General features: G+C 70.5%; 82 protein-coding genes and 4 pseudogenes. 46 read left to right on the top strand and 40 right to left on the bottom strand.

The window, feature by feature from the left end; translation table 11 throughout:
* On the top strand, window positions 1-355 hold a 355-nt coding region (locus ICC28_RS33070), incomplete at its 5' end, for a restriction endonuclease (protein WP_188292484.1).
* Window positions 356-686: 331 nt separating this feature from the next.
* On the opposite strand, the gene ICC28_RS33075 is transcribed toward ICC28_RS33070, so the two are convergent.
* From ICC28_RS33075 to ICC28_RS41180, 8 genes and pseudogenes are all read right to left on the bottom strand, one after another.
* Window positions 687-1,475, bottom strand: coding sequence for a TRADD-N-associated membrane domain-containing protein (locus ICC28_RS33075; RefSeq protein ID WP_188292560.1), 789 nt, complete (start codon window positions 1,473-1,475; stop codon window positions 687-689).
* Between the two features lie 265 nt (window positions 1,476-1,740).
* A complete protein-coding gene (locus ICC28_RS33080; protein WP_223190189.1) occupies window positions 1,741-3,165 on the bottom strand; it encodes a tyrosine-type recombinase/integrase in 1,425 nt (474 codons plus the stop codon).
* On the bottom strand, window positions 3,162-3,353 hold the full coding sequence (locus ICC28_RS33085; protein ID WP_223190201.1) for a helix-turn-helix transcriptional regulator: 192 nt from the start codon (window positions 3,351-3,353) through the stop codon (window positions 3,162-3,164). Before ICC28_RS33085 ends, ICC28_RS33080 begins: the two co-directional genes overlap by 4 nt.
* On the bottom strand, window positions 3,350-3,604 hold the full coding sequence (locus ICC28_RS40865; protein WP_223190191.1) for a hypothetical protein: 255 nt from the start codon (window positions 3,602-3,604) through the stop codon (window positions 3,350-3,352). The genes ICC28_RS33085 and ICC28_RS40865 overlap by 4 nt, the downstream gene beginning before the upstream one ends.
* A gap of 328 nt (window positions 3,605-3,932) precedes the next feature.
* On the bottom strand, window positions 3,933-4,262 hold the full coding sequence (locus ICC28_RS40870) for a hypothetical protein (protein ID WP_223190218.1): 330 nt from the start codon (window positions 4,260-4,262) through the stop codon (window positions 3,933-3,935).
* Window positions 4,263-4,525: 263 nt separating this feature from the next.
* Window positions 4,526-5,287 carry a DISARM system phospholipase D-like protein DrmC gene (gene drmC / locus ICC28_RS33095; protein WP_188292485.1) on the bottom strand — a complete coding sequence of 254 codons (762 nt, stop codon included), beginning with the start codon at window positions 5,285-5,287 and terminating at the stop codon, window positions 4,526-4,528.
* Window positions 5,284-6,216, bottom strand: a pseudogene (gene drmB, locus ICC28_RS33100) (DrmB family protein); the annotation flags it as partial. The gene drmC (ICC28_RS33095) and the pseudogene drmB (ICC28_RS33100), both read right to left, overlap by 4 nt.
* A gap of 16 nt (window positions 6,217-6,232) precedes the next feature.
* Window positions 6,233-6,361 carry a hypothetical protein gene (locus tag ICC28_RS41180; RefSeq protein ID WP_262928517.1) on the bottom strand — a complete coding sequence of 43 codons (129 nt, stop codon included), beginning with the start codon at window positions 6,359-6,361 and terminating at the stop codon, window positions 6,233-6,235.
* Between the two features lie 54 nt (window positions 6,362-6,415).
* Here ICC28_RS41180 and ICC28_RS33105 point away from each other — a divergent pair, with 54 nt between their 5' ends.
* The 7 genes from ICC28_RS33105 to ICC28_RS33135 all read left to right on the top strand — a co-directional run bounded on the left by ICC28_RS33105 (window position 6,416) and on the right by ICC28_RS33135 (window position 20,919).
* Window positions 6,416-6,766 (top strand): type II toxin-antitoxin system Phd/YefM family antitoxin, encoded by a 351-nt coding sequence (locus ICC28_RS33105; RefSeq protein WP_188292487.1) that lies wholly within the window; start codon window positions 6,416-6,418, stop codon window positions 6,764-6,766.
* 14 nt (window positions 6,767-6,780) lie between these two features.
* Complete coding sequence (locus ICC28_RS33110; RefSeq protein WP_223190193.1) at window positions 6,781-6,963, top strand: hypothetical protein; 183 nt, start codon at window positions 6,781-6,783, stop codon at window positions 6,961-6,963.
* 615 nt (window positions 6,964-7,578) lie between these two features.
* Window positions 7,579-8,553 (top strand): serine/threonine-protein kinase, encoded by a 975-nt coding sequence (locus tag ICC28_RS33115; RefSeq protein ID WP_188292489.1) that lies wholly within the window; start codon window positions 7,579-7,581, stop codon window positions 8,551-8,553.
* Between the two features lie 11 nt (window positions 8,554-8,564).
* Complete coding sequence (locus ICC28_RS33120; protein ID WP_188292490.1) at window positions 8,565-10,208, top strand: serine/threonine-protein kinase; 1,644 nt, start codon at window positions 8,565-8,567, stop codon at window positions 10,206-10,208.
* 123 nt (window positions 10,209-10,331) lie between these two features.
* Window positions 10,332-13,580, top strand: coding sequence for a DISARM system SNF2-like helicase DrmD (gene drmD / locus ICC28_RS33125; protein WP_188292491.1), 3,249 nt, complete (start codon window positions 10,332-10,334; stop codon window positions 13,578-13,580).
* A complete protein-coding gene (locus tag ICC28_RS33130; RefSeq protein ID WP_188292492.1) occupies window positions 13,580-18,004 on the top strand; it encodes an Eco57I restriction-modification methylase domain-containing protein in 4,425 nt (1,474 codons plus the stop codon). Before drmD ends, ICC28_RS33130 begins: the two co-directional genes overlap by 1 nt.
* Window positions 18,005-18,114: 110 nt before the next feature.
* On the top strand, window positions 18,115-20,919 hold the full coding sequence (locus tag ICC28_RS33135) for a competence protein CoiA family protein (protein ID WP_188292493.1): 2,805 nt from the start codon (window positions 18,115-18,117) through the stop codon (window positions 20,917-20,919).
* A 15-nt stretch (window positions 20,920-20,934) separates the two neighbouring features.
* Here the strand turns inward: ICC28_RS33135 and ICC28_RS33140 are convergent, their stop codons facing one another.
* On the bottom strand, window positions 20,935-21,141 hold the full coding sequence (locus tag ICC28_RS33140) for a DUF397 domain-containing protein (protein WP_188292494.1): 207 nt from the start codon (window positions 21,139-21,141) through the stop codon (window positions 20,935-20,937).
* Entirely contained in the window at window positions 21,138-21,992 is an 855-nt protein-coding gene (locus ICC28_RS33145) for a helix-turn-helix domain-containing protein (RefSeq protein WP_188292495.1), read from the bottom strand. The genes ICC28_RS33140 and ICC28_RS33145 overlap by 4 nt, the downstream gene beginning before the upstream one ends.
* A gap of 159 nt (window positions 21,993-22,151) precedes the next feature.
* Here ICC28_RS33145 and ICC28_RS33150 point away from each other — a divergent pair, with 159 nt between their 5' ends.
* The gene (locus ICC28_RS33150) at window positions 22,152-22,712 is read left to right on the top strand and encodes an ATP-binding protein (RefSeq protein ID WP_188292496.1); all 561 of its coding nucleotides are present in this window, start codon (window positions 22,152-22,154) and stop codon (window positions 22,710-22,712) included.
* Between the two features lie 21 nt (window positions 22,713-22,733).
* Here ICC28_RS33150 and ICC28_RS33155 read toward each other — a convergent pair whose 3' ends face one another.
* A complete protein-coding gene (locus ICC28_RS33155; RefSeq protein ID WP_188292497.1) occupies window positions 22,734-24,308 on the bottom strand; it encodes a hypothetical protein in 1,575 nt (524 codons plus the stop codon).
* Between the two features lie 221 nt (window positions 24,309-24,529).
* Between ICC28_RS33155 and drmA the strand changes: the two genes are divergently transcribed.
* From drmA to ICC28_RS33180, 5 genes are all read left to right on the top strand, one after another.
* Window positions 24,530-28,366, top strand: a complete 3,837-nt coding sequence (drmA, locus tag ICC28_RS33160; RefSeq protein ID WP_188292498.1) for a DISARM system helicase DrmA — start codon at window positions 24,530-24,532, stop codon at window positions 28,364-28,366.
* Window positions 28,363-30,297 (top strand): DUF1998 domain-containing protein, encoded by a 1,935-nt coding sequence (gene drmB, locus ICC28_RS33165; RefSeq protein ID WP_188292499.1) that lies wholly within the window; start codon window positions 28,363-28,365, stop codon window positions 30,295-30,297. The genes drmA and drmB (ICC28_RS33165) overlap by 4 nt, the downstream gene beginning before the upstream one ends.
* A gap of 13 nt (window positions 30,298-30,310) precedes the next feature.
* Complete coding sequence (drmC, locus tag ICC28_RS33170; RefSeq protein WP_188292500.1) at window positions 30,311-31,081, top strand: DISARM system phospholipase D-like protein DrmC; 771 nt, start codon at window positions 30,311-30,313, stop codon at window positions 31,079-31,081.
* A gap of 119 nt (window positions 31,082-31,200) precedes the next feature.
* Entirely contained in the window at window positions 31,201-32,550 is a 1,350-nt protein-coding gene (locus ICC28_RS33175) for a hypothetical protein (RefSeq protein WP_188292501.1), read from the top strand.
* A gap of 113 nt (window positions 32,551-32,663) precedes the next feature.
* Window positions 32,664-34,814, top strand: coding sequence for a UvrD-helicase domain-containing protein (locus tag ICC28_RS33180; RefSeq protein ID WP_188292502.1), 2,151 nt, complete (start codon window positions 32,664-32,666; stop codon window positions 34,812-34,814).
* Window positions 34,815-34,927: 113 nt separating this feature from the next.
* Here the strand turns inward: ICC28_RS33180 and ICC28_RS33185 are convergent, their stop codons facing one another.
* Window positions 34,928-37,510, bottom strand: a complete 2,583-nt coding sequence (locus ICC28_RS33185; RefSeq protein ID WP_188292503.1) for a DUF262 domain-containing protein — start codon at window positions 37,508-37,510, stop codon at window positions 34,928-34,930.
* 349 nt (window positions 37,511-37,859) lie between these two features.
* Between ICC28_RS33185 and ICC28_RS33190 the strand changes: the two genes are divergently transcribed.
* Window positions 37,860-39,929, top strand: coding sequence for an N-6 DNA methylase (locus ICC28_RS33190; RefSeq protein WP_188292504.1), 2,070 nt, complete (start codon window positions 37,860-37,862; stop codon window positions 39,927-39,929).
* Between the two features lie 99 nt (window positions 39,930-40,028).
* Here the strand turns inward: ICC28_RS33190 and ICC28_RS33195 are convergent, their stop codons facing one another.
* Window positions 40,029-41,561, bottom strand: a complete 1,533-nt coding sequence (locus tag ICC28_RS33195) for a serine/threonine-protein kinase (RefSeq protein ID WP_223190195.1) — start codon at window positions 41,559-41,561, stop codon at window positions 40,029-40,031.
* A 146-nt stretch (window positions 41,562-41,707) separates the two neighbouring features.
* Here ICC28_RS33195 and ICC28_RS33200 point away from each other — a divergent pair, with 146 nt between their 5' ends.
* From ICC28_RS33200 to ICC28_RS33215, 4 genes and pseudogenes are all read left to right on the top strand, one after another.
* Window positions 41,708-43,336, top strand: coding sequence for a PD-(D/E)XK nuclease family protein (locus ICC28_RS33200; protein ID WP_188292506.1), 1,629 nt, complete (start codon window positions 41,708-41,710; stop codon window positions 43,334-43,336).
* Between the two features lie 77 nt (window positions 43,337-43,413).
* On the top strand, window positions 43,414-44,514 hold the full coding sequence (locus ICC28_RS33205) for a hypothetical protein (RefSeq protein ID WP_188292507.1): 1,101 nt from the start codon (window positions 43,414-43,416) through the stop codon (window positions 44,512-44,514).
* Window positions 44,507-48,118, top strand: a complete 3,612-nt coding sequence (locus tag ICC28_RS33210; RefSeq protein ID WP_188292508.1) for a hypothetical protein — start codon at window positions 44,507-44,509, stop codon at window positions 48,116-48,118. The genes ICC28_RS33205 and ICC28_RS33210 overlap by 8 nt, the downstream gene beginning before the upstream one ends.
* A gap of 80 nt (window positions 48,119-48,198) precedes the next feature.
* Window positions 48,199-51,034, top strand: a pseudogene (locus ICC28_RS33215) (pPIWI_RE module domain-containing protein).
* 339 nt (window positions 51,035-51,373) lie between these two features.
* Here ICC28_RS33215 and ICC28_RS33225 read toward each other — a convergent pair.
* The gene (locus ICC28_RS33225; protein ID WP_282702497.1) at window positions 51,374-52,390 is read right to left on the bottom strand and encodes a Ku protein; all 1,017 of its coding nucleotides are present in this window, start codon (window positions 52,388-52,390) and stop codon (window positions 51,374-51,376) included.
* A gap of 44 nt (window positions 52,391-52,434) precedes the next feature.
* Here ICC28_RS33225 and ligD point away from each other — a divergent pair, with 44 nt between their 5' ends.
* Window positions 52,435-53,316 carry a non-homologous end-joining DNA ligase gene (ligD, locus tag ICC28_RS33230; RefSeq protein WP_188292511.1) on the top strand — a complete coding sequence of 294 codons (882 nt, stop codon included), beginning with the start codon at window positions 52,435-52,437 and terminating at the stop codon, window positions 53,314-53,316.
* Window positions 53,317-53,679: 363 nt separating this feature from the next.
* Here the strand turns inward: ligD and ICC28_RS33235 are convergent, their stop codons facing one another.
* On the bottom strand, window positions 53,680-54,483 hold the full coding sequence (locus ICC28_RS33235; RefSeq protein ID WP_188292512.1) for a nuclease-related domain-containing protein: 804 nt from the start codon (window positions 54,481-54,483) through the stop codon (window positions 53,680-53,682).
* Window positions 54,484-54,585: 102 nt separating this feature from the next.
* Between ICC28_RS33235 and ICC28_RS33240 the strand changes: the two genes are divergently transcribed.
* From ICC28_RS33240 to ICC28_RS33265, 6 genes are all read left to right on the top strand, one after another.
* Entirely contained in the window at window positions 54,586-55,092 is a 507-nt protein-coding gene (locus ICC28_RS33240) for a dual specificity protein phosphatase family protein (protein ID WP_188292513.1), read from the top strand.
* Window positions 55,093-55,180: 88 nt separating this feature from the next.
* Window positions 55,181-55,960 (top strand): hypothetical protein, encoded by a 780-nt coding sequence (locus ICC28_RS33245; RefSeq protein WP_188292514.1) that lies wholly within the window; start codon window positions 55,181-55,183, stop codon window positions 55,958-55,960.
* Window positions 55,957-57,228, top strand: coding sequence for a sensor histidine kinase (locus tag ICC28_RS33250; RefSeq protein WP_188292515.1), 1,272 nt, complete (start codon window positions 55,957-55,959; stop codon window positions 57,226-57,228). The genes ICC28_RS33245 and ICC28_RS33250 overlap by 4 nt, the downstream gene beginning before the upstream one ends.
* A 99-nt stretch (window positions 57,229-57,327) precedes the next feature.
* Window positions 57,328-57,702: an SH3 domain-containing protein gene (locus ICC28_RS33255; RefSeq protein ID WP_188292516.1), complete on the top strand. Its 375-nt coding sequence runs from the start codon at window positions 57,328-57,330 to the stop codon at window positions 57,700-57,702.
* 43 nt (window positions 57,703-57,745) lie between these two features.
* Window positions 57,746-59,104 (top strand): FtsW/RodA/SpoVE family cell cycle protein, encoded by a 1,359-nt coding sequence (locus tag ICC28_RS33260; RefSeq protein ID WP_188292517.1) that lies wholly within the window; start codon window positions 57,746-57,748, stop codon window positions 59,102-59,104.
* A complete protein-coding gene (locus tag ICC28_RS33265) occupies window positions 59,101-60,570 on the top strand; it encodes a penicillin-binding transpeptidase domain-containing protein (protein ID WP_188292518.1) in 1,470 nt (489 codons plus the stop codon). Before ICC28_RS33260 ends, ICC28_RS33265 begins: the two co-directional genes overlap by 4 nt.
* 14 nt (window positions 60,571-60,584) lie before the next feature.
* Here the strand turns inward: ICC28_RS33265 and ICC28_RS33270 are convergent, their stop codons facing one another.
* On the bottom strand, window positions 60,585-62,540 hold the full coding sequence (locus tag ICC28_RS33270) for an ATP-binding protein (RefSeq protein ID WP_188292519.1): 1,956 nt from the start codon (window positions 62,538-62,540) through the stop codon (window positions 60,585-60,587).
* Between the two features lie 167 nt (window positions 62,541-62,707).
* Between ICC28_RS33270 and ICC28_RS33275 the strand changes: the two genes are divergently transcribed.
* Window positions 62,708-63,217, top strand: coding sequence for a DUF3291 domain-containing protein (locus ICC28_RS33275; RefSeq protein WP_188292520.1), 510 nt, complete (start codon window positions 62,708-62,710; stop codon window positions 63,215-63,217).
* Here ICC28_RS33275 and ICC28_RS33280 read toward each other — a convergent pair.
* Window positions 63,214-64,101 (bottom strand): ADP-ribosylglycohydrolase family protein, encoded by an 888-nt coding sequence (locus ICC28_RS33280; protein WP_188292521.1) that lies wholly within the window; start codon window positions 64,099-64,101, stop codon window positions 63,214-63,216. The genes ICC28_RS33275 and ICC28_RS33280 overlap by 4 nt on opposite strands.
* A 206-nt stretch (window positions 64,102-64,307) precedes the next feature.
* Between ICC28_RS33280 and ICC28_RS33285 the strand changes: the two genes are divergently transcribed.
* From ICC28_RS33285 to ICC28_RS33305, 5 genes are all read left to right on the top strand, one after another.
* A complete protein-coding gene (locus tag ICC28_RS33285; protein WP_188292522.1) occupies window positions 64,308-65,246 on the top strand; it encodes an AurF N-oxygenase family protein in 939 nt (312 codons plus the stop codon).
* A 222-nt stretch (window positions 65,247-65,468) separates the two neighbouring features.
* Window positions 65,469-66,122 (top strand): TetR/AcrR family transcriptional regulator, encoded by a 654-nt coding sequence (locus ICC28_RS33290; protein WP_188292523.1) that lies wholly within the window; start codon window positions 65,469-65,471, stop codon window positions 66,120-66,122.
* A 10-nt stretch (window positions 66,123-66,132) separates the two neighbouring features.
* Entirely contained in the window at window positions 66,133-66,483 is a 351-nt protein-coding gene (locus ICC28_RS33295; protein WP_188292524.1) for a hypothetical protein, read from the top strand.
* 103 nt (window positions 66,484-66,586) lie between these two features.
* The gene (locus tag ICC28_RS33300; RefSeq protein ID WP_188292525.1) at window positions 66,587-67,630 is read left to right on the top strand and encodes a C40 family peptidase; all 1,044 of its coding nucleotides are present in this window, start codon (window positions 66,587-66,589) and stop codon (window positions 67,628-67,630) included.
* Between the two features lie 43 nt (window positions 67,631-67,673).
* Window positions 67,674-68,156 (top strand): META domain-containing protein, encoded by a 483-nt coding sequence (locus ICC28_RS33305; protein ID WP_188292526.1) that lies wholly within the window; start codon window positions 67,674-67,676, stop codon window positions 68,154-68,156.
* On the opposite strand, the gene ICC28_RS33310 is transcribed toward ICC28_RS33305, so the two are convergent.
* From ICC28_RS33310 to ICC28_RS33330, 5 genes are read right to left on the bottom strand one after another with little or no spacing between them, the layout of a single operon-like run.
* A complete protein-coding gene (locus ICC28_RS33310; RefSeq protein WP_188292527.1) occupies window positions 68,111-69,382 on the bottom strand; it encodes a styrene monooxygenase/indole monooxygenase family protein in 1,272 nt (423 codons plus the stop codon). The two genes, ICC28_RS33305 and ICC28_RS33310, sit on opposite strands and share 46 nt — an antisense overlap.
* Before the next feature lie 36 nt (window positions 69,383-69,418).
* Window positions 69,419-70,057 (bottom strand): GTP-binding protein, encoded by a 639-nt coding sequence (locus tag ICC28_RS33315; RefSeq protein WP_188292528.1) that lies wholly within the window; start codon window positions 70,055-70,057, stop codon window positions 69,419-69,421.
* Complete coding sequence (locus ICC28_RS33320; RefSeq protein ID WP_188292529.1) at window positions 70,038-70,448, bottom strand: DUF742 domain-containing protein; 411 nt, start codon at window positions 70,446-70,448, stop codon at window positions 70,038-70,040. Before ICC28_RS33320 ends, ICC28_RS33315 begins: the two co-directional genes overlap by 20 nt.
* On the bottom strand, window positions 70,445-70,948 hold the full coding sequence (locus ICC28_RS33325) for a roadblock/LC7 domain-containing protein (protein ID WP_188292530.1): 504 nt from the start codon (window positions 70,946-70,948) through the stop codon (window positions 70,445-70,447). The genes ICC28_RS33320 and ICC28_RS33325 overlap by 4 nt, the downstream gene beginning before the upstream one ends.
* Window positions 70,945-73,722 (bottom strand): nitrate- and nitrite sensing domain-containing protein, encoded by a 2,778-nt coding sequence (locus ICC28_RS33330; protein ID WP_317454146.1) that lies wholly within the window; start codon window positions 73,720-73,722, stop codon window positions 70,945-70,947. The genes ICC28_RS33325 and ICC28_RS33330 overlap by 4 nt, the downstream gene beginning before the upstream one ends.
* Window positions 73,723-74,091: 369 nt before the next feature.
* Between ICC28_RS33330 and ICC28_RS33335 the strand changes: the two genes are divergently transcribed.
* Window positions 74,092-74,877 (top strand): protein phosphatase 2C domain-containing protein, encoded by a 786-nt coding sequence (locus tag ICC28_RS33335; RefSeq protein ID WP_188292532.1) that lies wholly within the window; start codon window positions 74,092-74,094, stop codon window positions 74,875-74,877.
* Between the two features lie 30 nt (window positions 74,878-74,907).
* Here the strand turns inward: ICC28_RS33335 and ICC28_RS33340 are convergent, their stop codons facing one another.
* Together ICC28_RS33340 and lon are read right to left on the bottom strand one after the other, a co-directional pair.
* The gene (locus tag ICC28_RS33340; protein WP_188292533.1) at window positions 74,908-75,414 is read right to left on the bottom strand and encodes a MarR family winged helix-turn-helix transcriptional regulator; all 507 of its coding nucleotides are present in this window, start codon (window positions 75,412-75,414) and stop codon (window positions 74,908-74,910) included.
* A gap of 262 nt (window positions 75,415-75,676) precedes the next feature.
* Window positions 75,677-78,091: an endopeptidase La gene (lon, locus tag ICC28_RS33345; RefSeq protein WP_188292534.1), complete on the bottom strand. Its 2,415-nt coding sequence runs from the start codon at window positions 78,089-78,091 to the stop codon at window positions 75,677-75,679.
* Window positions 78,092-78,285: 194 nt separating this feature from the next.
* On the opposite strand from lon, the gene ICC28_RS33350 reads away from it, so the two are divergent.
* From ICC28_RS33350 to ICC28_RS33375, 6 genes are all read left to right on the top strand, one after another.
* A complete protein-coding gene (locus tag ICC28_RS33350; protein ID WP_188292557.1) occupies window positions 78,286-78,963 on the top strand; it encodes a GNAT family N-acetyltransferase in 678 nt (225 codons plus the stop codon).
* Window positions 78,964-79,460: 497 nt separating this feature from the next.
* A complete protein-coding gene (locus ICC28_RS33355; protein WP_188292535.1) occupies window positions 79,461-80,990 on the top strand; it encodes a sulfatase in 1,530 nt (509 codons plus the stop codon).
* 63 nt (window positions 80,991-81,053) lie between these two features.
* On the top strand, window positions 81,054-81,731 hold the full coding sequence (locus ICC28_RS33360) for a spermidine synthase (protein ID WP_188292536.1): 678 nt from the start codon (window positions 81,054-81,056) through the stop codon (window positions 81,729-81,731).
* A 134-nt stretch (window positions 81,732-81,865) separates the two neighbouring features.
* On the top strand, window positions 81,866-82,603 hold the full coding sequence (locus ICC28_RS33365; RefSeq protein WP_188292537.1) for a response regulator transcription factor: 738 nt from the start codon (window positions 81,866-81,868) through the stop codon (window positions 82,601-82,603).
* A complete protein-coding gene (locus ICC28_RS33370; RefSeq protein ID WP_188292538.1) occupies window positions 82,600-83,706 on the top strand; it encodes an ATP-binding protein in 1,107 nt (368 codons plus the stop codon). The genes ICC28_RS33365 and ICC28_RS33370 overlap by 4 nt, the downstream gene beginning before the upstream one ends.
* A gap of 281 nt (window positions 83,707-83,987) precedes the next feature.
* Window positions 83,988-87,767, top strand: a complete 3,780-nt coding sequence (locus ICC28_RS33375; RefSeq protein WP_188292539.1) for a multifunctional oxoglutarate decarboxylase/oxoglutarate dehydrogenase thiamine pyrophosphate-binding subunit/dihydrolipoyllysine-residue succinyltransferase subunit — start codon at window positions 83,988-83,990, stop codon at window positions 87,765-87,767.
* A 61-nt stretch (window positions 87,768-87,828) separates the two neighbouring features.
* Here the strand turns inward: ICC28_RS33375 and fxsT are convergent, their stop codons facing one another.
* The 9 genes and pseudogenes from fxsT to ICC28_RS33420 form a co-directional block, all read right to left on the bottom strand.
* Entirely contained in the window at window positions 87,829-90,789 is a 2,961-nt protein-coding gene (gene fxsT / locus ICC28_RS33380; RefSeq protein ID WP_188292540.1) for an FxSxx-COOH system tetratricopeptide repeat protein, read from the bottom strand.
* A 60-nt stretch (window positions 90,790-90,849) separates the two neighbouring features.
* A pseudogene (locus ICC28_RS33385) lies at window positions 90,850-92,066 on the bottom strand (FxsB family cyclophane-forming radical SAM/SPASM peptide maturase).
* Window positions 92,063-92,215, bottom strand: coding sequence for a hypothetical protein (locus ICC28_RS33390; RefSeq protein ID WP_188292541.1), 153 nt, complete (start codon window positions 92,213-92,215; stop codon window positions 92,063-92,065). Before ICC28_RS33390 ends, ICC28_RS33385 begins: the two are co-directional and overlap by 4 nt.
* Window positions 92,212-95,445, bottom strand: a complete 3,234-nt coding sequence (locus ICC28_RS33395) for an SAV_2336 N-terminal domain-related protein (protein ID WP_188292542.1) — start codon at window positions 95,443-95,445, stop codon at window positions 92,212-92,214. Before ICC28_RS33395 ends, ICC28_RS33390 begins: the two co-directional genes overlap by 4 nt.
* Before the next feature lie 3 nt (window positions 95,446-95,448).
* On the bottom strand, window positions 95,449-96,447 hold the full coding sequence (locus ICC28_RS33400; protein ID WP_188292543.1) for an AAA family ATPase: 999 nt from the start codon (window positions 96,445-96,447) through the stop codon (window positions 95,449-95,451).
* Between the two features lie 136 nt (window positions 96,448-96,583).
* The gene (locus ICC28_RS33405) at window positions 96,584-98,542 is read right to left on the bottom strand and encodes a trypsin-like peptidase domain-containing protein (RefSeq protein WP_188292544.1); all 1,959 of its coding nucleotides are present in this window, start codon (window positions 98,540-98,542) and stop codon (window positions 96,584-96,586) included.
* Window positions 98,535-98,897: a CU044_2847 family protein gene (locus tag ICC28_RS33410; protein WP_188292545.1), complete on the bottom strand. Its 363-nt coding sequence runs from the start codon at window positions 98,895-98,897 to the stop codon at window positions 98,535-98,537. Before ICC28_RS33410 ends, ICC28_RS33405 begins: the two co-directional genes overlap by 8 nt.
* 363 nt (window positions 98,898-99,260) lie before the next feature.
* Complete coding sequence (locus ICC28_RS33415; RefSeq protein WP_030049542.1) at window positions 99,261-99,440, bottom strand: DUF6104 family protein; 180 nt, start codon at window positions 99,438-99,440, stop codon at window positions 99,261-99,263.
* Window positions 99,441-99,491: 51 nt separating this feature from the next.
* Window positions 99,492-100,325, bottom strand: coding sequence for a hypothetical protein (locus tag ICC28_RS33420; RefSeq protein ID WP_188292546.1), 834 nt, complete (start codon window positions 100,323-100,325; stop codon window positions 99,492-99,494).
* A 146-nt stretch (window positions 100,326-100,471) separates the two neighbouring features.
* Between ICC28_RS33420 and ICC28_RS33425 the strand changes: the two genes are divergently transcribed.
* A complete protein-coding gene (locus tag ICC28_RS33425; RefSeq protein ID WP_188292547.1) occupies window positions 100,472-101,416 on the top strand; it encodes a DUF4097 family beta strand repeat-containing protein in 945 nt (314 codons plus the stop codon).
* Window position 101,417: 1 nt separating this feature from the next.
* On the top strand, window positions 101,418-102,509 hold the full coding sequence (locus ICC28_RS33430) for a PadR family transcriptional regulator (RefSeq protein ID WP_188292548.1): 1,092 nt from the start codon (window positions 101,418-101,420) through the stop codon (window positions 102,507-102,509).
* Between the two features lie 94 nt (window positions 102,510-102,603).
* Here ICC28_RS33430 and ICC28_RS33435 read toward each other — a convergent pair whose 3' ends face one another.
* The 4 genes from ICC28_RS33435 to ICC28_RS33450 form a co-directional block, all read right to left on the bottom strand.
* Entirely contained in the window at window positions 102,604-103,170 is a 567-nt protein-coding gene (locus ICC28_RS33435; RefSeq protein WP_188292549.1) for a Clp protease N-terminal domain-containing protein, read from the bottom strand.
* A complete protein-coding gene (locus ICC28_RS33440) occupies window positions 103,170-103,379 on the bottom strand; it encodes a helix-turn-helix domain-containing protein (protein ID WP_014674937.1) in 210 nt (69 codons plus the stop codon). The genes ICC28_RS33435 and ICC28_RS33440 overlap by 1 nt, the downstream gene beginning before the upstream one ends.
* A 109-nt stretch (window positions 103,380-103,488) precedes the next feature.
* Complete coding sequence (locus tag ICC28_RS33445) at window positions 103,489-104,451, bottom strand: zinc-binding dehydrogenase (protein WP_188292550.1); 963 nt, start codon at window positions 104,449-104,451, stop codon at window positions 103,489-103,491.
* A 440-nt stretch (window positions 104,452-104,891) separates the two neighbouring features.
* Complete coding sequence (locus ICC28_RS33450) at window positions 104,892-106,115, bottom strand: NADP-dependent malic enzyme (protein WP_188292551.1); 1,224 nt, start codon at window positions 106,113-106,115, stop codon at window positions 104,892-104,894.
* Between the two features lie 596 nt (window positions 106,116-106,711).
* Between ICC28_RS33450 and ICC28_RS33455 the strand changes: the two genes are divergently transcribed.
* From ICC28_RS33455 to ICC28_RS33465, 3 genes are read left to right on the top strand one after another with little or no spacing between them, the layout of a single operon-like run.
* The gene (locus tag ICC28_RS33455; RefSeq protein ID WP_188292552.1) at window positions 106,712-107,671 is read left to right on the top strand and encodes an ABC transporter substrate-binding protein; all 960 of its coding nucleotides are present in this window, start codon (window positions 106,712-106,714) and stop codon (window positions 107,669-107,671) included.
* A 31-nt stretch (window positions 107,672-107,702) separates the two neighbouring features.
* Window positions 107,703-108,668, top strand: a complete 966-nt coding sequence (locus tag ICC28_RS33460) for an amino acid ABC transporter permease (RefSeq protein ID WP_188292553.1) — start codon at window positions 107,703-107,705, stop codon at window positions 108,666-108,668.
* Window positions 108,665-109,426: an amino acid ABC transporter ATP-binding protein gene (locus ICC28_RS33465; RefSeq protein ID WP_317454147.1), complete on the top strand. Its 762-nt coding sequence runs from the start codon at window positions 108,665-108,667 to the stop codon at window positions 109,424-109,426. The genes ICC28_RS33460 and ICC28_RS33465 overlap by 4 nt, the downstream gene beginning before the upstream one ends.
* A 69-nt stretch (window positions 109,427-109,495) precedes the next feature.
* On the opposite strand, the gene ICC28_RS33470 is transcribed toward ICC28_RS33465, so the two are convergent.
* Window positions 109,496-110,254, bottom strand: coding sequence for a class I SAM-dependent methyltransferase (locus ICC28_RS33470; protein WP_188292554.1), 759 nt, complete (start codon window positions 110,252-110,254; stop codon window positions 109,496-109,498).
* Between the two features lie 100 nt (window positions 110,255-110,354).
* Here ICC28_RS33470 and ICC28_RS33475 point away from each other — a divergent pair, with 100 nt between their 5' ends.
* The gene (locus ICC28_RS33475; protein WP_188292555.1) at window positions 110,355-110,984 is read left to right on the top strand and encodes a CGNR zinc finger domain-containing protein; all 630 of its coding nucleotides are present in this window, start codon (window positions 110,355-110,357) and stop codon (window positions 110,982-110,984) included.
* Here ICC28_RS33475 and sodX read toward each other — a convergent pair.
* The gene (sodX, locus tag ICC28_RS33480) at window positions 110,888-111,322 is read right to left on the bottom strand and encodes a nickel-type superoxide dismutase maturation protease (protein ID WP_188292559.1); all 435 of its coding nucleotides are present in this window, start codon (window positions 111,320-111,322) and stop codon (window positions 110,888-110,890) included. The genes ICC28_RS33475 and sodX overlap by 97 nt on opposite strands.
* Before the next feature lie 145 nt (window positions 111,323-111,467).
* Here sodX and sodN point away from each other — a divergent pair, with 145 nt between their 5' ends.
* Entirely contained in the window at window positions 111,468-111,863 is a 396-nt protein-coding gene (gene sodN, locus ICC28_RS33485; protein WP_007491258.1) for a superoxide dismutase, Ni, read from the top strand.
* A 7-nt stretch (window positions 111,864-111,870) separates the two neighbouring features.
* Here sodN and ICC28_RS33490 read toward each other — a convergent pair.
* Window positions 111,871-112,356 (bottom strand): annotated as a pseudogene (locus ICC28_RS33490) (tyrosine-type recombinase/integrase); the annotation flags it as partial.
* Window positions 112,357-112,470: the final 114 nt, after the last annotated feature.

The following is a 112,470-nucleotide window of genomic DNA, read 5'->3' on the forward strand; positions in this document are numbered from 1 at the left end:
CGACCTCGGAACAGGGCTCGCGGGCACCAGCCTGGTCGTCCTGGGCCAGGCTAAATGCATACTCCCGGATAGCCTCGTATCTGCTGAACAAATCGCAAGAGTCGTCGCGCGCCTGCGCCGCGGTTGGATCGGCATATACGTCACGACCGGAGCCTTCTCAGAGCCAGCTCAGCTTGAGATGGTGGAAGACCAGTACCCCATCGTCCTCGTCAACGGGATGGACCTCGCTCGCGAGTTGCGCAGCATGGCCCGAGATGATCACGGCAACGACCTTGCGGCCTGTCTGAACCACCTCCTCTACGACCAACGCGTACCGATCACCAGCCGCCGTCCCGAAGAGATCCTCCTCGAGTAAAGCGTGCCGACGCGCTCGCGAGCAGAGATCGCTATTCGCCGACAGCGTCAGGATCCGTGGACCATTCGTGGACAGGTCGCCTGCAACCAGCAGCCTGTGGGCAGGTGGCCAGGCAAAAGGGGGCAAGGCGAAGCGCCCTCCGGAGCCGTGTGCGCAGGTTCGAATCCTGCCGGGGGCACTCGCCGGTCAGCAACCCAGAACAACGGTCTGACCAGGGCGGATGCCGAACGAAAAGGGCGGGAGTCGGTCTCACTGGCTCCCGCCCTTTCTCGCTGTCTCTCACGGTTTGCGCGTGAGGGGCGTGTGGGCCCGCCGGCCGGGTTAGCCCGTGCTACGACTCAGCTTGCCGCTGCCCATTCATGCCGTCCGCTGCCTGCGCTTCAGGATGGGCGACCATCGCCTGAACCAGGACGGTCAGCACCTCTGCCCGCTGCTCCGGCTTAAGGTCGGCATCTGCGATCAGCCGCTCCGCGGCAAGGTAGCGAGAGAACTCCAGGGGCTGATCGAAATAGGCGCGCAAATGCGCAGCAGCCGCCTCTTGCGACTTCACAAACGTACGGCTGACGAATCCGGACAATGCCGCAGAGACAGCCCCCAACCCGCCCGCCACGATACTTCCCGCTGTGGTACTCGCATTCAACGCAACTCCGACAAAAACGACTAGCAGAACGAACCCAGCAATCATCGCAATCTGCGCATTACCGAAGGATCTGCGAGCCTGTCCGGTAGCGATGTCGTGGTAAAGGTCTAGCCGGGTATGCGTCACAGTCCACAGCTCTGGGAGTGCCAAGTGAGGCGACGTTAGCCGCAATCCTTCTTGAGCGATTGAGGCGCCATCCCCGGGGGCGGACGCTGCACCCTCGGGTGTCACGTAGACATTTAGGTCACCACTGATCGCTACACTGCGGTCTTCCGAACGCGCGGTGCGGAGCGCAGCTTCCAAGTCTCGCTCGGCCGCGCGAACTCGCTCGCGGCCTTCTGAAATGTCTCGCTCTTCAGTTCCGCTTGGCATGTATGCAAAGGCCATGCCGAGCGCCACCAGGACGACCCCAAAGACGCCAATGATCGCCATCTTTAGGGGGGACTGCTCGCTCAACGGGAAGAAGGACGGGGCGTTCATTCCCACGAGGGCCAAAAGGAGACTAGCGACTATCAGGAGGCGGCGCCGCAAGCGCCTCGCATCCTGAGCTGACCTGGAAGAACCGTTGTCCGACACGATGGTCAGCTTGACTGAGCCTCGTCCGCCTTGCCACCGTTTCGCTTCAACTTGGCTGTGCCGTCGCGTCTGGTGGGTGCGCGCCCCAGTCGCCCAGGTCACGCACCCACCCTTCAGACCATGACTAGCCCCACCCATCGTCTTTTCGATCCTCTTGTTGTCCTCCACCTCACTGTTGTCGAGACAGCCTGCGCAATGGCGGTCGATGACCTCCGGCGACGTGCTGGCACGTCGGGCCACCTCGGCTACGGGGAGGCCTGAGCGGAGCCAGTCCGTGATGCACGTCGCCCGGCCGTCGTACGGCTTCCCAGCGAGCGGTGAGGCCACCTTGTGGGGCGGGAATGCCAGGGTGCGAGCTTCCACCCCACACACGCCAGTAGCTGGACGTGCCCACCAGACCGCCCCGCTCGTTCTGGAACACCCGACCGTCCGCCGCTGTCCCGAACTCCTTCACGTGCGCCCGGAGCATCGCCACCAGGATGGGCGGGATCGGCACCGGCCGGTGCGCCTCGGGGTCCCGCATCTTCAGCCCCCGCTTGTCGTGCCGCTGGCCGGAGTCGGTCCACTTCTTGCCCGATACCGGACGTGTTTCCCGCAGGGTGAGCACGCCCCACCCCTTCTCCGGCAGGTGACAATCGTCCAGCCGCAATGCCACGACTTCCGCCGGGCGCATCGCCGCGTAGAGAATGCACGCGAAGAACGCGACCAGGCGTCTCCCCCGGTTTCGGTGGACCGATCCCACGTACGAGACCGCCGTCAGGAACTCGCGCCCCTGTACGGCATTCATGAGGATTCGCGGGTCGATTGGGCCGCTAGCGGCAGTGGCAGGACGCTCCAATCCGGCGAGCGGGCTTTCGTCCAGATATCGCTTCTGGATGGCGTATGCCATGGCCGCGTTGAAGCAACGACGGCGACGCTTGTACGTGTCCTTGGCTGCCAACTTGCCATCAAGCTTGTAGGCGAGCCGGTAATGGACGTCCTCTGCAATGCCAGACCGCTTCAGTGAGGACAGGGGGAGGGAGTTCTCCGCAAGCCATGAGCAGACCTTCTCAAGGTCCGGCGGGGGCTCCTGGTCTGCGTGAGCCGGAACGACAACCCATCGCACGGCCCGCCGGACCGCCCGAAGTTCCGGCGCATCGGGCCTGTCCCCGAGCATCCCCAAAGCTGCCGCGGCAAGGCTGTCTGCAAACCCTTCCCGCGTCTTTGCTGCCGCAGTGCGCCAACGTCGCTTCATGAATTCGCGCGCGAACTCCCACCATGCGGGATCGGACTTTGCCTCAGCCTTTTCCGCTTCGGCCGCTTTCGCTTGCCGTATCTCCGACTCGGGGAGACCCGACTTCACGTCGAAAGCCTCACCCTTGCGCATCGCTTTCCAGAGGTCCGACCGACGGCTTTCAGCTAGCGCTGTTGTGGCGAAGGTGGAATGGCAGACCTTCCCTGCGACCACCCAACGCAGTTGATAGGGAGCCGATTTGCTGGAAATCTTGCTGATCTTCCAGATACGGATGTCGGTGGAAAGAGTGAGCTCTTCAATTTCGGCAGGGCGCTCGCTAGTGCGAGCGCCCTGCGGTGCGCTGGTCTTGCGGTGGGTCACGCGGCTTCCTCCAGAGCTGCAATCCAGCGCTCCAATTCCGAACGACGAATCCGCACGACGCCGTTCGGGAGCTTGATTGCTTTCGGCCCTTTCCTCTGCTGTCGCCAGCGGTAGAAGGTCGACAGTGGTACGCCGATTTCCTCGATGACCTGGGAAATCGTGAGCATCTCGTCACGCACCACGGTCAGCCTCCGATTTCGCCAGCGGAGTCGGACAGCTGGGACAGTCCCGATCCGGGCTGTCCCAACTGTTCGTGCAGGTCAGTGGCGGTATTGGGACAGTCGGACAGCTGGGCCACCCCCGGCGTGCCCAGCGTCCGGGTCTCCGTGTCCGGGTAGTACCGGCCGCCGGGGTCCTTGGTGAGCTGTCTGGCGTCGGCCATGCGGTTGCAGGTGCGGCGGATCGTGTCGAGGTCGACGTTCGGCAGTTCGCTCGCCATGTCCTTGGGCTTGGCACCGGCGTGGGCGCAGACGTAGCGCGCGGGTGTCGCTAACGGTGCGATCGGTGACCGGTCCGTCCAACAGGTGCCAGGCTCCGGAGGCGGGTTGGAAGCTCAGTGCGTACTCGGCTTCGTCCACGTCGCGGCCGGTGACGTGCAGGATGCCGTCCGCCTGGCCGCGGGCACGCTTCAGTACGAGCGTGGCGTCAGCGGCTCCGGCGATTCCGTTGGTGCCGGAGACCTCGGTGAGGAAGTCCTCGGAGGCTGCCTTGCGCACGTGGTGCACGAGGACAACGGCAACGCCGTAGTGGTCGGCGAGCCGCTTGGCCTAGCCGACGGCGACATGGTCCGCGTCGTATGCCGACACTCCTTGCGGTGCGTTCCCGCGCATCCTGGCGAACACGTCGATGACGACCATGCGCGCGTCGGGGTTACGCTCCAACCACTGGGCGATGGCTTCCATGCCGCCCTGAGGGAAGGGCGGGCATTCGGTGACCAGGGTGAGGCCGGCGGGGGCCAGCTGTCCGCCGTGGACGCTCGCAGTGACCCAGCCGTCACCGACCTCGACCCCGGACACCGCGTCGAGATAGCCGCGCCCGCGGTCGAAGGAACGAGAGCCGGCCAGCTTCTTGAGGTTCGCCTCGGTGAGGCCGCGCATGATTCTCTTCCGCCCTGCTGTGGCTGTGCACTTGATGCGTCGCCAGCCTAGGGGCTGCTAGGGGAACGGGCTCACGACTTCGGAGGGTTTGACCTCCAGTATGTGGAATGCCAGGGCTGGTCGGCCGGCCACGAGCCACATTCAGACGCGTGGTGGGCCGGGCCGGGCTTGGCTGCGCAACAGTGGTTGCGGAGTCCCACTGGTCGGCGCCGGACCGGGCCCTTTCGGTCGAAACAGCCACGGCGCAGTGGCGAGTGGCTGCCTCAAGGCAACGGCATCAGAATTCCCCGGCGCTGCAGTTCCCGGATGTGTTCGGCGGCTCTCTGCGGAGCGGTGCCACCGGTGACGAGCACCCCGGCCTCCAGGTTCCTGCGTACTCCGGACTCGGTGAGGTTCGCGCTGCCCACCAGCAGGACGCGGCGGTCGGCGACAGCCAGTTTGGCGTGCTGACGGGCACGCTCGTGCTCGCGTGCCTCGGGAGCCCAGTGCCACAGTCGCAGACCGGGCACCGCGGTGAAGGCGGCAGCCGGTTCGGGCCCGTCGAGCAGTCCGGCCGCGCCTTCCCGGGTTTCGACGACGACATGGACGTCCACGCCTCGATCGACGGCTTCACGCAGGGCCGATATGAGCGGTGGGTGGCGGCGAGCCGCGTAAGTCATGGCCAAGAGTTCGGAGCGTGCCCGGCTGACGACCTCGGTGAGGACGCGTGCGGTCGCGCGGACCGGCACGCCCGGCGTGGCCGGGACGCTCCACACCGTACGCACCTCCGCCTCGTCCCTGCGCCGGGACCATCCCGCCACGAACCCGCGCAGGTAGGCGGCCGCCTCGACCGACGGGACGTGATTGCTCTGAGCTGCCTCGTACAGTGCGCGGATCGCGGCATCGGCGGCCGGGGCCTGGACCAGGAGCAGCGCGTGCTCCAGTCCCCGGCCGCAGGCGAAGACCCCGGCCAGGTCCTTGGCGCGGGACGGCCCGAGCAGTACGACGCCCCGCTCAGCCGCCGCCTCGAAGTCCCGTCGGCTCATGGCCGCAGGTTCACCGGGGTGAGGACCTGGTCGGTGTCGTCGCCGAGCGGAACGAGGAAGCGGCGGTCGAGGAAGCGGTTGCCGCGTTCGCATGTCGTCTCGGAGACGAACAGGCAGACGTGACAGGCCGCACCGTGCAGGTAGTCCGCGGGATCCTTCGGCAGCCGTTCGGCGCACAGCGGGTCGGAGGAGCAGCGGGTCGCGTCCTCCAGGGCCCTGCGCACGATCCGTTCGAAGTGCGTGTCCTCGGTGAGCGACACGAGACCGCCCAGGGTGCCCTCGGAGTCGGGGACGGCGGTGTAGATGAGAATGCCGGTGCGGGTCTTCTCCTCGTCTCCGGCGTAGATGCGTTCTCCGAGGCTTGCCGAGCTGTAGCCGCATTCCAGGGCGATGGTGCGGATCAACAGGTGGGAGAAGGTGTGCAGGGCTATGTAGCGTTCGCCGGGCCAGCCTCGCATGGGGTCGAAGGGGCCGGTGATGCGGTCCGACTTCCGGTTGCTGCGGAACCGGCCGAAGGCCTCCCGGTGCGCCGCCATCTGCGGCGACTTCTGCATCCGGTCCTCCCATTCGGCCATCAGGTCCTCGCGCACCCGCAGGAAGATTCCCTCGCCGCGGACCTCGCTGGCCGGCACCCAGTTCTGCGAGGTGCGGGAGAGGCGGACGAGTGTGGCGATCTCGTCCGCCTCGGGGTCGGGGGCGTCAAGCCGGGTGAAGCCGACCAGCGCACGGGCCTCCCGCAGCCGCTGCACCTGGCGGACGTCCGCGAAGAGTTCACCGAGTGCCGCGGGGACAGCAACGCTCTCCATCGCGAAGTCGTCGGTGGGGTCGGGTAGGTGTGGTGCGGCGAGGACGTCCCATTCAGGGCTGAGCAGGTCGGCCGCCACCGCCGCCGCAGGCTGGTTCTGCTGTTCGGTGTTGCCCTGTTTACGGGCCTCGACGGCGGCATCAGCGGCGAATGTACGTCACCAGCCCGTCGCGTACGTCGTACGAGTCCCCGGGGCGGAAGGTCTGCGGCACCTCGTTCAGCGGATGCGGCACGCCGGGGGCGGCGGCCGGTACGAGGGCACCGCACATAGAATACGTACCAGAATCTGTACAGAATCAACTCTATATGGGTACGGTGACAGCATGGAAATCCCCGAGGTCGTGACCGTCAGCGACGCGCGCGCGAGACTGTCGCGGATCCTGGCCGACCTGTCGGAGTCCGGTGCGGATGCCGACCCCGTCCTGATCGGCGCCCACCGCAAGCCCCAGGCTGTCCTCCTGTCCGTCGAGGCATTCGAGGCACTGAGCGGCCGAGCCGCACGGCGTGCGGCCGTCGCCTCGGCCGTCGGCTCCATCGAGGCCGAAGGGCTCCACGCCTCGGAGGCATCCGACCGCGACACCGAGGCGTACGTAAAGGGTGCCCTCGACGCGGACACCCTTGTCGCCCGCGCGATCGCCCGTCACCGACAGACTTCGGAGCAGCGGGCAGGGTGAACGATCCGTACGCCATGCCCAACGGCGTACTACGCAACAAGCTCGGCCTCACCGACCATCAACTGCTCGCGGCAGCGGAGGCGGACATCACCCGGGCGCGTCTCGTCATGCTCGCCGAACGCCCGCTGCCCGGTGCCTACGACCTCGGTCATCTTGAGGCGTTCCATGCCGCGATCTTCGGCGACATCTATCCGTGAGCAGGCGAGTTGCGCACTGTGAACATCGCCAAGCGCACACCGTTCTGCCCGGCGAGAAACCTGGTGCCCTACGCTGGAGAGGCCTTCGGCCGTCTCGCCTCCCCCGGCAAGAATTCGTCATCCAACTCACCGCGCTGTACGGGAACATGAACGTCCTCCAAGTCCCGCGAGGGCAACGGCCGTGCCCAACGGGCGTTCCTGGCCCAGCTAAGCGCCGACGCGGGATACGACCTGAACTGGTCGGGCCTGACCCCAAGCGCAACGAGGACGCCTCGATGAAGAACTCTCGGCGACAACACCCTGTTGGAGCAGGTTCTCGACGAGCTCACCACCAGGGGGTGACGCCTCCGTCTCACGACCGGCAGGCACGGCGCCTGACGCGAGTCAGGCCGAAATGAAGTGCGCCGGGTCCTTGCCCACGCGGACGCGCCAAGCCGAGCAGCCCCCATCCTGGTCAAGGGCGATCACCATGCCATACGCGGCCCACCCACGTGACCTGACCACAGAGCCCTCGCCGGCTTCGCGGCAGACAGCTCGTTCAACTGTCCTAGGATCGTCAGCAACCGCTTACGCGCTGTCATGTCACGTGGACGTACGAGCTTGGGGAGGCCCCGGATGTCTCGGGGAGAGCGCATCGCCGATCGCTACGAGTTGTGCACGCCGATCGGCCACGGCGCGATGGGCGAGGTATGGGAGTGCACCGACCTGCGCCTGAAACGGAAGGTCGCCGTCAAGTTCATCCGTCCGGAACTCCTCGGCTCGGGCGACGAACGGCAGCGCGTCATTCGGCGCTTCCGGCGTGAGGCCGCCGCTCTCGCCGGGGTCGACCATCCCCACGTCGCGACCGTGCACGACGCAGGTGAGTGGAAGGCGATGCAGTATCTCGTCATGCAACTCGTGCCGGGCGTGGCGACTGTGGCGGATCTCGTGGCGGAGCATGGTCCGCTTACTGTGAAGGCAACCGCCGCAGCGGGCGCGCAGATCGCAGCCGGGCTGTCCGCCGTACATGCGGCAGGTCTCGTACACAGAGACCTCAAGCCGGAGAACATCATGGTTGCACCGGACGGCATCATGAAGATCATCGACTTCGGTCTGGTGGCCGTACCCGGCGCCACTCCCGCACGGTTGACCGCTGTCGGAGAGGACATCGGCACACCGGACTATCGGGCCCCGGAGCAGGAAGGCGGCCCCTCTTCCCACGTCGACCACCGGGCCGATCTCTACTCGCTGGGCTGCGTACTGCACTTCATGCTGACCGAGAAGCCCCCCTTCACCGCCCCGACACCAGCGCTTGTCATGCTGGCGCACCGCAACAATGAGCCCCCAACCTTCACGTCACTCCGCCCCGACGTCCCACCGGAGCTGGAAGATCTGGTCGTCCAGCTCCTCGCGAAGCACCCTGACGAGCGGCCCGCTGACGCCGCCTCGGTGTACGCCCTCCTGGCAGGCCATGTCCCTTCGTCCGCACCTGACGCTTCGTGGGATTCGGGTTCGGAGGCGGGTATGGACGTCACGCGGCCGTTCCGGTTCCCGTCCTCTCCGCGACCGCCGGCAGCACGGAACGACGACGGAGTGAGGGAGAGGCGGTGAGGGACCGGCACATGGCGAGAGGCGAGCTGATCGACGGCCGCTACGAGCTGGCGGAGCTGCTCGGCAGAGGCGGCATGGGCGAAGTATGGGCGGCGTACGACCAGCGGCTGGACCGGTCCGTGGCGGTAAAGCTGCTGACGCCGCAGACGACTGTCTCCGGGATCCCGCGCCACCTCGATCCGCAGGACCCCGCCGTCATCCGCTTCACCCGGGAAGCCCGGCTGATGGCCAAGTTGGAGCATCCCTACGTACCCGTCATCCATGATGCGGGCACCCATCGAGCAAGTCGGCTCTATCTGGTGATGCAGCGCGTGTACGGGCACACGCTGGACCGCCTGGTGGCCCGGCGCGGGCCCTTTCCCGTCGAGTGGGCCGCTGCAGTGGGCGCCCAGGTGTGCTCCGTACTGATCCAGGCCCACGGACGCGGGTTCGTCCACCGGGACCTGACACCCCGGAACGTGATGCTCATCCCGGACGGCACGGTACGCGTCCTCGACTTCGGGATCGCCACCGCACTGCAGCCGCCGGACGGGCCACCGTTGACGGGCGCCGGCATGGTGGCCGGAACTCCGGGCTTCATCTCGCCCGAGCAGGGCAAGGGACAGGCAGCGACTCCCCTCAGTGATCTGTACGCGCTGGGCTGCGTTCTGTACGAGATCCTGGGCGGCCGACCACCGTTCACCGCCGACGAGCCGCTGGCCCTGGTGGTCCGGCACATCGCCGATGCCCCGGTCCCGCTTGACCGGCTGCGCGACGACGCACCTGCGGAACTGTGCGAGCTGGTCAACCGCCTGCTTGCGAAGAGTCCCGAGGATCGCCCGGCGGACGCGGCCGAAGTCCGGGAAATCCTCGCACCCTGGGCCGAGCAGGCAGTGCCGAAGGCTGCCCGCGCAGGTGCTCCGGGGGCCGGCTCGGCCACCGCACGTCCACCGCGTGGCGACGCGGACCTTCCAGCCAGTCCCCCTCCGGAGGAGGAAGACGCACTCGCCCCGCCGCAGGCCCCAGCCCCGCCCCCCGCTGCGCAGCCTCCCTCCTCGCCGCAAGTACCCTCCCCCTCGGGAGCCGCGTCGCCCGCACCCCCGGACCCGGAGGACCTGCGCGAGCGCGCGCAACGCCTTGCGGCCGAGGGGCGGCTGTCCCAGGCGCTGGAGCTGCTGGGCAAGGATCTCGACGCGGCGCTGCCCCGCTTCGGCTTATCCCACCCGGAGGTCGTCTCCCGCAGGCTGGCCATCCTGCGGTTGCAGTTCGAAGCGCAGGAGCTGCAGGCGGTGCGCGACGGTTGTCTGGAGCTCGCGGCAACCCTCGCGTCGGCCCGTTCCACGCCGGACGCCGACCTCGCGGCGTGCCGGGTGATGGCCGCCCGCTGCCTCGGCCGCCTCGGACACAACTCCGCCGCTCTCCGGGAGCTTCGTCAGGCGCTCGATCTCCAGAAGGAGGTGCTTCCCCCGCTGCATCCGGAGGTATTGGAGACCCGGCGGGAGATCGCCACCCTTCTGGCGGGCTCGGGCTCTGCCGGCGAAGCCCTGGAGGCCCTGCGCTCCCTCGCCGACGATCAGCGGACCGCGCTGCCGCCGGACCATCCCGCCCATGCCGAGGTCGAGCGCCTGGTCGGCCGGCTCGGCCGACTGAACCGCACCCTCCGTCTCCCGCAGTAAGCCCGGGATAGTCCTTCGCAACCGAAGAAGAGTCTGCGTGAACTAAGTCAACGAACGAATCACTCGCTAGTATGAGGCGCTCCGGTAGGCACCGCCGTCTCGCCGATAGTGGAGGATGTCCGCATGCCCGGTACCACCCGTACTTCCGAAGCCTCCACAATCGTCGCGCCGCCCAAGGAAAACGCTCTCGTCCAGGTACGCGGCCAGAACTGGGTGGTGTCCGGCGTCGAAGCCGCCCCGACGGGCGATGTCACGGTGGTGCATCTGCAGTCCGTCGCCGACGGTCGCTACGGCGACACCCTGTCCGTCATATGGGAGGTCGAGCCGGGACGCCGCGTGCTGCCCGCCGGCTCCCTTCCCGACGCCTCCGCGGGGGCGTTCGACCCGCCGGAGCAGCTCGCGGCCTTCCTCGACGCCGTCCGCTGGTCCGCCGTCGCCTCCGCCGACGTCAAGACGCTCCAGGCACCTTTCCGTTCCGGGGTGGCCATCGAGCCGTACCAGCTGGAGCCGGTCGCACGCGCCGTCGGTGCCCCCCGTGTCAACCTGCTGCTCGCCGACGACGTCGGCCTCGGCAAGACCGTGGAAGCCGGGCTGGTTGCCGAGGAGCTGCGGCTGCGCGGTCGGGCCCACCGCATCATGGTGGTCTGCCCGGCGGGGCTCACCCTCAAGTGGCGCGACGAGATGGCGGACAAGTTCGGCCTCGACTTCACCGTGGTCGACTCGGCCTGCTGCGCCGAGCTGCGCCGTACGCACAGCAGTGCCGCCAATCCGTTCCGGGTGTTCCCGATGACCATCGTGAGCCTTCCCTGGCTGCGTACGCCCAAGGCGCAGAGGCTCATCGACGAGGTGCTGCCGCCCGGCGGGTCCACGGAGCTGCCGGGCCGCCCCGGACGCCGTACCTTCGACCTGCTGATCCTGGACGAGGCGCACCATGTCGCCCCCAGCGCGCCCAAGCAGATCTACGCCGTCGACTCGCAGCAGACCAAGCTGATCCGGCGCCTCGCTCCCCATTTCGAGCACCGGCTCTTCCTCTCCGCCACCCCGCACAACGGCTACCAGGACTCCTACACGGCGCTGCTGGAGCTCATCGACAACCAGCGCTTCTTCCGCAGCGTCGAGCCGGACAAGGCCGCCCTCGACGACACCGTCGTACGGCGGCTGAAGAGCACCGTGACCAACGAGGACGGCAGCCCGCGCTTCCACGCCCGCGAGTCCAAGGCGCTGCCCGTCGAGTACCCGGACACCGAACGCGAGATCCACACCCTCCTCACCCGGTACGCCGAGCTGCGCAGGAAGCGCGTGGCCCCCGACCGGCGCGGCGGCCGGAAAGCCGTCGACCTGGTCACCCTGCTGCTGAAGAAGCGGCTGTTCTCCTCCCCCGCCGCCTTTGCGCACACGGTCGACGTCCACCTCGAATCGGTGCGCGCCAAGGCGAAGTCCCGCAGGAACAAGGATGTTCAGGCCCCGGTGGAAACCCCGCTGTGGATCACCCAGTACGAGGACTACGCCGCCGACCTCGACGACGAGGAACTCTCCGAGGCCGAGCACGACGCGATCACCCGCGCCGCCACGGTCACCCCGGGAACGTCCGAGGAAGAGTCCGACCTGCTGGAGCGGATGGCCCACTGGGGCCAGGCCCACCAGGCGTCCCCCGACGCCAAGGCCAAGGAGCTCATCAAGACCCTCAAGGCCATCTGCCTCACCGGCGGGACGTGGGGGAACGAGCGGGTCGTCGTCTTCACCGAGTACCGCGACACCCAGGACTGGCTGCTGAACCTGCTCCAGCAGGAGGGCCTCGCCCAGGAGGGCCGCGTCCTCACCCTCCACGGCGGGAAGAACGCCGACGAGCGCGAGCAGATCCGGCTCGCCTTCCAGGAGCCGCCCCACACCCCCGAGGGCAAGGTCCGCATCCTCATCGCCACCGACGCCGCCAGCGAGGGCATCGACCTCCAGGACCACTGCCGGCACCTGATCAACTACGACATCCCGTTCAACCCCAACAAGCTGGAACAACGCATCGGCCGTATCGACCGCTACGGCCAGCGTCACAACCCGCAGATCATGCACTTCGTCGGTGCCGCCTGGGACAAGGCCAGGACCGATGTGTACGAGGCCGACCTGGAGTTCCTCGCCCGTATCGCGAAAAAGGTCGCGCGGATGGAGGAGGACCTCGGTGAGGTCAACGCCGTGCTCGCCGAGAAGGTTCAGCTCCGGATGACGGGCCAGCTCAGCGACTTCGACATCGAGCACGCCCGTGCCAGGAAGATCAAGGGTCGTCCCACCGGCGGCAAGGTGGACGCCGAGCAGAACGTCACCGAGCAGGTGCGACGACTCAGCGCCCAGCTGAAGCAGACCACCGATGAACTCGGCATCACCCCCGGCCGGGTCGCCCGTGTGGTGAACACCGCGCTGAACCTGGCGCGGCAGCAGCCGCTCGTGCCGTGCCTCGACGAGAACGCGCCGTCCGAGGACGACTTCCGGCAGGGACTGTTCACCGTGCCGCCGCTGACCGGCTCCTGGGAGCGCGCCACCCGCGGCCTGCCCGACAAGCTCCGCCCCGACGTCCTGCGCCCGGTGACGTTCGATCCGAAGGCGGCCTCGGGACGCCCCGACATCGTGCTCGCCCATCTGAACCACCCGCTGGTCGCCATGTCGACGCGGCTGCTGCGCGCGGCCGTATGGAACGCGGACAACGTCGACCTGCGCCGGATCACTGCCGTCGTCAGCGACGACCCGGCTCTGGAGACCACTTTCGTCGGCGCGTACGCCCGCTTCGTGCTGGTCGGCACGGACGGGCAGCGTCTCCACGAGGAGATCCTGCACGCGGGCGGCTGGCTCGGCGAGAGCGGCTGGCAGCGGCGGCTGCGCGGTGTGGAGGCGGTCGCCTCGATCCTCGACCGCGCGCTCACCGAGGGCCGGCCCGCCAAGGAACGCCTGCTCCACCGGCTGCAGCAGAGCTGGCCGAAGACGTACGACGGCCTCACCCAGTCCGTCGAGGCGCGCGGCAAGGAGCGCAAAGCGTCCCTGATGGACCGGCTGGCCGAGCGCCAGGCCGGCGAGGAGCAGCGCATCAACGGCACCCTCGACCGCCTCCAGCGCACCCTGCACGCCCGGCTCGGCGAGACCGCCTCGGGCACCGCGGCCTCCCCCGCGGGCGGGATGGACACGCTCTTCGGCCTGGACCAACTGAAGGACCCCGACGAGCGCCGTCAGCTCGCCGACGACCGCAAGCGCTGGCGGGCCCGGCTCGACGGCCTTGAGGACGAGCGCCGGCGGGAACTCGCCGCGATCGCCGCCCGCTACCGCGACCCGCAGGACCACCTCTTCCCGGTCGCCGTCGTCTTCGTCATCCCCGCCAAGGAGGCCTACTGATGAGCCCCGCGCCCCGCTCCGGAGGCCGCCGCCCCTCCGCCGCCGCGATCCGTGCCGCGAAGGCGTCCGACGGCAAGCAGCAGCACCTGGACTGGCTGAACCTCGTCGAGGTGTCCGGCCCCTTCCTCACACTGCCTGTCTTGCTGCGCACCTGGCCGCAGCTGGAGGGAGTCCCCAGCGAGCGCCGCGCCGACATCCGCCTCCATCACGGCATCTGGCAGGACGACCGCAAGGGTGCCGGCCGCCTCGACTGGATCGGCTTCCTGCTGCGCACCCTGCTGGAATGGGACGACGCCCTGCATCTGCGGGAGGGTGCCGGGCGCTTCGGCGACAGCGGCGAGAGCCTGGCCGAGGACGACGCGCTGCTGGACCGGTTCGCCGTCAGCCCGCCCGGGACCGACACCACGGTCCGCCCCGACTTCGCTCTCGTCCGGCCCGGAGCCGATCCCGCCGCCGAACCGGACACCGCTGCCGCCGCCAAGCACGTACCGATCCTCGGTCTGGTCCTGCCGCACGACACGGTGCCGACGCGTCGTATCAAGGGCGACTCCTGGTCGGCGAGCGGAGTCGACCGTCTCGCCCACGTCCTGCGCCAGCACGGCGTCGAGCTGGGCCTGGTCACCGACGGCCGCTGGTGGTCCCTGGTCTGGGCACCGCCCGGCGGCGTCACCACGAGCGCCACCTTCGACACCATCGCCTGGAACGAGCGGGCCGACCTGGTGGCGGTCCGCGCCTGGGTGTCCCTGCTGCGGCGCGGCCGATTCTTCGGACGGCCGGAGGACGAGCTCCTGCCGGCGCTGCTGCGCGAGAGCCTGGAAGGCCAGGAAGACGTCACCGAGGCCCTCGGCATCCAGGTCCGCCAGGCCGTCGAACTCCTGGTGGACTCCATCGGCCGCGCCGAGGCCCGGATGGTCAAGCGCGGCGGCAAGGGCCTGTCGGGAGTACCGGCGAGCGAGGTCTACCGCGGCGCCGTCGCGGTCATGATGCGCGTCGTGTTCCTGCTCTTCGCCGAGGAACGCGGCCTGCTGCCCGCGGACAACGAGCTGTACGCGGAGGCGTACTCGGCCGGGCGGCTTTACGAGACGCTGGACAAGCGCCGCCGCGCGGACGGCGAGGACTCCCTGGAGCACACGACGGCCGCCTGGCACCGGCTGATCGCCCTCTTCCACGCCGTGCACGGCGGAGTGGACCACCCGCTGCTCACCCTGCCCGCGTACGACGGTTCCATCTTCGACCCGAAGCGCTTCCCCTGGCTGGAGGCCGTCCCGCAGGGCGCGGACGGCACGGACGACGACGCCGCGCGAGCCGCCGACGGCCACACCTCCCTCCTCCCGATCGACGACCGCACCGTCCTGCACGTCCTCGACTCGGTGCAGTTCGTCGTCGTCAACAAGGAGCGGCGCAGGCTGACCTTCCGCGCCCTGGACGTGGAACAGATCGGTTACGTGTACGAGGGCCTCCTCTCGTACGACGGCAAGCGCGCCCAGGACACCGTGCTCGGGCTCGTCGGCAAGCCCGGCCTGGAACACGAGGTGAGCCTGACCGAACTGGAGGAGCTGGCCGCCCCGTTCGGCGTGGGCACGCGCGCCGTCCCCGGCCAGAAGCCGAACCTGCCGGGCCTCGCGAAGAAGCTGTACGAGCATTTCAAGGAACCCGAGCCTCCGGCCACGGCGTCGAGGCTAGAGAAGCTGCTCGCGCCCGGCGACGAGCAAGCGCGGGGCAAGGCTCTTCACCGCCTGCTCGCGGTCACCGAGAACGACCGCGAACTGGCCGAGCGCATCCTCCCCTTCCACGGACTCCTCCGCGACGACCTGCGGAGCCTACCGGTGGTGATCCCGGAGGACGGCCTCTACGTCACGGAGTCCCACCTCCGCAAGGACACCGGCACCCACTACACGCCACGCGCCCTGGCCCAGCAGGTCGCCGAGGGAGCGCTGGAACCGCTGGTCTACCTGCCAGGCCCGCTCCAGACGGCGGACGACAAGCAGTGGAAGCTCATCAAGCCGGACGAGATCCTGAAGCTCAAGGTCGCCGACATCGCGATGGGTTCGGCGGCGTTCCTGGTCGCCGCCTGCCGCTACCTGGCGGACCGGCTGGTCGACGCCTGGGTCGAGGAGGGGGACGAGGAGGCCCTGGCGTTCCGCGGCAGCCACCGCGACCGGGCGGGCGCGGTCATGGCGGCGGACGCGGAGAGCGACCGGGTGATGATCCGCGCCCGGCGCCTGATCATCGAACACTGCCTGTACGGGGTGGACATCAACCCGATGGCGGTGGAGATGGCCAAGCTGTCGCTGTGGCTGATCTCCATGGACCCGGAGCGGCCGTTCACGTTCCTGGACGACCGGTTGGTGGCGGGGGACTCTCTACTGGGCATCACGTCCCTGGAGCAGTTGGAGGTCATGGACCTCGACGCACGACGGGGGCGTGATCGGCACAAGCGGGGCGTCATCGACTTCACGGCGGGAGTGCGTGAACTGGTCCATGAACTCGCCGAGGACCGCAAGCAGATCGGCGACATGCCGGGCGAGACGCTGAAGGACATCGCGGAGAAGCGGGCCATACTCGCGGACGTCCAGGAGCGGGCGACCCGGGTCAACCTGCTCGCCGACCTTACGGCGGGGGCTGCTCTGGCCTCGCACGGGAGCGGGCCACTGCCGGCGCGGGAGTCACTGAAGAAGGAGATGGCCCGGAACGGGTGGTCCCTGAAGCGGTCCGAGGCTCCGATGGCTGCGGCTGGCATGGGGTTCGCCGTGGCGAAGGGGCTTGAGGGGGCGACGGAGGAGGCTCGGGCGCTGGCGCACGAGTGGCTAGCTACGGATCTTCCTGAGGGTGGGTTCGAGCGGAAGCCAGTGCACTGGCCGTTGGTGTTTCCGGAGGTATTTGAGGGGGGTGGGTTTGATGCGGTGATCGGCAATCCACCATTCCTTGGAGGAACCAAGATTTCTGGACCCATGGGCTCCGCATACCGCAAATATATCGCCGCCTCAATTGCGGGTTTCGAAACCGACCGCGCCGACCTCGTCTCCTTCTTCGTACGCCAGGCCGGAAATATCTCGCGAGAAAACGGAAAGCTGGCTTACGTTGCCACCCACGCCGTTGCGAAGGGAACGAGCAAGAAGGTTGGGCTCGACGCCCTTGAATCCACAGGATGGACTCTCTACGGGGCCCACACACAAAAACCTTGGCCAAGCAAGAGCGCGTCGGTCTACATTGTGAAATTTTGGCTATCCAACGGCCCTTGGAACGGAAGGCGCCTACTTAACGAAACACCCACTCCCTCAATCTCAACTGCACTGGCACCGGCCAGTCGGTCAAACTGGAATCCCGTCCGATTGAGTGCCAATCTCAATATCGGACTGCAAGGAAGCAAGCCTTCCGCGAAGGGATTCATCCTGACCCAAGAAGAGCGCCTGTATCTTCTCAACGAAGATCCGCGCAATATCGACGTAGTCCGACCCTACCTGACCGGAAGCGACCTTTACTCTGATCCGAACTGTGCACCGAGACGCTGGATCGTCAACTTCAAGGATTGGGGAGAGGAAATTGCCAAGTCATACCCTAAGCCGTTCCAAATCATAAAGACCAGGGTTCCCGCCGAACGCATCGGATCCTCCGAAGAAGATAACGAAAGCTGGTGGCAATTTGGGCGGCCCGCAATCGAGCTGTACCGGCGACTCGAAGGCAAAGCTACCGCAATAGCATTTGCGGAGACCAGCAAGACACTGACTCCCGTACTTGTACCAACCGACTACACGTTTGGAAACACGGTTGTCGTACTGCCAATTTCAGATATCGGGACTTTTACAGTACTAGCTAGCGCGTTTCATTACTGGTGGTCGCTTGAGTTTGGCGTCCCGCTGAAGAATGACCCACGCTATCAAATCCCTCGATGTTTCGAAACCTTCCCTCGCCCAGACAAGGAACAACTAGTAAATCTATCAGCCGTAGGCGAAAATCTCTCAGGATACCGCCGACGTCTAACAGCAGGTCGAGGCATCGGCCTAACCGGCCTTTATAATCTGGTACACAATCCCGAGTGCCACGAAGAGGACATCGCGGAACTTCGCGCCATCCATCGCAGCCTCGATGAGGCCACAGCACGTGCTTACGGCTGGGACGACCTCCTTGACGCACCCGGACGGCTGGATCACGGGTTCCACGAGACCGACCAGGGCACCCGTTACACCATCGGCCTCGTCGTCCGCACCGAAATCATCGACCGGCTGCGCGAGTTGAACCACGAGCGATATGCCGCCGAGGTCGCGGCCGGACTTCACAAGGGCAAGTCCGGCAGCAAGGGAAAACGGACGCAAGGCTCGGCCAAGATGACCCATCGGGAGGAAATCCCCGGCACCGAGGAGGGCGACCCAGCGCAGGGCTTCGGGGACAACGGACTCTTCCCGCCCCAAGATGCCCTCTTCTGATTCGACCATCACCCGGGCCGCCACCACCCCCACAGCAGCTCCGGCGGCGGCCCGCCCTTCCCCCACGCGCAACGCCCAGGCCCCTTCACTCCCGCCCAGTGGAGCGCGTCATGTCTGTCATCGACACCCGGCTCGTCCAGACTGCCGTTATCGGTACCAAGGACTCGGACCAGCCGGTCATCCTCCCCGAACAGCCTTACAACCTCGACCAGTTCCGCCGCCACTTCCAGGGAAAGCGGTTCTGGTGCGGCACACTGCTCGGCGGTTGCGGCGAAGAGCTGATGACCAAGCGGTACGAGACCAAGGTCTGCCACTTCGCCCACTTCCCTGATCGGACGGGCATGGCCCCGGCATGTCATCGCGTCGCGAATGGCGCCGACAGCGCGGACCATCTCTTCATCAAGAGGGACCTGACCGACTGGCTCAAGGCCCAGGGGTTGCGCGTTCAGGCCGAGCTGCGCCACCTCGGCACCGGTCCCGGCGACGCGGTGGACTTCTGGCTCCCCACGACCCGCCAACGCCTGCGCTTCCAGCTGTGCCTCCAGGACTACCGCACCTGGTACCGGGCTGAGCAGGAGCTCGGCACATCCTCGGAGCAGATGGACTGGATCTTCGGAGCCGAAGGACCGATCTCGGCCAACATGGTGCAACGCCAGGGCTATGCGCTCCGCGTCAAGTGCGAGACCCACGGCTCGGACCGACGCGTCCTGATCGGCGTCGAACGCACCGGGCGGCCTGTCACCTGGTCAGCACTCGACGATTGCCGACTCACTTCCGATGGGCTGGTCACGCCCGTGCTGGAAGAGCTGCTCAGCGACGGCAGTGTCACCCAGCGGGGCATGGGTGCGTGGCTTCGACCTGCCACGTTCCCGCTCCGGGCAGACCAGATTGTGTTCGCCATCGACACCAAGGCTCCGATGCCCAAGCACTCCCCACTCGCGGCCGAAGGTCGCTACATCATCACCGCGGACGTAAAGCCCGCCGGCAGCCGCATCATCCGTGCGCATGTGTCCCTTCCGGATGCCGTCCCCATGCCGACCGAGCAGTACGTGTACCGGTTGCACGGAGTGGCCCGGCTCCTCCTCACCGATCCTGATCCGCAGGACGGCGCTCAGTGGGCTGTGCGGGCCGATGGCGTCATCCAGCTCAGCGGCATCGAGGCAGAACGCACTGGCCTGTGGCGCCCAGGCGTCGCTCTCCCCAAACCGGTACGGACAACGTCTGACGTCCCTGTTCCGGAGCAACGCACCGTCACGGGACAGACGGCTACCACATCCGGCCGGGCCAACTCAGCCGCGCAATCGGCGAGTAGTTCGTCCACAAGGCCAACCCCGGACATGGTGGCCCGAGTTCGCAAAGCGCTGAAGGACTTCGCCAGACGTCGCACGCTCACAGCGTGGAGCACACTTGGATCGGTCGCGGAGCTCAACCTGGTCCGGCTGTCTGCGACCGACCGTCGGGACCTCCTCATCGCAGTGGATCGTCCTGCGGCTCCGGACAAGCCCGTGCTCTCGGCTCTGGTGCGGGACTCCGGTGGCCGTCCGCTGCCGGATATGACGACCATCATCCGCAAGCTCGGGCTTCAGCCACCTGCCGACGACGTCACCTTGAAACTGTGGTGCGACCGCGAGAAGGAACGGGCCTATCAGGCCCACAGCGCGTCAGGAGTCCGCGTGATCCCGGCCCGCCTGGCACTCGCCGCCGACGGCAAGGTATCCGGGCCGCCGGTCGTCCCCCAGCCCAAGAGGCGCAACGCGCAATCGGGCAGCGGTCATCCGCAGCGACAAGCACCGCTGGAGGAGGGCGTTGCACGGCTGCGTAAGGCCTTGGCCCAAGCCGAGGAACTGCTGCCCCGGCTCAACGGAAAGCACCACAAGCGCCTGTCCGACACGATCAAAGGGGCGCGTAAGCGCCTGAACACATACGAGTCCGCACGCGCCAAGGGCACCCCTTACCTCGACTGGCTCGGCAGCCGAAGCGATACGCCAGGCCACTACGCACATCTCCTGTTGCGAGCCATTGAAGCCGTGGAGCCCCACGCCCGCCCTGAATCAGTCCCGGAAGCGAACGCGTCCGTCGTCGCCCCCCAGCAGGTTCCCTCGCCCAGGGACAACTCCCCTGACGAGTTCGACGAGTTGGTGAACCAGTTCAGAGAGGCACAGAGGCTGCAAGATGTCGACCGGGCAGAGAAGATTTATCGCAAAGCCCACCCCATCTACAGACTCCAACTCTCCCCCGCACTCCAGCACCAAAAGCGCGCGATCATTGGGGAGATGAGGACCTGGATTACCAATGAGCAGCCCAACCGTTCTTCAGCATTGCTGAAGCGATTCCGACGTCTAATTCATCGCTTGGGTGTGGAAAAAGACACCATGAGCACCAACGATCTCGCCGGTGTCCTGGTGGAAGCGGAAGCCCTCAGCAAGCGCATCAAACTTCCGAACAACGAGCAGGCGGCGCTCAACACTTGGCAACGGCGACTTCAAGACCGACGCGAAGCAGAGAAGGCTGCCTCAGCCATTGCAATCCCCGAAGACAATTCCTTAGCGGAAGGTCGGCTCTCTCAATCCCAGATTCTCCAACTCGCCTCAGGTGTACGCACTTTGTTGGAGCAGACCGCACGGGGTCAGTCCCTGACAACATGGGGTGAACTTCGCCGGCGCCTGGGAGAGAGCGTCCTCCCCCACTTGCACCCCGATGATCAGGGCGAGGTTCTCGTCGCTGTCGACCGTGACACTCCGGCCACCGAGCCGCTGTTGTCGAGCCTCATCGTCGCGGGAGACGGCGAGATCCACCCCTTGTACCGTCACGTAGCCTTCTCACTCGACCGCAAGGTTCCTCTATCGGATGCGGCTCTCCGGAGCGAGTGGACCGTGGATGTGCTACGTCTACGCACACTGTGGAAGCATCGATGACCTGCCACTTGTCGGCTACGACTCGGTCGCGGTGGCAAGGAACTCCTTCCAGGCCGGGCCGGTAAACGTGAGCTGCTGCCCCATGCTGTCCTTCGAGTCGCGCACGTGCACCATTCCCGAATTTATCGCGACTTCGACGCAGTCACCTCCCCCCGACCCGCTGTACGTGCTCTTGAACCAGATCAGTCCAGACGACGCCGGATGCTCATGGTCAACAGTCATAGCTCCCCTGCCAGTTGTTCGATGAGCCGTGCGGACTCCGCGACGTTGAGAGCCTGCGACCGCAGCTTGCCATATCGCAACCCGAACGCGCTGACCTTCGACGGGTCGGTCACGACCACGCCGATCTCCTGCGATTCGATGTAGCCGACGTGTTGATGTTCCAGCGTTTCCAGCAGCACCAACGGACCGTTGAGCCCTGGATGGAAGCCTCCCTCTATCGGCATGACCTGCACTTCGACGTTGCGCAACTCGGCTTGCTTGAGGATCTTCCTGAACGCGGCGCACATGACCTCGGCACCGCCGATGGGGTTGCGCAGAGCGGCCTCGCCGATGATGAAGCAGAGCTCCACGCTGGGTTCCCGAGTCAGCAGTCGCTGCCGGTCAAGGCGCGCTTCAACGTGCTGCTCGATGGTCTCGTCACTCAAGGGCGGACAGTGCCCGGAGATCAGGGCCCGCGCATACTCCTCCGTCTGCAACAACCCCGGGATCAGCAGCGGATCGTACGAGAACCGGCTCACCGCCTCCGCCTCGATCGCCGCGAAGTCCTGGAAGAACAGCGGCAGTCGCGCCAGGTCCACGTCCTCCTGGAGTGCCCGCAGCGCACCACCCGCATTCAGCACCTGTTCTGCCGCCTCCGTGAACGCGGCCTTCGCTGGGCGCCGGCCCTGTTCGATGGAGGCGGCCTGCTCGCAGGAGTAGCCGACGGCATCGGCCAGTTCCGACTGGGTCATTCCGGCCAGCTCACGGAAGTGCTTGACCAGCTTCCCGTACCCCGTCCAGATGCGGGGGCGGTCGTCACCGCCGCCTCCCCCACCGCCGCTCTTGCGCCTTACAGCGTGGCGGTCGCCCATACGCACACTCCTCGGACTCGACAGGGATCGGACCAACTCCCGTAACGCCCGACGCGTCACGGTCGGCCACCCGTACAACGGCGGACCCGCCTCGTACACCGGCAGGGCGTACTCCCAAGTGTCCTGTTCAGATTAGATGCGTGACGGGACGGTTACCCTGTGAATTCCCTTTCGAGCCACTCCCCCGCGCAACTCGCGCACCCCAGCCCCACCCGCACCTTCACCCAGCAGTTCAGCTCCACCCGGCGAGGGGCGCGGTTGGCCCGTCTTCTGGCAGTGAACCAGTTCGACGCCTGGGGCTGGCCGCGCCGATCGGATACCTCACAGACCGCCGCGCTCCTCGTGGCCGAACTGGCGTCGAACGCTGTCCTGCACGGCCAGGTGTCCGGCCGGGACTTCCGGCTTCGCCTCACCGTGGACGACACCCCGGCCCAGCCCCACGAACCTCTCACCGCACGCCCGACCGTTCTCCGGGTCGAGGTGACCGATCCGCGTGGGGAACGCCTGCCGCAGCCGTCCGAGCAGGCGGGGCCCGACGCCGATCCGTGTACCAGCCGCGCCACCACCCGCCGCGAAGGTGGGCACGGGCTGCTGCTCGTCCAGAGCCTCGCCACTCGCTGGGGTGTCGAGCCGTATCCGCCCTCCGGCAAGACGGTCTGGTGCGAGCTGGAGGTCAGTGCCTGTCCGACACCCGGAGAGCGGACCTGCTCCAGGGGCTGATCACCGGAGACGGCCCCGTAGTCAGAACAGCATGTCGTCGCGTTGGAAGAGCCCCCCGTCGAAGACGGGAGCCGACTCCTCTTCGCGCCTCAGGTCCTCGTTCACCGCCAGGCCGTCCCCCTCAGCCGCGTCGTCCCACGGCCCGGCGCCGCCGCGCCCGGGACTCCGCGGCGTCAGCTCGTCCGCCCCGGGCTCGCCGACCTCGCCGCCCAGCGCCCTCAGCCTGGCGTACGCGTACTCCCCGCACAGGTCCCGCACCTGCCCGGGTACGTCCACCCGGATCGTGCGCAGCACCCGGAGCCCGCCCGCTTGGCGCGCGGCGAGGATGTCGAGGCGGGCGAATCCGGTCGTGGCGAGCATCAGCAGCCGGGACAGGTCGTCGCGGTTGTTCTCGTCGTACCGGAAGCGCAGGTGGTGGAGGAAGCTCTCGGGCTCGTCGTCCGGCAGGCCGACGAGCAGGTCTCCCGGCTGGTCCTTGCTGATCTCGAACTGGATCCGGCCGTCGTGGCCGAGCTTGGCCGCCATGTGCTCCTCGGGGCCGGGGCGCACGGCACAGAACCACCACGGGGTGTGGCCGGGCAGGGAGTGCCAGGTGAAGGTCTTCGGTGTCGCGCCCCGGTTGGACTCGGCGCGCAGCTCGACCATGGTCGTCATCCAGCCGGGTGCCGGTGCCTGCGGGTCGGGCAGGAGCGGCCTCGGGTGGGGCCCTGCGCCCGCGTCGCGCACGAGGTGGGCCTCCAGCAGCGGTTCCCAGTCGCGTTGCCGGGAGCCGTGGGCCTGCTGGAACAGCTCCTGCTCGTACGTCGTGAGGCCGTCGCGTACGCGCCGACAGACCCTGCCGTAGTCCGCCGCCGCGGCCGACACATCCGCCCAGAGGCCGCCGCCCGTGCCGGAGCTCAGCTCGTCGGCTCGCAGGCGTACGTACTCCACGATCTCGTTTCCGCTGCCGAGCGCGACGAGGTGCCTCGCCCCTCCGAGGTACTCCGCGAGGTACTGGGCCGAGCGGCTCAGCTGCTCGGCGACGGGCGCCCGCTCCAGCAGCCCGAGGGCGGCTCCCGTGACATTGTCCCGCTGGGTGGCGCGCAGATACGCGGCGAAGGACTGCCAGCGGGCTCCCGGGTCGAGGGGCCTGTCCAGGGAACCGTCGCTCATCGCCCTCGGGTCGAGCGCCCAGCGTTCGTCCAGTTCGCGGGCCGTACGCAGGGCTCCGACGGCGGCGGCGCGACGTGCGGTGTACAGCTGGAGCAGCCCGCTCCACAGGTCGAAACTCCGCCAGGGGCGCAGCAGCGGGAGGGAGTGCTCGTGCAGGTGGCGCAGGAGGCGGGCGACCAGGTCCGCGCAGTCCTCCAGGGGTGGTTCCCGGTCCGGCCAGAGTGAGTAGAGCTCGTTGGCGATGTCGGTGGCGGCGGCCACCCGCTGTTCACGCAGCGCGGTGCGGGCCATGAGCATGGCCTGTACGAGGGTGAGGTCTCCCAGATCCCCGGGGAGGAATCGTTCCGTCCCCGGGCAGGCGAAGTCCAGTTCGGTCGCCAGTTCCTGGACGACGCTTTCCCACCACTCGGCTCTGGCACCGGAGAAGTCCCTGCCGCTGTCCACTTCCCACCCCTGTAACTGCGTGTGCTGACACCCTTGTTGAGAATGTGTCAGCTGTTGCCGGACGGGCATCACTGTACGCCGCACGACAGAAGAAGTCACTTGTGAACTGAGTACACGGATGTAATGCTTAGGCTGCGCAGTTCATCGCGGCATCACTCTGTCAGTGAGCCGCCCTATCGTTGTTCGAGGGTGCCGGTCAGCACCCAGGGAGGGAAACGCGCATGCCGTCACCACAGAACGCCCCCGCTCCGGAGCCAGGCGTTCCCCACCCCGTCGACGAGGTCCCGCAGACCTTCCGGTCCGGGGCGCCGTACGACGTCCGGGAGGAGCTCGGCGACCTGATCTCATGGGACCTGCTGGGGCCGTGGGCGGACAACGAGACCGAGGCGCTGCCACCGAACAGCGCGGGGCCCCGTGACCGCTACCTCGTCGGGCTTCTCGGGCCCCGCCCCGCGCCGACCGACCAGCCCGTCAAGGTCGCGGTCGGCCAGGCGGAGACCGAGGTCAGCGGGGAGGGCGACGGGCAGGACGCGGAGCTCGCGAACCGGCTCACCCCGCAGGCGGCCGGACGGCTGTGGGCGTCGTCCATGGGCCTGAGTTTCCTGGTGCCGGCCGATGTGGGCATGCTCAGTGTCGTCGCGTCCTGGGGTCGGTACCGGCAGAGCGACAGCAAGACCGACGACGGACGGACAGTGCGCACGTGGTCGCGGGAGCCGGCGCGCCACGAGGTGGACGTCCCCGTCGACGCCCCGGGCACCTTCCGCACCGTCCTGGAGGGCGACGACGAGAGCGACCCGAATCGTCCCTGCATCCGGCTCGACGTGCATGTGCGGGAGCGTCCCGGCACGGTCGACGGTGCGGACAACCTGCGCTTCGTCGACGTCTCGCTGATCAACGCGCTGGAGGAGTCCCGTGAACTGCGGGACGGGCAGTGGCTGTTCCAGACAAAGCTGGAGGTCACCTCTTTCGATGGGCAGTCCAGCGTCTTCCTGCCGATCGACGACCCGCTGTCCGACGAGCCCGGCCGGGTTCAGGAGAGTCCCGAGGAGCAGCATCTGCGGCTGCTGTACCGGCAGGAGCTGAAGCACGCGCACGGGCGCAACGTCGCCGTGCACGCGAGGGTCCTGCCCAAGGGGCGCCGTGCGGTCAAGCTGGAGACGACCTGGCTGCCGGTGAAGGACGTACCGGCCACGGTCGCGCCGAGCACAGCGCAGCAGCCGCTGCTCGCCGGTCTCGAAGTGAGTATGGACAAGCTCGCCGACCTGGCCGTGTGGGAGCGGCGCGACGATCTGCTGAAAGCCCTGCAGCCGCTGGCCGACGGCTACGACGGGTGGCTGGAGCAGCAGGCCGCCAAGGCGCGGTCGCTGTCGGGCGAGCTGCGGACCGCCGCGCTGCGTGCGGTCGACGAGGCCCGCGACGCGTGCGCCAGGATCGCCCTCGGCATCGACCTGCTGCACGCCGACGAGGACGCACTGCGAGCGTTCCGTTTCGCCAACCAGGCCATGGCCATGCAGCGGCGGGCCACGGCGACGGCCGCGCTGCGGGCCGAGGGCGGCGAGAAGCCGCCCACGTACGCGGCGGCTTACGCCGAGGTCAAGGGCCGCGGCCCCGTGGCCGCGAGCTGGTATCCGTTCCAGCTCGCGTTCGTGCTGCTCAACCTGTGCTCGCTCACCGACCCCGCGCACAAGGAGCGCAGGGCGGACAGCACCGCCACGGTCGACCTGCTGTTCTTCCCGACCGGTGGCGGCAAGACGGAGGCGTACTTGGGCCTCACGGCCTACACCTTCGCCATCCGGCGGCTGCAGAAGATCGCCGGGGAGGGCGAGGACGCCCGCGAGGGGCGCGACGGCGTCGCCGTGCTGATGCGGTACACCCTGCGGCTGCTGACGGCCCAGCAGTTCCAGCGTGCCTCGGCCCTGGTGTGCGCGGCGGAGGTGCTGCGCAGGGAGGACGAGAAGGTCTGGGGCAGTAGGCCCTTCCGTATCGGGTTGTGGGTCGGTGCCGGTGTCTCGCCGAACTGGTACGGGGACGCGGCGCAGCAGATCGCCGAGGCCACCGAGTCCGCCTCGGGCCGGCATGCGAACGTCCTGCAGGTGCTGTCCTGCCCGTGGTGCGGCGAGGAGCTGCGCGCGTGGAGGGACGTGTCGCCGGACGACGTACGGCGTCGCATCATCGTGTACTGCCCGCGCGGGGAGGACGAGGAGCCCTGCCCGTTCTCGCGGATGAAGGCACGGGGTGAGGGGCTGCCGATCCTCACGGTCGACGAGGAGATCTACCGGCTGGTGCCGAGCATGCTGATCGCGACCGTGGACAAGCTCGCCCAGCTGCCGTGGCGCGGCTATGCGGGGATGCTGTTCGGGCGTGTGACCGAGTACTGCGACCGGCACGGCTACCGCCACGACGACCTCGACGAGGAGACCGGCTGCGGGTCCCGGCACAACGCGAAGGACAAGCACAAGGCCGTGACCAGTCGGCCGATGCCGCGGCGGCTGCGGCCGCCGGACCTCATCATCCAGGACGAGCTGCACCTGATCTCCGGGGCGCTGGGCACGACGGTGGGGCTGTTCGAGTCGGCCGTGGACCAGCTGTGCACCTGGCGGGTGAAGGACGCCCACGGCCAGCTCCGGGAGACCGGGCCGAAGATCGTCGCGTCGACGGCCACCACCCGCAACGCCCGCGCCCAGGTGCTGGGGGTGTTCGCCCGGGACCTGGCGATCTTCCCGCCGCAGGTGGTCGACGTCGGTGACACCTTCTTCTCCCAGCAGGTCGACGTGAGCCGCGACAACCCGGGGCGGCGCTACTACGGCGTATGCGCGCACGGGGTGCGCATGAAGGCGGCCGAGATCCGTATTGCGGAGATCCTGCTGCTGGCCGGACAGCACATGTTCGACCTCTACGGCGCTCCCGCCGATCCGTACATGACGGTGGTCGGGTACTTCAACGCGACCAAGGAACTCGCCGGTATGCGGCGGGTCTTGGACGATGACGTGCCGAGCCGGCTGCGGGCCAACGGACGCCGCAGGGGCATCGCCAACCGGCTGCTGCGCGACACCGACATGCTCAACCTCCAGGAACTGACCTCGCGTATCTCGTCGGCGGACATCAGCGCCACCCTCAAGCGGCTGGAGATCGGGTTCAACCCGGAGCACGACACCTCGGTGCGCAAGCAGGCGATCATCGACGAGTTCCGGGACGCGGGCAAGGCGCGCCAGCCGCGGGTCCTGCCCGCCATGCCGCACCGCAAGCCGGTCGATTACGTGCTGGCCACGTCGATGCTCCAGGTCGGCGTGGACGTCTCCCGCTTCGGTCTGATGGTCGTCACCGGGCAGCCGAAGAACACCGCCGAGTACATCCAGGCCTCGTCCCGTGTCGGACGGCAGGCCAAGCGGCCCGGCATCGTGATCACGCTCTACAACTGGGCGCGGCCCCGGGATCTCGCCCATTTCGAGGACTTCGAGCACTACCACGCGACGTTCTACCGGCAGGTGGAGGCACTGTCGGTGACCCCGTTCACGCGGCGGGCACTCGACCGGGGCACCACCGCCACGTATGTCTCCGCGGTCCGGCAGGCCTGCGACGAGTTCTCCGACAACGTGGACGCCGAGGGGGTGGACCTCGACGATCCGCGTGTGCGGGACGTGGAGCGGCGGCTGCTGGCGCGTGCGGAGGCGGTGGACGGGGACCGGGCCCGCGGATACCTCGCCGAACGCATCGACGCGCTGCGCGACGCCTGGTCGGCCAAGAAGAGCGAGCAGGGCAGGCTCGGCTATCGGGGCCAGACCCGGCAGAAGCAGACGGTGCTGGGGCTGCTGCGCAACGCGGACGGCAGCGGATGGGACGTACTCACCGTCCCGCAGTCGATGCGCGAGACGGAGAACGAGATCAACATGCTGCTGCCCGCCGACACGGTGCTGTCGGCCCCGGCCGGAAAGGCCTGGGAGTTCGGACCGCCGACCGAGGGCGGCGACGACGCGGACACCGCGGGCGGCGACGAGTTCGGCGAGGTGCCGGACTCGGACGGGAACGGCAACGGCACGGCCAGGGGGCGGCGGTCATGAGCGACGGCGGATACTTCAGGCGGGTGGGCGCGGTACGGCCGAGCCACCTCATGTTCACCGGCGGCGTCGGCGCCCTCGTCGACCTGCCCAACTTCTCCGTCATGGTCAAGGGCATCGACCACTGGAGCTACGCCGGCGTGCCCGACCCGGTGATCGAGGAGCCTCGGCTCCGCAGGGCCGTCAACCGGGCACTGCGGCGCTACGGCCCGAACCAGGTGGGCGAGCTGCGCGCCGCGCCGTGGATTCCCGGCACCGACACCGACCCGAAGGGGTACGCGGCGCGGATCGGGGTGCCCGTGACCCCCTTCCCGCAGTGGCTGCGCTGCACAGCGTGCAATGAGCTGGCCTCCCTGGGCTCCGGCAAGTGGGGATTCGAGAACCAGAACCCCCGCCGCCCCGACGAGGCGCGCTTCTACCACGAGAACTGCTACCGGAAGAAGAAGGGCCGCAAGCCCCTCGCCGTGGCCGCCCGCTTCGCGCTCGCTTGCACCAGAGGGCACCTCGACGAGTTCCCGTACACGGAGTTCGTGCACGAGGGCCGGGCCTGCCCCGACACGACGTATCCGACGCTGCGGATGCGGGACAACGGTGGCAACCTCGCGGCCAACGTCTCTCTCGAATGTCTGGTGTGCAAGAAGGCCAAGCGCAACATCCGGGATGCGATGGGCGACAAGGGCCGGGAGAACCTGCCCCGGTGCCGTGGTCGGCACCCCCAGTTCGACGGTGTCTACGACAACTGCGACGCACAGCCCTATCTGCTGGTCGTGGGCGCATCCAACCAGTGGTTCCCCGTGGCGCTCAGCGCGCTGGCACTGCCCGACACCGGGACCGATTCGCTGCGCAAGCTCGTCGAGGATCGCTGGCCGGATCTTGAGGACTTCGAGGACGAGGCGGAGATCGCCATGTTCGCCAAGAAGTCGAAGCACCACCGCTACCTGCGCGACTACGAGCCCGGACAGGTCTGGCAGGCCATATCCGCCTACCGCGCGGCACTGTCGGGCGAGGAAGGCGAGGCCGAGCCGCCGCCGGGTCCCCCGGACCTGCTGACCCCCGAGTGGCAGGTGCTGTCCGCGGCCAAGACCGCCGACCCGACGGAGGACTTCGCGCTGGTGGACGCCTCTCTCAGCGGGTCGCTGTCCACTGTCTTCTCCCAGGTGCGGCAGGTGGAGCGACTGCGCGAGGTGCGAGCCCTGATCGGCTTCACCCGGCTCGACGCGCCCGACCCGGAGGATCCGGGCCTGGTCACCCGCGTCGAACTCGGGCGGCGCGAACGCAGCTGGATTCCGGCCAGCGAGGTGCGTGGCGAGGGGCTCTTTCTGCGGGTGGACGATCAGCTGATCGAGCAGTGGGAGAAGCGGGTCGCGTCGAGCGCAGCCCTCGCCGCGCACGCCGCGGCCTTCGGCCGGTTCCGAGAGCACCGTAAGTCGGACCGGATCCAGGACGACTCCGACCCGATGCAGGGGTGGCCGGGCAGCCGTTACATCGCCCTGCACACGCTCTCCCATCTGCTCATCCGCACCATCGCGATGGAGTGCGGCTACAACTCCGCGAGTCTGGCCGAGCGGATCTACAGCGGCGACGCCGAGGAGCGGCGGACCGGCATCCTCATCTACACGGCCGTCCCCGACTCCGAGGGCACCCTCGGCGGACTGGTGTCCCTCGCCGACCAGGACCCCAGCACCGGCGAGAACCGGCTGGCCAGGATCGTGCGGATGGCGCTGCACAAGGCAGGTCGGTGCTCCTCGGATCCGTTGTGCGGCGAACGTCTTCCTCAGGCGCCGGAGGACTTCCTGCACGGTGCGGCGTGCCACTCCTGCCTGTTCGTGTCCGAGACCACGTGCGAGCGCGGCAACCGGTTCCTGGACCGGCGGTTCATCACCCCGCTGGCGGGCGACACCGAACCGCTGGCGCTGATCACGGACTTCACGTGAGCGGATCGACCGGGTGAGCCGCAGGCGCTTCGAGGCGGCGGTCGCGACGGCCGCCGCCTCGCTCGGGCCCACGCGGACGAAGGCCCTGGCCACACTCCTGGTTCAGGGCCGCTCCCCCGCATACATCCTCGGCAAGCTCCAGACACCGGCCGCGCTGGAGACCGTCTCGTCGTTGCTGACCTCGATCGCGGAGGACGGAGTGCCCTCAGCAGAGGCGGCGGCGTATCTGCGCGGTTATGTGGCGTCCTGGGTCCGCCAGCGCGAGGGGACTGAGACCCGTGCCGTGTGGAGCGGCCCTTCCACACCGGGGACACCTGGCCGTTCCACCGCCCAGGTGCTGACGGAGGTGGTCCGGGCCGCGGAGCACCGGCTCGTCGCCATGACCTACTCGGCCCGCTCGTACGCTCCGCTGACCGCGGCACTGTCCGAAGCCGTGGCCCGCGGGGTCGCGGTGGACATCGTCGTGGAGACGCTGGAAGGCGCGGGCGGGCTGCTCTCCGGGAGCGAGCCGGCCGACGCCTTCTCCCGCATACCAGGTCTGCGGATCTGGCACTGGCCGACGGACCAACGCGCAGCTCCCGGCAGTCGGTTGCACGCGAAACTGGCGGTGGCCGACGACCGGATCCTCTTCCTCACCAGTGCCAACCTCACGGCGGCGGGCGCCGAGCGCAACATCGAGGCGGGTGTGCTGCTGGACGGCGGCCCCATGCCGGGGCGGATGGCGGACCACATAAGAGAGTTGCAGCGCAGGGGGGTTCTCGCGCGGTTGCCGGGCGCTTCATGAGGTCCCCTCACCGTCGAATCATCGCCATTCACATGACCGATTGACGGCCACACCGCCTTGACGGCCGGAACCTAGCCAACAATTGACCCTCCAGTCCCACAAGATCCAGGAGGTCACAGATGGTCGCCGTCGCTCTGGTGCACAGCACCGCGCTGATGATGGAGCGGCTCCCCGAGAAGCCTCCAGCGTGGCTGATCCGCGGCGAGCGGACCTTCGCGTACCCGCACAAGGACTGGAGAAAGCCGCGGGTCTGGTGTCTCGCCTTCTTCACCGACCGCCACGCCCGCGCCGGGCAGCGCAAAATCATCGGGGTGGGCAGCGTCTTCCCGGGCAGACGGTCGGGTACCTACGAACGCGCCCTGCTCACCCGGGACTTCACCGCTCTCCCGATTCCGCTGCCGCTCGTCGACCTCGAGGACGCCATGGGGGCCAGCCGCCGGTTCCTCGGCGACGACGGTCGTATGTCTCCCGCGGCAGGGGACAAACTGCTCTCCGCCGTCCGGAATCTGCGGCCGGAACTGAACGAGACGCTGGACGACCTGGAGAGCAGCCTGGGGGCCAACCCTCCGACAGGGCAGGAGGGTGAGCAGCGGAGCCTTGAGAAGGACGCGCTTGGCACCCTCCTTGAGACGTTCGGCACGGACCGCGACCCGCTCGAGGCGTGGCAGCAGCCGCTCAGCGGGGACGAGCCCCGCTCCCGGTCCGTCCCCTTCGTCGAAGGGTTGCCCGCCCTCCGTCAGATCGAGGATCAGCAGATCGTCCATGACTACATGCGGTTCCCCGGCATGCAAGGCGAGGACGCCGTTCAGGTCGGCTGGCGGATCTACCGCCGCAACTCCGAATCCCCTCATCGGCTGTTCGTGTACAACGCCAACCGCACGAACGCCGAGACCGTCATGGGCGTCGACATGATCTACGTGAACGAGCAGGCCCGCAGCGTCGCCATGGTCCAGTACAAGCGCATGCGGCAGAGCGGGCGCGGCTGGGTGTACTGGCACGACGCCACCGGTGAGCGGGAGTTGAAGCGGATGGAGGCCGTGGACAACGAGTGCAAGGCCGAGGAGGAGCGGGCTCGGGCCGGCCAGAAGGGCTCGACGCTGGGAGACCCGCGACTGGTCTCCACGCCCAGCATGGTCAAGCTGTGCCGGACCACTCCTTTCATGATGAACTCCGCCGCCCTCATCCCCGGCATGTACCTGACGCGGGAGCACTTCTGGGAACTGCTTCAGCGCCCCGAGGCCGACGGGCCGTCCGGTGGGACACGCATCGTCGAGGAGTCGGTTCCCCGGTACCTGAACAACACCACCTTCACCACTCTGCTCAGGGACGGGTGGATCGGCACGCGCGGCACCGGGTGGGACTACGTCATCCACCTGATACGCGAGAGTCTGGCAGCCGGGGGGCCGGGGTCCGTGGTGGTGGGGATGCACCGGAGCGAGGTTCCGCCGGGCAACCGCCGAGTCAACTGACTCGCAGCGTGGCAGACACGAGCCGTCCGCCTTCGCGCCCTGGCACGTACAGAACGGCCTCGCACGTCCGAGCCGGTCAGTAAAGTGATCGTAGTCTTCTGGAGGGGGCACGGATGGCGACGCTCGGCATGCACCGGGACTTCCTGCTGGAGTTCGCCGCGCTGGAGAAACCCGTCCAGAAACGTGTCTTCGAGGTGTTCGAGAAGTTCGCGGCGGCCACGCACGCCGGACTGCACCTGGAGAAGCTCACGCACCAGAAGGATCCGCGGCTGCGGACCATCCGCATCACCGACTTCTGGCGGGGCGTGGTCCTGAAGGCGGAGTCGGGCGGCAGTTATCTGCTGCTCAAGGTGCTTCCCCACGACAAGGCCAACGACTGGGCCGCCAAGCACCGCGCGTCGGTGAACGAGGCGACCCAGGGCATCGAGATACGCAACGACGTGGCCCTGGAACGGGCCACGGCCGGGCTGCGGGCGCTGGCCGCCGAGGAACCGTCCCGTCTGTTCCCGGCATCCGAGTACCCGGACAAGGTGCTGCGCAGCCTCGGCGTGGACGAGGAGATCCTGCCGATCATCCGGTTGATCCCCGACGAGGATCATCTTGAGGCTCTGCACAAGGTGCTGCCGGAGCAGCAGTACGACGTGCTGCTGGGGCTCGCGACCGGTATGAAGCCCGAGGCGATCGACCGGGAACTGGTGCAGGCGTACGCCCGGACCGCCGCGCAGGCTCCCGCAGCCGGCGACGGTGATGAGCTGGGGACCGCGATGGCCCGTTCACGCGGCCGGGTCGCGCTGGTGTCGGGGCCCGTCGAACTGCAGGGGATCCTGGAGCGGCCGTTCGACGCCTGGCGGGTCTTCCTGCACCCGAGCCAGTACCGGGTGGCGTACCACGAGAGCTACGCCGGTCCGGCGCGGGTGACCGGCGGGCCCGGTACCGGGAAGACCGTGGTCGCCCTGCACCGGGCGTACCACCTGGCGCGGCGACTGCCCGCCGACGCCCCCGACGGGTGCGTCCTGCTCACCACGTACACCAAGGACCTCGCCGCCGAGTTGGAGCGCTGTCTCGGGCTGCTGGTCAAGGAGGAGGACGTCCGGGCGAGGATACGCGTGGTCAACGTCGACGCCCTGGCCAACGAGGTCGTCCGCGCGCAGCGTGGCGGCACACCCCTGAAGCTGGTCTTCGACCAGAAGGAGATCACCGCCCGCTGGGCGCGGATCGCGCGTCGGCTGGGGATCGACTTCGCGGACGTCTTCCTCGACCAGGAATGGCGTCAGATCATCCTGGCGCAGTCCCTGACAGCCCCGGAGGAGTACCTGAAGGCGCCGCGCAGCGGTCGCGGCACCGCGCTCCCGCCGCTGAAGCGTCTTCAGGTGTGGCGGGCCGTCTCCGCGTTCGAGGAGCAGCTGCGCCAGGCGGGCGAGTGGACGTTCCTGCAGGTGTGTGCGGAGGCCGCACGCATCCTGGACGATCGGAAGGACCGGCCGTACCGCCATGTCGTGGTCGATGAGGCACAGGACCTGCACCCCGCGCAGTGGCGGTTCCTGCGCGCCCTGGTAGCCCCCGGCCCCGACGATCTGTTCCTCGCCGGGGACACCTACCAGCGGATCTACGGGAACCGGGTGTCACTGCGCTCGCTCGGCGTCCAGGTCGTCGGGCGGTCGCACCGGCTGCGGATCAACTACCGCACGACTCAGGAGATCCTGGCCTGGTCCTCCTCACTGTTGACCGGCGAGGAGCCCGACGACATGGACGGCGGGGACGAGACGCTGGCCGGGTACCGCTCCACCATGCACGGGGAGCGGCCCACGACGACCGGTCACGCCACCAAACCCGAGGAGATCGAGGCCCTGGTTGCCCGGGTGCGGGACTGGACCGGCTCGGGAGTAGAGGCGGAGGACATCGGAGTGGCGGTGCGCTTCATCCAGCTGGGGCGGGACATCGCACAGGCCCTGGAACGGGCCGGTATCGCGGCGTGCGTGCTCGGCGCCGGGCGCGGTGGCCCCGGTGTGCGGATCGGGACCATGCACCGGATGAAGGGGCTGGAGTTCCGCTGCGTCGCCGTGGCGGGCGTCAGCGACGGAACCGTGCCGATGAAGTCGGCCGTGACCTCCGTGGAGGTCGACGCCCAGCAGCACCAGCAGGACATGAACAGCGAGCTGAGCCTGCTGTTCGTGGCGTGCACACGGGCGCGCGAGGCGCTACGTGTGTCCTGGCACGGCGCTCCCAGCCCGTTCCTGGCACCGGTCACGAACCCGCACCGCTAAGCGCCCATGGTGTCCCCAGCGCCAGCGGGAAGCGTTGCGTGCAGGCGCGGCGCGACGCGGGTGGGGCCGCGGACGTCCGTATGCCCCACCCGCCACCGGGGCACTGTCGAGTATCAGAGGGTGCCGGGATCCTCGTCCGCCATACGGCGGGCCTCGGCGAGGGCCACCGTATGCGCGAACCACTCCAGCACCGCGCAGATCTCGTCGCTCTGCCCGGCGAAGACCTCTACCGCGAAGGACGGGCGCAGGTCGAGTTTGGCCTCAGCCAGGTCGATGCCCTCGATGTCGTTCAGCCGGGTCATCAGCTCGCGCCGCAGCGGCTCGTCGTCGAACGGGGGATGCCGCTTCAGATACTGGAAAACGACCTCGACCGTGCCGGAGACCGGATAGATCGCCAGGGGCCACAGCGCGCGGGAGCCGGGGGCGCTGCCAAAACGCGCCAATGGGGAACAACTGGTCTCGCTCGCCCGGCCGTAGGCGAGGTTGCCGCCTTGCTGCTCCCAGAAGCGCAGCGCGCCCAGCACGCCGTCGACGGTCTCCTTGGTCTGGTTGTCACGCAGTTGCGTCTCGAAGCGGCCGGCCGCCGCCTGCTGCTCGTCGTCGGCCTGCGGTGACGGCTCAGCCTCCTCGGCCACATCCCTGCCCAGCAGCGCCGCCAGGTCGGCGGTGGTCAGCCGGTGGGAGCGACGGGCCCGGCCGGCGTCGTCGAAGGGGACGCCCTCGGCTTCCAGGCGGGTCCGCGCATCCCCCGACTCCTGGCCGTCCGGCCACCTGAAGCCCGCCGAGACGCGGCCGTCCGCCGTCAGCACCCGGTAGGCGCCGTGCAGGCCCGCTTTGGACGCCAGGTGCTGGCCGACCGGGACAGCATGGGTGCCGATGAGCGCCGCTACATCGCCGTACGTCGTCCATGTCCCGGCCGGCATGGCGAGGAGTGCGGCCCGCAGCTCCTTCCAACCGGACCACTCGTCGTCCCCGGGGGCGGTGCCCGCGACGGGACCGGGCCACAGCCGCACCGCCCGGTCGGCGAGGGCGCCGGCCCGGTCGAGGATCTCCGCCTTCCCCCACCGCTCCCGCCCGGCGATCTCCTGGTTCATCCGCAGAGCGCTGAAGTCCAGGATCTCCTGCTTGCGGCGGAACGGATGGTTCGACAGCCTCGCGTTGTCCGCCGAGAGGGTCAGGTTGCCCAGCGTGTGGACCAGAAGGGCGTGGAGTTCCTCCGGACCCTGTCCGTCCTCGGTCTCCTCGGCGAGCAGGTCCAGCCACTGGTGCGCGGGGCTCTGCGGCAGCACGTGCTCAACGGTCAGACGCGCCTTGGTGTAGTCGACTGGTTCGGTGGCTCCGTAGCTCTCCTCCAGCCTGCGCAGCACCTGGAACCGCTGGTTGCTGCGGCCCGCCTTGTAAAAGGGCCGGGTGCGGATGGCCTCGCGGACGGCGTCGTCGTCGGGCCAGACGCGGGCGCCCGTCTTGTTCTTCGACAGGAAGGCTCGTACGGCCTCAGCCGGGTCGTCGTCCTTGTCCATGTCCTTGGGCATCTCCATGAACACCCGGTTGCTGCCCGTGGTGGAGTACCCGGTGAAGAGGCGCCGCACCATGTAGCTCTCGGCGTACGCCAGTGCCCGGGCGGCCTGGTGGGGTGTGGTCTGTCCCTCGTCCACGCGATCGAGCAGGTGAAGCGCAAGCGGGTAGTGGGTCTGGCCGCCCCACCGGGACAGCCTCTCCAGCACTTCGCGCAGGTCCGGGTCGGGCTCCCGCTCGGGTTCCAGAATGCGCATCAGGCGTTCCGCCCGCCGTGCGAGGGAGGCGATCTCGGCCTCCAGGGCCGCCTCATCGGAGCTCAGGGGTTCCAGGCGCTTCTTCTGGTCGCGGTAGATCTCGCTCTGCTTGGCCCGGCTGTTGCCGGCCACCACCAGGTCGAGCCAGACGAGGAGTTCGAGGTTGGCGGGACCGAGCCGTTCCTGCATGGGCAACCAGAGGCTGCGGTACACCGACTCACCCCGGGTCGGCAGGCACATGAAGAGGTAGTTGCGCAGCAGGTCGCTCTGACTGAGTCCGACCCCGGTGTTGTTGATCGACTCGAAGATCCGGTAGACGTTGTCGCCCTCCGCCGCGGTGATCTCCACGATCGACAGCAGTCCGCTGAGCACGGTCTCCACCGCGTCCGTCCACGCCTCACCGCCATTCTCCTCGCCCTCGGCGAGGACGCCCAGGAAGAACCGGTAGGCGGCGCCCACGTTGCCGGGGCCACCGGCCCTGGGTGAGCTCTCGACGCAGGCGGTGAAGGCCTCGCGGTCCGCCTGCGTCGGCAGCAGGCGGTAGTGGTCGTTGCCGCTTCGGTACTTGTTGACCAGCACGAGGTCGTGGATGCGCTCGGCCTTCTGCTCCGAGCCACGTTCCCGGTGGCGGTCACGCAGGGCGGTGAAGGCGAGCATGAGGGTGGTGAGCCGCTGCTGGCCGTCGACGACGAGCCAGCGCTGCATGCCGCCCGCGGTGATCCGGCCCGGCGCCAGCACGACGGAGCCGAGGAAATGCGCTGCGGGAACGCGTCCCTCCAACTGCTCGTCCACCAGCTCCTGCACGTCGTCCCAGAGTTGCTGCAGCTCCTCCCGCTGCCAGCTGTAAGTCCGCTGGTAGAGCGGCACCTGGTACTGCTTCTCGCCCTGGACGAGCTCGTTGAACGTGGTTTCCTGAGCGTGCACGCGTGTCTTTCCCCCAACCGAGTCCCGGACGACCCATATTCCCCTATGGGCGCGGAGCTGTCCTCTGCCCTGACTCGATCAGTAGCGGCTCAGGTCGATCAGTCATGCCGACGATCGACTGCAGCCCGCCTCTGTCTGCTCTTCCCGGTGTCTGTAAGGCTTCGATGGGGCCTTGTGGGAGCCGTTGTGGGGGTCTCAGCTGGCTTGGTCCAGGGTTTCGCGAGGACTTCGACGGTCACCGATGCGTCCGTAAACTGAGTCAAACTACACATGGCCCCGTGCGCTACGTGTCGGTAGCGTAGGCCGGGCCCCCACACAGCAGGTCTGTGCCCCTCCCTGAAAGAGTCCGATGCCCGAGTCCGCAGAGTCCGCCGCCATCTCCGTGCCCCTCGCCGAAGTCGCGCGTATCGCGGGTGTGGGGCGCGCCGCGGTCAGCAACTGGCGGCGGCGCCACGAGACCTTCCCCGCACCAGTGGGAGGCACGGACGCGAGCCCCCTGTTCTCGCTGGCGGAGGTCGAGGCGTGGCTGCACCGGGAAGGAAAACTGAAGGCCGCCGTGGGACCGCTGGAACGTTTGTGGCCGGAGTACGAGGCACTGGGCGACCGGGATGCGATGGGACTCCTCGTCGCGGAGGTGGGTCTGCGGATGCACGGGGAGCCCTCCGAGCCGAAGGACAGCGATCAAGCCACCACGTCGGCGCTCGGCGCGGGGCAGTCCGGTCTTGACGAGCGGCAGTCCGCTCTCTTGGAACGCACCCTGCACCTGGCCGAGGGCAAAGGCGCTGCCGAGACCTTCGGTTTCCTTCTGGAGCGGTGGCTGCGTACCCACGTACGGCAGATCGCCGTCACTCCCCCGCCACTCGCGGACCTCATGGCGGAGATCGCTTCGGCGGTCCATGAGGAAGAGGTACGGGTCGTTCTCGATCCTGCGTGCGGCACGGGGTCCCTGCTACTGGCGGCGGGACGGCGATGGGACGGCTCGGGACTGGCCGAGCTGCGGGGACAGGACAGCGACCCGGTGCTCGCCTCCCTGACGCGAGCACGGCTGGCCGCCACCGGATACACGGGGCCGGCCCTGCCGGAGGTCACGGTGACAGCCGCCGACACCCTGCGCGCCGGTGCTCAGGCGGATGTACAGGCCGACGTGATCCTGTGCAACCCGCCCTCGAACGAGCGGGACTGGGGGCATGCGGAACTCGCGACGGACCCGCGCTGGGTGTTCGGTCAGCCGCCGCGCACGGAATCCGAACTGGCCTGGGTCCAGCACATCGCCGCCGCGCTGGCCCCCGAAGGGGTCGGGGTCGTGGTGCTGCCGCCCGCGGTCGCGGCGCGGCGGGCGGGTCGGCGTATCCGGGCCGGCCTGCTGCGCGCCGGTGTACTGCGGACCGTGATCGCCCTGCCGCCCGGCGCCGCACCTCCGCACGGGGTGGGCCTCCATCTGTGGGTACTGCGGGCAGCGGGTACCGGCGGGGAACCCGGGGCCTCCCCGGGCGAGGTGACCCTGGTGGACACCGTGGCCGGGCAGATCGGCACCGGAAGCGGGAGCGGTGGAACCGGTGGCAGCAATGTCGACTGGAAGCGGATCACGGAACAGGCAGTTAAGGCCCTCCGGGGATCGGGCGGGCCGGGAAGCATGAGGGTTCCGGTCATCGATCTGTTGGACGAGGCGGTGGACCTCACACCGGCTCGGCACATTCCGCGCAGCCGCACCGCGGACCTCGTCGACATGAGACGGTCCTGGGCCCTGTTCGACGCCCATGCGAGTGCACTCCAGGACGCGGCAGGCGTGCTGTCGGCCCTGGAACCGGTCGAAGCCAGCGACATCGCGCCGCTGATCACCGTCGCCGAACTGGAACGGGCCGGGGCGCTGGAGATCCGTGGCGGGCAGACGCTGCCCGAGGCGGAAGTGGAGCGCGGCGTGCGTCCGGTGGACGGAGTACGGGTGCTGACCGGTCTTCGTCGACCCGGGGGCCCTGAGCTCTGGCTGCCGGCGGCGGAAGTGGCGCGGGGTGAGAAGAGCGGTGCGCTGACCGTCACCGCTTCGCAGGATGTGGTCCTGTCGGTGCTGGCGCGGGACTTCGACGTCCATGTGGACACTGAGGCTCCGTCGGTTCTCGGGCCGCAGCTCTGCGTTCTGCGCGTGGACCCTTCGGTCCTCGATCCCTGGTTTCTGGCGGGCTGCCTGCGGGCTCCCGACAATGCCCGTCAGGCGGGCACCCACGCGTCCACCACGTCCCGTGTGGACGTGCGGCGGCTGCGGGTGCCCCGGTTCTCCCTGGAGGAGCAACGGCGGTACGGCGAGATCTACCGGAGGATCACGACGTTCGAGAGGGAACTCCAGGGGATTCGCCAGGTGGGAGGCGAACTCGTCCGCTCGCTCGGTGATCTGTTGGCCCACGGCGGGTTGCCGCGCACCTGATCGCCGTACCCGGTTCTGCCACTGTCCCCCAGCCGGGCCGCCGCACCTGGCTCGTCCGCCGCCACTGGTCAGCGGGCCAGTCGCGACTGCCGGAGGTCCCTACAGCTCGGCCAGGCGGCGGACCAGGGAAGAGACCTCGGCTCCGAAGCCGCGCTCGCTCAGTTCGAGTGCGACCTCACGGCACCGTTCGACCAGGTGAGTCGGAGGCGAGGTGAGACCAAGCGTCTCCGACGCGGTCCGGCGCCATTCCTCGAGCGCGGTCCGCAGGTCGCCCTCGGGGATCCGGCATTCCGCCACGCCGAGCCGCGCCTCCAGCGTCAGCGTGCCGTGGCGGGGCAGCTGCCGCCCGTTGCCAAGCGTGGCCACCTTCTCGTAGAGCTCCCTGGCACGGCCGGTGCCGCCGTCGAGGCGCGCGGCATCGCCGCACATCAGATGGGCCTCCGCAACGGCGGGTTCCTCGAGCCCCCACTCGGACACGGCGCGAGCGAGCACCGAAGCAAGCCGTTCGCATTCGGCACCGGGTCCGGTCGCCGCAAGTTCCGCCCTGGCCAGGGCGATCAAGTCGGCGAATTCCCCACGTCCGAGCCAGGGCCCGCGTCGCCGCACGGAACGACGGGAGCCGCCGTGCCGGACACGTTCGGCATGCCCCGCGGGGTCCGCCCACCCCCTCGGCCCGGGGGGCCCGAGGACGGGGCCTGCTCCGCCCAGCCGGTACCGGGCCGTGGGGTCCGGACGCAGCTCCGGGTCGGGTCCGGGGTCACCGGGTGCGGGCAGGTGTCCGCGCAGTACGGCGAGTGCTTCGCCGATGCCTGCCGGACGGTCGGCGGGTGTCTTGCCGAGCAGGTCCCACACGAGGTCGTCGAGGTCCTCGGGAATACCGAGGTTGATGTCCCGGACGCGGGGCGGTAGATCTTCAAGGTGCTGTACGTCCTTGTTCCGGTCCGGCTTGTCCTCAAACGGTTTTTCGCCCGTCAGCAATTCGAACAGCACGCAGCCGAACGCGTAGAGGTCCACCGCGGCGGAGATGTCCTGCTGGCCGCGGAGCTGCTCCGGCGCCATGTAACCGGCGCTGCCGGGGGTGGCACCGAGCGCCGTGTAGCGCGTGGCGTCAGGGTCGGTCAGGTGGGCGATACCGAAGTCGAGCAGCTTCGCCGTTCCGTCGTCGGCGGCGATCACCACATTGCCGGGCTTAAGGTCCCGGTGCACCACACCATTGGTGTGGGCGTGGCCGAGGGCCTCGGCGATCTGGACGGCAACCGCGACGGCCGCGCCGAAGGGGAACGGGCGCCGCAGATCGAGGAGTTCGCGCAGGCTGAGCCCGTCGACGTACTCCATGACGAAGTACGGCTCCTCCTGGTGGTAACCGCGATGCAGCAGACGCGGGATGGCGGAGTGGTCCAGCTCTTCGAGGACCGCTCCCTCGCGCTCGAACCGCTTCAGCAGTTCGACACGGCGCCGCGCGCGCTCGGCCGGGGTGAACCGCCCCTGCGTGTAGGCGTCGAGGCGCAGCACCTTTACCGCGACGAGCCGCTCCGTGGCGGTTTCCGTCGCCGTCCAGATGCTTCCCATGCCCCCTTGATCGAGCGCTTCTTCGATACAGAAGCGGCCGTCGAGGACTTCCCCGGATTCCATCCGTACCCCCGGCTCACCACGGCTCTCTGCCGCACCCACGATAGCGGTTCACAGGAGCAGAACAACAAAGCGCCTTGACTTAGTTCACAGACATACGCTCTCCTGAAGGTGGCCGCCTTCCTCAACTCCGTCGCGAAGGGAACGTCGTGACGCTCCATCCGCTCCCACCTGGCACCGATGGCAACACCAGGCTCATCCGCACCTCGCTGCCGCTGCTGCGGGAGGATCCGCAGGACTGCCCCCGGGGCAACGCCCTGCGGGCGCGGCCGTTCGTCCGGCAGGTGCCGGAACGGCCGCGCCGCAAGCCCGTCGAGGACTTCGCACTCGGTCCCGTCATGTACACCCTGGACCTCATCGAGTACGACGAGGTGGATCCGGAGACAGCACTGCGGCGGCTCCACAGCAGCACGAAATGGCATGCCTCGCACGCCATTTGGGCCGAAATGGCCGTGCGAAACTACCTGACGGCACGTGAGCTGTCCGAAACCGGCCGCCGCGCGCACGGGCGCCCCGCAACGATCGCCGTCCGCGCTCAGTGGACTGCCATCACCCAGAGGGACACGCCCGACGACCGGGGAGCGACGCGGTACGAACGCACCGCCTGGGGAAGGCGGTACGCGTCCGCCGACGGTTCGGAGCGCGAACTGTGGCTGTTGTCCGTGAACTCCGTCAAAAAAGATCGCCTCGCAGCCGAGATCGCCGAAGCGGCGGCCGTCACCGCCGACGGCGTTCCCTCACGGGCCGCATTCGGTGACATCCATCGCCCCGCAGCGGGCGGCACCGCCCGTCCACGGCAGGTCCGGGTGATCGGCGTCGGCTGCGGGGCCGGCGATCACAAGGTGCTCGCGGACTGGGACACCGACCGCACGGCACATGAGTTCGCACGGCATGCCAAGCCCGTGCTGGCCCGCGTGGTCGCGGACGACCGGCTCAGCCCCGGTTCGGGGTGCGAGCGGTGCGAGGCCCTGTCGGGCTGCTCCGGGCCACCCCGGGCGGCCGGGCTGCTGGGAGTGCCGGGACCGCGGCGTCCGCGCAAGCGCCGATCGGTCTCGGCCACCGATCTTCGAGTCCATGCCCGCTGCCCGGCACTGTTCCACCTCACCCGGGTACTGCACCTGCGGTCCGGCGAACCGGAGAGCGAGCCCATCCGCAGGGGGCGGGCGGTCGACGACTGGCTCAACGAGCGGCACAAGCAGGGCAGCTGCCGCGGAGCCACCCTGCCGGACGCGCTTCCGGGGCTGTCCGAGGCCGAACAGCCCACCGCTCTCGCCATGCTCGGCCAGCACATGCTCGACTGCCCGCTGGACGGCCTGACGCCCGGCGAAACCGTGCGGGTGCAACCGCGTCTGACCGCGTACGACCCCGAACTGGACGTGGTCCTCATCGCCGACCCTGATCTCCTCTACACCCGCTCCGGCGGCTGGATCTGGCACGAGACGAAGACGGCAGCCCGGCGTCCCTGGGAGGGACGGGAGCTGATGGAGACGTACCCGCAACTCCCCTTCGCGGTTCTACTGATGGCGGCGGGCGTGCCCGGTGGAGATCCGCGCCGGTCACTGATCGAACTGGAACTGCTGTACGGGGACGGGTCGGGCTGCGAGGAGATCGACCCCGGCGACCCCGACACCCAGGCCGAGGCACGCCGGATCATCGCCGACCTGGCGGGTCCCTGGGCCGTCGACGAGACGTACGCGCCGACAACGGGGGACCACTGCGCGGGCTGCGAGATGCTCCTGCACTGTGCCGCCGGACGCGCCCACCTGAAGGCCGGGTGAGCACAGTGCCCGAAAGCGCACGTGATGCCCTGCCCTCCCCTGCCGTCGACTGGTCCGCGCACCATGGCATCCCTCTGATGCGCACGTTGGCCTCGGCCCTGACCGCGCTCGACGCCGCGACCGGGCTCGAAGCCTTCACCCTGCCGTATGCGCCCGAGGTCCAGCGCGCCCTGGACCGGACCGTGCTCGCCTGTCTGGAGCGGGGCGCAGAGCCTCCGGTGAGCCTCCCCGACCTACTGTCATGGTGCCGGGAACGTCCCGTTGCCGACTGGCCGGTCGTCCTTCCCGCCGACGCCGTGGGCCCCGGGGACCTGCTGCTGGACCCGGACTCCTCACGGCCGACCGAGCTGTGTCACGAATGGGCCGAGCAGACGCAGGACAGCGCCCTCGCCCTGCGCGACCGGGAGATCATCCGGGCCGCACTGCGGCTGTGCCACGAACACGGCGAGGAGGACGCGTACACCGAGTTCCGGCGGCTGCTGGTCACCCGGCCGGTACTCACCGCGGCCGAGGAGTTCGCGGTCTCGATGGATCACGTCCTCGACCCGGTCAAAGAGCTGCTGCGGCGTATCTACCAGCCCGTCCCTGAGAGCTACCTGCGCAATGACGGCTACGCGGTCTGCGGCCGCTGCCTCACCCTGCTGACCCCACTGCACGGCGGCGGCTGGTGGTGCGAGCGAGACCGCTGCCGCCGCCTCGGCCCGCCGCCGGTGGGGCACCGCATCCTCAAGGAGGAGGCCGGCGGGCTGCTCCAGCTCGAACGGCCGCTGCGCCAGTTCGTCACCGGCCCGGGACGGGCCGAAGTGGAGCTGGAGGTGCGGCTGTCGGCGCTCGGGCTGCGGGTACGGATGTGGCCTGCGTACGACGCATACGACGTGCACGTCACCTTCCCCGACGGCTGGGTGTGGGCGGTCGACGTGAAGGACTGGGCACATCCCGCCTTCCTCGGCCGGGCCGCACGTCCCGTTCCGCCCGAGCCCCCGTACGACGAGGCGTTCTGGGTGGTGCCCCAGGCCCGCGTGGACGACCGGCCCGGCTATCTCGCCTCGTACGAGCGCAACCGCCCCGCGGCGGCCCGGAACCTGCCACTGCTCACCGACACCGAACTGATCGCCCGCGCCCGAACCCGCATGCGGGGAAGCCGGCCCGGCGGACGGCAGGAGGCTCCCGATGCGTGACCGCGACAGCTGGCACAAACCGGTCAGCAGGGAGCTCACCCGACTGTGGGCCGACGTGCCCCCCGAACTATCCGGGGTGAAGCCCGCTCTACTCTGCCAGGTCGAACTGGCGCTCCGGCTTCTGGAGCGCCTCGCGCCGGAAGAACCTGCCCACGGGGCGTATGCGCTCTTCGGCGGCTATCCCTTCGCACGGGCCCGCGGTATCGCGGTGACCACCGAACACGAGGTGATGCTCGCCGCCGGTCGCCATCTGCTGTGGACGTTGCGGCGTCGCCGTACCTGGCGGCAGGCCCTGGAAACGTATGCGGCGCTGCCCGAGCGGCTGCGCGCCTACACCGTCCCCGCGGGCGACGCCCCGGCACGACGATGCGATCCAGCCGTCGCCTCCGACCGAACCGCTGTGTATGACGCTGCGCTCGCCGTACTCCCCCCGCTTGCCCGCAAGGAGTTGCCGATCGCGCCCGCCGGGCGGGCCACCATCATCGACCGGCGGCGCCCCGTCTCGGTCACCCTTCCCGAACGGCTGCGGCTCGATCCGGTACCGGGTCACAACCCCGGGGCCGGGCGTCCGGGGGGCGGCGCGCCGATCACCCTGACCAGGGCGGACCTCCTGAAGACCGCGCGCTGGATGGACCGGGTGGAGCGGGAGGAGGAGGTCGACAACCCTGGACACTGGGAGAGCCGACTCACCGAACTCCACATAGCGCCGAGGGACGCGGACGGGCTCGGTTTCTCCGAGGACGGTGGCCTGCGGCTGGACGGGCTGCTGCATCTCGCGGGCATGGTCGGCGCGGGCAAGTCGACGCTGATGACGCTGATCGCCGTATGGGGCGCCCGGCAGGAGCCGGCGCTGCGGACGACGCTCGTCGTCGGCGATGTGGCGGAGCAGCTCAGACTCAGTGCGCTGCTGCGCGACCTCGGGCTCGACGCGACTCCGGTCCTGGGGCTCACCACACGTGAGACGCATGTGCAGCGGCTGCACCGCAGACTGGCCTCCCGTGGCCTGACCAACCTGCTGGATCACGACGCGCCGGGCTTCGACGACCTGAGCACGGTATGCGTGGTGGACGCCCTTCGCGGCACCGAGGCGGCCCGGCCGCTGCGGTTCGCCGACGCCCCCTGCACCTCGCTGTACCCGGAGAAGCGCCCGGCCGAGAAGGCCGGCAACGAGCCGGCGGGCTCCGTCCCGCTGCCGGACCCCTACCTCCCCGGCCAGAGGGACCGGGCCGCGCAGTCGCGCACACCGGAGGTCAAAGGCACCCCCCACGGATGCCCCCTCTGGTACGCCTGCCCGCGTCACCGCGCGGCCCGCGAACTCGTCGACGCCCGGATTTGGGTGGCCAACCCGGCGAGCCTGGTGCAGACAGCCGCACCGCGGCATCTGGGCGACGAACGGCTGCGCCACCTCGAACTGGCCTGTCTGCGAAGCGACATCATCGTCGTCGACGAGGCCGACTCGGTGCAGATGAAACTCGACGAGATCTTCGCCCCGTCGGCGACACTGGTCTCTCCCGGCCCTGAGTCCTGGCTGGACCAGGTTCAGACGCACCGTATCGAGGAGTTGTCCAGGCAGGGCCGGCTACCGCTCACCGACCAGGAGATCGAGCGCTGGTCCGCCTCTCTGACCGTGGTGCACGCCGCCACGGACCGGCTCTACAAGCTGCTGATCTCCGACGGGGAGCTGCGCGAGTGGGCCGACATCGAGTACTTCAGTCCCTGGACACTCCAGGAGAAGCTGCTGGGCGACTGGTTCAGGCCGGATCTCACACCGGGTGCGCCCGACGGTGTGGCCGATGAGGCGGAACTGTTCGAAGCGTACGAGGACGACGTCCCGGAACCCGAGCCGTCGGGGCCCGATTCCGACGCCCGCCGTCAGGAACTGACCGGCCTCTTCGACGCGTTCCGCGACGACCCGCTGGGCGGCCAGGGACCCTACGGGAACACCACGGACGATCTGGTGCGGCTGGCCCAGGACCTGCTGGCCACGCTGTCCTCGTCGGACACACGCGCCCGCGTCCTGACACTACTGCGCCCCCTACTCGCCGACAGCCCTGCCGCCGTGAGGGCGGAGGACGAATCCTGGCTCGATCTGACCGCCCGACGCCTGGAGTTCATGCTCCTGCTGAGCGCTCTGAACCACCGTCTTGACCGGTTGGTCTTCCTTTGGCCGCAGGTGGAAGCCGCCCTACACCTGGATTCGACGGGCAACGAACTCTCCCGCCGTCCTCCCCTCGACTACGCCCCGCTGGTCCCGGAGGCGCCGATGGGTAACGTCCTGGGCTTCCAGTACTTGCCCGACGACCGGGAACGCGATACGGACGGACGACACAGCGGCACCCTGCGCTTCTTCCGCTGTGCCGGCGTCGGCCGTGAACTGCTGCTCTCGCTGCACGAGGTGGGAGCCGACCCGGGCATCGGGTGCCGGGGACCGCACGTGGTGTTGATGTCCGGCACGAGCTGGGCCGGAACCTCCACCCGCGCCCACGTGCCGGCGCCGGTAGGGGCCGTGCTCAAGCCGTCGCCGCGCTCGATGGAAGCCGTGAGTCAGTCGGTCTTCACCACCCACTTCCTGTACGACGACGAGGGCCGCCCAATGAGCCTGTCGGGCACCCAGCCCAAGGCGAGGCCCGCAGCGGCGCGGGCAATGGCGAGCAGGCTCGGCTCTCCAGGCCGCGGCGGTGCCCCGAGCCCTCTGGAACAGGAACTGGCGAAGATCGCCGACGACCGACGAAGGCGGGCGATCCTGCTGGTCGGCAGCTACAAGGAGGCCAACACCGTCGCGAACGTCCTGCACCTCATGGATCGTTGGCACGGCCGCGTCCGCGTCCTGGCCGCCGACGACGCCGACCTGGACCAGGCGGTACGCGGGGCGGGTCCGGTCCCCGCGGGCACCGAGCGCGCTACTGCGCTGCGTCGCGGCGACCTGGCCGCCTTCGCCGAGGACCGCGGCGCGGAACTCCTCGTCGCCCCGCTCATGGCGGTCGAGCGCGGCCACAACATCCTCAACGCCCAGCGCAACGCCGCCTTCGGCACAGCCCTCTTCCTGGCGCGTCCGCATCCGCGCCCGGACGACCTGACGCTCGCCGTGTTCGCGATCAACGACTGGGCCGCACGTTTCGCCCGCGACGAACCCGGCCTATCCGAGGGCACGTTCGGCAAGCTGGCGGGTGCCGCCGCGCATCTCGACGAGGCCGGGCTCGCGTTCCGGCACGTTGCGCGCGCGGAGTGGCGCAGGCTGCTGTCCCGCCGCTACATCTACTCGCGGCTGTCCGACCAGGAGAAGCGGTCGTTCACCTGGGACCAGCTGGTGACGATCTGGCAGGTCATCGGTCGACTGGTGCGCGGTGGTGTGCCGGCCCGTGTGGTCTTCGTCGACGCCCGCTTCGCTCCGCGCACCGCCGAACTGCTCTCGCCCGGTGCCGTTTCCTCCTCACTGCCACAGGAGGACGGGCTGCTGACCGGGCTGCGCGACGTCCTCGCCCCGTACTTCGGCGAAGGTCCCCTCCCGCCCGACTGCCCCGATCCGGGCGATCCCGCGGTTGCCCGCCTGCTGTACGCGCCGCTCTACACGGCGCTGCGGGACATCACCCATCACACCTCCTGAATGAAAAGGGACGCCTCATGGCTCAGCGCTACGACTCCATCCGCACCGCCTCCTGGCTGCCCGTCTCCCATGACGCCTCGATGACGGGGCGGTACCGCGCTCTGCCCTTTCCGGAGCAGTGGCACGGTCCGCTGCTCGCGCTGTGCAACGCGGGCCGCGACAAGCCGCTGGAGACGGTGCCCACCTTCCGTATGGACCAGGTGATCCAGACGCTCGCCCCGGACGTACTGGTGCGTCCTCGCCTCTCCACGTACCGGGGCGAGAACCCGGATTTCTGGCTGTACGCCCCGGAGGACATCCCGGATCCGCTACCGGCCGGGGCCTTCCGGGCTCTCGTCGGAACCTGGTTGAAGGATCTGCGTCCGGAGCGCGAGTACCGCTCGCTGCTGAGCGAGACCCGCGAGGCGCTCTTCGAGGACCCTCCCGAGTGGCGGGAAGGTGTCGAGGTGGAATTGCTGCGTTGCCCGCCCGCCGCCGGTGGCACGGCCGCCCCGGATCCCCGGCAGTTCCAGCTGACGGCGGACTGGCTGGCCCGGCGGCTCCTCGAACAGCTCGAACCGTACGACTACGGGGCGGGCCGGCTGCGCTTCCGCGCCATGCCTCGCGGGCCCCGCGACCAAGGTGCCGAGTTGGTATCACAGGCGCTGAAACACGAGGGAAGCCGGGGCCCCGAGTGGTTCTCCGTCGTCCTGAACATCACGCTCCAGACGGTGCCCTTCGACCCGCTGCCCCACTTCCACCTGCACACTCACATCCGGCGGTACGCCACCCGGGTGGGCGCCAGGTCCGGGCGGCTCTATCTGCCGTACGGCCGCAGGACCACTGTCCTGCTGCGTCCCCGGGTTCCGTGGCTGCCCGGGGCCCCGGCGAGCGACCGGTTCGCGCTGGCCCGGCTCGCGTGGGACAAGGGCGGCCACGACTGGGTGGGCGGCGGGCCTGCCGGGATGCTGCGTAGCATGTCCCTGAGCGAGTCGTTCCCCGAGGCCGCGTCCATCCTCACCGCCCCGGCCGAATGGCTGGAGGACGGGATGCGGGCCGCGGTCGTCCACAGCACCGCGATGGGGTCGCACGAGGTGGGCACCGGTCTGATGCCCGACCAGCGCTCCCGGATCGTCGAGTGGGCCGAACAGGCACTGCCGGCTCAGCTGCGCCCGGCGCCCGCTCTGGTGCACACGCGCCTGTCCGGTAGTACTCCCGCGAATCCGCGCCGGGAGCCGTCCGATGCGACGCAGAAGGCCATGGAGGAGCGGCAGCGGACGGAGGCACGCAGAAAGGGTGCCGCCTTCGCACTGTGCTGCCTCAGTCCGGACGCGGATCCCGGCGAACTGCCCGTGCTGGACACCAGGTTGTTCTGGCAGACACCCGCAATGCGCGACACCGCAGTGGCCGCGCTGATCGCCCATCTCGGCCTCAAGGGAGACGGAGGGGCACCGGAAGAGGCGGACGCCTACGAGGGCACCGTCGTGCTGGAGTGGCAGACTGCGGAGCTCATGGTGCGGCTGCACTGCCGTAAGCTCACCCGCTCGCTGGGCCACGACCTGGCGCTGCCCGAGGCGTCCTGGCACCCACGTGAAGCGGTGACCACCGCGCTCGGCGTCCGGCGGCGTGAGATGGCGGCCTTCGTCGCGGAAGACCACCCCTCTTCCGTCCCATGCCTCGCCCTGGTGGAGATCGACCGGGCCGCGGACTTCACCTCCCCCGACCACGACGCCAAGTTCGCTGTGCGGCTCGGCTGCGCGGACGCCGGTGTGCTCACCCAGTTCATGGCGGTGCCGAAGAAGGCCAAGGGCTACAACAGCGAGAAGAACAGGAACTTCCGCGCGGCCAAGGCGTGGGACGACGGTATGCGGCAGCTCGGCGTACGGGTCCACCCCGAGCATAGCCTCCGTGAGCAGCTCCCTTCCGGTATGCGGTACGCGGCGGTGTGGATGGTCCGCAAGAACCGCCGCAGCCGTACGCGCTGGGCCGGGCATGTGCCCGTGGCGGTACTCGTCACACCCGAGGCGTCCGGGCACGGCCTGGCCCGGGTGGAGGGCTGGGACGACGAGGCCCGGGCCTGGGTTCCTTATCCGGTGATGCTGCTGCGGCTGACCAGGCGCGCGGAGGTACCGGCCGCAGGCACAGTGCCCGCCCCGCGCGACGGCGGCACACCGGCAGCCACTCGCCGCCCGTCGTGGTGGGCGGACATGGCCGAGCAGCGCCGAGCCACTGAGGAGTGGATGCAGCGGGTTCGCCGCTCCCTGCGCGGTACGCCGACGATGTTGCTGGCCCACGGCCAGAACATGCGCTCGCACTGGACCTGGCTGCAGGACGGCAAGGTGGTGGCCGACAAGTTCCGTGACGGTCACGCGCCCGCCCGTCGCCTCGATCCGGACCTGCGGCTGATTCGGGTACGGACGTCACGCGGGCGGGAAACGCCGCAGTGGTGGGGCGTGAACCCGGACGGGGCGAACGGCCTGGCGGCCCATCTGTGGACAGACCCTACTGCCGCCCCGGAAAAGGCCCGCGTCTTTTGGTCCACCACCCCGAAGGCACGCACGTTCAAGTTGTCGGTGGCCGCTGACAAGCTTGCCCCCCCGTACGAACACCAAAGGAAAGCTGACCATTGACACAGACAAGGCCGCATGGAATCCAGGGCTCGTGGAGTTCACGGTCCTCGGCTGCCACCCCGAGGACGGTGACTCACCCGAGGCTCTGGCTCTCGCAGCGCATCAGCTCCGGCAGGCGCCCGACCTGCCGGATGCGCTGAGCCTGCCTCTGCCCCTGCATCTCGCCGGTCTTGCGCAAGAGTATGTCCTGCCCACCCGAGCCGCAGAGGACGAGGGCCCCCCGTCGGATGCCACGGCCGATGCCCCACCGGATGCCGCTCCAGCCCCGGGGCTGGAGCGGGAACCGGAACCGCACGAGGAGCAGTAGCAGTTGGCCCTGTTCGACGAGACAGCAGCCCCAATATCGCAACCATAGGTCAACTTCATCAACGTTCGTACCGAATCATCCCTTAGCTTCGGGAACCGCACCCCGGAGCTGGGGCTCGCGAGGTCTATGGCTTCACCTGGACGATCGACTCAATTGCCAGCTCGGCTCGTTCGCTTGCGCGTTGCTCCGTTCCCATGTTCTGGGCCCCTTGCCGGGGGCACTCGCCGAGCGGTCAGCGTGAATCAGCCACTGAACTGGGCGGATGCCGACATGAAGGAGCGGGAGTCAGTCTCACTGGCTCCGCTCTTGTTGTTCTGCGAGGGACCCGAAGTGGTGGGGTTACGCCGTGCGTTTGCGTGGGGTTGCCTTCTTTGTTGTTGTCTTTTTCGTTGTTGTCTTTTTTGTGGTGCTCTTCGCCGTGGATGCGGTCTTCTTCGCCCCCTGGGCCGACTTCGTCGTCGACTTCTTCGCCGATGTTGTCGTCTTTTTCGCTGCCGTCGTCGACTTCTTGCCCGTCGGTTGCTTCGGGGTCGTGCGGCGGGGCAGGGGGTGGACCTCGGCCGGTTGTTCGCCTCGGGACTTCTTCGCCGCGGTGACGCTCTTCTCCAGGGCGGCCATGAGGTCGAGGACCTTGCCGGACTTGGCGGGTTCGGGGGATTCAGGAGGGCTTTCGCCGGCGGCCTTTGCGGCTATGACCTCCTCGACTGCCTCGCGGTACTCGTCGTGGAGGTCTTCGAGGTCGACCTCTCCGAGGGTGTCCATGAGGGCGTCGGCCAGGTCGAGTTCCTTGTCGCGGACGGTGACGTCGACGTCCGGGGCGAGGCCCTCGGGGGCGCGGACCTCGTCGGGCCAGAGCAGGCCGTGCATGGCGATCGCGTCGCCGACCACGCGGAGCATGCCCAGGCGTTCCCTGCCGCGCAGGGCGAACTTGGCTATCGCCACCTTGTTGCTGCGTTTGAGGGCCTCCCGGAGCAGCGTGTACGGCTTCGCGGCGGGGGCTCCGCTCGCGGCGAGGTAGTACGCCGCGTCCATCTGGAGCGGGTCGATGCGGTCGGCCGGCACGAAGGCCACGATCTCGATCGTCTTCGCCGTCGGGAGCGGCAGGTGGGAGAGGTCCTCGTCGGTGATCGGGATGATCGTGCCGTCCGCGTCCTCGTACCCCTTGCCGATCTCGGCCTGGCTGACCTCGCGGTCCTCCAGTTCGCAGACCTTGCGGTAGCGGATGCGGCCGCCGTCCTCCGTGTGGATCTGACGGAAGGAGATCGAGTGGCTCTCGGTGGCGTTCACCAGCTTGATCGGGATGCTGACCAGGCCGAACGAGATGGCGCCGTTCCATATGGATCGCACGTGCAGCACACCTTTCCGGGCGGTATCAGCGTATTTCATGCGATTCTCATCGTATGACGCCGATCACAGAGGTGGAGGGGCGACGGCTCGCGCTCAGCAATCTGGAGAAGGTCCTGTACCCGGCGACCGGCTTCACCAAGGGCGAGGTGCTGCACTACTACGCCACCACCGCCGACGTGCTGCTCCCCCATCTGCGTGACCGGCCGGTCTCCTTCCTGCGCTATCCGGACGGGCCCGACGGGCAGGTCTTCTTCACCAAGAACGTGCCGCCGGGCACACCCGACTGGGTCACCACGGCCGAGGTTCCGCGTTCGGAGGGGCCGGCCCGGATGGTGCTCGTACAGGATCTGCCGAGTCTGATGTGGGCGGCGAACCTGGTCGCCGAGTTCCACACCCACCAGTGGGTCGACGAGGCTCCCGGTGCGGCCGATCGACTGGTCTTCGACCTCGATCCCGGCTCGCCTGCGACCGTCGTGGAGTGCTGCGAGGTCGCGCTGTGGCTGAGGGAGCGGCTGGCCGCGGACGGGGTGGAGGCGTACGCGAAGACGTCCGGGTCGAAGGGGCTGCATCTGCTGGCCGCGGTGCGCGGGGCGTCCTCCGAGGAGGTGACGGAGTACGCCAAGGGACTCGCGGTGGAGGCGGAGAAGGCCATGCCGCGGCTCGTCCTGCACCGGATGACCCGCAGCCTGCGGCCCGGAAAGGTCTTCGTCGACTGGAGCCAGAACGCGGCGCGGAAGACCACGGCCGCCCCCTACACGCTCCGCGCGCGGGCCGAGCCGTCGGTGTCCACGCCCGTGACCTGGGCGGAGGTCGAGCAGTGCCGGGCGCCCGCGCAGCTGGCGTTCACGGCGCCGGACCTCGCGCCCCGCATCCAGGACTACGGCGATCTGCTGGGCCCGCTGCTCGAACCGGACCGCGCCGGAACACTGCCCTGACCCGTCCTTCCGCCCGCCCCCGGGCAACCGCCCGCATGCGCCCCCGCCCACCCCCGGGGAACCTCCCACGGGTCACGTCGGCCTGCCCGGCCTCCCTCGCGAGCACCGGCACGAGAACCGAGGAGCCGGCCGCATACGCCCCGCCCTCCCCCGGGCACCGTCCCGATCGCCCGGCCGATCGGCCGGCTGCGGGAGTCACCTCGTCCGCGGCACGCGTCGGTGGAGAATCCGTAGGACCGGCCCTCGACCCTGCGAGGTTCGGACATCGTCGAGAGACGGCGCGAAGGTCCACCGCCGGGAGCGTGGCGTCCGCGGAGGCGCCGGGAACGCGGAGTCCGCGGACGCAACCACGACCGCCCTGGTTCAGACCCGCGTCCAGATGGTCCGGTCCCGGGCCATCGCGTGCAGGGCCTCCACGTCGGCCGGTTTGAGGACGCCGCCCTGGCGGGCCAGTTCGCCGAGGTCGGTGTCCTGGACGACGCGGACCTCGCGGAGGGGGGCCGAGACGGAGACGTGCGCGGGGCCCGCGAGGGCCAGGACCGGGCGGACCTCGGCCGTCAGGGCGTACGAGGCGCGGTCGGCGTCGGCGCGGACCCGGCGCAGCAGCGGCCGCGGTTCGCGGCGGGCGACGGTGACCTGGGGGTCGGCGACCCTCACCCGCTGCTTGCGGGCGTACAGGGTGTGGACGGCGAAGAGGCCGGCGGGGCCGATGGCCAGGTGGTGGATGCGGTCGCCGCCGGGCAGCGGGACCGAGTGGAGCGTGTGCCAGCCGGCGCCGTCGAGGCGGTCCAGGGCCTCCCCCACGGCCTGCTCGGCGGCGAGGGCGCGGCGCCTGGGGTCGGGGCGGATCCGGTGGGCCGGGCCCGGATCGCGGTCCAGGGCGATCAGCAGTGCCTCGCCGGGCCGGTTGGGCGCCAGGTCGTCGTCCGGGTGGAGCGTGAGGCGGGCGAGCTCCGCCGGGGTCGGGACGGGGGGCGGGCCCACGGTGACCGGGCCGGTGAGGAAGGGTGCCAGGGCGTCGAGCACGTCCGTTCTGCGCTCGTCGCTGAGCAGGTTGACCCTGGCGGCCTCACGGTCGTACCAGGCGACGTTCCTGCCGTCGGTGCCGCAGACGTACAGCCGTTCCTGACCGTGGTGCCAGGTCGGTATGACGCGCAGTTGGCTCATGCACCATCACCCCACGACCATGGGAACAGGCGGGGTGCTCGCGGGGCAAGAACCCGGTTACCTTTGACCATAGTTGGGTGGGGGAGTTGGGGAGGGCGCCAATTGCGTACCCGCGGGAAGCAACCCGATGTTCCGGCTCCGGACACCCCGTGGAACGAGATCGTGCCCGGGCTGTGGATGGGCGGGCACGAGTTCAGGGGGCGGTCGGGACAGCTGGAGTTCGCCGTGGTGCGGGACGAGTTCGATCTCGTACAGACGCTGCTGCGGCTGCCGGGGCACGGGCCGGACCACGAGGTCGAGCACCAGGTGTGGCCCATTCCGGACGGTCCGCTGGACGGGACGCAGCTCGCGGGCGTGATGCGGCTGGCCCAGGCGGCGTGCGACGCGCTGGACGGGGGGCGGTCGGTGCTGGTGCGCTGCTACCACGGGTACAACCGTTCGGGGCTGGTCGTCGCGCACGCCCTGGTTCGGCGGGGGCACTCCGCCGAGGAGGCGATCCGGCTGATACGGTCCCGGCGCTCGCCCTGGGCCCTGCACAACGACCTGTTCGTCGAGTACCTCCAGGCCGGTCTGTCGACGGCGCGGCTGCTGGAGGAGCTCGCCGAGTGACCGTCCCACCCGCCCTGCCAGGCAAAAGGGACTTCCCTACGAATAAGGTGTACGGGGCCACCGCTCACCTCTGAACCACAGGAGCACCGTGCCCCGCAGCCGCGTCCCTACGACCGTCGCCGTCGCCCTCGTGCTGGCGACCGCCGCGGGCTGCGGCGACACCGGCGGCCTGGAGAGCGCGGGCGCGACCCCGACCGCGGTCAGTCCGGTCCGGCTCTGGCCGGAACTGACGCCGGCGTCCAGCCCGGCCTACGAGCTCGGCGAGGTGACCACCGAGGTCGTCGAGGGCGTAGCCGTGCCGGACGACGACATCCGCAAGGTGGACCCGGTCGCGATCGTCCGCGCCGAGATCGCCGACTCCCCGGACGAGTACGAGGGCGCGAAGGCGCCGTACTACGAGACGGCCCGCCGGATGGCCGACTGCGACGCGGGCGGCGACCGCGCCCGCTGTCCCGTCCTCACGCCGTACTACCGCGACCTCAGCGGTGACGGCCGCGAGGACCTCACGCTCGGCTTCCGGCTGCTGCCGGACGGCCTCACGGCCATGCGCGTGTACACCGTGCAGAAGCACCGGCTCGTCCGGGTGATGTCCTACGACGACGCCGTCAGCGCGGTCGAGTTGGCCGGGCGGTCCGTGATCGTGCGGGCGCCGTCGGAGGTGGCGGGGTACGAGTACCGGTTGCAGTGGACCTGGGACGCCGAGCAGAACGCGATGCTGCTCACCAATGACGAGATGCTGCGCATCGGCAATGGCCGCCCTCGGCCTTCGGGTTCTTCGTCCGGGTCTTCTTCGGGTTCTTTGCCGGGTTCTTCGTCCGCGTCTCCCTCGGATTCTTCGTCGGGTTCTCCTTTCGCGAGTGCCCCGTGAGCCCCTCCCTCCCCCGCTGGGCGGGGACGCTCGCCGCGAAGGCCGCCGTGTTCATCACGGTGATGTGCTGCGCGCTGACCGCGCTGCTCGGTGTGCTGGTGCATGTCTCGGTGACGAACCAGACCGTCGGCCGGGCCCGTGACGAGGCGCTGTCGCGGCTGACGCGGGCGACGGCCGCGTTCGAGGCCGGGAACCGGACGATGCCGTTCGCCGGGGTCGACCCGCCGGGGCTGCCCGAGCCGCTGCGGGAGCTGGCGGCGGCCGGGGAGCGCGGCACGATGGTCGCCGACCACGAGGGCCGGCCCACGATGTGGGCGGCGGGCCCCGCCGACGGCGGACGGGCGCTGGCCGTGCAGGTGGACTACTCGCAGCAGGCGCGCACCATCGACGGTCTGGACCGGGCCATCCTGTGGTCGTCCGCGCTGGCGATCGGGGTGACGCTGCTGGTCGGCGCGCTGGCCGTGGCCCGCGTGACCCGGCGGCTCCAGGCCACCGCCCAGGTGGCCCGGCGGATCAGCGCGGGCGATCTGGACGCGCGCGTCGACGACCCCCGTACGAAGGACGCCACGCGCCCGCAGGACGAGGTGGCCGCGGTCGCGGTCGCGCTGGATTCCATGGCGGCCTCGCTCCAGGGCAAGCTGCTGGCCGAGCAGCGGTTCACCGCGGACGTGGCGCACGAGCTGCGGACGCCGCTGACCGGGTTGCACGCGGCGGCGGAACTGCTGCCGCAGGGGCGGCCGACGGAGCTGGTGCGCGACCGGGTGGCGGCGCTGCGGACGCTCACGGAGGACCTGCTGGAGATCTCCCGGCTGGACACCGGGCGGGAGCGGCTGGACGTGGACACCGAGCAACTGGGGCCGCTGGCCGAGCGGGTGGTGCGGGGGTTCGGCGGCGGCACGGAGGTCGTCGTCCTGCGGGACGTCGCCGTGGAGACGGATCGGCGACGGCTTGAGCGGGTGCTGACGAACCTCGTCGCCAATGCGCATCGGCACGGGCGTGGGCCGGTGGTGGTGACCGTGGACGGGCCTCGGGTGACGGTGCGGGACCACGGGGACGGGTATCCGGCGTATCTGCTGGAGCACGGGCCGCAGCGGTTTCGGACGGAGGGCGGTACGAAGGGGCACGGGCTGGGGCTGACCATCGCGTTGGGGCAGGCGGAGGTGCTGGGGGCGCGGCTGAGCTTCGCGAACGCGGAGGACGGAGGGGCCGTCGCGGTGCTGTCCCTGCCGGGCGGTGGGGGCTTGTCGCGCAGTTGCCCGCACCCCTGAAGGGGCGCTCCCAATGGCCCATGCCGACGGGCGACGGGCGGATATCACTCATAGCGTGGCGAATAGTCAGGTTTCGCCCTACTCATGGAGGTATCCCCCATGTCCCTGCGGTCCCGCCTCGCCATATCCATCGCCGTCGGCGCGCTTGCCGCCGCGGCCGCCGCCACGCCCGCCGTCGCGGGCGACGAACGGGAGTCCCGGGGTGACTGGGGCCACCACCAGCACCACCAGCAGCACCCGCGGCTGTACAAGGGGGTCGTCACCGCCGACACCCTGCTGCTGCGCAGCGCGCCCAACCGGGGCGGGCAGGTGATCCGTACCGCGCACCGGGGCGAGATCGTCAAGATCTTCTGCAAGACCTCCGGCGAGAACATCAAGGGCAACCCGCTGTGGTACCTCCTCACCGACGGCACCTGGGCCTGGGGGTCGGCCCGGTACATCGACAACATCGGGGCCGCGCCACGCTGGTGCTGAGCCGCAAGGCACGCAAGACGCCCTATTTGGGTAAGTTCCGGACATGAGCAAGGCCGGAACCACCGTGGCGCGAGCGGACGCACCCGCTCCCGCCGTACGCCTCCCCCGGCGCCGTGGCATCGAACTGGCCCTCATCGTCGTGGCCGTCCTGCTCTCCGTGTACGGCTACTGCGCTGTCGGCCTCGCCCGCACCGGCACGGTCCCGCCCGGCGCCGCCGGTTACGGCGCCGGGCTCGGTGTGCTCGCCCTCGTCGCCCATCTGGCCGTACGCCTCCGGGCGCCCTGCGCGGACCCGCTGCTGCTGCCGATCGGCGTGCTGCTCAACGGGCTCGGCCTGGTCCTGATCTACCGGCTGGACCTGGAGACGCCGGGCGACCGGGCGGCGCCCGCCCAACTCGTGTGGTCCACGCTGGGGGTGGCGTTCTTCATCGTGACCGTGGTGCTGCTGCGCGACCACCGGGTGCTCCAGCGGTACGCGTACGTCTGCGTGGTCGCCGCCCTCGCGCTGCTGGTGCTGCCGATCCTGTTCCCCGCCGTGAACGGCGCCCGCATCTGGATCCGGATCGCCGGATTCTCCATCCAGCCGGGCGAGTTCGCGAAGGTGCTACTGGCGGTGTTCTTCGCCGCGTACCTGGCCGCCAACCGCAACGCGCTCGCCTACGCGGGCCGGCGCGTGTGGCGGCTCCAGCTGCCCACCGGACGGGTGCTCGGCCCGATCGTCGCCATCTGGCTGCTGAGCGTCGGCGTCCTCGTCCTGGAACGCGATCTCGGCACCTCGCTGCTCTTCTTCGGCCTGTTCGTGGTCCTGTTGTACGTCGCCACCGGGCGAACCGGCTGGATCGCGGTCGGCCTGCTGCTGGCCGCGGTCGGCGCGGTCGCGGTGGGCCAGTTGGAGCCGCATGTGCACAGCAGGGTCGAGGACTGGCTGCATCCGCTCGCCTCCATCGAGGCGGGACGGGGGCCCAACCAGCTCTCGCAGTCGCTGTTCGCCTTCGCCTCCGGCGGGATGCTCGGCACCGGCCTGGGCCTCGGGCACTCGATCCTCATCGGCTTCGCGGCCAAGTCGGACTTCATCCTGGCCACGGCGGGCGAGGAGCTGGGCCTGGCCGGACTGTCCGCGATCTTCCTGCTGTACGGGCTGCTGGTGGAACGCGGCTACCGGGCCGGCCTCGCGCTGCGCGACCCCTTCGGACGGCTCCTCGCGGTGGGCCTGGCCTCCATCGTGGCCCTCCAGGTGTTCGTGATCGCGGGCGGGGTGACCGGGCTGATCCCGCTGACCGGCATGGCGATGCCGTTCCTCGCGCAAGGCGGCTCGTCGGTCGTCACCAACTGGGCGATCGTGGCCCTGCTGATGCGGGTGAGCGACTCGGCGCGGCGGCCGGACGCGGAGGGCGCCCCGTGACCCGGCACATCCGTCTCGCGGCGCTCCTCTGCGCACTGATGCTGGCCGCGCTGCTGGTCAACGCGACCCGCCTGCAGGTCTTCGAGGCCTCCGCCTACGACGAGAACCCGGCCAACCGCCGCCCGGCCATCGCCCGTTACGGCCAGCCGCGCGGCGACATCCTGGTCGGCGGGGAGCCGATCACCGGCTCCAAGGACACCGGCGAGCAGCTCCGCTACGAACGGACGTACAAGGAAGGCCCGTTGTACGCGCCGGTCACCGGCTTCGCCTCGCAGGTGTACGGGACGACGCTGCTGGAGCACACCGAGGACGGCGTGCTGTCGGGTGCGGACCCGATGCTGTCGCCGTTCCCGCTGTGGAACGAGTTCACCCGGGCGCGGAACCCGGGCGGCGACGTCGTGACGACCCTGCACCGGGGCGCACAGGAGGCGGCGTACGAGGGCCTGGGCGGGCGCAAGGGCGCGGTGGCCGCGATCGAGCCGTCGACCGGGCGGATCCTGGCCCTGGTGTCGACGCCGTCGTACAACCCGGAGGCGCTGTCGGGGAACGGGCCGACGGTTTCGCGGTCCTGGATCGGGCTGAACGAGGACCCGGACAAGCCGATGCTCAACCGGGCGGTGCGGCAGACGTATCCGCCGGGGTCGACCTTCAAGGTGGTGACCGCGGCGGCGGCGCTGGACGCGGGGGTCGTCGTCGACGTCGACAAGCCGACGGACTCACCGGACCCGTATCTGCTGCCCGGCACCTCGACGAGCCTGATCAACGAGGCGCGGGGCTGCGCGGACGCCTCGATGCGGGCCGCGTTCACATGGTCGTGCAACACGGTGTTCGCGAAGCTGGGGGTGGCGGTGGGCGTGCCCCAACTGGCGGCGACCGCGCGGGCGTTCGGGTTCAACGACGCCGGGGTGCGGATCCCGTTCTCGGTCGCGCCGAGCACCTTCGACACCACGGTGGACAAGGCGCAGCTCGCGCTGTCGGCGATCGGGCAGTACAACACGCGGGCGACGCCCCTGCAGATGGCGATGGTCGCGGCGGCCGTCGCCAACGGCGGCCAGGTGCGTGAGCCGTACCTGGTGGAGCGGACCACCCGGCGCGGCGGCGCGACACTGGCGACGGCCGGGTCCCGGCCGGTACGGCGGGCGATGCACCCGGCGACCGCCGTGCGACTGCGGGAGTTGATGACGGACGTGGTGCGCGACGGCACCGGAACCAAGGCGGCGATCCCGGGCGCCGTCGTCGGCGGCAAGACCGGCACCGCCCAGCACGGCATCGGCAACTCGGGGACTCCGTACGCCTGGTTCGTGTCGTGGGCGCAGGGCGAGCGGCACGTGGAGCCGAAGGTGGCGGTCGCGGTGGTGGTGGAGGACGCGGAGGCGGACCGCGGGGAGATCAGCGGCGGCGGGGACGCGGCGCCGATCGCGCGGGCGGTGATGGAGGCGGTGCTGAAGTCGTCGGTCGGGCGGTAAGGGGGGTGGTCAAGTCATCCGCCTACGGTCGCCGTTGACGACGTCGGCTGCTGGAGGAGGGCGGCGGGCAGGGCGACGTAGGCGGTGACGCCCGTGCCCTGGGTGGGGCGGAGTTCGGCGTGGGCGCCGAGGCGGGCGGCGAGGGCGCCGACGACGTGGTGGCCGAGGAAGCGGGTGGGGGCGGTCAGGAGGGTGTCGCCACGGCCGGACAGGACGGCGTTGGCCGCGGCCATGCGTTCGGGGGTCATCCCGAAGCCGCGGTCCACGACGGCGAGGCAGTACTCGGCGCCGTCGCGCCAGCCGTGGATCTCCACGGGCTGCGTGGGCGGGCTGAACATCAGGGCGTTCTCCACCAGTTCGGCGAGGAGGTGGGAGAGTTCGGCGACGCAGTGGCCGCGTACGCCGCACTGCTCGACCCCGGCCGCGACGACCCGCTGGTACTGCTCGACCTCCGCGACGGCCGACCGGACGACGTCGGTGACGGCGATCGTGCCCTTCCAGGAGCGTGCCGGGGACTCCTCGCCGGCGAGCACCAGCAGGGACTCGGCGTTGCGGCGCATACGGGTGGCGAGGTGGTCGAGTTCGAAGAGCTCGGCGAGGGCGTCGGGGTCGAGTTCCTGGCTCTCCAGGGTGGTGATCAGGCCGAGCTGGCGGTTGAGCAGGGTCTGGTTGCGGCGGCCGAGGCTGGCCAGGGACTCGGTGCTGTTGCGGCGCAGGACGGCCTGTTCGGCGGCGAGGCCCACGGCGGTGTTCTCGACGTTGCGCAGGGCGGCGGCCAGGCGGGTGATCTCCCGTGCACCGCCGGTGAGTTCGGGCGGTGCGGGGGCGGCCGGGGGCGGGGTGTCGGGGTCGGCGTGCTGGGTGCGGCGCACGGCGTCCGGCAGACGGGTGCCGGCGACCGCGTCGGCCTCGTCGGCGAGGGCGCCCAGCGGGCGGGTGATGGAGCGGGCCGAGAAGACGGCGAGCGCGGTGGCGACGGCGAGGATCAGCGCGCCGAGCGCGAGGAAGCCGAGGAGTTCGCGGGTGGCGGCGGCCCCGGTCCGCGTGGCGCGGTCGCGCACCTCGTCGCCGACCTGTTTCTGCACGTCGTGCAGGTCGTCGACGAGTGCCGTCATGTCGGTCCACCAGCGTGCGGGGGCCACGGACAGGGCGGAGCCGTCGGCGCCGCGCTCGGCCTGCTTCTCGTAGCCGGAGACCCGGCGGGCGGCGGCGCTCGCGAAGGCCGCGTCGAGCGCGGACTCCTGCTCCGGCGAGGCGAGTTGGCGGAACTGGGTGAGGGCGGCGACGCGGGTGGCGCGCACCTCGGTGAAGGCGAGGTACTCGCCGGAGCGGAACCGGCCGGCGGCGAACACGCCGTTGAGGGAGCCGCGTTCGAGCGCGACGGCCTCGGTGGCGCGGGCCAGGGCCTGGAGCGCCTGGACGCCCTGCGCGGTGCGGCGGTCGCCGCCGGGGGCGCCCGCGGACTCGGCGTCGATCAGGGCGGTGACGGCCTTGGTGTAGGCGTTGAGGGTGTCGGTGCGGGCGGCGGTGCCGGCGTCGACGGAGGCGCGGACGGTGGTGAGGGCGGCGAGGGGGCGACGGGCGGCGTCGAGGGCGTCGGCGGCGGCGTCCGGCAGTGCGCCGCCGTCGTCGGCGAGCGCCGCCCGCAGCTTCTCGCGGGCCCGGTCGGTACGGCCGCGCTGCTCGCGCAGCTCGTCGCGGTACGCGGTGGCGCCGCCCAACAGGCCGCTGGTGAGGCCCCGTTCGCGCTGCACCTCGCGGACCAGGCCCTGGACGCGGAGCAGCACCCCGACGTGGGTCTCGGTCGCGCGGGCCGCGGAGTAGTCGGTGACCCGGTCGGCGGCGCCGATGCCGATCAGGGTCAGCAGCAGGCAGGTCGGGACGGCCAGGACGATGGCCATACGGCCGCGAATGGTGTTCCAGCCGGGAAGAGCGGCCGGGCGGAGGGTCGTCAGTACATTCCCCGTCATGCCCCGCGAGGCTACGGGCGGGGCGGTCAGGGCACGGTTTCTGAGCCGTAAGACGCCGGTACACAGGAACTCACCCGTGGGCGGGGCGAGTTGTGAAGGACGGACAGGTGACCACGTAATGAGACGGGGGCTGCGGAGGCGGGAATTACCGACCTAACGTTCGGTCCATGACTGAGCCGACCGTCTCCTTCGAACTCGCCCAGGTCAACATCGCCCGCCTCAAGGCCCCGCTGGACTCACCGCAATTGAAGGACTTCGTCGACGCCCTGGACCCCGTGAACGCCGATGCCGACGAAGCGGAGGGATTCGTCTGGCGGCTCCAGAGCGAGGTGGGCGACGCGACGGACATCGCCGTCTTCGGGGACGAGTGGCTGATCATCAACATGTCGGTGTGGCGGGACCCGAACGCCCTGACCGCGTTCATGTACCAGGGGCGGCACCGGGAGATGCTCGCCCGCCGCCGGGACTGGTTCGAGCGCGTGCAGGAGGCGATGGTGGCCCTGTGGTGGGTCCCGGCGGGCCACCGCCCGACGGTCGCCGAGGCGGAGGCGCGCCTGCTGCACCTGCGCGCGCACGGACCGACGCCGTACGCCTTCACCCTGCGCACGTCGTTCCCGGCGCAGGGGGCGGAGCCGGTTCCGCTGGAGGTTCCGGAGGGGCTCGGCTGCTCGGCCTAGCCTCCGGATCCGGGCAGCGCCTCTCTGCGTCGCAGCCAGGTCGCCGGTACGCCGTCGACGCCCGTGCGGGCGGCCACGATGCCGCCCGTGATGGCGCAGGTGGTGTCGACGTCGCCGAAGCCCTCGGCGGTGGTCCACAGGGCGGAGAGCAGGTCGTCGGGGTGCCGGGCGGCGGACCAGACGGCGAAGGGGACGGTGTCGTCGGCGCGGATGCGCTGACCGTTGCCGAGGAGGTCGGAGGCCTTCCACGGTTCGGTGGCGAAGGCGAGGCCGGCGGCGCGGCCGAGGCCGTCCCGTACGGCGCTGTCGGGCGTCAGCGCGGCCACCGCGCCGAGGTCGAGCTCTCCTCGTACGGAGAGGGCGGCGGCCACGGCCACGGCGACCGCGCCCGCGATGCCCTCCGGGTGGGCGTGGGTGACCTCGGCGGACCGGGTCGCCTGCTCGACCACGCGCGACAGGTCGGCGTGGAACCACGCGCCCAGGGGGGCCACCCGCATCGCGGCGCCGTTGCCCAGGCTGCCCTCGCCGCCGAAGAGGTCACGGGCGAACTCGGGCCAGCGGTCCGGCTCCTGGAGCAGGCGGGGCAGGAGCTGGTGCATGCCGTGGCCGTAGCCGCGGGCCGGGTCGGCGTCGTAGCCGAGTGCGAAGGCCAGGGCGAGTTCCCGCTGCCGTATCTCCCCGTGCTCGTCCAGCACCCTCAGCACACCGAGCGCCATCGCCGTGTCGTCGGTCCAGTGCCAGTCCGGCTCCTCGGGCACACGGCGGGCGCGGACCTCGTCGTAGGCCTGCCGGGGGTCGCGGAAGAGGGGGAACCAGCGCTCGCCGAACGCGTCCCCGAGGGCGAGGCCTTCGAGGCTGCGGCGGGCTGCCGTGTCTGCGGTCATGCGTGCGTCCTCATATCGATCGTCTCCCGGACCTCGGCCACCCGGTCATGTTCCTCGGCCGTGACGCGTTCCGCATCCGGTTTCCCTTGAGGGGCTTGGTGGACGCCGAGTCAACAAGTCCTGCGCGAGGGATTGACGGGCTTGCTGACAAGCAGTCTCATAAGACGAACGGAGGATGTGACCCCGGGTATCCAGTTGGGAGAACCATGACGACCCTCACGGAAGCCGACGCGCTCGAAGGGCTGCGTGACGCGCTCGGCCTGCTCAAGGATCGGGAGCAGGTGGCCGAACGGCTGCTCGACTCCTCCGCGAAGCACTCCTTCGACCCCGACAAGGAACTGGACTGGGACGCCCCCTTCGAGGACGGCAAGTGGTTCTGGCCGCCGGAGCTGGTCTCGCTCTACGACACGCCGATCTGGAAGCGGATGAGCGAGGAGCAGCGGATCCTGCTGTCGCAGCACGAGGCGGCGGCGCTGGCCTCGCTGGGCATCTGGTTCGAGCTGATCCTGATGCAGTTGCTCGTCCGGCACATCTACGACAAGGCGGCGACGAGTGCGCATGTGCGGTACGCGCTCACCGAGATCGAGGACGAGTGCCGGCACTCGAAGATGTTCGCGCGGCTGATCTCGCGCGGGGAGACGCCGTGGTACCCGGTGAGCCGGGCGCACCAGAACCTCGGGCGGCTGTTCAAGACGATCTCCACGACGCCGGGTTCCTTCACGGCGACGCTGCTCGGGGAGGAGGTCCTCGACTGGATGCAGCGGCTGACCTTCCCGGACGAGCGGGTGCAGCCGCTGGTGCGGGGCGTGACGCGGATCCACGTCGTCGAGGAGGCACGTCATGTGCGGTACGCCCGGGAGGAGCTGCGGCGGCAGATGCTGACGGCGCCGAAGTGGTCGCAGGAGTTCACGCGGGTCACCTCCGGTGAGTTCGCGCGGGTCTTCTCCGTGGCGTTCGTGAATCCCGAGGTCTACACGAACCTCGGGCTCGACAAGCGGGAGGCGGTCGCGCAGGTGCGGGCGAGCGGGCACCGGCGGGAGGTCATGCAGACGGGCGCGAAGCGGCTGACGGACTTCCTGGACGACATCGGGGTGCTGCGGGGGGTTGGTCGGCGGCTGTGGCGGTCGTCTGGGCTGCTGGCGTAGGCGGAGCTGGCGGGGGGGGTGGGTCGCGCGGCCCGGCGCTCACGGGTTGCCGCCTGCGCCCACCCGTGCCGCCCCAGCGGCACGACTGCCCGCAGGCCGAGCGGCGTGGTGGGGCAGCGCCCCGAAGGGGCGCGGGGAACTGCGCGATCAGCCACCGCCCGCCCCCGCCGACCGGCGACCGCCGCTACGCAGGGCCGTCACGGGCCGATTACGCTGCGGGGCATGACCCCCTCGGCCGCCACCCCCGCCTACCGCCGCCTGAGTGTCGAAGAGCGGCGCAGCCAGTTGCTGGCCGCCGCGCTGGGACTGTTCGCGCACCGGGCGCCGGAGGAGGTCTCCCTCGACGACGTGGCGGAGGCGGCCGGGGTCTCGCGGCCCCTGGTCTACCGGTACTTCCCCGGCGGCAAACAGCAGCTGTACGAGGCCGCGCTGCGCTCCGCCGCCGAGGAGCTGGAGCAGTGCTTCGACGAGCCCCGCGAGGGGCCGCTCCTGCCCCGCCTCGCCCGCGCCCTGGACCGCTACCTCACCTTCGTCGACGAGCACGACGCCGGATTCAGCGCGCTGCTGCAGGGCGGCAGCGTCGTGGAGACGTCCCGGACGACCGCCATCGTGGACGGCGTGCGCCGGGCCGCCGCCGAGCACATCCTCGGCCACCTGGGGGTGGCCTCCCCGGGCCTGCGGCTGCGGATGAGCGTCCGGGTGTGGATCACGGCCGTGGAGGCGGCCTCGCTGATCTGGCTGGACGAGGGCAAGCAGCCGCCCGTGGACGAGCTGCGCGACTGGCTCGTGGACCAGTTCGCCGCCCTGCTCTCGGTGACCGCCGCCCGCGACCCGCAGACCGCCGCGCTGGTCCGGGCGCTCGCCGAGGATGGCTGACACTGGTGCCGTGAAGAGCGAAGACACCCCTTTCGAGGGCGGGCCCCTGGACGGGCGCGTCCTGCCCGTGCTGCTGGGGATGACCGGGCACCCGCCCAAGACGTACCGCATTCCCGTCCCGGCCCCCGACGGCGGACCGCCCACCGTGCTCGTCTACCGGCGTGAGCCCCGCGTCGAGGGCCGACGCGTCGGCCTCACCCAGCGCTGGAAGTACGTCCACTCCCCCGAGGGCCTGCCGGACCGCCGCCTCAGATGGCCCTGGTCGAAACCCGACACCCCACCCGGCACCGCCCCCGACACCGCCCCCGGCGACAAGCCCGACGCCACGCCCGGAAGCAAGCCGGACGACCCCAACAGGTGACCCCATTGCGCCGAACCGCGCACACCCGGCGCGCGAAGCGCGAGCCGTCGTTTGATGCTCGCGGTGCGGGACAGAGCGGCTGTCCCGCACCGGAGGTGATGACGTGTCAGGAAGGCTTCTGCGTCTGGCGTGTACGGCGGCGGTGGCGGCCCAGGCCGTACTCGCCCCGGCGACCGCCGTGGCCGTCCCCGAGCCCGGCGAGCGTCCCGTCTCCCAGCTTCTGACGGACCTTCAGCGGCTGTACCGGGAGGCCGAGCGGGCCGCCGAGACCTACAACGCCACCGAGGAACGGCTCAGGAAGCAGCGGGCCGAGGTCCGGCGCCTGGACGGCGAGCTCGCCCGCGCCCGCCTCTCGCTGCACGACAGCCGTGGCGCGGCGGGGCGGCTGGCACGTCAGCAGTACCAGGGCAGCACCGAGATCTCCTCGTACGTACGGCTGCTGCTCGCGCGGGATCCGCAGCACGCGCTCGATCAGGGGCATGTGATCGGGCAGTTGGCGCGGGAGCGGGCGGAGACGGTCGGCCGCCTGGCCGGAAGTGAGCGGAAGGCCGATGCCCTGGCCCGCAAGGCCCGCAAGGCGCTCGACAAACGGCTCTCCCTGGCCGAACGCCAGAAGGAGGACCGGGACGAGGTGCGGGAGCGGCTGCGGGACGTCGAGGAGATGCTGGCCTCCCTCACCCCCGAACAGCTCACCGCCGTGGCGGAGTTGGAGCGGGAGGGCGTCGGCGAGGCGCAGCGGGAGCTGGTGACCTCCGGGGCGCTCGGCACCGGCGAGCGTGAGCCCTCGCGCGAGGGCGACCGCGCGCTCCGCTACGCCGTCCAGCAGCTCGACAAGCCGTACGAGTGGGGCGCGGAGGGGCCGGGGGCGTACGACTGCTCGGGGCTCACCTCGGGGGCGTGGGCGCGAGCCGGTGTCACCCTCCCCCGTACCAGCCAGGAGCAGTGGGCGCGGCTCCCGAGGGTCCCCCTGGCCGACCTCCGCCCCGGCGACCTGGTGGTCTACTTCCCCGAGGCCACGCACGTGGCGATGTACCTGGGCGGCGGCAAGGTGATCCACGCGGCGCTGTCGGCCGGGAAGGTGACGGTGTCGCCGCTCGCGGCCTACCCGGTGCTGGGTGCCGTACGCCCCGATGCCGGGGCCCGGTGAACGTTTCGCCGGGGGCACACGTCACAGGACCATGAAGCGAACCATGAGTGTCACGTGCGCCGTGCTCGCCGCGGCCGGTCTCTCCCTCGCCTCGGCGTCCGCCGCGACCCCGCGGCAGGTCGCCGACGCGGACCTGGGCGGGGTGCCGTGGGTGGCGGAGAGCATCACCGCGGACGGCGAGCGGTACCCCGCGCCGGAGGGCGTCGGGCTGCGGTTCGACACCGAGGCGGGCGTGGTCACCGCCCACGACGGCTGCAACCGCCTCGCGGGGCTCGCCGAGGCCGACCCCGCGGCGGGCACGGTGACCTTCGGCGAGGGCATGATGTCGACCGCGATCGCCTGCTACGGCCAGGAGTTCCAGCAGCGCTTCGTGGCATCCCTCCACGGGACGGTCCGCGCCCAGGTCACCTCCGGCACCCTCACCCTGAGCGGCGCGGACGGAAGCGTCCTCGTGCTGCGGGCCGGGGGCCCCGGTGAGGACTACGCGGGCTCGGCGCCGCCCGGGCTCGCGACCTCGCTCAGGTAGGCCTCGGTCTTCTCCGGCTCGTAGAAGAAGTTCTCGAAGTCGGCCGGGTCGTTGAAGGCGTTGGCGAAGCGGTCGGCGACCGGCTGGAGCTGTCCGGCGGCTCCGATGAGGTTGAGGATGTGCTCCGGCGGCGGGGCCAGCATCGCGTTGGTCCACTTGGTGACGTGCTGGGCGGTGTCCCAGTAGCGGTCGAAGGTGGCCCGCATCCACTCCTCGTCGAACTCCTTCTCGCCGCGCTCCAGGATCGAGGCCAGGTAGGCGGCCGCGCACTTGGAGGCGGAGTTGGAGCCCTGCCCGGTGATCGGGTCGTTCGCCACGACCACGTCGGCGACGCCGAGGACCAGACCGCCGCCGGGGAGACGGCCGATGGGGTTGCGGACGGTGGGCGCGTAGCGGCCCGCCAACGTGCCGCCCGCGTCGGTCAGTTCGACCTTCGTGGCCCGCGCGTACTCCCAGGGCGTGAACTTCTCCATGAGTTCCAGGGTCAGGGAGAGGTGCTCCGCCGGGTCCTTGACGCCGTTGAAGACGTCGAGCGGGCCGCCGGGTATGCCCTCCCAGAACAGGATGTCGGCGCGGCCGGAGGTGGTGAACGTCGGCATCACGAACAGCTCGCCCACGCCCGGGACCAGGTTGCAGCGGACCGCGTCCGTCTCCGGGTGCTCCGGGCGGGGGCCGAGACCGTGGACGTAGGCCACCGCGAGGGCGCGCTGCGGCTCGCTGTACGGCGAGCGCGACGCGTCCCGGCCGAACATCTGGACCAGCTCGCCCTTCCCGGCCGAGACCAGGACCAGGTCGTACGTACGGGAGAAGTAGTCGAGGTCGCCGACGGCCGCGCCGTGGATCACCAGTTGGCCGCCGCGCTGCGCGAACGTCTCCATCCAGCCTGCCATCTTCACCCGCTGGTCGACGGACTGGGCGTAGCCGTCGAGCCGGCCCAGCCAGTCGATCGCGCGGGCCGCGGGGCCCTCGCCCCAGGAGCCGGGTGCCGCCACCGAGACGCCGAGTCCTTCGATCTTCGGGGCCTGGGACTCCCAGAAGTTCAGCTGGAGGTCGCGCTCGTGCTGGAGTGCCGTGTGGAACATGCACTGCGTCGACATGACCCGGCCGGTGCGGATCTCGTCCGCGGTCCGGTTGGACATGAGGGTGACCTCGTACCCGTGCGACTGGAGTCCGAGGGCGAGCTGGAGACCGGACTGGCCGGCTCCGACGACGAGTATCTTCCGCATGCGGGTGGTGGCTCCTTGGTCGGCCCTGGTTGGGGGCTACTCGGGGGTTTCGTCGAGCGCGTGGCCCACCAGGGCCAGGAGGGTCTCGATCACCGAGATCCGGCGGCGCGCGTCCATGATCATGACAGGTATGTGCGCGGGGATCGTCAGCGCCTCACGCACGTCCTCCGGCTCGAACAGCTCGCTGTCGTCGAAGTGGTTGACCGCGACGACGTACGGCAGTCCGCAGCTCTCGAAGTAGTCCAGCGCGGGGAAGCAGTCCTTCAGGCGGCGGGTGTCGGCCAGCACGACCGCGCCGATCGCGCCGCGCACCAGGTCGTCCCACATGAACCAGAACCGCTGCTGGCCCGGCGTGCCGAACAGGTAGAGGACCAGGTCGTCGTCGAGCGTGAGCCGGCCGAAGTCCATGGCCACGGTCGTGGTCAGCTTCTCCGGCGTGGCGGTGAGGTCGTCGGTCGCCTCGCTCGCCTCGGTCATCAGCGCCTCGGTCTGCAGCGGCGTGATCTCCGAGACGGCGGTGACCAGCGTGGTCTTGCCGACGCCGAACCCGCCGGCCACGACTATCTTCGTGGCGACGGGAGCGCGGGTGCGGTCCGTCTGCCAGGGCTGTACGGGCCCCTCTTCTTCGAGGAGCGGGGAGACGCCGGGAGCGGCGTCAGAGACGACGGAGTCCACTCAGCACCCTTTCCAGCAGCGCGCGGTCCGGACGGCCCGTGCCGTGGCCGGTTCCGGTGCCGTAGACACGGATCTTTCCCTGGTCCGCGAGGTCGCTCAGCAGGACCCGGACCACGCCGAGCGGCATCTTCAGCAGCGCGGCGATCTCGGCCACCGTACGCATACGGCGGCACAGTTCGACGATGGCCCGCATCTCCGGCATGACCGTGGACTTGAGGGAACCATTCGTCAGTTCCTTGCGCTCCTGCGGGGCGTCCAGCGCCGCCACGAAGGTCTCCACCAGGAGCACGTGACCGAAGCGGGTACGACCGCCGGTGAGCGAGTAGGGGCGTACGCGGGCGGGTTTGCGGTCGCCACCGCGGACGGGGAGCTTCTTCGGCGCACTGCTCATCGGGCGCCCCCTGCCGTCGTGGTCTCCAGTGACTGCCGTAGCTCACTGCGGAGTTCAGGGGTGAGCACATGGCCGGCACGGCCCACGAACAGGGCCATGTGGTAGGCCACCACGCTCATGTCACAGTCCGCGGAGCCGTGCACGCCGAGCAGTGAGCCGTCGCTGATGGACATCACGAACAGGCCGCCCTCGTCCATGGCGACCATGGTGTGCTTCACCCCGCCGAACTCCATCAGGCGGGCGGCGCCGACGGTGAGGCTGCCGATGCCGGAGACGATGGTGGCGAGGTCGGCGGCGGAGCCGCGGGGGCCCGTGGGTTTCACTCCGCGGGATTCCCTGGCCGCCTCGTTTCGGCCCGGGTCCGAGGAGAGCAGGAGCAGGCCGTCCGATGAGACGACCGCTACTGACTCGATGCCCGGCACCTCCTCGACCAGGTTCGTCAGCAGCCAGTGCAGGTTACGGGCTTCACTGCTCAGTCCGAAGGTACTGGGCGCGGTCAACTGCTTGCCTCCTCGACTGTGCCCCCCGTGGCTTCTTCGGATTCGCCGACGGGCGACTTGGTCTGACCCGTCTGTTCTGCGATTTCTGCTTCTACGTGGCGGTAGCCGGCCTCCGCCCCCCGGCGGAAGCCGCCGAGGCGGCGGCGCAGGGCGTCGGCGTCCACGGAGGCGCTGCGCTGGCGGGGCGCGGCGGGCTGGGCTGTGATCTTGGGGGTGCGCTTGGGCAGGCCCTTGTCGGTGAGCTGTTCCTCGTCGTCCGCTCGGTCGTGTTCCGTCTCGGCTTCGCCTTCGACGGGTTCGGTCCCACCCGCACCACCCGTGCGGGTTTCGTTGTCGGGTGCGGGTGGCCCCTGTGGGGGTTCCTCGCCGTCGGCGGCCTCCGGTTCGGGGGCCGGCTCTACCGGTTCGTACGTCGGCTCTGCCGGTTCATGCTGCGGCTCTACCGGTTCGGGGGTCGGGTCGACCGGTGCCAGTAGTTCCATCGTCGTCTCCGACGGGCGGTCGTCCCGCAGGGCCTTTTCCGCCAGGGCCACCAGCGGGTCGCGGTCCGCGCGGCCGGCGGGCAGGACGTTGGAGTTGGCCTCCGCGTCCGCGCCCGGCAGGGTGACGGTGTGGGTGCCGCCGGTGACCGGGCCGCCGGTGGCCGGGACCGCGGACGGGGCGGCGGAGACCAGCAGGGACTGCGGGAGGACGACGACAGCCGCCACTCCGCCCTGCTTCTGCTTCCGCAACTGCACCCGCACACCGTGCCGGTGGGCGAGGCGGGCCACCACGTACAGGCCGAGCCCGAGTCCGTCCTCGCCCTCCTGGTCGTAGGAGGCCTCCGGGTCGAAGTCGTCGAGGCGGGAGTTGAGGCGGCTCAGGCGGTCGCTCGTCATGCCGATGCCCTCGTCCTGGACGGAGAGCATGACCTCGCCGTTCTCCAGGAGCCAGCCGGAGACGTCGACGCCGAGGTCCGGCGGGGAGAACGAGGTGGCGTTCTCCATGAGTTCGGCCAGCAGGTGCGAGAGGTCGTCCGCCGCGAAGCCCGCGATGTGCGCGTGCGGCGGCAGGGCGGCGATGCGGACCCGCTCGTAGCGCTCGATCTCGCTGACCGCCGCGCGGACCACGTCGACCAGCGGGACCGGGCCGGCACTGTGCTGGACGTGCTCGGTGCCGGCGAGGACGAGGAGGTTCTCGCTGTGCCGGCGCATGACGGTGGCGAAGTGGTCGAGCTTGAACAGGGTCGCCAGGCGGTCGGGGTCCTGCTCGCGCTCCTCCATGCTCTCGATGACGGCCAGTTGCCGCTCGACCAGGCCGAGCGTGCGCAGGGCCAGGTTGACGAAGGTGGAGCCGATGCTGGTGCGCAGGCGCTCCAGCTGGGCGGTGGACTCGGCGAGTTCGGCGCGCAGTTCCTCGCGGGCGTCGGCCATCTTCTGGCGCTGTCCGACGAGGTGCTTGCGGTCGGACTCCAGGGTGCCGATGCGCTCGTGCAGGGCGGCGGCGTGCGCGTGCAGGGCGTTGACCGAGTCGACGACCTTGGCGAACTCGTCCTTGCGGCCGGTGAACTTGACCGGTTCCTCGGCGGCCGGGTCCTCGGCTCCGGCCAGCCGCGCCGAGCCCAGGCGCAGCACGGCCAGCGGGCGGGTGAGGCTGCGGGCCATGCCGGTGGCGACGCCGATCGCGAGGAGTATCAGCACGCCGAGGACCGCGATACGGATCTCCAGCTCGGTGACGTCGTCGTCGCGCAGTTGGGCGAGGGCCTTGGTGCGGCGGTCGTGCAGGGCGGACTCGGCGCCGCGCATCAGGTCGACGCGGGCGGACAGGGCCGCCTCCAGCTTCTGCGGCTTGGTGCCGAGTTCCCCCTCGGAGAGGGTGGGCTGGTCGGTGAGGTCGGCGAGGTACTTGACGGCCGCCTCGGTCTCGGGGCCGGTGACCGTGGAGTTGTACGAGGCCACCGCCGCGTCGGGCGCGGTGTCGCGGAAGTCCGCGAGGGCGGCGTCGGAGCGCAGCCGGGCCTGCTGGGCGGCGGCGGTGAGCGCGTCCCGCTGCTTGGCGTCGGCCGGGGAGGAGGAGGTGACGGTGCTCGGCAGGCCGGTGATCGGGTCGATGACCGTCTGGGTGGTGCGCGGCACGTTGAGGGCGGCCAGCAGCAGTCCGCGGGTGGCGGCGGCCTGCTGGACGGCGGTGTCGAGTTCGGCGAGGGCATAGGCGCCGGAGCCCGCGCGGGGCGGCATGTCCTCGGCCAGCTGCTCGGCGAGCCGGTGGAGTTCGGCGAGGGTCGTGGAGTATGCCTCGTGGGTTTCCAGAGCGGTGCTCTTGCCGGTGAGCGCCGCTCTGCGTACGGCGGCGATGTCGTCCAGGTCCGCGCGCAGGGAGGCGGGGATGTCGGCGTCGGCGCGCAGCTCCTCGACCTGCCGGTCCACGCGGGCGCTGCGCTGCTCCGAGGGCGCCTTGTCCTCGGGGCGGCCGGCGGCGACGTAGGAGGTGACCTCGTCGCGCTCGTCGGCCAGCGAGTGGGCGAGCGCGAGGGCGCCCTCGGTCTGCTCGGAGAGGGTCACCAGGTCCTGGCTGTCGTGCACCTGCGCGGAGGCGGTCACGATCGAGGGGGCGCCGGCGGCGGCGATGGCGGCGGCCACGACGGCGACGGCGACGATGAGCCGGTTGCGCACGTGGGTGGGCCGGCCTTTTCCGGCTGTGACGGCGCCGGTCCCCACCGTGCTGCCGGGCGTGTGCTCCGGGCCCCCTGCGGAGGCCTTCTGCTTGCCTGAGCGACGAGGCCGCGTCTTCTGCACCGGTGCTCGCATTCCTGACTCGTGATACCCATGGGCCCGGGTGACGCTCCGTCAACTGGCGCACACGCCCGGTATGATCCCCGACCCTCCCAGCGCCGGTGTGCGGTGGTCGCACATCACCTGACCCGCCACCCGAAGGAGTGAACCCCGGAGGGGAGTTGGCGGGCAAGTTTCCCGGGCCGGTGCGGCCGCCGTGCGCGGCGGGCCGGTTGGACGTCGGCGGCGGGCGGTGGCAGTATTCGCCACCACGCCTTCCCGGACTGCACTATTCCACCCCAAAGCAGGCGCCTGACCTGCGGGGCTGCACCAATTCCCGGACGGTTGCCAGCCTTTGGCGAACCTTGTGAAGGGGTCGTGCAGACTGGCGGGATGCGCACGGAACTTGTCTCGGAGCCCAGTGATCCCGCCCACCCCAACGAGGACTTCGCCGGCGTCGGACTTCCCGCTTCGGGACAGGGCGGCGTCCTGGTCGCCCTCGACGGAGTGACCCCGCCCCGGGGCGGGACGGGCTGTCTGCATTCCGTGCCCTGGTTCACCGCGCGGCTCGGCGGGGCACTGACCGAACTGACCGTTTCACTCCCGGATGTTCCCCTCGCCGACGCCCTCTCCCTCGCCCTCGCGCGTACCGCCGGGGCCCACGCCGAAACCTGTGACCTTTCTCACCCACGCACACCGCAGGCAACGGTGGTCACGGCCCGCTGGTCACCCGGCACCGTCGAGTACCTGGTGCTGTCGGACTCGGCCCTGCTGGTGGAGTCCCCGGACGGCACGGTCACCCCGTACCTGGACGACCGCCTCGCCCTCCTTCCGCGTTCCGCCCTGGCCACGGACGCGCTGATCGACGCGAACCTCCGGAACAAGGAAGGCGGCTTCTTCACGGCCGCGGCCGACCCTGCCGTGGCGGAGCGGGCGGTGACGGGGACCCTGCCGCGCTCCGGGGTCCGCGCGCTGGCCGCGCTGACGGATGGGGCGGCGCGGTGGGTGGAGACGTTCGGGGAGGGCGACTGGGCGGACTGCTTCGGCGTGATCCGCAAGGAGGGGGCGCAGGCGCTGGTCGACCGGGTGCGGGCGCTGGAACTCGGGGACGCGGAGCGGACGTTCCTGGGGCGGAGCAAGACGCACGACGACGCGACGGTGGTGTTCGTGGAGTTCTGAGCGGAGCTCCGGGGCGGGCGCCGCCCCGGCTCAGCTCTGCCCCTCCATCTCCTGGTTGAGCTGGTTCAGCAGCCGGGCCAGTTCCGAGACCTCGCGGGGGTCCCAGCCGGAGAGCCGGCGGGCGTAGCGGGCGCGGCGGGCCGCGCGGACCTTGCTCACCCTGCTGCGGCCCTCCTCGGTGAGGTGGACCAGCCAGGCGCGGCCGTCGGCCGGGTCGGGCTCGCGGGCGACCAGGCCGAGTTCCTCCAGGGCGCGCAGTTGGCGGGACATGGTGGCCTTGCCGACGCCGATGTAGGCGGCGAGCTCGGTGGCCCGCTGCCGACCGCACTCGTCCAGCCGGATCAGCAGTCCGTACGCGGCGGACTCCAGGTCCGGGTGGACCTCGCGGGCCATCTCGCCCTGGCTGGCCCGCGCCCGGCGCAGCAGCACCGTCAGCTCGCGCTCCAGGGACAGAAACTCGGGCTGGTTCACGCCCACGCCCGCTCCGAACGTCCCGGATGCGACGCGACGTCCGTCGCCGTTGCCCTCTTCGCGCACGTCAGCCCCTGCCTCGGTTTCCCGGTCCTGAAGGTTTCCGGTCCTGAAGATTTCCGGTGCTGAAAGTTTCAGGACCGGAAAGTTTCCGTCAACGCTGTCATCCGCCCAGCTCCGTCAGTATTTCGCAGGCTCAGACCAACGGCAGCCTCCAGCCCTCCGGCTCCGGACTGCGGGCCTGTGCGGCCCACGGCTGACCCGTACGAGGAAGGCCCGGGCCTCCCTCACGAGAACCCGGGCCTTCCCCTTCATCCGATGGCGTCCGTCACGCCGCCACCGGAACCTCCGACTCCGCGCCGTTCACGGCCGGCGACAGGGCCAGCTCCAGGACCTGGCGTACGTCCGTCACGGCGTGGACGTCGAGCTTGTCCAGCACCTCGGCGGGGACGTCGTCCAGGTCGGGCTCGTTGCGCTTGGGGATGATCACCGTGGTGACGCCCGCCCGGTGCGCGGCGAGGAGCTTCTGCTTCACACCGCCGATGGGCAGCACCCGCCCCGTCAGCGAGACCTCTCCCGTCATCGCCACGTCCGTACGGACCAGGCGGCCCGACAGCAGCGAGGCGAGGGCCGTGGTCATCGTGATGCCCGCGCTCGGGCCGTCCTTCGGCACCGCGCCGGCCGGGAAGTGGATGTGCACGCCCCGGTCCTTCAGGTCGCCGACCGGCAGTTCCAGTTCCGCCCCGTGCGACCGGAGGAAGCTCAGCGCGATCTGCGCCGACTCCTTCATCACGTCGCCCAGCTGGCCGGTGAGCGTCAGGCCCGCCGCGCCCGTCTCCGGGTCGGCCAGGGACGCCTCGACGAACAGGACGTCACCGCCGGCGCCCGTGACCGCGAGGCCGGTCGCCACGCCCGGGACCGCCGTGCGGCGCTCCGCCGGGTCCTGCGCGGACTCGGGCACGTGGTGCGGGCGTCCGATCAGGTCCCGCAGGTCAGCGTCGGTGACGGTGAACGGCAGCTCCCGCTCGCCCAGTTCGTGCTGGGCCGCGACCTTGCGCAGCAGCCGGGCGACGGAGCGCTCCAGGTTCCGCACGCCCGCCTCGCGGGTGTACTCGCCGGCGAGCTTGCGCAGCGCGCTCTCGTCGAGGGTGACCTCGTCCTTGTCCAGGCCCGCGCGCTCCAACTGGCGCGGGAGCAGGTGTTCGCGGGCGATGACGACCTTCTCGTCCTCGGTGTAGCCGTCGAGGCGGACCAGCTCCATACGGTCGAGCAGGGCCTCCGGGATGGCCTCCAGGACGTTGGCGGTGGCGAGGAAGACCACGTCGGACAGGTCCAGCTCGACCTCCAGGTAGTGGTCCCGGAAGGTGTGGTTCTGCGCCGGGTCCAGTACCTCCAGCAGGGCGGCGGCGGGGTCACCGCGGAAGTCCGAGCCGACCTTGTCGATCTCGTCCAGGAGGACGACCGGGTTCATCGAGCCGGCCTCCTTGATCGCGCGGACGATACGGCCGGGCAGCGCGCCGACGTAGGTGCGCCGGTGGCCGCGGATCTCCGCCTCGTCCCGGACGCCGCCGAGGGCGACGCGGACGAACTTGCGGCCCATGGCGTGGGCGACGGACTCGCCGAGCGAGGTCTTGCCGACGCCGGGCGGACCGACGAGGGCCAGGACGGCACCGCCGCGCCGGCCGCCCACGACCCCCAGGCCGCGGTCGTTACGGCGCTTGCGCACCGCCAGGTACTCGGTGATCCGCTCCTTGACGTCCTCCAGGCCCGCGTGCTCGGCGTCGAGGACGGACTTGGCGCCCTGGATGTCGTAGGCGTCCTCCGTCCTTTCGTTCCACGGGAGTTCGAGGACGGTGTCCAGCCAGGTGCGGATCCAGGAGCCCTCGGGGGACTGGTCGCTGGACCGCTCCAGCTTGTCGACCTCCTTCAGGGCCGCCGTGCGGACCTTCTCGGGCAGGTCGGCGGCCTCGACCCGGGCGCGGTAGTCGTCGGACTCCTCGCCCTCGGCCTCGCCGTTCAGCTCGCGCAGTTCCTTGCGGACGGCTTCGAGCTGGCGGCGCAGCAGGAACTCGCGCTGCTGCTTGTCGACGCCCTCCTGGACGTCCTTGGCGATGGTCTCGGCGACGTCCTGCTCGGCGAGGTGGTCGCGCAGGTGCTGGGTGGCGAGCTTGAGGCGGGCGACCGGGTCGGCGGTCTCCAGCAGTTCCACCTTCTGCTCGGTGGTGAGGAAGGGCGAGTAGCCGGAGTTGTCGGCGAGGGCGGAGACGTCGTCGATGGCCTGCACACGGTCCACGACCTGCCAGGCGCCGCGCTTGCGCAGCCAGGCGGTGGCCAGGGCCTTGTACTCCTTGACCAGCTCGGTGACGTGTCCGGGCAGCGGGTCGGGCACGCTCTCGTCGATCCGCGTGGCCTCGACCCAGAGCGCGGCACCCGGGCCGGTCGTCCCGGAGCCGATGCGCACCCGGCCGCGGCCGCGGATCAGCGCGCCCGGGTCGCCGTCGGCGAGCCGGCCGACTTGCTCGACGGTGCCGAGCACGCCGGTGCCCGCGTAGGCGCCGTCGATGCGCGGGACCAGGAGCACCTTCGGCTTTCCGGGTTCCGAGCGGGCGGCGGCCTGGGCGGCCTCCACGGCGGCACGTACATCGGCGTCGTTCAGATCGAGAGGGACCACCATCCCGGGCAGCACGACCTCGTCGTCGAGCGGCAGAACAGGCAGGGTGAGCGGTGTGGACGTCGAAGCCATGATCTCCCCTTCGGCAGTCAAGTTGAGTTGTCTCGACTCAATGTAGGTACTGCCGACTCAATGCATGACAGCGCATGAATGTTCCCCGGGTGCTGTTCGCTGTGAGCGATCACCTGTGTCGCTACGGGCACCGAGGCCCGTATCGTCGATCAAGTAATAGTCAGATGCGCATTTCAGTCATTACAGGGGGCATGGTGAACGACATCGTCCGGGCCTGGGTCGACGGCTGGGTCGTCTCGCGCGGGGCGGCGCCCCCGGCCGCCGAGCCCTGGGGCTGGACGATCGACGTGGGTCACCTGGAGCACGCCTCCCGGCATGTCCTCGGCGCGGTGAACGAGGGCGTGGAGGAGGCGGTCGTACGCAAGGTCGCGGACTCGGTGACCGGGGCCGGGGTCTGGCTGAAGGCGTTCCGGGACCCGTCCGAGACGGCGGCATGGCTGGACGGCGCCTGGTGGATCGACCCCGAGCCCGGCTACCTGATGTCGGTCCCCCTGGAGGCGTCCGCCGCTCCCCCGCCCGCGCCCGACGGCCACCGGCTGCGCCGATGGCAGGTCGGCGGGACGACCCGGGTGATGATCGCCGCCCCGGACGGCTCGCTCGCGGCCCGCGGCCAGATCGCCGTGACCGGCCCGACCGCGGTCGCCGACCAGATCGAGACGGCCCCCGCACACCGCCGCAAGGGCCTGGGCAGCGTGGTGATGCGCACCCTCCAGCACGCGGCCGCCGAACAGGGCGCCCGCACCGGCGTCCTGGCCGGAACCCCGGCCGGGCGAGCGCTGTACGCCTCACTGGGCTGGCGGACGGTGGCACCCCTGACGAGCGCGAAGTTCCTGGGGAGGGGCGGGGAAACGGCCGGGCGGGAGGCCTCGTAGCGGACCGCTTCCGGAACTCTCGGGGGCCCGTGCCGGACAGCGCGGGATCCACCGCACGGCGCTGACCGGGCGCGGGACGGGCCGGGACTGCCCCGACAAGATCTGCGGCACCTGCCCGCCGCAGGACGGGCGCGCTGTCGTCGGAGGCGTGGACGTGCGGGTACGTGACCCGTGGATGTGCGGGTACGTGACACCGCGGGCGGCGGCCGGCGCGGCGCGGGCGGCAACCGGCGCACGGCAGATGCCCCTGCCGCCCGGGTTTCACGGCGGTGACCACGACCACGCCGTACGTCTGGAACCCCGCCCCACGACAACCCCTCAAAGTCTCCGAGACGTTCTCGCGGACGCCGTGGTCCGAAGCCCCGCCCCGCGGTAGCCCCACCACGCCTCCGAGGCGTTCCCGCGACGGAGTTCACCGGCACCCGCCCCGGACTGCGGGCCCGCTCACGGCTGCGACCATGGAGCCGCACGGAATGCACGGGGACTTGGGGAAGCACATGAGCGAAGGACAGCGGCGGGGGCCGGCCAGGCGGGCGCTGATCGCGGGGGGCGTGGTGGCGGCGACGGGGGCCGCGATCCCGCTCGTCAGCAGCGCCCTCGGCGGCGGGACGGGCGGCGGGGCCCGGACGCCGGGCGCCGCCGAGGCCGTACCGGCGGCGAGCCGGAGCTCCTCGCCGGCCCCGGCGCCGCCGCCGGTCCGCACGGCGCCGCCCACGCCGTACCGCCGCCCCCGCTCCGACGACCGGCCCAACATCCTGCTGGTGCTCACCGACGACCAGCCGAAGGAGACGGACTGGGCGCTGCGGCAGACCGTCGACTGGCTCGGCGGGGACGGCGTCGAGTTCGTGCGGGCGCACGCCAACACCCCGCTGTGCGCGCCCTCCCGCGCCTCGGTCATGTCGGGCCGGCACGCCCACAACCACGGCCTGCTCGACACCCGGCACCCGCACCATCTGGACCAGCGCACGACCGTGCAGCGCCGACTGCACGAAGCCGGTTACCGCACCGGCCTGTTCGGCAAGTACCTCAACTTCTGGCCCACCGGGCAGAATCCGCCGCACTTCGACGAGTGGCTCCTGCAGGAGCCGGTCAGGTACTACAACGGCCATTACAACGACAACGGCACCGTCCGCACGATCCCCGGCTACAACACGAAGGTCATCAAGGACCGCGCGCTCGCCTTCATGGAGGCCTCCCGCGTCGACCGCCGCCCCTGGTTCGCCTTCGTCGCCACCCGCTCGCCGCACGAGGTGAACATCGCGGAACGCCGGTACGCGCACACGCGCGTGCCCGAGTGGGAGGGCAGGCCGTCGGTGTTCGAGCCGGGCAAGGCGGACAAGCCTCCCTTCCTGCGCGCCGCCCGTCACTCCTTCGGCCAGGGAAAGGCGCTGCGGGAAGCCCAGTTGCGCACCCTGCTCTCCGTGGACGACGCGATGCGCGACTTCCGTGACAAGCTGCGCGCGCTGGGCCAACTGGAGAACACTCTCGTCATCTTCACCAGCGACCACGGCCTGTGCTGGGGCGACCACGGCTGGTTGCGCAAGTCGGTGCCGTACCGCCCGAGTCTGGAGGTGCCCTTCCGGCTGTCCTGGCCGGCCCGGGGGCTCGACACGGGCCGTACGGACGACCGGCTCACCGGGCTCGTTGACCTCGCGCCCACGTTCCTCGACGCGGCCGGCCTGCCGCCCGACCCGGGCCACGACGGCCACTCGCTCCTCGACCCGCGCAACGACCGGACGTACCTGCTGGCCGAGTGGTGGTGGAACCAACAGGACCCGAAGCCGATCCACACCTGGGCCTCGTACATCGGCAAGGCGGAGCAGTACACCGAGTACTACCGCACCCGCCTCGACGACCGCGGCCGGCCGACGAAGGGCGACGGCCGGGTCCTCTTCCGCGAGTACTACGACCTGCACACCGACCCCTACCAGCTGACGAACCTGCTCCACCGGGCGGACGCGGGGCAGGAACGCAGGCTCGGCATCGAGGGGTTGGCGCGGGAGCTGGCGGCGGCGAGGCGCTCGTAGGAGCCCCGGCCGAGCCCCCGGCAAATCCCTGTGACAGCACCGCCGACCTGCCAGGATGGACCGATGCCCACCGCCAACGACACCCCCGAAGTCCTGGACCGTCGCGAGGGTCCGCACGGCGAGGTCGTGCTGCGCCGGCACGGCGAGCTGCTCCAGATCATCGTCAACGGCTGTTTCCTGATGGACACCTCCGACGGCCGGTCGGAGCGGCGGCTGGTCGACGCGGCGCTCGACGCCCTCGACGGCCGGCCGTCGCCGAGCGTGCTGATCGGCGGGCTCGGCGTGGGGTTCTCGCTCGCACATGCCGCCGCGAACCCCCGGTGGGGCCGGATCGCCGTCGTCGAGCGCGAACGCGCCGTCATCGACTGGCATCTCACCGGCCCGCTCTCCGTGCTCTCCGCCCCGGCCCTGGCCGACGCGCGCACCGAGATCCTCGAAACGGACCTGGTCAGATACGTCAATGAGACATACGACACGTTCGACGCGCTGTGTCTCGACATCGACAACGGGCCCGACTGGACCGTCACCGAAGGAAACCACGGGCTGTACTCGGCCGCCGGACTGGCGGACTGCGCACGGGTGTTGAGGCCCGGCGGAGTGCTCGCCGTATGGTCCGCGCAGCCCTCTCCGGAATTCGAAGAAACCTTGCGGAATGCCGGGTTCCAGCAGGTGCGTACCGAAGAGATCCCCGTTGCCCGGGGCGTTCCCGACGTCGTGCACATCGGCGTCGGACCTGGATAGCCGAGCTGCGGCGACTCCCCGTACGCTGCTTCCCTGGCGCGGATCATTCAAGCGTCAATCGCAGGCATGCGCAGACATGTGCCAGACAAACGGATCACCCCACGGATTCCGGAAAGCAACTTCAGGGGCGGGCGATGGAGCAGACACACACCTCCCACAACGGCACGGCGGCGACCCCCGGCGCTCAGCGTCGGGTCCTGGTGGTCGAGGACGATCAGACCATCGTGGACGCCATCGCGGCCCGCCTGCGCGCCGAGGGGTTCCTCGTGCAGACCGCGGGCGACGGGCCGGCGGCCGTCGACACGGCGGAGGCCTGGCAGCCCGACCTGCTGATCCTCGACATCATGCTGCCGGGCTTCGACGGCCTGGAGGTCTGCCGCCGCGTACAGGCCGCCCGGCCGGTGCCCGTGCTGATGCTGACCGCGCGCGACGACGAGACCGACATGCTGGTCGGGCTCGGCGTCGGCGCCGACGACTACATGACCAAGCCGTTCTCGATGCGGGAGCTGGCGGCACGCGTGCACGTACTGCTGCGCCGGGTGGAGCGGGCGGCGCTCGCCGCGACGACCCCCCGGAGCGGCATCCTGCGCCTGGGCGAGCTGGAGATCGACCACGCGCAGCGCAGGGTGCGGGTGCGCTCGGAGGACGTCCATCTGACGCCCACCGAGTTCGACCTGCTCGTCTGCCTGGCGAACACCCCGCGCGCGGTGCTCTCGCGCGAGCAGTTGCTCGCGGAGGTGTGGGACTGGGCGGACGCCTCCGGCACCCGTACCGTCGACAGCCACATCAAGGCCCTGCGCCGGAAGATCGGCGCCGAGCGGATCCGCACCGTGCACGGTGTGGGCTACGCCCTGGAGACCCCGACGCCATGAGCGGCGGGCCGCCCGCGCGGAAAGCCCCCGGGGAGCCCTGGGGCGGGGTACGTCCGTTCTCGGTCAAGACCAAGCTGGGTGCACTGGTCGTCGTCTCGGTGCTGATCACCACCGGTCTGCTGATGATCGCCGCGCGCACCGAGACGGAGCTGCGCTTCATCACGGTGTTCTCGATGATCGCCACGCTGCTGATCACACAGTTCGTGGCGCACTCGCTGACCGCCCCGCTGGACGAGATGAACGCGGTGGCCCGGTCCATCTCGCACGGCGACTACACGCGCCGGGTGCGGGAGAACCGCCGGGACGAGCTGGGCGACCTGGCCGAGACGATCAACCGTATGGCCGACGAGCTGGAGGCCCAGGACCGCCAGCGCAAGGAGCTCGTCGCGAACGTCTCGCACGAGCTGCGCACCCCCATCGCGGGCCTGCGGGCGGTCCTGGAGAACATCGTCGACGGTGTCACCGAGGCCGACCCCGAGACGATGCGCACGGCGCTGAAGCAGACGGACCGGCTGGGCCGGCTGGTGGAGACGCTGCTGGACCTGTCCCGGCTGGACAACGGCGTCGTGCCGCTGCGCAGGCGCCGTTTCGAGGTGTGGCCGTACCTGTCGGGCGTGCTGAAGGAGGCCGGCATGGTGGCGTCCGCGCGCGCGGGCATGGCCTCGGGCTCCGGCAGCCACACGCGTACGGACGTGCATCTGCACCTGGACGTCTCGCCGCCGGAGCTGACCGCGCACGCGGACCCCGAGCGCATCCACCAGGTCGTGGCGAATCTCATCGACAACGCGGTCAAGCACAGCCCGGCGCACGGCCGGGTGACCGTCAGGGCCCGGCGCGGGAGCCTGCCGGAGTCGCTGGAGCTGGAGGTCCTGGACGAGGGGCCGGGCATCCCGAAGTCGGAGTGGCACCGGGTGTTCGAGCGGTTCAACCGGGGTGCGGTGAGCGCTCCGCACGGGCCGGGCAGCGACGGCGGCACGGGCCTGGGCCTGGCCATCGCGCGCTGGGCCGTCGATCTGCACGGCGGCAGGATCGGAGTGGCCGAATCCGATCGGGGTTGCCGGATTCTTGTCACTCTTCCGGGAGAGCCTTCTCTGCCAAGTTGACGTAAAGTTCGAGGCGGAGCCCCAAGATCCACGGGCGTCCGGGCAGCCGGACACGTGTGATCAGGCAGAGGCCCGCGCCTTCCGTGCGCCGGGTCCCGGTCGACGCTTCCCTGACGCACCGGAACCACGCTTGTTTCCCGCCATTTCCAGGACCGAAACACGCTTTCCGATGTGACTTACGCGACGATGAACGGGCCCGGACTGACCTTCTCGGTGATGGAGGCGTAGCCTTTATTCCCGCTGTCCATCACCTTGTGAAGCGGAAGAGGGCGGTTGCCGCCGTGTCGCCACAGTCCCCCAGTAACTCATCGAGCATCTCGACCGACACCGACCAAGCGGGCAAGAACCCCGCTGCCGCGTTCGGACCCAATGAGTGGCTCGTCGACGAGATCTATCAGCAGTACCTCCAGGACCCGAACTCGGTGGACCGAGCCTGGTGGGACTTCTTCGCCGACTACAAGCCGGGGGCGCCCGCCGCCCCCGCGCCCGCCACGCAGGCGCCGGCCCCGGCGGCCCCCGCCGCTCCGGCCGCCCCCGCGGCTCCGTCGGTGCCCGCACCGGCTCCCTCGGCCCCGAAGCCCGCGGCCGCGGCTCCCCAGCAGGCCGCCGCCCCGGCTCCGGCCCAGGCGAAGCCCGCCGCCAAGCCGGCTGCCAAGCCGGCCGCGCAGGCCGCGCCCGCCGCCGAGGCCCCGGCCGGTCCCGAGCTGGTGACGCTGCGCGGTCCGGCCGCCGCCGTCGCGAAGAACATGAACGCCTCGCTGGAGGTGCCCACGGCCACGTCCGTGCGCGCGGTCCCGGTGAAGCTGCTCTTCGACAACCGCATCGTCATCAACAACCACCTCAAGCGGGCCCGGGGCGGGAAGATCTCCTTCACCCACCTCATCGGCTACGCGATGGTGCAGGCCATCAAGGCCATGCCGTCGATGAACTACTCCTTCGCGGAGAAGGACGGCAAGCCGACCCTGGTCAAGCCGGAGCACATCAACTTCGGCCTCGCCATCGACCTGGTGAAGCCCAACGGCGACCGCCAGCTGGTCGTCGCGGGCATCAAGAAGGCCGAGACGCTGAACTTCTTCGAGTTCTGGCAGGCCTACGAGGACATCGTCCGCCGCGCCCGCGAGGGCAAGCTCGGCATGGACGACTTCACCGGGGTGACGGTCTCCCTGACCAACCCCGGCGGCCTGGGCACCGTCCACTCGGTGCCGCGTCTGATGCCCGGTCAGTCGGTCATCATGGGCGTCGGCTCCATGGACTACCCGGCGGAGTTCCAGGGCACCTCCCAGGACACCCTGAACAAGCTCGGCATCTCCAAGGTCATGACGCTCACGTCGACCTACGACCACCGGGTCATCCAGGGCGCCGCCTCCGGCGAGTTCCTGCGGATCGTCGCCAACCTCCTGCTCGGCGAGAACGGCTTCTACGACGAGGTCTTCGAGTCGCTGCGCATCCCCTACGAGCCGGTCCGCTGGCTCAAGGACATCGACGCGTCCCACGACGACGACGTCACCAAGGCCGCCCGCGTCTTCGAGCTGATCCACTCCTACCGGGTCCGCGGCCACGTCATGGCCGACACCGACCCGCTGGAGTACCGCCAGCGCAAGCACCCCGACCTGGACATCACCGAGCACGGCCTCACCCTGTGGGACCTGGAGCGCGAGTTCGCGGTCGGCGGCTTCGCCGGCAAGTCGCTGATGAAGCTGCGCGACATCCTCGGCGTGCTGCGCGACTCGTACTGCCGCACCACCGGCGTCGAGTTCATGCACATCCAGGACCCCAAGCAGCGCAAGTGGATCCAGGACCGCATCGAGCGCGCGCACACCAAGCCGGAGCGCGAGGAGCAGCTGCGCATCCTGCGCCGGCTGAACGCGGCGGAGGCCTTCGAGACCTTCCTGCAGACGAAGTACGTCGGCCAGAAGCGCTTCTCGCTGGAGGGCGGCGAGTCCGTCATCCCGCTGCTGGACGCGGTCCTCGACTCCGCCGCCGAGTCCCGTCTGGACGAGGTCGTCATCGGCATGGCCCACCGCGGCCGGCTGAACGTCCTGGCGAACATCGTCGGCAAGTCGTACGCGCAGATCTTCCGCGAGTTCGAGGGCAACCTCGACCCGAAGTCGATGCACGGCTCCGGCGACGTGAAGTACCACCTGGGCGCCGAGGGCACCTTCACCGGCCTGGACGGCGAGCAGATCAAGGTCTCCCTGGTCGCGAACCCCTCGCACCTGGAGGCGGTGGACCCGGTCCTGGAGGGCGTCGCGCGCGCCAAGCAGGACATCATCAACAAGGGCGGCACGGACTTCACGGTCCTGCCGGTGGCCCTGCACGGCGACGCGGCCTTCGCGGGCCAGGGCGTGGTGGCCGAGACCCTGAACATGTCGCAGCTGCGGGGCTACCGCACCGGCGGCACGGTCCACATCGTCATCAACAACCAGGTCGGCTTCACGGCGGCTCCCGAGTCGTCGCGCTCCTCGATGTACGCCACCGACGTGGCGCGCATGATCGAGGCGCCGATCTTCCACGTGAACGGCGACGACCCCGAGGCGGTCGTCCGCGTTGCCCGGCTGGCGTTCGAGTTCCGTCAGGCGTTCAACAAGGACGTCGTGATCGACCTCATCTGCTACCGCCGCCGCGGTCACAACGAGTCGGACAACCCGGCGTTCACCCAGCCGCTGATGTACGACCTGATCGACAAGAAGCGCTCGGTGCGCAAGCTCTACACCGAGTCCCTCATCGGTCGCGGCGACATCACCCTGGAAGAGGCCGAGCAGGCGCTGCAGGACTACCAGGGCCAGCTGGAGAAGGTCTTCACCGAGGTCCGCGAGGCCACCTCGCAGCCGTCCTCGGTCGAGCCCTCGGACCCGCAGGCCGAGTTCCCGGTGGCCGTGAACACCGCGGTCTCCGCCGAGGTCGTCAAGCGGATCGCCGAGTCCCAGGTCAACGTCCCGGACCACATCACCGTCCACCCGCGTCTGCTGCCGCAGCTGCAGCGCCGCGCGACGATGGTCGAGGACGGCACGATCGACTGGGGCATGGGCGAGACCCTCGCCATCGGTTCGCTGCTCCTGGAGGGCGTCCCGGTCCGCCTCGCCGGCCAGGACTCCCAGCGCGGCACCTTCGGCCAGCGCCACGCGGTGATCATCGACCGCGAGACGGGCGACGAGTTCACGCCGCTGATGTACCTCTCCGAGGACCAGGCGCGGCTGAACGTCTACAACTCCCTGCTGTCCGAGTACGCGGCGATGGGCTTCGAGTACGGCTACTCGCTGGCCCGCCCCGAGTCCCTGGTGATGTGGGAGGCGCAGTTCGGCGACTTCGTCAACGGCGCCCAGACGGTCGTGGACGAGTTCATCTCGTCGGCGGAGCAGAAGTGGGGCCAGACGAGCGGCGTCACGCTGCTCCTCCCGCACGGCTACGAGGGTCAGGGTCCGGACCACTCCTCGGCCCGCCCGGAGCGGTTCCTCCAGCTCTGCGCGCAGAACAACATGACGGTCGCGATGCCGACCCTGCCGTCGAACTACTTCCACCTCCTGCGGTGGCAGGTGCACAACCCGCACCACAAGCCGCTGGTCGTCTTCACCCCGAAGTCGATGCTGCGTCTGAAGGCCGCGGCGTCGAAGGCGGAGGAGTTCACGACGGGCCAGTTCCGCCCGGTCATCGGCGACACCACGGTGGACCCGGCCGCGGTCCGGAAGGTCGTCTTCTGCGCCGGCAAGGTCTACTACGACCTGGAGGCCGAGCGTCAGAAGCGCGGCGCCACGGACACGGCGATCATCCGCATCGAGCGCCTGTACCCGCTGCCGGGTGCCGAGCTCCAGGCCGAGATCGCCAAGTACCCGAACGCCGAGAAGTACCTGTGGGCCCAGGAGGAGCCGGCGAACCAGGGTGCGTGGCCGTTCATCGCCCTGAACCTCATCGACCACCTGGACCTGGCGGTCGGCGCGGAGGTCCCGCACGGCGAGCGCCTGCGGCGCATCTCCCGTCCGCACGGCTCGTCCCCGGCGGTCGGCTCCGCCAAGCGCCACCAGGCCGAGCAGGAGCAGCTGGTGCGTGAGGTGTTCGAGGCGTAAGCCTCACCGGCACGCTCGAAGGGCCCGGTCCCCGTTGGGGGCCGGGCCCTTCGGCGTGCGGTCAGATGGGCTGGGGCTCGAAGTCCCAGTAGGGCCGGTGCCGTTCCAGGATGCGGCGGGTGTGGGGGTGGTCGGCGCCGAGGAGGGAGGTGAGGCGGGCGACCGCGTCCTGGTGCAGGGTCTCGGCCTCCTCCCGTTCCCCCAGTTCGGCCAGGTCCAGCGCCAGGCCGGCCCGCAGGCTGATGGTGAGGAGGTGCCCGTCGCCCAGGGCCCGCGCGGAGCGGTCGGCTGTCTCCCGGCCCAGCGTCGCCGCCGCCTCCCTCTCGCCCTCGGCGGCCAGCGCGGCGATCTCGTTCTTGGCGCAGCCGATCGTCCACGGGTGGTTCCGGCCGACCGCGCGCCGCATCTGCCGCACGGTCCACCGGGACAGCTCCAGCGCGGCCCGCGTCTCCCCCAGGTCCCGCATGACGGTGGCGACGTTGTCCCGCGCGCCGATCGCGTACGGGTGGCGGTCGCCGAGCTGGGCGGCGTAGTGGGTGGCCGTGGCCTCGGCCAGGTCCCGCGCCTCCTCGGTGCGGTCCAGGTCGCGCAGGAGCATCGCGTAGTCGCAGGAGACCATCAGCGTCTCGGGGTGCAGCGGGCCGCGGCGGCGGATCAGCTTCTCGCGGACGCTGCGCAGCAGGGCGTGCGCGAACTGCAGGTCCCCGACGCGGCGGGCGCACAGGGCGAGGTTGTGCTCGGCGAGCAGGGTCTGGCTGTGGGTGCGGTCCAGGACCTGGCTGTGGACGCGGGAGTTGTGGCCCTGGATGACCAGCGCCTCGCGGTAGTTGCCGAGCAGGCGCAGCATCCAGGCGGTGCGCAGCGCGGAGTTGAGGGTGAGCGGGTCGCGTCCGCCGAGGACGTCCACGCGGGCCTCGAAGACCTTGCGGTGCAGGGCGAGCGACTCGGTGTAATGGCCCTGGAGGCCGACGGCGACGGCGAGGTTGCTGCGGATGGCGAGGGTGCGCGGCACCTGCTCGGCGCCGAGTTCGGCGACGGCGGTCGCGGCGGCCTCCTCGAACAGGGCGCGGGCCTCGGCGTACCGGCCGAGCGCCATGAGGGTGCCGCCGAGGCCGTCGCGGGCGCGGATGACCTCGATCGGGCGTACCGAGTCGGCACGTTCGAGACGGGCCAGGATGTCGCGGCCGACGGTCTCGGCGTCCTCGTACCGGCCGAGTCGGCGCAGCATGTTGGCGAGTTGGTGGACGGCGACGAGCACCGAGCGGTCGGTGCCGCCGGAGGTGGCCCGCCAGTGGTCGACGGTCTTGCGGCTGAGTTCCCAGCCCTCCAGGTACTCGCCGCGCATCCGCAGGTATTCGATGCAGTTCAGGACGAGTTCGCGGACGTCGTCGTCGGTGGACTCCAGGGCGCGGGAGGGTTCCAGGTGCGGGATGAGCGCCGCGTAGCGGGCCCAGTTGCCGGGCGAGGAGGAGTCGCGCGGGTCGGCGGAGACGAGGACCTTGCGGGCGGCGGCGGAGTAGCGCTCGGCGTCGGCGGGCGACTGGATGGACCGTACGAAGCGGTGGAAGAGCCGGTGCATGCGCAGGGTGCCGACGGTCTGGGCGTCCATGCGCGGGCCGGGCTCGTACTCGATGCGCATGGAGGTGATCTCGGAGAGTCTGCGCAGGGCGGTGTTCCAGCTGCTGGGCTCGGCGCTCAGCTCGGCCAGCTCGGGCGGCAGATCGCCGTGCCGGGCGGTCTGCAGCAGTCGTACGGGGACCACGTCGTGGGAGAAGCACACCAGCAGGTTGAGCAGTTGCCAGGCCGACTCGGAGCCCTCGCGCAGGGTGTTGAGGAGCTTCGCCCAGGCGACCTCGAAGCTCTCCCGGTACTGGCCGGAGGGCATGACGCCGAAGCGGTCGGGCCGTCCCTCGCGGATGTCGCGGATGTAGGCGTCGACCGGGGCGGCCGGGTTGATGTCGAGCCAGGCGGCGGTCTGGTCGAGCAGCAGGGGGACGTCCTCCACGGCCTCGGCGAGGCGGGCGGCCTGGGCGTCGCTGAGGCGTGCCGTGCGGCGCTCGACGAAGGCGACGCTCTCCCGGCGCTCGAAGGCCGGTACGGCGATGTTCTCGGCGTGGGCGCCCCACTCGCTGCGGTGGGTGGTGACCAGGAGGTGGCCGCGTCCCTCGGGCACGAGGTCGAGCACCCGCTCGGGGTCGCCGGCGCCGTCCAGGACGAGCAGCCAGGGCCGGGCGGTGCTGTCGAGTTCCCGGCGTACGGCGGTGATGGTGGCCGCGAGATCACCGGCGTCCGGCAGGTCGAGGGCGGGCGCGAGCTCGGCGAACTGCTGGCGGGCGGTGACGCGTTGGGCGGCGTTGACCCACCAGACGATGTCGTACTCGCCGGCGAAGCGGTGGACGTATTCCAGGGCCAGTTGGGACTTGCCGATGCCGCCGGGACCCTGCAGGGCGACGGCGGCGCCGTCGGATCCGGCGGCGGAGAGGGCGCCGTAGACCTTCTCCAGGAGTTCGGTGCGGCCGATGAAGCGGCGGTTGCGGCGCGGGACCTGCCAGACGTCCGGCGGGTCGTCGGGGAAGCGGGGGCCCCGGCGCAGGTCGATCAGGGTGCCGGGGGCGGGTATGCCGGCGCACTCCAGGACGCGGCTGGACGCCACCTCGGGTCTCAGGCCGCGCAGTTCGACGGGGGCGAGGGCGATGACGGCCTCGGGCAGGGGGCGGGCGGTGATGCTCACGGCGGCCATGCGGTCCCCGTAGACCGGGAGCACCTGCCGCAGCGCCTCGGCCCAGGCCTCGAACCACTCGTCGCCCAGCCGCTCGTGCCAGTCGTCGATCACGAGCAGGAAGCGGCCCGGCGCGCTCAGCAGGTTGGCGAACACCTCGGGTGTCGGCGGCTGCCGCAGGGGGTTCCACCGCACCAGCGTGGTGCTCCGTCCCGCGGCCCGGATCTGGTGGTCGATCCACTTGGCCCAGGACTCGCTCTGCCCGGCGAAAACCACCGTGACGTGTCCGAGTTCCGCCGCCATCTAGCCGTTCCCCTTCGACTGAACCTGGTCACGAGTGTGCACAGGCTATTCGATTGTGCGTCAAATCGACTTGGGAGAGGCCGAGTTGCGCATGGTTTTGGTCATTCGGCGGGCGATGTGCCGGATGAGCCGTTCGAGGTCGGCGCAGTAGACGCTGGGGTGCCGGAACCCGGTGCCAGGAGCGTACCGGTGCACATAGTTGCCGCCGCCGCACACTTTCCCCACCGGGCAGCCCCTGCACTCCTCGGCCAGCGCCCGCTCCCCCAACTGCCTGGCCGCGATGCCGGGATGGCGCAGGGCGTCGTCGAAGGAGTCCCGGTACACGTCGAGACCGGTCCCGGAAGCTCCCGCGTACGCCGACCGCAGCGCGTCGACCTGCTCGATGGCACCGTCCGTCTCCACGACGACGGCGGCCAGCGGCGAGACACCCACGGCCGGCTCGCGGTGCCGAGGAGGAGGGCGGCGATCTCCTGGAACAGCCGTATCCGCGTCGGCACTCGGGGCGCGTCCCACCAGGCGTCGAAGACGTCGGCGAGCCAGTCGCCGTAAGGGGTGGGGGCGGGCCGGTGCCGTCCGGGGGTCCGCCCGCCCCAGTTGGCGTGCGGCAGGAGGAAGTCGACGCCGGGCGGGCACAGTGCGAGGAGCGAGCGGTAGACGTCCAGCGGGTCCGCGGCGAGGTCGATCGTGCAGAGGATTCCCGCGTACGAGTCCGGCCGCGCGGCCAGCCGCCGCGCCGCCGCACGGGCGGCCGGCCAGGCGGGGCGGCCTGCGTGGTCGACGCGGCGGGCGTTGTGCGCGGCCCGGCCGCCGTCGAGGCTGAGGCCGACGCGGATGCCCGCGGCGCGGAGGCGGTCGAGCGTGTCGGGGGTGAGGCGGGTGCCGTTGGTCTGCACGGTGGCGGTGACCTCGCAGCCGGCGGCGTCGGGAGCGCCCTGGCGTACGGCCTCGCGTACGGCGTCCCGCACGGCCTCGGTGTAGGCGAGGACGGGACCGGGGCCGGTGAGGAGGGGTTCCCCGCCGTGGAGTTCGATGCGGACGGCGTCGAGGCGGTGGGCGCGGACGTGCTCGGCGATGCGCTCTGCCGTGCGGCGCATGGTGGCTGCGGAGGTGCTCGCCGGGCGGTCGCGCCAGCCGTGGTCGGGGCCCTGGTACAGATAGCAGTAGGTGCAGTCGAGGTTGCACCGGCCGTGCACCTTCAGCACGAACTGCCGGAACGGGACGGGTTCGTGGGCGCGGGTGTCCAGGGTGGCGTACGGCCATGCCGGGTGGGTTGTCACGGCGCGTCCTCGTAGTGTGCGACGACGGTGGACTCCCCTTCGCGGGAACGGAGTTCGGCGAGGATCGCGGCCAATACCGGGTGGTCGGTGTGGTCGGGCGGTGCCAGCTCCGGGAGGGGTATGCGGGTGTCGTCGGCGGGGAGGGTCACTCGTCGGCCGTTTCCAGGGGCAGGCGGTCGATGTGCGTCCGGATGCGGCGGGCGCGGTCGCGGTTCTTCGTCAGGCCGAGGGCACGGACGTAGTCGCCGCGGGCCGTCCTCGGCCTGCCCTGCCGTGCCCGCGCCTGACCACGGCCGGTGAGCGCCGAGGCCGCCAGCTCGGGGTCGTCGGCCTCCTCGGCGTACTCGACGGCCCTGTTGAAGAAGTCGATCGCCGTGTGCAGGTGCGTGATCGCTCCCGTGCGCTCGAACAGCAACACGGCAGCGGTTCCGCGGCTCTCCCAGCACTGCGCGAGGAACGCCGGATCGTCGGCGGAGCCGCGCACGGCCTCGGCGAACAGCCAGCTGGCCTCGTACAGGTCGGTCAGGACGTCGCTCAGGCGGTAGCGGCTCTCGTAGGCGTCTCCCAGGTGCCGGCGGCGCCGGCCGAGCCGGGGGTCGTCCGGCAGGGACGCGTCCACCGCCTGGCGCAGGTACTCGATGCTCCCGGAGATGTCGTCGGGATTCCTGTGCAGGCTGAACCGGCGGTGGAGGGCCCGGCCGAGCTGGGTCAGCACCTCCGGCCGCCGGGGGTCGTCCTCGTCCAGCAGTTGGACGGCCTCGCCCCATGCGCCGACGGCACGGTCCAGCCGGGTCAGGTCGTCGGGCATGGAGCGGCGGTCCCCATGGCTCTGTGCGACCCGCAGCAGGCTTTCGAGCCGGAGTTCCGGGTCGTCGCCGGCCGCCCGGAGCGCCTGGTCCACCGCGTGCGTCGCCAGGTGCTCGTCGCTGTGGGCCTGCGGGATCTCGGCGGCGGACGCCACGTCCAGCCAGATCCGGCAGCGCTCGGCGTCCGGCAGCGCGGTCTCGTCACGAACCGCGTGCATGAGGTCGTCGACGGCGTTCGCGGCGGCTGCCCGCGCGGGCTCCTCGTCGTAGTGACGGGCCAGATCCAGCCACAGCCGCCCGCATACGGCCAGGCCCTGCGCGGAAGGTGCCAGGCCGAGCCATGCCTCGGCCGCCGCGACGGCCCGCTCCAGGTGGCCGACGTACCAGGACCGGGTGTCGTTCCCCCGGCGCGGCCCCAGCTCCCCCACGGCCCGCCGTACGAACGCCAGCGCCTCCGCGGCGGCCGTGCGCTCCGCGTCCCCGGCGGCCGTGTCCTCCAGCGCCGCGGTGAGGCTCAGGTCGGCCAGGTACAGCAGCACGTGCAGGGCGCGCTCGGTGGACCCCCGCTTCCGCCGCGCCCACACCCGAAGGCTTTCCGGGATGCCGTCGAAGTCGATCCCCGCAGCGCGCACCTCCTGCGCCTGCGCCCAGCTCACGCCGCCGAGGACGAGTCGCCCGCGCGCGGAGAAGACGCCCTGGACAACCTCCCACGCCTCCCCGAGGTCGTCCCCGACGCGCCGCACCCGCCAGCGGGTGAGCAGCGCGTCGGCCAGCTCCTCGCTCGCCGTGTTCCCTTCCCAGTCCGACCGCGCGGACGCCAGCGCCTGCTGAAAGTACCCGACGGCGGCGTCGAGTTCCCGCGCAAGCCCTTCCCCGTGGAACCGCGCGAGGGCCCGTCGCCCCAGCTCCAGCAGTTCCGCCGCCGTGTGCCCGGTGCCCACCGCCACCGGTGCCGGCAGCCGCGCCCCCAGGTCCCGCAGCACCTCGGCCGAGACCTCGGCGAAGGCCCGCAGCCCGGCCGGTTCCCGCTCCCCCGGCGCGGTCCGAGCGTCCGGCGGCACGGCGCCCCGCAGGAACGCCCCGGCCAGCGCGGGGAAGTTCCGCGCGCTGCGTCCGAACTTCCGTTCCACGTACTCGGAGCAGTGCTTGAACAGCAGTTCCACGTCGTCGACGGTCAGCCGGGAGCGCAGCTCGGTGGCCACGCCGGGCAGGAAGTCGTAGCGCACGGCGCGTGGGTCGTCCGCGTCCTCCCGGCGGCGCAGCAGCCCGCTGAGCAGGACCTCGGACAGGACGTCGGGCCCGCTCCCGGCGAGCATGGCGTGCTGGACGAGCTGCATCACCGGCAGGTACAGCGGCACCGCCGACAGGTAGACCGCCAGCCGGCGCGCGTCGGAGGACGCCGGGCGCCAGAACACGTTGACGCGCTCGGCCGCCGTGCGTTCCTCGGCAGCGCGCACCGGCGCCCCGGACACGGGGTGGTCCGCCCGTACCCATCCGGCCGCCGCCGCCAGCGACTGGCCCGTGGCGCCGGACACCAGCCGCGCCCAGCCCTCCACCGACTCCCGGCGCAGCGCCAGCACGGGCACCGGCAGCGCCCCGGCCTGCGCCCGCCCCCGGTCGGGCCGGAAGGTGAGCGTCCCGGCGGGCCCTTCCTGCCGGTGCAGCAGTCCGCGCCGGGCGGGCAGATGGGTGCGCAGCCACATGCGCTGCGGCAGCGGCTGTACGACGGCCACGGGCGCCGTCGTGGCCCAGCGGTGCAGCAGCCGCTGCACCCGGCCGCTGCGCCACATGGGCCCCGCGCAGTCGCTGAGGACCAGGGTGACGCGCCGCCCGGTCGGATCGCTGAGCTGCTCGGGCGCGGACAGGACGGCACCCGGGTCGGGGACGGCGGCGAAGCCGGGCCGGCCGCCGGGCGACTCGTGCAGATAGCGCACCTGTACCTCGCGGAAGGCTCCGGCGCGGGCGCAGACCTGACGCAGCTCGTCGAGGGCCTGCTGCCATACGACGGTGGAGGTGGAGACGTCCATGAGAAGCAGCAGGCGGGCCTCGCGGCGCCGGTCGGTGCGCAGGACGGGCAGGACGAGTCCGGACTCGGCGGCGCGTTGGGCGGTGGCGTGCTCGTCGAGGGTGCGCGGTACGGGCCGTACCGGCGCGCGGTACCGCTGGAGGGGCCGTAACCCGCGTTGCAGGGCGAGGGGTTCGGGCAGGGCGGGCGCGGCCGGGACGCGGACCGGGGTCATCCCGGTGTCGGTACCGTCGCCGCCCGGGCCGGGCGCGAACAGCCGTGCGCTGTCGGGTGGTTGCGGTGCGGGCTGGTCGGCGGGCAGGCGCGGGGTGCGCGGCGGGCCGACCGGTGTCGTGCCGCTGCCGGGAGACGGTTCGTCGTCGGGGGGCGGTGGTGTGCCGGTCGGGCCGGACCGCCGTGCCGGTGCCGGCAGCCACTGGGCCAGCCACAGCGCGTCCGCGAGTTCCTCGACCCCGGGTGCGAGGCCCGCGTCCCGCATACGGGCGACCAGCGCCGTGAGCACGGTGCTCACGTCGCCGGTCGGGATGCCGGGAGCGCGGGAGGACATCGGTTACCGCGGCCCCCGGTCGAGGGGCTGCATCAGCAGCTCGGAGATCTCCTCGCGGCGCCGGCCGGACTCCCGGGCGGTGTGCTGGGCGAGGAAGATGGCGTTCAGCAGCTGGTCGGTCGGGCGCAGCGCGCCGTCCGTCTCGGCCTGCACGAACTGGTCGACGAGGTCGTGGTTGTCGTCGTAGGAGCCGGGGCCGAAGTGTGCCTGGACGAGGGCGGCGAGGCGTTCGTCGCGCGGGGCCTTGAGGTCGAGCGGGATGCAGCGGCGCAGCAGCGCGGCCGGGAACTCGCGCTCGCGGTTGCTGGTCATGACCACGAAGGGGAAGGCGCGGCACCGGACTTGCCCCTCCGTCACGGTGACCCGGCGACCGTCGTCGGTGAGGACCCGGACCTCGGGGGTGCGGTCGGCGATGCGCTTGAGCTCGGGGATGGTGAACCGGCCCTCCTCCAGGACGTTGAGGAGGTCGTTGGGCAGGTCGATGTCGCTCTTGTCGAGTTCGTCGATGAGCAGCACGCGGGGCTTGTCGGCGGCGAGCAGCGCGGTGCCGAGCGGGCCGAGCTTGATGTACCGGCCGATGTCCTGGGACGCGGCCTCGCCGGGCAGTTGGGCGTCCTGGAGGCGGCCGATGGCGTCGTAGCTGTAGAGGCCGTCGCGCAGCTCGCTGCGGCTGACGATCGGCCACTCCAGGACACGGCCGAGATCGAGCTCGTAGGCGACGGAGTGGGCCAGCGTGGACTTGCCGACGCCGGGTTCGCCGGTGACGAGCAGGGGGCGCCTCAAGTACAGGGCGGCGTTGACGAGTTCCAGGGCGTCGGGGTCCTGGACGGGCAGCGGGACGGTGCGCGCGCCGAGCCTGCGGTGGGTGGAGGAGTCGAGCTCCGGCACCTGGTAGTCGACGGGCGGGGCATCGAACGCCCGCCAGGGGGGCGGCTCGGGCAGCTGGTCGATCCTGTCCGGATCCGGACGTCCGATGCCCTGATAGATGAACCACTCGCTCATGAGGTGCTCCTCGTCGACGGTCGGTGGTGGTCCACGGCCTGGCCGACGGGGGCGTCGTGCGCCCGCAACGGGCCCCTGGGAACATACCCGGAACGGCCTTGGCACACAGGCGGTTTCGGCCAGTGGCCTGTCGCGGTCACAGGGGCGCGTCCACGGGTTCGGTCTCCTCGCCGGGCAGGGGCCGGCGAGGATCGTCGAACAGGAGGGCGAGGGGTTCGGCCCAGTCGCTGTCGGCGCGCTGCTCGCTGATGTCCTGCCGTACGTGCCGCAGCCGGTCGGGGAGTTCGTCCAGCGAGCCGAGCGTTTCGAGGAACTTCTCCACGCGCGCGTGGAGCGTGTCGCACTCCGGCAGGCAGCCCCGCTCGGGATGGCTGCCGATGTACCACAGCGCCACGCCGTGGCCGCCGGCCAGGGCGTGGTTCATGGCGACGCGCCCGATGCCCTGTCCGGCGGGGCGGCACATCATGGGAATCCGGTCGCGCTCGGCCCGGCGGTAGCCGGTGCCGTCCACGGCGCCGGACGGGGGCATGCGCCAGCCCTGGAAGCGGCGTCCGGCCGTCATGCCGTGCCAGCGTTCCGTCCAGAGATTGTCCGGTTCTCCCCGGCGCTCAAGGGCGCGCAGCACCACACGGCGGCGTGCGCCCAGGTGGCCGGGGTCGTTCAGCTGGGCGATGTCGTCGAACCGCCACCGGTGCACGGCCGTGTCGAAGTGGTCGACGGGCAGGGCGACTTCGAGCGGTACGGGGTGCCCGTGCCGGTCCTTGGACTCCAGCAGCCCGCCCAGCGGGAGGCGCAGCGCCTGGACGAGTTCGTCGGGCCGGTACCCGTGCACCGAGCCGTCCGTCTCGTGCAGCTCGGGCAGACCGTCGCCGTCGTCGTACCAGATCTGCCAGAAGAAGCGGACCGGCCGTGCGCCGATCACCGGGTCGAGCACCAGGGCCACGACGGGGCCCTCGCCGGGGCCGGGATAGGGGATGACGACGCGGTCCGGGCCGTCGTTCCGGGCCGGCGGTTCCAGTCCCTCGGGCAGGGCGGCGTCCTTGACGAGGGCGTGCAGGTGGCGGCGGCCGTCCCGGCGCAGGCGCTGGGCGATCCAGTCGACGAGGGCGGGGCTGCCGGCATCGCGGGTGCGGGCGTGGGCCTCGACGAGGGTGAGATAGCGCAGGAAGGTGAGCGGGTCGAGCGGGGTGCTGCCCTCGTAGAGCAGTCCGTGGCCGTCGCGCCAGGTCCGCAGTTCGGGGGTGCCGCCGACCCACACGGTGCCGCTGCGGGCCTCCTTGGCGATGATGCGGACGGTGGGCTCGTCGGGCGGGGGCGGCAGCGCGGCCAGCAGGGCGAGCGCCGTGCGGCGGTCGCGGGGTGTCCAGACCGCGCCGTGCTCGGCCGGCGGCCCGCCCTGGAGGTCGATCCAGTTGTCGCCGCTCTCCGACATCGGCTCCTGGCCGTGCCAGCGGTCGTGGGCGGCCATGACCGTGCGGTACGTCTCCCCGAACCGGCGCAGTGCGCCGATCGCGACGGCCTTCCCGCCGTCCTTGTCCGTGCGCCGCGACTTGATCAGCCCGACGACCGCTCCCGTCTCCGGGTCGAGCAGCGGACCGCCCGACATGCCGCCGGTGAACTCGACGTCGGGCTTGATGATCAGCCCGTGGGTGTCCTCCTGGCCGTTGACGACGGCGTCGACCATGCGGAAGTGGGCCTCGGGCGGGCCGGGGAAGTAGCCGCAGGCTTTGAGGGCGCCGGAGTTGCGGGCGGCGCGGTCGGTGAGCCAGACGCATTCGTGCGGGTGCTCGTCGGGGTCGCCGGTCAGCCGGACCAGGGCCAGGTCCTCGGCCAGCGGGACCTTGGGGCGGTGCGGGTCGGTGATCAGCCACTCGGCGAGCCGGGCCTCGGCGTCGATGCCCTCGCCACGCACGCGGAACACGGCGTCGCGGTCCGCCGCGAGGTGCCGGCGCAGCACGTGTGCGGCGGTCACCACCCAGCCGGGCGCGACGAAGAAGCCGCTGCCCCACAGGGGGCCGTCCTTGCCGCCGGCGGGGAGCAGATGGACGGTGGCGGCCCGGACGAGTTCGTAGAGGCGTTCGTGGCGCTCACTCATGCGCGGCCGCGCTCCCGTCGCCCTCCCCCGCTGTGGTGCGGTCGAACTGCCAGGTGAGGGTGACCTCCAGGGAGGCCTTGGCCTCGCCCCGGGCGAGCACGGCGACGGCGATGCCCTCCTTGGCGGTCAGTTCCACGCCGAAGGTGATGGTGGCCTCGTGCGGCCGGGCCGCTCGCGCGGCGTCCAGGACGGTGCCGCCGACGCCCTTGATCAGCTCCTGGAGCTGCTCGACCTTGGCGACCGCGGCCTCGGTGAAGCCGACGTCCTCGTGGTCGTCGTAGCCGCCTTCGGCCGCGCCGATCCGGGCGGTGATCACCGTGCCGTCCGGAAGTTCGACATCCTGGATATGGCTCATTCCGCTCCCCCCGCAGAGCAACCGGCCGCCGACGGCGGCTACTTGAACTGCGACGAGGCTAATACCCAGGCTGGTTGCAGGGCTATGCGCTTACGTGCACTCGGCAGTCACCTGGGGCCTGTCCGGCGGATCAGGTCGCAGGAAAGCGGCGGTGACTCATCGATGCCGGTGAGCGGGGCCATGGGGGTCCCCCCGCGCGAGGCTGTTCGAGCGTGGGGGAGCGTGCAGCTGCAAGGCGGAGGAGGGCGTCGACGCGGAGCGTCGGCAACCGACGACAACGCGGCTGGGGTCCCCCCACGCCTTTAGGGCAGTGGGGGAGGGCGCACCAGGCCCCGCGTCTGCGGCATGATCCGCCGGACAGGCCTAGTCGTCGTCCTCGTCGTCGAGACGGGCCAGCCAGGTCGCCAGGCGCTCGACCGGCACCTCGAAGTCGGGGTTGAGATCGACGAACGTCCGCAGCTGCTCGGCGAGCCACTCGAAGGTGACCTCTTCCTCGCCGCGCCGCTTCTCCAGTTCTTCGATGCCACGGTCGGTGAAGTACAACGCATGCTCCTGATGGGGACGGACTACTCCCTCATCAGGGTATGCCGTACGTCAGTCGCGGGGGTGCGCGAGGTCGTACGCCAGCCCCAGGGCGCCGTGCGCCAGCAGCAGGGCCCCGGCCGCGGACCACCCGGCGGCGCGCCGCCGCAGTCCGTAGGCGGTGAGCGGCAGGCCGACGGCCATCTGCGCGGCGGCGAGGGCACGGGACCGCGGGGTGCCGGACCAGGGCAGCCACTGGGCCAGGCGGCCGCCGTCGACGACGTCGAGTTCGGCGCGGACGGTCTGCCGCCAGCCGGCCCACTCGATCTCGCGGGCCTGCGGGCGGGCGCGGGCTACCGCGCTGAGCCGGTCGGCGCTCTCGCCGGGGGCGAGGCCGTCGGGGAGAGCGGCTCCCACGCGCGTGAGGACGGCGAGCAGACCGCGCAGACGGGCGCGGGCGTCGGCCTCGGGATCCGGCTTCGTGAGCGCGTCGAGGGACTCCATGTCGAGGACCGGGTCGAGGCCGAGCCGGGCGGCGAAGGTGCGCATGGCCTCGTCCTCGCCGGCCGGGGTGCCGTTGGCGAGCCAGACGTAGCCGACCGGGCGGCGGAAGCCGGAGGCGAGGGCGTACCCGGAGCGGTCCTCGTCCCACCACAGGGCGAGTACGGGCCAGGGGGCGCCGACGGCCAGGGCGGTGGCCCAGCCGGTCAGGACGCGGTCGACGGGCTCCTCGCCGTGCAGCCAGGGCCGGTCCTCGGAGACGAGGACGCTCCACTCCTCGCCCGCCGGGAGGAGCCGCATGTGCCGGCGGAGCAACTGGGCGGCGAGGGCGACGGAGTCCGGCTCCGCCCGGCACAGGAGCAGGGCACCGGAGGCGGGCACGGCGCGGGGGGATTCCGTCGGCATGGTCACACGCTAGGGCGATACATGCCGTTTGGTCATATTCAGGGCCGATACATCCCCAGAACGAGTGCCTTGACTTTCCTCGCCCGCGATATATCGTGAATGACAGGAGACGCGATATGGCGCGTTGTCACGGGGAGGTTCTCACCATGTCCGAGTGGTCCGTCGCCGAGCCTCGGAAGCTCACGTTCGACGAGCCCGTGCGCGAGCTCCATGTGCGCGTCGTCAATGGAACGGTCAACGTCGTGGGGACGGAGGAGGGTTCCGCCCGCCTGGAGATCTCCGAGATCGAGGGCCCGCCCCTGGTCGTCACCCAGGAGGACGGCATCCTGACGGTGGCCTACGAGGACCTCCCCTGGAAGGGCTTCCTGAAGTGGCTCGACCGCAAGGGCTGGCGGCGCAGCGCCGTGGTCTCGCTGGCGGTGCCGGTCGACACCCGGGTGGAGGTCGGGGTCGTGGGCGCGGCCGCCGTCGTCTCCGGGATCCACGGACCCTCGGTGGTGAAGGGCGTCACCGGCGACACCACGCTCGTCGGGCTCTCCGGCCCGGTCCGCGCCGACACGGTGTCGGGAAACCTGGAGGCCCAGGCCGTCACCGGCGATCTCCGCTTCAACTCCGTCTCCGGCGACCTCACCGTCGTCGAGGGCTCGGGCTCCTCGGTGCGGGCCGACTCGGTCAGCGGCGCCATGATCGTGGACCTCGATCCCGACGGTCCCACCGACATCCGGCTCACCAGCGTCTCCGGCGAGATCGCCATCCGGCTGCCGCAACCGGCCGACGCCGACGTCGAGGCCAACACCGCGAGCGGCACGATCTCCAACGCCTTCGACGGCCTCCGCGTCCACGGCCAGTGGGGTGCCCACAAGATCACCGGGCGCCTCGGCGAGGGCAACGGCAAGCTGCGGGCGACGACGGTGTCCGGATCCATCGCCCTGCTGCACCGGCCCCCTTCCGAGGACGAGCCCTGGGACGAGGGCGACGACCCTGTGGTCGGCGCACCGGGCGACGCGCGGGAGAATGCCGGTTCCGGTGCGGGACCGGCCGCCTCCGACGCCGCCCCGGCCGATGGCACGACCGACAAGAAGGTGCTCTGACATGCCTCCCGTCTTCGCCCACGGCCGCCTGCGCCTGTACCTGCTGAAACTGCTGGACGAGGCCCCGCGCCACGGCTACGAGGTGATCCGCCTCCTCGAGGAGCGCTTCCAGGGCCTCTACGCGCCGTCGGCGGGCACCGTCTACCCGCGCCTGGCCAAGCTGGAGACCGAGGGTCTGGTCACCCACACCACCGAGGGCGGCCGCAAGGTGTACGCCATCACGGACGCCGGCCGGGCCGAACTGGCCGACCGCAGCGGTGAACTGGCCGACCTGGAGCTGGAGATCCGCGAGTCGGTGGCGGAACTCGCCGCCGAGATCCGGGCCGACGTCCGTGGCGCCGCCGGTGACCTGCGGCGCGAGATGCGGGCGGCGGCGGGCGAGGCCCGCCGGACCGGAAGCGGGGAGCGGGACGGCGCCTTCGGCGGTTTCGGCGATGTCGCGGACTTCACCGAGAAGGAGGCGTGGCGTGCCGCCAAGGAGGAGATGCGCCGCGCCAAGCAGGAGTGGAAGGACCAGGCCCGGCGCGCCAAGGACGAGAGCCGGCGGGCCCGTGAGGAGGCCCAGCGGGCCCGGCGCCAGGCCAAGGAGGCACAGGACCGGGCGCGCGCCCAGGCGCAGGAGGAGATGCAGCGCATCGCCCGACGCGTCCAGGACCATGTGCAGGACCACTTCGCGCGGGGCGACTGGCCGACCGGCGTACGCGAGGGCCTGACCGAACTCGCCAAGGAGTTCGGCGAGTTCGGAATGGACTTCGGCAAGGACTGGGCCTTCGGCCGGAGCTCCACCGCCCAGCGACCGGGTCCCGGGCGCACCGAGCGGTCCGGCGCCCCGGAGGACGCAAGCAGGCCGGGCCCCGAGTACTCCGAGACCCCGGAGGACTTCCCCGGCACATACGAGCCCTCCTGGGCGCACGAGGACTCCACCGGCGATCCCGCCCGCGACCTGGAGCGGCTGCTCGACCGCTTCCGGGACGACGTCCGTGACGCGGCCCGGGACCACGGCGTCACGGCCGACCAACTCCGCGACGCGCGCCGTCATCTGTCCACGGCGGCGGCGCACCTCGCGGCACTGCTGCGAGGGCCGAAGGTCTGACAGGGCCGCCGCGGGGGGTGACCTGTTGGCCACCCCCGGCGGTCAGCCCGGCCTTCCACCCACGGCAGTCAGCCCGGCCTTCCTCCCCCGGCGGTCAGCCCGCCTTCCTGCCCTGTCCCTCGCCGTACAGGACCCGGGTCAGCGCCTCGTGGGTCACGCCGTGGTCGGCGAGGACCTCCGCGGGCACGCCCGGCCGGGCGGTGAGGGCGAGCAGCAGATGCTCGTCGCCGATGTGCCGGTCGCCGTGGGCGAGGGCGATCCGCAGCGACTGCTCCAGCGTCTTCTTGGCGCCGCGCCCGAAGGGCGGCCGTCCCGAGCGCCACCCCTTGGCCTTGCGGTCGCCGGACATCGCGCCGACGCCGTGCATCTCCTCGACCCGGGCCACGACCTCCGAGACGTCGATGCCGAGTCCCGCGAGGGCTTCGGCCTCCGCCTGGGACAGCCCGGCCCGCCGCCGTGCGTCGTCCACGGCCCGCCGCACCGACTCCCTGCGCTCCCCGAGCCCGAGCGCGTCCAGCGCAAAGGAGGCCCGAGTGGCCTCACGGTCGAGCACGGCGAGCAGCAGGTGCTCGGCCTCGACGCTCCCCGCCCCCGCCTGCGTCGCGAGCCCGACCGCGTCCGTCACCACGGACCGGGCATCCTTCGTGAACCGCTCGAACATCAATGCCTCCCGTACTTCTTGTGCACGGCCTGCCTGCTCACGCCGAGTTCGGCGGCGATCTCCTGCCACGACCAGCCCTGGTTGCGCGCACTGCGCACCTGCACCGCCTCCAACTGCTCCAGCAGTCGGCGCAGTGCGGCGACGGCACGCAGTCCGACCCGCGGATCGCGGTCGCCCGCCCGCTCGGCGAGATCCGTAGCTTCGCTCATGACGTCAACCTACGTTGACAAGCCCCGGGCGTCAACCCCAGTTGACATCCGGGGCAGGCAAAAGGCGGGCCCGGAGAACCCGAACCCGCCCGTCGGCCTGAAAGGAATGTCAGTTGGTGAGCACGATCTTGCCGAACTGCTCCCCGGACTCCATCCGTTCGAACCCTTCCCGCGCCCGGTCGAGCGGCAGCACCTCGTCGATGACCGGCCGTACGCCGGTGGCGGCGCAGAAGGACAGCAGGTCCTCCAGCTCGTCCTTGGTGCCCATCGTGGAGCCGACGATCCTCAGCTCCAGGAAGAAGATCCGGGTCAGCTCGGCATGCGAGGGGCGGTCGCCACTGGTCGCCCCGGAGATCACGAGCGTACCGCCGGGCCGCAGCGACTTGACCGAGTGCGACCAGGTCGCGGCACCCACGGTCTCGATGACGGCGTCCACCCGCTGCGGCAGCCGCGCACCCGGCTCCAGCGCCTCCACGGCCCCCAGTTCCACGGCACGCTTCCGCTTGGCCTCGTCCCGGCTGGTGGCGAAGACCCGCAGCCCCGCCGCCTTCCCGAGCACGATCGCGGCCGTGGCGACACCGCCGCCGGCACCCTGCACGAGCACGGAATCACCGGGCCGTACGCCGGCGTTGGTGAAGAGCATCCGGTAGGCCGTCAGCCAGGCCGTGGGCAGACAGGCGGCCTCCGCGAAGGACAGTTCCTTCGGCTTGGGCAGCACGTTCCAGGTGGGGACGGCGACCTGCTCGGCGAAGGTCCCCTGATAGCGCTCGGTGAGGATGGACCGGGGCTCCCTGGGGCCGACACCGTGACCGCTCTGGCCGATGACGGAGTGCAGGACGACTTCGTTGCCGTCCTCGTCGACGCCGGCGGCGTCGCAGCCGAGGATCATCGGCAGCTTGTCCTCTGCGAGGCCGACGCCCCGCAGGGACCACAGGTCGTGGTGGTTGAGGGAGGCGGCCCTGACGTTGACGACGCTCCAGCCGGGGCGGGCCTCGGGGGCGGGACGCTCCCCCAGCTCAAGGCCGGTGAGCGGCTGGTCGCGGTCGATTCGGGCGGCGTAGACGGCGAACATGATGTTGACGATAGGGGGCCGGTGCCCCATCCGGTACCGGGCGGCACTGTGAGACACGCCCTCTTGCGCCGGAGGCCGGGCAGGCCCCGCCGGACCACCCGACCGGCCCAACCCCGCGGTAAAGAACCGGCGCAGCCCGCGGGAGAGGAACCGACCAACCCCGGGGCGAAGAACCGGCCCACCCGCCAGAGGGAGGAACCGCCCCAACCCCGGGGAAGGAACCACCCCAGCCCCCGGGGAAGGAACCGCCCCAACCCTCGGCAAAGATCCGCCCCAACCCCCGGGGGCGAAAAACCGGCCCAACCCCTCGCGGGAGGGAGGAACCGCCCCAACCCCGCGGCAAAGAACCGCCCAACCCCGAGGGCGAAGAACCGGCCCACCCCCCCGCACAGAGAAATGACCCCGGCCGGAAACCCGACCGGGGCCACCTCACCCACAGCTCAGCGGCGAGCCACGCCCTCCGCCCGGGCCGCGGCGGCGACGGCCGCCGTCACCGCGGGGGCGACCCGCTCGTCGAACGGCGACGGAATCACGTAGTCCGCGGCGAGGTCGTCACCGACCACCGACGCCAGCGCCTCGGCGGCCGCGATCTTCATGCCCTCCGTGATCCGGGAGGCCCGCACCTGGAGCGCCCCGGCGAAGATGCCCGGGAACGCGAGCACGTTGTTGATCTGGTTCGGGAAGTCCGAACGCCCGGTGGCCACGACCGCCGCGTACTTGTGCGCGACCTCGGGGTGGACCTCGGGGTTCGGGTTGGCCATCGCGAAGACGAAGGCCCCCTTGGCCATGGACGCCACCGCGGCCTCCGGCACCGTGCCGCCGGAGACGCCGATGAAGACGTCGGCCCCGGCCAGGGCGTCCTCCAGGGACCCGGTCAGCCCGGCCTTGTTGGTGAACCCGGCGACCTCGCGCTTGACGTCGGTGAGGTCCGAGCGGTCCGCCGAGACGATGCCCTTGCGGTCGGCGAGCGCGACGTCCCCGATGCCGGCCTCGACCAGCATCCTGGCGATGGCGACACCCGCCGCCCCCGCGCCCGAGATGACGGCCCGCAGCTGCCCGATCTCACGCCCGCTCAGCCGCGCGGCATTGCGCAGCGCGGCCAGCGTCACGACCGCCGTGCCGTGCTGGTCGTCATGGAAGACCGGGATGTCCAGCCGCTCCTGGAGCTTGCGCTCGATCTCGAAGCACCGGGGCGCCGAGATGTCCTCCAGGTTCACGCCGCCGAAGGAGGGCGCGAGCCGCACCACGGTCTCGACGATCTCGTCGACCCCGGTGCAGCTCAGCGCGATCGGGACCGCGTCCACGCCGCCGAACTGCTTGAAGAGGATCGCCTTGCCCTCCATCACCGGGAGGGAGGCCTCGGGCCCGATGTCACCGAGTCCCAGCACGGCCGTACCGTCGGTCACCACCGCGACGACGGACGACTTCCACGTGTAGTCGTGCACCAGCTCGGGCTGCTCGGCGATCGCGCTGCACACCTTCGCGACGCCGGGCGTGTACGCCAGGGACAGGTCGTCCTTGTCCTTGACCGGCACGGTGGCCTGCACAGCCATCTTGCCGCCGCGGTGGAGCGCGAACGCCGGATCGAAGGAATCGAGGGGTTCGGCCCCGCCGTCCTGATCCGTACTGCTCTCGCTGCGAGGATTGACAATCTCCGCTGCCACTTTGTCTGACCCCTTAGATATTCATGGTTGAGGGTGGCCACTCCTGGTTGAGAAGTGGGCGGGCACCGCGCACGGCCCAGGCTGTTGCTGCAAACGGGCCGGTACGCGACGGGCGCGCCGCACACGCGCCCTGAGCCCCGGATGAGGGGTGTAAAGCACCTTCTTACCGGACGACCGGCACCGAGGACGAGTCCAATACGTGCAAGCTCACATGGCGGAACGAAGAACGATCATCGATCACCGGAAATCGGTGACATGAATCATGCGCCGCCGTACGGACAAGTCACCCGAGCCACTTGACGAGCGCGCGAGCGGCGGTCAAGCACCTCTCCGGTGACGCTGCCGAGGTATCCGCATCCTGAGACGGGCCGGAGATCTTCCGGCCGGAGGGGGAGATTCCCGCAGAAGGTGCGGTCGTGATGTACCGACCTGGTGGGGTTCGGGTGTCACCCGTTATCCGATTTTGACATAGCGGTCACCCTGAATGGCTCAGTCCGAATGGCAAGATGCCGTAATCACACGAGGTCGCGACACTCGAAGCCGTGTGCTCTCGTCGACCCATCGGCAACTCCACCCATCCGCCGGAGGAACCCACCATGACCGCAAGCACCATCCGTCGTACGACCGCCAGGCGCTCCCGGCTGGCAGCGGTCGGCTCGATCGCGGTCGCAGGCACTCTGCTGCTCGCCGGCTGCGGCGACCAGACCGACGACAACAGCGACTCGGAGTCGACCGGGCAGGCCAACTCCGCGCCGCTCTTCTCCAAGCTGCCCAAGAAGATCCAGAACGCGGGTGAGATCCAGGTCGGCACCAACGCCGAGTACGCCCCCATGGAGTTCCAGGAGGGCGGCAAGATCGTCGGTGTCGACCCCGACATCGCCGCCGCTCTGGGCGAGAAGCTCGGCGTGGAGTTCAAGTTCACCTCCGGCACCTTCGACACCCTGATCACCTCGCTGAACACAGGCCGCTACGACATCGCGATGTCCTCCATCACGGACAACAAGCAGCGCCAGGAAGGCCTGGACGACAAGGGCAAGAAGCTCGGCCCGGGCGTCGACTTCGTCGACTACTTCATGGCCGGTACGGCCGTCTACGTCCAGAAGGGCAACCCGAAGAACATCAACTCGATCGAGGACCTCTGCGGCCAGACGGCGGCCGTGCAGCGCGGCACGACGTACGAGCAGGCGCTGAAGGACCAGTCCAAGAAGTGCACGGACGCCGGTGACAAGGCGATCAAGATCGAGCCGTACGAGAACGACACCGAGGCCCAGACCCGAGTGAAGTCGGGCGGCGCCGTCGCGGGCGTCAACGACTACCCGGTCGCTGTCGACCTGGCCCGCAAGGCGGATGATGGCAACGCGTTCGAGGTCGTCGGCGAGCAGATCGACGCAGGTCCGTTCGGCATCGCGGTGAACAAGGACAACAAGCAGCTCACCGAGGCGCTGGAAGCGGCCGTCAACGCGATCATCGAGGACGGCACGTACCAGGAGATCCTGGAGAAGTGGGGCGCCGAGACCGGCGCGATCGACAAGGCCGCCATCAACGGCGGCAAGTGACCGTCCCGAGCACCGTTGAAGGGCAGTCACTGTGACTGACAAGTTCGACAAGGAGCCGGCCGACGCCAAGCCGTCGGCCACGGTCTCCAAGGAGGGCGGGAGCCTCCCGCCCGAGGCGATCAAGGCTATCCCGGTGCGCCACTACGGCCGCTGGATCAGTGGTCTGGTCGTGCTGGCCCTGGTGGCCCTGCTGGTCAACGCCTTCGCCAGCGCCGAGAAGATCCAGTGGGACACGGTCGGCGACTACGTGTTCGACGACACCGTCCTCGCCGGCGCCGGCCGCACCCTGCTGATCAGCGTCCTGGCGATGGTCATGGGCGTGATCCTGGGCGTGATCCTTGCCGTGATGCGTCTGTCCAAGAACCCGGTGACGAGCTGGGTGGCCTGGATCTACATCTGGTTCTTCCGCGGTACGCCGGTCTACGTCCAGCTCCTGCTCTGGTTCAACCTGGCGCTGATCTTCCCGACGCTCAATCTCGGTCCGATCTACAAGGACGAGATGGTGCAGGTCATGACCCCCTTCATGGCCGCCCTGCTCGGCCTGGGCCTGAACGAGGCCGCCTACATGGCGGAGATCTGCCGGGCCGGCCTGATGGCCGTCGACGAGGGCCAGACCGAGGCCGCGCACGCGCTCGGCATGAGCCACAACAAGACGCTGCGCCGCATCGTGATCCCGCAGGCGATGCGGGTGATCGTGCCGCCGACCGGCAACGAGTTCATCAACATGCTGAAGACCTCCTCGCTGGTGTACGCGGTGACGTACAACGAACTGCTACGCGCGACCTCCACGATCGGCTCCACGTCGTACGCCGTCATGGAGATGCTCTTCGTGGCGTGTATCTGGTACCTGGTCATGACCAGCGTGTTCAGTGTGTTCCAGTACTACCTGGAGCGTCGTTACGCCCGGGGCTCGACGCGGTATCTGCCGCCGACGCCATGGCAGAAGATCAAGGTCAGCTTGATGGGCTTCAGCCGCGAAAGGGGTGCATCGGCATGACCGCCATGGTGAAGGCCGAGGGCGTCCACAAGGCCTTCGGCGCCGTACAGGTCCTCAAGGGCATCGACCTGGAGGTGAAGAAGGGCGAGGTCTTCTGCCTCATCGGCCCCTCCGGCTCCGGCAAGTCGACCTTCCTGCGGTGCATCAACCACCTGGAGAAGATCAACGGCGGCCGGCTGTACGTCGACGGCGAGCTGGTCGGCTACCGCCAGAAGGGCGACAAGCTGTACGAGCTCAAGGACAGCGAGGTCGCGCTGCAGCGCCGGGACATCGGCATGGTGTTCCAGCGGTTCAACCTGTTCCCGCACATGACGGCCGTGGAGAACGTCATGGAGGCGCCCGTCCAGGTCAAGGGCGTCGGCAGGAGCGCGGCCCGGGAGCGCGCCCGGGAGCTGCTGGAGAAGGTCGGACTCGGCGACAAGGCCGGCAACTACCCCTCGCAGCTCTCCGGCGGCCAGCAGCAGCGCGTGGCCATCGCCCGCGCGCTGGCGATGGACCCGAAGCTGATGCTGTTCGACGAGCCGACCTCGGCCCTCGACCCGGAGCTGGTCGGTGACGTCCTCGACGTCATGCGCGACCTGGCCGAGTCCGGCATGACGATGGTCGTCGTCACCCACGAGATGGGCTTCGCCCGCGAAGTGGGCGACAACCTCGTCTTCATGGACGGCGGCGTCGTGGTCGAGTCCGGCAACCCGCGCGACGTCCTGACGGACCCGCAGCACGAGCGCACGAAGGCATTCCTGTCGAAGGTGCTGTAGGCACACAGCCAGGAAGGGGCGGTACGGGACTCCCGTACCGCCCCTTCGTGCTGTTGGGGGAAGGTGCGCCTACTTCAGGGCCAGCAGGAGGGTGTCCGACGGCGAGCACCACACGGGTCGCGCCTCGGCGAAGCCCTTCTCGCGCAGCACGCGTGCGTGCCAGGCGGCGGACGGGGTGTCGCCGTCGGCGTGCTCGCCGTAGATCTCGAAGCGGCGGGCGGTCGGGGCGGCGAGGACGGGGTCGTTGGCGGCGACCTGCCACCACTCGGCCCAGTCCAGGGCGCCGCCCTGCTTGGCCCGGTCCATGCGCGCGTGGCGCCGGGCGCGCTCGGCCGCGTTGATCCGGGGCGTGGTGTCGTCGATCATGTGGTCCGCGTTCATGAAGACACCGCCGTCGCGGACGAGTTCCGCGATCTGGCCGTAGAGGGCCGCGAGGGGTGCGCTGTGCAGCCAGTGCAGGGCCGTGGCAGTCAGGACGGCGTCGTACGAGTCGTGCGGCAGCTTCGTCCGCCAGTCGGGGTCCGTGAGGTCGGCGGTGACGAGGGTGACCCGCTCGTCGCCCGCGAAGGTGCCCTCGGCGATGGTGAGGAGCGCCGGGTCGAGGTCGACGCCGGTGCTGGTGGCCTCGGGGAAGCGGGCGAGCAGACGGGCCGTGATGGTGCCGGTGCCGCAGGCGAGGTCGAGGACGCGCGGGGCGGGGCCGACGAGGGCCTCCACCATGTCGAGCATGATCCGGAAGCGGTCCTCCCGGTCGGGCATGTACCACTCCTGCTGGCGGTCCCAGCTCTCCTGCCACGCCTGCCAGTCGGTTCCGGTGGTCGTCGTCATGGGAAGCCCCCTCTTCGGCGCCTGCGTAATACCCTGTAAGCACGACCAGGTGTTACCCCGACCGCATCACGACCATAGAACGCCTCCGTAAGGACTACAAGTGGAACTGGCCTATTACTCGGACTACGCCTTGCGCCTCGTCAACAGCGAGGACCCGGCCCGGGGCAAGGACACGCTCACCTCGGTCGAGGCCGTCCGCGACCTGTTCGGCGTCAGCCAGGAAGCGGGCCGCCGCGCCACCGAGGCCGACGTCACCCGCTTCCGCTCGGTCCGCGCCCGGCTGCGGGCCGTCTTCGAGGCCGCCGACGGCGGCGACGAGGCCCTGGCGGTGAACCTGCTGAACTCACTGCTGCTGGAGTTCCCGGTCAGCCCGCAGATCTCCGGGCACGACTTCCGGGACGACGACGGCCGCCCGCTGTGGCACATGCACCTGGCGGACCACCCGTCGAACGCCACCGCCGGCTACGCGGCCATCGCGGCGATGGGCCTGGCGTTCCACCTGACGGAGTACGGCGTGGACCGCCTCGGCCTGTGCGAGGCAGCGCCGTGCCGCAACGCCTACCTCGACACCTCGACCAACCGGTCCCGGCGCTACTGCTCCGACCGCTGCGCCACGCGCGCGAACGTGGCGGCCTACCGCGCCCGCAAACGCCTGGAGGCGGACCGGTCGGAGAAGACCGGCCGGACCGCCGACAGCACCCAGCGCAGCAACGCGAACGGCGAGCGCTGATCCGCCTTGCGCGGCCGGTACCTGAACCGGACCTTGCCCAGCACCAGCTCCTCGGGGACGGTCCCGTAGTCCGTGCTGTCCCCGCCCGCGTACGCGTTGTCCCCGAGCACCCACCAGCCGCCTTCACGCCGCTCCGCGGCCCGCTTCACGACCAGCAGGTCCTGCTGGAACGGATGACGCAGCACCACCACGTCACCCGGCCGGATCCGGGCCCCGTACTGCACCACCAGCCGGTCCCCGTGGTGCAGCGTGGGCACCATCGACGGGCCGGTCACCTCGGCCGGCCCGAAGGGCAGCAACGGCCGCCCGCGCTCGGTCTCCTGCGACAGTTCCGGCATCACCGGCACCTCCCCGGTTCTTTCCTCCACCAGTCTCAGTCTGACCCCGGACTTTTGTCCTAAGCCCATGGGGGCACTCGCGAAAACCCGTCCCGCAGGGAGTAATGTCCCACCTGAGAAGACGATCACGAGGAAGGAACGCTCCATGCTTTCCCGCCTGTTTGCCCCCAAGGTGAAGGTCAGCGCGCACTGCGACCTGCCCTGCGGTGTGTACGACCCTGCCCAGGCCCGCATCGAGGCGGAGTCGGTGAAGGCCGTCCAGGAGAAGATGGCCGCCAACGACGACCCGCACTTCCAGGCCCGCGCCACCGTCATCAAGGAACAGCGCGCCGAGCTCGCCAAGCACCACGTCTCGGTGCTCTGGAGCGACTACTTCAAGCCCCCGCACTTCGAGAAGTACCCGGAGCTGCACCAGCTGGTCAACGACGCCCTCAAGGCCCTCTCGGCCGCCAAGGGTTCGACCGACCCGGCCACCGGCCAGAAGGCGCTGGACTACATCGCCCAGATCGACAAGATCTTCTGGGAGACCAAGAAGGCTTGATCTATGGCTAGGCCGTTTGACCTGCGGTTTCGCGGGTCGCATCGCCTACCTGTCCGCACCCGGTCCGCAGGCCGCCGAGAACGGCGTCCATGACGGTCCGGGTGCGGTCTTCTTCGCCCGGCCAGAGGTGGGCGTAGATCCGCAGCGTGATGACGGCGGACGCGTGGCCGAGGACGAGCTGAACCTGCTTGACGCTCGCCCCGCCGGCGATGAGGGCGGAGGCGTAGAAGTGGCGCAGGTCGTGGGTCACCATGTGCGGCAGCTCGACGGGCTTGCGGCCCTCGCGCTCGGCCGCCTCGTGCTCCGCCGCTTGAAGCGCCCTGCGGGCGCAGTTCCACTCCGTCTTCCAGCGACGGTAGTTGAGCGGCTTGCCCTCCTCCATCGTGAACAGCCACTCCTTGGAGGGGCGTGCGGCGAGGTGCGCGAGGAGCGCGTCGGTGACGACCTCGCCGACCGGGACCGTACGCCGGGACTTTGCGGTCTTAGAACTCCTAACGAAATGAGTGGCGGGGAACGCTAGGCTCGCTGGTCATGAGTCAAAGTGGTTCGCAGGCGGCGGCATTCTTCCGAGACGTTCGCCAGAGCCAAGTCGTCTGGTTTGTCCGGG

Origin of the sequence: Streptomyces sp. TRM68416 (assembly GCF_014596915.1) — a bacterium.
Classification (GTDB): Bacteria; Actinomycetota; Actinomycetes; order Streptomycetales; family Streptomycetaceae; genus Streptomyces.

Excerpts from the sequence above, each read along its gene's own strand:
- ICC28_RS33075 (WP_188292560.1), bottom strand. The coding sequence starts at position 1,475 with ATGAACGCCCCGTCCTTCTTCCCGTTGAGCGAGCAGTCCCCCCTAAAG.
- ICC28_RS40865 (WP_223190191.1), bottom strand. The coding sequence starts at position 3,604 with ATGGCGAGCGAACTGCCGAACGTCGACCTCGACACGATCCGCCGCACC.
- ICC28_RS40870 (WP_223190218.1), bottom strand. The coding sequence starts at position 4,262 with ATGCGCGGCCTCACCGAGGCGAACCTCAAGAAGCTGGCCGGCTCTCGT.
- drmC (WP_188292485.1), bottom strand. The coding sequence starts at position 5,287 with ATGAGCCGACGGGACTTCGAGGCGGCGGCTGAGCGGGGCGTCGTACTG.
- ICC28_RS41180 (WP_262928517.1), bottom strand. The coding sequence starts at position 6,361 with ATGTGCGGTGCCCTCGTACCGGCCGCCGCCCCCGGCGTGCCGCATCCG.
- ICC28_RS33105 (WP_188292487.1), top strand. The coding sequence starts at position 6,416 with ATGGAAATCCCCGAGGTCGTGACCGTCAGCGACGCGCGCGCGAGACTG.
- ICC28_RS33110 (WP_223190193.1), top strand. The coding sequence starts at position 6,781 with ATGCCCAACGGCGTACTACGCAACAAGCTCGGCCTCACCGACCATCAA.
- ICC28_RS33115 (WP_188292489.1), top strand. The coding sequence starts at position 7,579 with ATGTCTCGGGGAGAGCGCATCGCCGATCGCTACGAGTTGTGCACGCCG.
- ICC28_RS33120 (WP_188292490.1), top strand. The coding sequence starts at position 8,565 with ATGGCGAGAGGCGAGCTGATCGACGGCCGCTACGAGCTGGCGGAGCTG.
- drmD (WP_188292491.1), top strand. The coding sequence starts at position 10,332 with ATGCCCGGTACCACCCGTACTTCCGAAGCCTCCACAATCGTCGCGCCG.
- ICC28_RS33130 (WP_188292492.1), top strand. The coding sequence starts at position 13,580 with ATGAGCCCCGCGCCCCGCTCCGGAGGCCGCCGCCCCTCCGCCGCCGCG.
- ICC28_RS33135 (WP_188292493.1), top strand. The coding sequence starts at position 18,115 with ATGTCTGTCATCGACACCCGGCTCGTCCAGACTGCCGTTATCGGTACC.
- ICC28_RS33140 (WP_188292494.1), bottom strand. The coding sequence starts at position 21,141 with ATGACTGTTGACCATGAGCATCCGGCGTCGTCTGGACTGATCTGGTTC.
- ICC28_RS33145 (WP_188292495.1), bottom strand. The coding sequence starts at position 21,992 with ATGGGCGACCGCCACGCTGTAAGGCGCAAGAGCGGCGGTGGGGGAGGC.
- drmA (WP_188292498.1), top strand. The coding sequence starts at position 24,530 with ATGCCGTCACCACAGAACGCCCCCGCTCCGGAGCCAGGCGTTCCCCAC.
- drmB (WP_188292499.1), top strand. The coding sequence starts at position 28,363 with ATGAGCGACGGCGGATACTTCAGGCGGGTGGGCGCGGTACGGCCGAGC.
- ICC28_RS33175 (WP_188292501.1), top strand. The coding sequence starts at position 31,201 with ATGGTCGCCGTCGCTCTGGTGCACAGCACCGCGCTGATGATGGAGCGG.
- ICC28_RS33180 (WP_188292502.1), top strand. The coding sequence starts at position 32,664 with ATGGCGACGCTCGGCATGCACCGGGACTTCCTGCTGGAGTTCGCCGCG.
- ICC28_RS33190 (WP_188292504.1), top strand. The coding sequence starts at position 37,860 with ATGCCCGAGTCCGCAGAGTCCGCCGCCATCTCCGTGCCCCTCGCCGAA.
- ICC28_RS33195 (WP_223190195.1), bottom strand. The coding sequence starts at position 41,561 with ATGGAATCCGGGGAAGTCCTCGACGGCCGCTTCTGTATCGAAGAAGCG.
- ICC28_RS33205 (WP_188292507.1), top strand. The coding sequence starts at position 43,414 with ATGCGCACGTTGGCCTCGGCCCTGACCGCGCTCGACGCCGCGACCGGG.
- ICC28_RS33210 (WP_188292508.1), top strand. The coding sequence starts at position 44,507 with ATGCGTGACCGCGACAGCTGGCACAAACCGGTCAGCAGGGAGCTCACC.
- ligD (WP_188292511.1), top strand. The coding sequence starts at position 52,435 with ATGACGCCGATCACAGAGGTGGAGGGGCGACGGCTCGCGCTCAGCAAT.
- ICC28_RS33235 (WP_188292512.1), bottom strand. The coding sequence starts at position 54,483 with ATGAGCCAACTGCGCGTCATACCGACCTGGCACCACGGTCAGGAACGG.
- ICC28_RS33255 (WP_188292516.1), top strand. The coding sequence starts at position 57,328 with ATGTCCCTGCGGTCCCGCCTCGCCATATCCATCGCCGTCGGCGCGCTT.
- ICC28_RS33260 (WP_188292517.1), top strand. The coding sequence starts at position 57,746 with ATGAGCAAGGCCGGAACCACCGTGGCGCGAGCGGACGCACCCGCTCCC.
- ICC28_RS33270 (WP_188292519.1), bottom strand. The coding sequence starts at position 62,540 with ATGACGGGGAATGTACTGACGACCCTCCGCCCGGCCGCTCTTCCCGGC.
- ICC28_RS33275 (WP_188292520.1), top strand. The coding sequence starts at position 62,708 with ATGACTGAGCCGACCGTCTCCTTCGAACTCGCCCAGGTCAACATCGCC.
- ICC28_RS33280 (WP_188292521.1), bottom strand. The coding sequence starts at position 64,101 with ATGACCGCAGACACGGCAGCCCGCCGCAGCCTCGAAGGCCTCGCCCTC.
- ICC28_RS33285 (WP_188292522.1), top strand. The coding sequence starts at position 64,308 with ATGACGACCCTCACGGAAGCCGACGCGCTCGAAGGGCTGCGTGACGCG.
- ICC28_RS33290 (WP_188292523.1), top strand. The coding sequence starts at position 65,469 with ATGACCCCCTCGGCCGCCACCCCCGCCTACCGCCGCCTGAGTGTCGAA.
- ICC28_RS33305 (WP_188292526.1), top strand. The coding sequence starts at position 67,674 with ATGAGTGTCACGTGCGCCGTGCTCGCCGCGGCCGGTCTCTCCCTCGCC.
- ICC28_RS33310 (WP_188292527.1), bottom strand. The coding sequence starts at position 69,382 with ATGCGGAAGATACTCGTCGTCGGAGCCGGCCAGTCCGGTCTCCAGCTC.
- ICC28_RS33320 (WP_188292529.1), bottom strand. The coding sequence starts at position 70,448 with ATGAGCAGTGCGCCGAAGAAGCTCCCCGTCCGCGGTGGCGACCGCAAA.
- ICC28_RS33335 (WP_188292532.1), top strand. The coding sequence starts at position 74,092 with ATGCGCACGGAACTTGTCTCGGAGCCCAGTGATCCCGCCCACCCCAAC.
- lon (WP_188292534.1), bottom strand. The coding sequence starts at position 78,091 with ATGGCTTCGACGTCCACACCGCTCACCCTGCCTGTTCTGCCGCTCGAC.
- ICC28_RS33355 (WP_188292535.1), top strand. The coding sequence starts at position 79,461 with ATGAGCGAAGGACAGCGGCGGGGGCCGGCCAGGCGGGCGCTGATCGCG.
- ICC28_RS33360 (WP_188292536.1), top strand. The coding sequence starts at position 81,054 with ATGCCCACCGCCAACGACACCCCCGAAGTCCTGGACCGTCGCGAGGGT.
- ICC28_RS33365 (WP_188292537.1), top strand. The coding sequence starts at position 81,866 with ATGGAGCAGACACACACCTCCCACAACGGCACGGCGGCGACCCCCGGC.
- ICC28_RS33370 (WP_188292538.1), top strand. The coding sequence starts at position 82,600 with ATGAGCGGCGGGCCGCCCGCGCGGAAAGCCCCCGGGGAGCCCTGGGGC.
- fxsT (WP_188292540.1), bottom strand. The coding sequence starts at position 90,789 with ATGGCGGCGGAACTCGGACACGTCACGGTGGTTTTCGCCGGGCAGAGC.
- ICC28_RS33395 (WP_188292542.1), bottom strand. The coding sequence starts at position 95,445 with ATGTCCTCCCGCGCTCCCGGCATCCCGACCGGCGACGTGAGCACCGTG.
- ICC28_RS33400 (WP_188292543.1), bottom strand. The coding sequence starts at position 96,447 with ATGAGCGAGTGGTTCATCTATCAGGGCATCGGACGTCCGGATCCGGAC.
- ICC28_RS33405 (WP_188292544.1), bottom strand. The coding sequence starts at position 98,542 with ATGAGTGAGCGCCACGAACGCCTCTACGAACTCGTCCGGGCCGCCACC.
- ICC28_RS33410 (WP_188292545.1), bottom strand. The coding sequence starts at position 98,897 with ATGAGCCATATCCAGGATGTCGAACTTCCGGACGGCACGGTGATCACC.
- ICC28_RS33420 (WP_188292546.1), bottom strand. The coding sequence starts at position 100,325 with ATGCCGACGGAATCCCCCCGCGCCGTGCCCGCCTCCGGTGCCCTGCTC.
- ICC28_RS33425 (WP_188292547.1), top strand. The coding sequence starts at position 100,472 with ATGTCCGAGTGGTCCGTCGCCGAGCCTCGGAAGCTCACGTTCGACGAG.
- ICC28_RS33430 (WP_188292548.1), top strand. The coding sequence starts at position 101,418 with ATGCCTCCCGTCTTCGCCCACGGCCGCCTGCGCCTGTACCTGCTGAAA.
- ICC28_RS33435 (WP_188292549.1), bottom strand. The coding sequence starts at position 103,170 with ATGTTCGAGCGGTTCACGAAGGATGCCCGGTCCGTGGTGACGGACGCG.
- ICC28_RS33440 (WP_014674937.1), bottom strand. The coding sequence starts at position 103,379 with ATGAGCGAAGCTACGGATCTCGCCGAGCGGGCGGGCGACCGCGATCCG.
- ICC28_RS33445 (WP_188292550.1), bottom strand. The coding sequence starts at position 104,451 with ATGTTCGCCGTCTACGCCGCCCGAATCGACCGCGACCAGCCGCTCACC.
- ICC28_RS33455 (WP_188292552.1), top strand. The coding sequence starts at position 106,712 with ATGACCGCAAGCACCATCCGTCGTACGACCGCCAGGCGCTCCCGGCTG.
- ICC28_RS33465 (WP_317454147.1), top strand. The coding sequence starts at position 108,665 with ATGACCGCCATGGTGAAGGCCGAGGGCGTCCACAAGGCCTTCGGCGCC.
- ICC28_RS33470 (WP_188292554.1), bottom strand. The coding sequence starts at position 110,254 with ATGACGACGACCACCGGAACCGACTGGCAGGCGTGGCAGGAGAGCTGG.
- sodX (WP_188292559.1), bottom strand. The coding sequence starts at position 111,322 with ATGCCGGAACTGTCGCAGGAGACCGAGCGCGGGCGGCCGTTGCTGCCC.
- sodN (WP_007491258.1), top strand. The coding sequence starts at position 111,468 with ATGCTTTCCCGCCTGTTTGCCCCCAAGGTGAAGGTCAGCGCGCACTGC.